This is a genomic window from Nonomuraea antimicrobica, assembly GCF_039536965.1.
Lineage (GTDB): Bacteria > Actinomycetota > Actinomycetes > Streptosporangiales > Streptosporangiaceae > Nonomuraea > Nonomuraea antimicrobica.
Window position 1 is genome coordinate 55,426 of sequence record NZ_BAAAZP010000101.1, and the last position, 104,064, is coordinate 159,489.

The following is a 104,064-nucleotide window of genomic DNA, read 5'->3' on the forward strand; positions in this document are numbered from 1 at the left end:
ACGAACAGGTGACCGACCTGTTCCGCGCGGAGAGCAACGCGGCAGACGTCGCCGAATACGGCGAGCCCGCGTAGTCACGAGGGAGCTACTCAGCGGCCGGGGACATGTTCGGGAGCGGGGAGGGCCCTGACTCTCAGAGCGTCGAGGATCTCACCGCGCTGCTGACCTCTGCGGGGAAGCGCTGAGGTCGAGACAGTTACCGCTCCCGGACCGCGTAGGTCAGGTGGGTCACCCGCTGCGTCGGCTCCGCGCGGACCGGCTCCAGGGCCACGCGGCCCGCGTCCACGCCCTCGAACAGGCGGATTCCGGAGCCGAACAGCACGGGCGAGAGCGCGATCGAGAACTCGTCGACCAGGCCGGCGTTCACGTACTCCAGGATCGTCGCGCCGCCGCCCGCGATGCGGACGTCGCGGTCGCCGGCGGCCTCGCGGGCCTGGTCGAGCGCGGTCTCGATGCCGTCGTTGACGAAGTGGAAGGTGGTCCCACCCGGCCGCTCCCAGGGGTCACGCTTCTCGTGCGTCACGACGAACACTGGCGTGTGGAACGGCGCCTCCTCCGGCCACATCTGCTCGCCGGCGTCGAACATACGCTTGCCCATCACGCTCGCGCCGGTGCGCTCGAACGTCTCCCGCGCGATGTCGTTGTCGCGGCCCTCCTCGCCGCCCCCGCCGAGCTTCAGGTTCTCCCGGAAGAACCGCAGCGGGAATATCCACCGCTGCAGTTCCATCCACTGCCGCCCCATCAAATCCTCGGAGGACTCGGGTGCGATGAAACCGTCCAGCGACATCGACACGCTGAAGAACACCTTCCCGGCCATCAGCCCTCAACTCCCTTCCGAACGATCTCGGTGACGTAGGTAGCCAGGTTGCCCAGGGTCTGCCGGCCGCCCTCGATCGCGTGGTATTTCTCGACCGCTTCGTCGCGCAGCTCCTTGGTGGGGAACACCGTGCGCATCTCGATCCGGGTCGCCACCCCGTCGGGCGCGAACGCGAGGACCGACTCGAAGGCGTTCGGGTCGCCGCGGTATTCGCCGTGCAGCAGTGCGATCCCCTCCGGCGGGACGATCTCGGTCCACCTGATCCACTCCTGGTAGTCCGTCCCGTCCGGCCCGTGCATCACGAAGTCCCACTCCCCGCCGACGCGGAACTCGAACGCCCGCGTGGTGGTGGTGAACCCCTCCGGCCCCCACCACCGCGACAGGTGCCGTACCTCGGTGAACGCCTCGAACACCAGCTCTCGTGGGGCGTCGATGACCCTGGAGATCACAATCTCGCGGTCGGCCGTCGCGGACTGCGCCGGCGCTCCTTGTCCCGTCTCGCTCATCAGTTACTTCTTTCCTGTCTTGCCTGCTTGAGGTCCTGCACGTACGCGTCCAGCCGGTCGAAGCTCTCGTTCCAGAACTGCTCGAACCCGCCGGTCCACTCGTGGACCGGTCGCAGCCCGCGGGCGTCCAGGCCGTACAGGCGCTGCTTGCCTGCCTTGCGGTCCCGCACCAGCCCCACCTCCCGGAGCACCCGCAGGTGCTTGGACGCCCCCGGCTGGGTCATCCCCAGCTCCTGGGCCACCTCGGTCACCGGCCGCTCACCCGCCCGCAGCAGCGCCAGGATCTCCCGGCGCTGCGGCTCGGCGATCGCGTTGAAGACGTCCGACGTCGTCGCTGCTCGTGCCATGGCAGCCATCATATTCCGATATAGGCATGCGTCAAGCCGGAGGAATCGACCGTGACCCGCCTGATCGTCGGCTCCACGGACGGGCCGGCGCCGTACAAGTCGATGGAGGAGCGGAACGAGGCCGATCCCGCCGTGCCGCGCGAGGCGTTCGATGACGTCGTGGACGACCTGCTTGACCCATAGCACCCGCGGGCCGTCGCGGGGGCCGAGTTTGTGGCCTGGCCCGAGCCGTGGGCTGCCCTCTGGCGGCGGTGCCTCACCGACGGCCCTGCTGTCCAGGTCTGGAGTGCGATGGTGGTGAGCGCGTCAGGTCACTTCGAGGACGTGCACCTGAGGGAGATTGCGGTGGCGGTGGTGGGCTTGGGCGATCGCAGCGAGGTTGTCGCGTCCCAAGGCGCGGTAGGCCATGGTGAGTAGCTCGTTTGCATGGCATTCGAGTTCGGGGTCTCCTGCGCTGATCCAGTGCAGGTCACGGCCGAGAGTGAGAGCGTCGGCGGGGTATCCGGCGGCGTTGCGGCGCCGTGCCTCGGTGATGTGGGCTTCCCGGACGGCTGGGTCGTAGGTCAACTCCTTGCGCAGGGCTGTGCAGAAGTCGTAGTCGTTCCATGGTCTCTGTCGGCCGCGCTCAATCGCGGTGTCACCGTCGACGAGCGCGCCGCCGCCGTCCAGGGTCTCGAGCCGATCCGGACCTCCGTGCTCGAGCAGGTCCGGGGAGGCTCTGTAGGCGTCGTGATAGTCCTCGCCCTGTTCGCCGCGGTCGCCGGTCTCGAAGGTCATCAGGACCTCGCGCAGCAGCCGTAGCCGGTGCCGTCGTACGACCACCTCAGGGTCCATGGGATCGGCCGGCTCATCATCCCGATCTCCGAGGTGGCGCCATCCCCATTCGAGCGTGTCCCGGACGGCCTCAAGAGGGGTACGCGATGGGAGGCCCACGCCGCCACCGTCGTTGTTGTAGTAGGAGGCAACGCCGGTGCAGGTGAGGCCGTCGTCGTACCAGAGCCCGAAATGCAGCCCGTCGGAGCCGCCGTGCATGAACGTGAGGAACTCGGGCGGGTCGCGGTAGTAGCGACCGTGTACTCGCACATCGATGCCGGCCCGGGAACTGCGTTCGGGATCATCGAACAGGTCCATGATCCCGAACGGGGACAGTTCCAGATCGTCGAGGGCCTGCTTTTCGGTCGGGCCCAGGGACAGCAGGAAGGCCCTAAACCGGAAGATCGGGTCGGGCAGCCGGAATCCCCAGTCGCGGGCAAGGCGTTCCTCGATCGCGGCGCGCTCATGCTCCACCTGGGCCACGGCGGCCGACCTCACCTGCTCGTATTGTTCCTGTGCTCGGTTGGCCGCCTTCCAGACCGCGTAGTCACGCAGGTCGGCGGCGGAACGCGATGCGGCCCGCCGACGGTGGGCCCGTTCCCACAGCGTCGGCGGCGGATCGGGATGCCCGGATATCGTTGCCGGCAACCGTTCCTCGGCAGTGGAGCGGTCGATGCCCGAGTACCGCAACCGGCGCTCTTCCCGGGCAGCCTCAACCGGCAGCCAGCGGCCGGAGTCGGCCGCCACCCGCCTTCTCGCCTCACCGGCCGGCAGGGGAGCGATCTCCTGATCGAACGCGCGCAACGCCACCGCCCTGTGCCGCTGCACATGGGCGTCAACCTCGGCACACAACGCGGTGTAAGCGTCCCACTCCTGGGCCAGATCCTCCTCGGGAAGATCGACGCGCTCGAGAAAGAACTCGAACTTCTCCCCATACCCGAGGTCGTCGTATTGCGCCGCTATCCGCTCCCGCAGCCCCGCATGGACCTCCCCGTCGGCCTCCGCCTCGCTGGACCACAGCGCAGGTATGTCCTCGGGATGCTCCAGTTGGTCCCGATGGAGTTCCACCGCTGTTGGCCGGCCGAATACCGTCACACGCGCTGTCAACCTGTCCCCGTCCACAGAGACGATCTCTGCATCAAAGCCAGCGAACGGGCCATCGACAATCCTCACGAACTGACGCTCCACGGTGGGTCCCCTATCGGCACGGACAATCTCTGAGGCAGCATGCTAGAGATCGCCACGGACATGCGGACCCGACAGGGGGCTTGCGCTCCCACCGCGCCTGCTGGAGAGGACCTCGGGCCAGAGGCCAAAAGCAAGGTTCAGCCCGACCGCAGCCCTACGCCGGACAGATCTTTGGTGACTTCCGGCGATGACTCCCACTGAGCATCCATCGCGTACAGGCCTTCGGCACTCCTTACCCATTGTTCTGACCTCCTGGACCTTCGGCCATCCACCGGTCGGCGGGCCGCTTCCCGCTGACCGCCGCAAGGCGGGTGTGGAGGCGGTCGGCCTGGTTGGCGACGTGGCGGTGCGGGCAGCTACGGCCCAGCTCCAGCACCTCCGCCGGGGTGGCGTGAGGCGGACGCTCCAGCAACGCGCCGATGGCCTTGACCTCAGACAGCCTGGCCGTGGTGGGAGTCTCAGCCATGGTCGCCTCGCTCCGCCTGGCCGCCGGCGAAACTCCAGAAGTTGGCGAGCGCCTTCTCCGCCTCCGCCATGTCGGCGAAGTGCGTCAGCCCGCCTTCGTCCTCGTCGTAGGTGCACTGGCAGCAGGTGCAGGTGACCGCGATCGCACGTGTGGTCGAGCCGGCAGCGGGCTGGACCTCAGCGACGACGACACCATCACGCCCGAGGCCACCATGGAGATGCTCGAGCCGGTGATCGCGCTCCTGCGGGGCCTCCCAGGGCAGCACCGGCAAGCTCTCACCGACCTGATCAACCAGTTCGCGCACCAGGAAACCGACCCTGACCGGCATCTGACGGCCTGGGACGCTCGTGCACGTAAACACTCTGCCGGTGCAGCAGGTATCGGCCGAACCGGCGTGGGCGAAGAAGCTCTCGGATGAAGACCGGCGCGGTCTGACCGCGCTGTTCTGGTCCAACGTCAACCCGTACGGCACCTTCCGCCTGGACATGAACACGCGCCTCAACCTGGAGACGACCGCTGCCGTGCCCCGCCCGCGGACCTTCGCGGATACGGCCCGGCCGAGCGCAGAGCACCGATGAGTGACTTCCCATGCCTCACCGTCCCAGGATGAGCGGGGTGCTGCGGATCACGGACTTCGTGTCCCGCACGAATTGGAGCGAGACGATTCGTCTTGTTATTGTGGGGCCATGGCTTTCCTTTTCTTCGTCTGAGTCCGGGCACGGCCCCTGCCGCCGTTTCTGCTGCCCGTAGACCCTTCGTATGCCTAGGGAAAGTCCTATGCGCGACCGCGCTCATACCGCCCTGCCCACCACCGTCCCCGCTGCGGCGCAGCTGTCTGTCAAGTCCGTCACCAAGTCGTATGGCACCCGGACCATCCTCGACCAGATCTCCTTCACCGTCCGGCCGGGCGAGAAGGCCGCCGTCATTGGTGAGAACGGCTCCGGCAAGTCCACCTTGCTGCGGCTGCTCGCCACGGCCGAGACGCCGGACGCCGGGGAGGTCACCGTCCGCTTTCCCGGCGGAACCGGCCACCTTGCCCAGACCCTCGACCTCGACGCGGACTGCACCGTGCAGGACGCCGTCGACCTTGCTCTGACCGAAATGCGCGATATGGAGCGAAGGCTCCGTGCCGCAGAGGAGTCCCTCGCCGACGCGTCGGACGAGGAGCTTGCCGCGTACGGCGAGCTGTTGATCGCTTACGAGGAACGCGGCGGATACGAGGCGGACGCCCATGTGGATGCCGCCATGCACGGGCTCGGGCTGGCCCGGATCACCCGGGAGCGCCTGCTCAGCTCACTGTCCGGCGGCGAGCAGTCGCGCCTCGCGCTCGCCTGCGTCCTGGCCGCCGCTCCCGAACTGCTGCTCTTGGACGAACCGACGAACCACCTCGACGCGGCGGCCGTGCGCTGGCTGGAGGAACACCTGCGCGCACACCGCGGCACCGTCGTCGCAGTCACCCACGACCGCGGCTTCCTGGAGCGCATCGCCACCACGATCCTCGAGGTCGACCGGGACGAGTGCACCGTGCGCCGGTACGGCGACGGCTGGGCTGGCTACCGCGCCGCGAAGGCCGCCGCCCGGCGCGGAGCGGAGCAGCGGTACGCGGACTGGGTCGAGGAGGTGGCCCGCACAGAGGAACTGCTGGGGGCCGCAGGCATGAGGCTGGCCACCACCGGCCGCGACCCGAAGCAGGGCTTCGGCAAGCACCGCCGCTCCAGCGAGGCGAAGCTCGGCGGGCAGGTGCGCTCGGTGCGGGAGCGACTGGATTGGCTGCGGCGCAACCCGGTGGCGGAGCCGCAGGTACCACTCAGGTTCACGACGGCGCTGCCGTCGGCGGCCGGCGGCCCGGTCCAGGGCACACTCGCCGAGCTCGACAACGTACGGGTCGGGGAACGGCTGCGCCTGGACGGGCTCCTGGCGATCGAGCCCGGAGGGCGCCTCCTTGTCACGGGCGAGAACGGCGCGGGCAAGACGACGCTGCTTCGCGTCCTGGCGGGCGACCTGCAGCCAGACGCGGGCACGGCGCGCCGCCCCGCCCGGATCGGCTACCTCACTCAGGAACTGCCCGTGCACGCCACGCGGCTGACGCTGCTCGCCGCGTTCGCCACCGGGCTTCCCGGGCTGCCGGACGAGTACGCCGGACAGCTCCTGTCCCTGGGCCTGTTCCGTGAACAGGACCTGCACGTCCCGGTCACCGCACTGTCCGTGGGACAGCAGCGGCGGCTGCAGATCGCGACCCTGGTGACCCGGCCTGCGGACCTCCTCGTCCTCGACGAGCCAACCAACCACATCGCACTCGACCTGGTCGAGGATCTTCAGGTGGCGCTCGCGGCGTACCCAGGTGCGGTGGTCGCGGTCTCGCACGATCGCGACTTCCGTGCGCGCTTCGAAGCCGAGCAGCTGGAACTGGACGCCGGCCGCAGGCGCTGACCCGGTCCGGCCCGCCCTGAATCGCTTGACCTCCATCAATCCACTGAAACAAGCGATCCATGACCACCTTCCTGACACCACAACAGCGCGCCGACCGCACCTCCGCCGCCGTCGAGGCAGCCGTCGCGGCCGGGTGTGAGCTCGGCCTGACCGTTACCGAGCCCACGGTGCTCCACGACGTCTTCTCGGTCGTCGTCCACCTGGCCCCCTCGCCGGTCCCCCGGATTCCCACCGTCCTGCCCCGCCCGGACGACCTGGCCGCCATCGCGCGCCGCCAGCAGGACGAGCTGGATGTCACACGGTGGCTGGCCGACCAGATGATCCCCGTGATCGCGCCCAGCCCGCTCGTGCCGCGCGAACCCGTGCAGCGCGACGGGTTCTCGATGACGTTCTGGCCGTTCGTCGAGGAGGCCAGGGACAAGGAACCCGACTACGTCGCGAACGCCGAGAGCGTCGCCGACCTGCACGCGGCACTGCGCGCCTACCCGGGCCGCCGCCTGGAGTTCCTGTCCGCGGCGGCATGAGCCGCTGATACCGAACCCTGACGATCAGACAGCTCTTCGAGAACCCCACGCCGGCCCATCTGAGCGGGCTGCTATGACGCCGGCTGCAGGGAGAGTCGGCCTGCGGAGCGCGGCGGACGGAAGGCAGGCAGGTAGCGGCGATCGAGATCAGCGACATCGCGCCCGCCAGGACCGCCGACGTCGCGACCGGGCCGATCGATCCCACCAGGAGCCCACCCACCAGGCTGCCCAGCGGAATCGTGCCTCAGGCCACGAAACGGGCGGCGCTTTGCGTACGGCCCTGCAGGTGGTCGGGGGTGAGCGCGTAGCGGTCTCAGCCGGCGCAGGATCCACGGCGTCACCAGCGATCCGAGTACGGCCCCCGCCCCCAGGAAGGCGAAGACGCCACCGATGAACGCGGGCGACGCCCCCAACTCCCCCGCGCGCACGATCAGCACCAGCGACAGCGGCGTGAAGACGATGTCGCTGACGCCGATGAGCACCACCAAGGTGCTGAGCATCCGCTGTCTGAGCAGCCAGGCGACGCCCTCGCGGATGTCGGCCACCACGCGCAGTGGGGTGCGCTCGCGGGTCTCCTGCAACTCCGGCCTGACGAGCAGGACGCGCACGAAGGACGCCACGTACGTCACGGTGCTGAACAGGAACGGCAGCATCCGGCTGAGCCCGAACAGGACCCCGCCCAGCGGCTGACCCGCCAGCTCGGCGCCGTACTCCCTGGCCTGGTTCTGCGCGAGCGCGGCCGGTAGCTGGGACCGGTCGACGACGTGCGGCAGCGCGGCCGACTCCGCGAGCTGGAAGAAGACGAACAGGGCACCTTCCACGAAGGCCACCAGCGCGACATGCGCCAGCGTGGCCCGGCCCGTCAGGAGCGCGACCACCAGAGTGCCCACGACCCCGGCGGCCAGCGGCGAGCCGGTGACGGCCAGGACCAGCAGAGGGTAGGCGAGCGTGGTCGCCCTGGCTCCGATCGTCGAGCAGACCTGCCCGATCCGCAGGAGCATGAAGTCCCTGTTGCGCCACAGGGACGGCAGCTTGGCGTCCACCTCCTCGCCGCTCATTTGAGCGCCGCCAGCAGCAGTCTCGGCGTGGTCGGCAACAACGACCGGGTGAGGCGTGCCTCTTCCAGAAGCACGTGTGTGGCCGGCCCGCCCAGCTCCCGCCGGAGCAGGTCGGCCGCCACGAGCGCCGTGGTAACCCTTTTGTGGCTGTCATCCGGTTTCGTTCGGGTAGCGTCGCCGGGTGCCGTCGGCGATGATCGACGCGACGTGACCGGGCTGCGAAAGGATCGGGTATGACGTGGCATCCGTGGAGACAGGAGTTCCTCACGGCGGGGGCGGCCGTGGTCGGCTTCGACCCGTCCACGCGCACGTGGGTCACCGACGCCGCCCAGTCTCAGGGGATGGTCGACCTGCCGCCGCTGAAGGGCAAGGTGGTGACCGATCCCGCCTCGCGTGGCCAGGCGGCCGACGACTTCGGGCACCTGGTCCATCGGACCCCCGGGGCCGTGCTGGAGCCCGGCGCCGTGTCGGACATCATGCTGATGATGAAGTACTGCCGGACGCACAGCCTGCAGGTGGCCGCGCGCGGCCAGGGACACGCCACCTTCGGTCAGGGCCAGGTCGCGGACGGTCTGATCATCGACATGACCCCGCTCAACGCGGTTGAGGTGCGGGAGGACACGGCCGTCGTGGAGGCGGGCGCGCTCTGGAGCAGATTGGCGCAGGCGACCCTGGCCCACGGCCTGACCCCTCCGGTCTTCACCGACTACCTGGAGCTCTCGGTCGGCGGCACGCTCTCGGTGGGCGGTGTCGGCGGCCAGACCCACCACCACGGATCCCAGGCGGACAACGTCCTGGAGCTGGAGGTCGTCACGGGGGATGCCAGCCTGAGGAGGTGTTCCGCGCAGCTGCGCCCCGACCTCTTCCGCGCGGTGCTGGCTGGAAGAGGACAGTGCGGCATCATCACCAAGGCCACCGTGCGCCTGCTGCCCGCCCCCGCGACGGTCCGCCACTACCTGCTCTCCTACCCGAGCGTCGCCGCGCTGACCGCCGACCAGCGGCGCGTGGTCGCCGACGGCCGCTTCGCCTACGTGGAGGGAGAGCTCGGGCTGCCGACCGGCTCCGCCGGCTGGAGTTACCAGCTTGAAGCGGTCGCCTTCTTCAACGGTACGACCCCGCCCGACGACGCCAGGCTTCTCGACGGTCTGGGCGACCAGCCCGGCGACCGGCAGATCCAGGACATGTCCTACTTCGACTTCCTCAACCGGCTCGCCGCGGGCGTCGCCTATCTGAAGTCCACAGGCGAGTGGTACCGACCGCACCCCTGGTGGAACATGTTCCTGCCCGCGAGCCGCACCGACGCCTTCGTGGAGGCCGCCATCAAGGACCTGACCGAGACCGAGGTCGGCGCCAGCGGCGTGGTCCTGCTCTATCCCTTCCCCCGCGCCCGCCTGCACCTGCCCTTACTGCGCACACCCGACGAGGAGACGGTCTTCCTCTTCACACTGCTCAGAACCGCCTCGCACGGAGCCGAAAGCCCGCAGGACATGGTGGAGGCCAACCGTTCCCTCTACCTGCGCGCCCAAGCCGTCGGGGGTTACCAGTACCCGGTCGGCTCCATACCCACCACGCCTGAGGAGTGGCTCACCCACTACGGCCCCGCATGGGCCGCCTTCGAGGCGGCCCATGAACGCTACGACCCCGACGGAATCCTCACTCCGGGCCAGGGCGTCTTCCCTCCGGGACCGTGAAGTCCGCAGCCTCGGTCGCGTCTTCACGACCGTCTCCCATTGGGCTCGGGCCTTCTTTCGGCCCCGGAGCCGTTTGTACTTGTTGCGTGAGCACCAGCATGCAACATCCCGAAGGCCGCCGGCAGATGTGGGAGACCGTCGACGACATCCAAGCCAGGATCGATCGGGGCGGCCGTTCGATGAGGTCATCGCCGAGATCGCCGCCAAGCGCGGGACCGAGTTGCCCTCCCTGGCCGAGATCCGTGATCGGCGACGATCACAGCCTCAGGGTTTGCTCTCGCGGTCAGGTCGTCGCCGGCTGGTTGAGTCGGGCTTCCAGGTTGGCGATCATCTCGGTGAGCAGACCGGTGTCGTGACGCCTGACCACCTGTGGGCCGATCGTGTCGATGCCGACGATCTTCGTGATGCACTCGTCGGCGGCCTTGGCCATGGTGTCGAGCTCGGCGCGGGCGATCGGGCCTGGACTGACGGAGGCGAAGGTGGTGGCGCGGTGCATGTTCTTCATGGCCGTCATCGCGTTCCGGGCGGCGGACATCGCGTCGCGGGCAGGACATCGCGTCGGGGCGCTGAACTCATCACCAAGCCCTGAGCGCATGCAGTGGGTGACCCAGACCCGGCGCCGGTCAGCGTCGCGCCGGGCGGAGTCGGCCGACGGCATGAAGCGCTCCAGGCGGTCGCGCGACGACCCGGCCGATCTCGACAACGCCTTCGAGCGGGCTCAGGCGAGAATCGCCGCCGACCACGGCCTGATCGCCCTGGCCTGATCGTCCCGGCCTGGAGCCTGTATGCCGTCACGGCTGAGGAAGTCGAGTTCTGGAACGCCGATCACGACCGCCGTCATACTCGCCTGCCGTACCGGCGCGCCGGAGCCGCCTGGTCCCGTCGGCGGCTCTGGCCCTGATCGCGTGGCTGACGGCGTGGCGGACGTGTCCGAGGCGGTCCGTCCCCCCGGATGAGCGGCGAGATCCGGGGGTGGCGGAGGAGAACCCCTGGGTGCTGACGCGGCGCAGGCGGGCTCCGGCCTGCGCCGCCATCGACGACCTTGTCTCGGAGGGCTGTCACGCCCTGGCAAGCGCGGCGGGCGGGCCTTCGATCCGCTCGCCACAGCACTTTCGCCGCGATCCGGCGATCACCACCAAGCGGTGCAGCGAACGTGCGGCGGATCGTGGCGACCCCACCTCAGACAGGCCCGGAACTGCCAGTTGGCGTCGGAGCTGGCGCGCTGCGCCGCGCTGGTCTTCGTCTGACCGCCGGAGCTCACCTCGAACGGACCGCACTGGAGCCAGGTCCTGCCCCCGTTCTGGGTCCAGTCCATCCACACGCTGTCGCCCCACAGGGTGTCCCCACCCAGGTGAGCCCAACCGCGGGTGACGCCACGGACCGAGCCGACGTAGAGAGTGGCGGTCCGTCCGAAGATGCTGACCGGCGCCACCGGCGCCTGCGCGCCCCGCAGGGTGTCGGGGATGTCGACGAAGCCGTTGGCGCCCCGCTCACAGTCCTGCGGCGCGGCGGCGGCGGGGGACGCTCCCATCGTCACGACCTGTGCCGTGAGCAGTCCCGTGGCGAACGCGAGGGTCAGCGCTCGCCGGCGAATCCGGGTAAACATGCGACGTCTTTCCTTCCTGGTCAAGGTGGCATTCATCGCGATCTCCCTGGTGAAGTCGCGGCGAGCCCCTGTCGATCGCGGAAGCGACGCCGTTTCGGACGGGGAACGACGCGACACACCGAGTCAACCAAGGACGGCTGTCGTATCGCTGTCCTGGCTATGTCGCGCCCGAGCTGCCTCTTGACCTGCACGGACGTGGGTTTCGGCAGGCGGCCCTCGCACCGGACACCCTAGGTGCGGTCCTGAAGGGGAACGTTCCGGGTCGCCCTGCCGAACCGGCCGGGGCAAGGTGGTCGTCCAGTACCACACTGCCCGCTTCCGGCTCGAGCCCGCACTCGCCAAGGCGCTCAACGTCCCCATCCCGTCCCTCCGCAAGCCGGGCACAGCCTGAGCACGGCTGTCTCGCCCCGCCGCGGCCAGCGCCGACCCGGCCGGGCACGCGCGTATCGGCTACGCCCGCGCCTCGCGCCGCCGGCATCGGACTGGAGTTCCTCATCGGTGACGTGCAGGGCTCCCATGATCCCTCGGGCGTGGCGTTCACCGTGCTCGCGGCCCTGTCGGGGATGGAACGCGAATACATCCGCGACCGCACCCTGGAGGGCCATGAATCCGGCCGTGCCCGCGGCAAAGCCGTCGCCAGCGCCGCCGTCACCGACGAGCACATGCTGTCCATGGCGCTGCATCTGCGCGACCAGGACCTCAGCCTCCGCGAGACCGCCTCCCGCCCGGTCATCACCCAGGGCGCCGAGAAAGGCCGACACCCTCCCCGGCCACCGTCATGCGCATGCTCCGCGACCACGACACCAGCATCGCCGAGCTGGATGCGGGAGCCGACTCAGCCGGTGCTCCCCCGGAAGTGCCCGAACGTTTTCGGCGTAACGGATCGCGTTCTTGGCATCGAGCCCGAGCCGAGCCGCGGCTATCACGGCGTCGCGGAGTGACTCGCCTGCGCGGCAACGTCTCGGTCCGCGATCCACGCGCAGCCGCTGGCCGGGCTTTCGGTGGAGGCGATGACCGCGTCCAGGTTGTCACGAGTACGAGCCAGCGCGGCGATCTGGGCGTCGATGCGATCACGCTCGGCAGCCAGCCGGGAACGCGATTCGGGAGTGCTGACCTTGGCATCGACGCAGGGCAGCAGTTCGGCGATGGTCCGGCTGGACAGGCCGGCGGAGTAGAGCGTCTGGATCAGCTGAACGCGGTCGGCCGCCGACTCGGGATAGTGACGCTGCCCGGACTCGCTCCGGTCCGCCTCCAGCAGCTCCTGCTCCTCGTAGTAACGCAAGGCCCGCACGCTGACGCCCGACCGCGCCGCCAACTCGCCGATACGCACCGTGACCTCCATCACAACACTTGCCTCTGACGTCAACGTCAGGTTTTAGCCTATCCGGCATGCAAATCAACGGAGCACATGTGCTGGTCACCGGCGCCAACCGGGGCCTGGGCCGGCAATTCGTCCTTTCCCTCCTCGACCGCGGCGCCGGCAAGGTGTACGCCACCGCCCGCCGTCCCGACCTCATCGACGTACCGGGAGTCATCCCGCTGCGCCTGGACATCACGGACCCGGCGTCGATCGCCGCCGCGTCCGCCGCGGCACCCGACGTCAAGATCGTCATCAACAACGCAGGCATCTCCACCGGCGCGAACCTCATCACCGGCGACCTGGACACGATCCGCCGCGAGATGGACACCCACTTCTACGGCACCCTCAACGTGATCCGCGCCTTCGCGCCCCAACTGGCCGACGGCGCGATCCTCAACGTCCTGTCCGCGATCTCCTGGCTCGCCTTCAACGGCGCGGGCGCCTACCACGCGGCCAAGGCCGCCGAATGGGCGCTCACCAACAGCGTCCGCCTGGAACTGGCCGACCAGCGCACCCTGGTGACGGGCCTGCACCTGGGCGCCGCGGACACCGACATGATGGCCTGGTACGACGGCGACAAGACCGCCCCCGAGGCGATCGTCGCGGCAGCCCTGGACGGCATCGAAGCGCATCGGTCCGAGGTGCTCGCCGACGCCTGGAGCCGCCAGGTGAAGGCGTGGCTGTCCGAGGACCCGAGCGTCATCTACCGGGAAGCCGAGGCCGCCCTCACGGCCTGACCTTCAGGCCGGGCCCGTACGTGAACCGCACTCGGCAGCCAGGCCACCGGCCAGGACTGGACCGATCGGCTCAGGCCGCCTCGACCTCCTCGTCTTCACCATCCACGCAAGACGAACGACGCGGACGACAGACCTTCAGAATTTCTGAAAGTGCGTTCCGCGAGCTAATGTCCCTTTCGTCGTTGGGATTGGGATAGGTCGGCTGGTCGGAAGCTCACCGTTCGGGCTATCGGCGTGGCTGGGTGAACAATCCCGGCTCGGTCTCGACGAGGATGCCGCGGCTTGCCAGGCGTTTGAGCTTGGCGCGGACGTTCTGGATGGCGTTCTGCGTCAGCGGCAAGTCCATGGCCAGGTCGCGGGCGCGCAGGGAGCCGCCGATCTCGCCGAAGACGGTGAGGATCTGCTGGTAGGCGGGGTGTTCGGGGATCACGGGAGGAGTTGCGGCCGGCTCGGCCGGGGCAGGGTCCTCCTCGGCAAGGGAGATGAGGGTCTTGCGGCTGATCCGCAGGTGCTCGACCTGCTCGCTGAGTTCGCCCAGACGCGCGGTCAGCGTGTCGATCTCTGTCTGGGTCTGCTCGATCTGGCAGGTCAGGAAGTGCTCGCGGGTGTCGATCCGGTCCAGGAGCCAGGTGCCGGGGTCGGGCTGGCGAGCGTTGGACCTGGTCATGTCCACCGCTCAGGCGGGGCGGTGCCACGGGTCAGGCGGCGGGACATCACGTCGGTCATCGCCCAATACACCCGTGATTCGGAACTGGCCGGAAGGTGCTCGTAGTCGCGGACCAGACGGCGGTGGAACATCAAGATGCCGTACGTCTGCTCCACGACCCATCTCTTGGGCTGGGGGACGAAGCCCCTGTCGGCGGGGTTACGCTCGACGATCTCCACGTCGATCCCCAGACTGGCGCCATGCGCGAGGACCGTGTTCTTGAACCCCTGGTCGGCCAGCGCCTTGGTCACCGTGCCCCCGGTGCCGGCGGCGACCCGGTCCAGCAGGGCGATCCCGGTGGTGTTCTCGTGGGCCGAGGCGGCCAGCATGACCACGGCGATGACCAGCCCCAGCACGTCCACTGCCAAGCCCCGTTTTCTCCCTGGTACTCGCTTCGCGGCGTCCTTGCCGGTCGTGGAGGCGGGAACCCCGGCCGCGACGTGGACGCTCTGGGTGTCCAGCACGACCAGGCTCGGGTCGGCTAATCGTTTCTTCTTCTCGCGCAGATGCCAGCGCAGCAGGTCGTGGATCGTCTTGTCGGTGCCGTCATCGCGCCACTTGCCGAAGTAGTAGTACGTCGCGCTCTTGGGTGGCAGGTCGTGCGGGAGATAGTCCCATTGGACGCCGGTTCGTCCCTGGTAGCGGATGGCGTTGACGATCTCGCGTAACTCGTAGTTGCCCTCGTGGCCGCTGACAGACGGGTGCGCGGCCTTCCACGCCGTGAGCACTGGCTCGATCAGTGCCCACTGGGCGTCGGATAAGTCGCTCGGGTACGGCTTGCGCTCGGTCACGCGGCCATCCCAGCACATCCGAGCCCGCCGACCGGCGGTAACGCTACAAATCCATCCGATCACACTGTGACATCACTGGCATAGACTCACGAACCGCACTCTCAAGAGTCCGCACTGCTGGGATTACCTCAGTGGGCTTGCGGCTCCTCGGACACCTCGAGAAAAACGAGCGACCGCTTCTCGACCGAAGCTTCCTCCAGGCTCGCAAGAACATCTGGATTATCTTCGAAGTAGGCCGGATGGAATGGACGCAAGACCAGGCGTGTATTCTTCCACTGCGAAGAGTGCATCAGCACAATCGTCGGTCGATTTTCAGTGACGATCGTCCATTTGCGTTCAGTCAGCAAGGCGGCAGTGGCCGTATTGAGCGCCGCCTGACCATTCGCAACGCCAACGTCCACAACCAGCACATTCGTGATCTGTGTCCCGTCCCCCCATCCGGTTTCAGAGCTGAACTCCGCCTGAACTGCACCGATACTGCGGATATCGTCGAGAGCGGCAGGGGGCACCCGTAACACCACAGGGAAGGGCGTTGAGCAGCCAGAGTTCAGCAACAGCGTGCCGAGGATGATAGCAGCCACCGCAGCACTGCGAACGACCTGAGGAACGAACGTCGTCAATCGCAATTTTGCCAGCCTATCCTGTTGCATGCCCAGTACTCATCGACCGCGCCACCGGGTTTCCACCATTCTTGGAGTTTTTTGCGGCGCTCCACACCGGTAGCCGCGGATGCGCCGGCAAGCGCGTTGTCATTGAAGCCGCTCTCTGCCCAGGCCCGGAAGTTCTTGGTGGTGAGTTTTGTATTGCCAGACGCAGGATTATCCACCGTCACACCAGAACATCCACAATAGGCGATCGCCGCCTCCGCGTCGTTCAGATAGTGTCGAGAGCCGCCCTTCATGTACCAGACGTTCTCTTTGAGGTGGCGCATCCAGGCGGCCGCGAGGTGTATCGCCCTGTTCGGGTCCAGCGCCTCTTTCAGATAATCACCGAGCGGCCTGCTTTCCCACTCCTTCTTCCCATAGTGCTTCATCATTAGTATGCGAACTTTGTAGAGCTCAAGCTGCGCCAGCCCAACAGATGCACCCGACCCCAGATTCTTGGGATTATTACGGTCGCTGAGAATCCCGCCAAACCAGTCAGCGGTAAGACTGATGGCTCCGAACTTGTTGGCGAGGGTATTCAGCTCCCAGAACAGGACGGCCGTCAGATACTTTTTATCAATGCCATGGTTGGCGGCAGCACGGGTGATGGCGCCATGGTACTTAAGGAGCGACTTGAACATGCTGTAGTACTTGAAGCGGGAGGCAACTGATCCGTTGCCGGTGTTCTTCGGCAGTGCCGCGTAGCCTTTGGTCGGACGCGTTGCCGAATAATTCTGCATCTCTCGCCACTGCCTGAGCTTCATGCTCTTAGGATTGGACTTCGCCGCCCGCTCCATCACGGCAAAGCTTTCCAAGCCTCCCGCCTTCGCCCAGTTGAACGCCAGCAACTCGTCAGTCAGCGTCGGTGACCAGCTTGCCATGTAGTCATTCTGCACCTTTTCGTCGGCGAACCAGAAGCTGACCTGGTCGACAGGCCGGCCGTTCGGCATGACTTCGAAACCCAGCCTCTCGACTTCGTCCTCGCCGAGCCAGAATTTCTTCTCGTTCTCCAGCTCAATCATCCGAGCCCAGCTCGGGTCGACGGTGGCGCCGCCGCAAGACTGAATGTCGCAGGCCACCGCGCCGCTCCCGATGTCTTCCCTGCCGCAGGAGCCGATGCATTGTCCCCCTGATGCAGCGGAGCTGCTGTAGCCGCCGCCCGGGATGGTGGTGTAGCCGCCGCTCGACCCTGAGCCGCCGTAGCCGACCCCAGCGAGAGATCCGCTGTCAATGGTGTAGTGGCCGGTGGGGTCAATGCCGGTGAGGGGTGAGGCGTTGGCGTAGGTGTAGCGGTTGGCTTGGACGGAGGGGTTGGGGGTGAGGGTGGCGGTGTCGCGGCTGGTGAAGGTGCCGGTGCCGGGTTGGTACCAGCGGGCGTGCATGTTGACTTGCCGGTAGCCGGGGTCGGTGTATTCGCCCTGGTAGCCGAGTTGGGTTTTGGTGCCGGTCTGGGCGGTGACGGTGCCGATGGGGTCGTAGGCGGTGGAGGTTTGCAGGGTGGCGGTGTGGGTGCCGACCAGGTCGCCGTGCAGGTCGCTGAACGCCGCCGCGGCGCTGGTGCCTTCCTTGAGGCCGAGCAGGCCGCCGGTGAGGTCGCGGGCGTATGTGGCCTGGAGGGTGCCGCTGTCGGTGATGGCGGCCAGGTCGTTGCCGAGCCCGGAGTAGGTGAAGGTGTTCTTGGTGGTGCCGCGGGTGCGGCTGGTCATGCGGTCGAGGGCGTCGTAGCTGTAGAGGCTGTCGCCGTCGGCGATGAGCCTGTCGAAGGCGTCGAAGGTGTAGCTGGTGGTGGAGCCGGTTTTGGTGCTGGTGGCCAGGGTGCCGCGTGGAGTGTAGGTGTAGTCGGTGCCGTCGCCGCTGGTTAGGCGGTTGCGTTCGTCGTAGGTGAACGTCGCGGCCCCGGCTTTGGTGCGGTTGCCGGCGGCGTCCCACTCATAAGGGGTGGTTGTGCCGCCGGGGGCGGTCCAGGAGGTGAGGCGTCCGGCGTGGTCGTAGGCGTAGGTGTTGGTGCCCGCTCCGGCGGTGCCGGTGGTGGTCTTGGTGGTGAGGTTGTCGTTCTTGTCCCAGCCGTAGGCGATGCTGGCGAGCTGGGTGCCGGAGCCGTTCTTCAGCGTCTGGCCGGTGATGCGGTCCATGTCGTCGTAGTCGATGCTCTGGGTGGAGGCTGTGCCGGTGGTGGCGGTGACGGTCTTCAGGCGGCTGGCGGGGTCGTAGCCGTAGGTGAGAGTACGGCTGGTGACCGGGTCGGTCGTGGTCTTGATCCGGTTGGCGCCATCGTAGGTGAAGGTGGCAGTTCCGGCCGCGTCGATGCGCTGGAGGGGGGAGCCAAGCCCGTCGTAGGCGTAGGCGGTCTCCTGGACGGTGCCGCGCGAGACCTTCAGCGGCAGGCCGCGGTCGTTGTAATCGACCGTCAGGTCACCGGCGGTGGTTGAGCGGCCGGCAAGGTCGTAGCCGAAGGTCCGCTCGGCCGTGGCGGCGCCGCCTCCCGCGCCGGTCTCCTTGGTGAGACGGCCCAGATCGTCGAAGGTACGGTCGGTGCGCACTCCGCCGGGCTGGATGGTCGCCGTCTGGTTGCCCGCAGCGTCGTAGAGGTGGGTCCAGGTGCGGTCGGCCGCATCCGGGTGCGCCGTGGTGGAGGGCTCGGTCACCGTCTCGGCCAGGCCGAGGGTGTTGTAGCCGGTCCAGGTGGCGTTGCCGCGGCCGTCGGTGAGGCGGGTACGGGCGCCGGTGGCGTCGTAGCCGAAACTCGTGGTGATCGACTCACTCGATGAGACCGGCTCTACCAGTGAGGTGGCCCGGTTCAGCGCGTCGAAGGTCTGCCGGGTGACGTGGCCCTCGGGGGAGGTGGCGCTGGTCGGGTTGCCTGCTGGGTCGTAGCCGTAGCCGTACGTCCGCAGCACCGCGCCGTTCTTGTCCACGTCCCTGGCCACGGTCTTACGGTCACGCCGCCTCAGACGCCCATCGGACTCGATGCCGGGGCCGACGAAGGAGGCCTGCGGCGGCGACCGCCCCAGCCCGTATCGAAGCCCGGCCGCCGTCCGCGACCTGGCCACGGCTCCGCCCTGGACGATGCCGCGCTGGCGAAGTTCCTGGACGAGAACGGCAAGCTGCTGTCAGCCCGCGGCGCGACGCAATGGGCTGGACACAGGCCGTGAACGAAGGTTTCCGGCATCGACAAGCTCGGCCCGCAGGCGGTGCAGCGCGAGAACACCGGCCTGCTCACTCAGGCGATCGGCGACTTGGAAGCCCGGCTTACCGAGTCGGCAGCAGGCTGACCAGGGACGCCTCCCGTGTCCTGCCAGCCGTCCCCGAACGCGCCACACGCCCAACGACCGGCCAGGAGCCCCATCGTGACCCCGCTCGAACGCATCCTCGCCAAGGCTCTTACCGAGATCGTCATCAGGCTTGATCTCAGCGACGACGACGCCATCACACCCGAGGCCACGATGGAGGTGCTCCGACCGGTGATCGCCCTCCTGCAGGAACCTCCCCGGGCAGGATCCCGGCCGTCGACGGCGCCGAGCCGCTCAATGCCCCGGTACGGTGTGGGCACGGCAATGCCGCCGCCCCCCGTTGGGCGGGTGGGCGGGCGTTGAGCGGTCAGAGGCCGAAGGCCAGCTCGCTGAGCGTGTCGCTGAGCGTGGTGAGCAATCGCCGGTCCCAGGCCTCTCCGTAGTCCTCCACATAGCCGTACGTGTCGAGCCGGTAGGTCTGGTACTGCCTCTCCTCGCTGGCCGCCATGCCGATCCGTTGCCGCTCGGCGTCCGTCAGCGGGGGTTCGCCCGCCCGCCGCCGGTCGGCTTTGGCCCATGCGACGGCGTCGTAGTAAGACTTCTCGTACGCGTACTGGGAGGTGTCCTTCGTCGACTGGGGATGCAGGGACTGCCACTCACGGGTCATCTCGTAACCCACGACCTCGCTGCGCGCCTCCTCCCTGATCCGGGCCTCGATGAACTCGTCGCGGCTCATCCTGTTCGGGTCGATCCCCATGCGGTGCTTCGCGTGGCCGACCTCATGGACGAACGTCTCGGCGAGTTCCTCGGGTGACCGGCCCTCGCCGGTCCGGACCCGGATGAGGTTGAACATGGCGCTGTAGTCGCCGAGACGTTCCTCGCCTCCGGACTTCGAAGGTGTAAATCACGGTGACGCCGTGTTCGCGAGCCCAGGCGAGCGCCGCCCGGCCGGTGGGGGTCTGGTTGAGGATCTTTTCGACTTCCCGCTGCGTACCCTCGTCGTTGCTGCCGACGCCGAGTAGTACCGCTTGCCTGGCGAGGACCCCGGTGACCCATCGCGGCGGGGACCCAGTGCGGCCATGACGCCATCCTGGCCGCAGCCTGGCGCGCGCCCGTGACGGCGACCGTCGCGATGTTGCGTTCCACCTGGACGAGGGCCAACCTGAGCGCGTTGCGGGTACCCGTGACCCGCCTGATGGTCAGGAAGAACCCCATGGCCGGGCCGAACCGGAACGCCTGGACGATCGAGACGAGCAGGACCGTCAGCAGGTAGATGACCAGCAGCTTCCAGAGCACCACGATGACGGTCATGGCGCCGGTGGCCAACGAGGCGTTCCCGGAGTCGTTCCAACTGCTCCAGCACACCGTCCGCGGCCTGCCACTTGCCGTCGAACGTGTCCACGTCATCGCCCTTGTTGCCCGCCGCCCCGGATGTGCCTCGCGGCGGCGTCCGCCTGTCCCGCGGCCTCCTGCGCCGCGGAGCCGACCTCCATCCATGCCTGCGCCTCATGGAGATTCCGCTCCTCGTTCCACTCTTTCGACCACGGAGCCTCGTCGCGCACCATGTCGTACACGCCGGACAGTCCGGCGGGCAGGTCTAGGCCCACGGCCGCTCACCGGCGGGCCACACCGCTCGCGCGGCCTCCACGTTCGCCTGTTCGGTCGTCGTGTAGTTCCGCTCCGTCTCCGCCAGCTTGGCGGCGACGTCACGCAGCCGTGCGGCCGCGGAGCTGAAGGTCTGCGATGCCAGGCCAGGCAGGCCAGCCGGCGTACACCGCGGCGAACTCGGCCCCCGGGCGTTCGGGCTCGGCCGCCGGGGCGGTGCACCGGTCCGAGGCGCCGCTGGATTCTTCTCTCATGCCATGAGCCCCGTGCCGCCTCTCCCCTATGGAGGCATAGCGTAGTGAGCGATCTATCTGCTATAGGCGTTGATCGCTACAGTTCAACGCATCACGTGTTCACCTTGAGAACTCCATGCGGCAGCAGCCGGATGACCGTCTCGACAGGTGAACACGGCGAGCTGAGGACGTCAGAACAGCTCCTCCTGGTCTCCAGCCTTCGCCGCCGGAACCCCGCCGAACGGCCCATACCGATCATCGCGCATGATCGAGCAGCGCAGGGCGGCCAGGATGCTGCCCCGATTGGGGTGGGTCGGGGTGATGGCCACTCCACAGATACCGTCGGTGGCGCAGTCGATGAACCAGGTCACCCACGGCTTACGCAGTTGGCTGGCGTCGGTGGCTAGGAGGAAAAGGACCTCCAGTGCCCCTCGGAGACGACCTCGACGGTGCCGTCGGTCACCTTGATGGCCGTCTGGTCGTCGATGGCGTACGCCGGACCCGCGATGTCGGCGGCCCATCTTTCGGCCTCAGCCATGGTGTTTCCCGGCATGAGCTCGTGCCCCAGGTGCGGGAAGATCGAGAAGTCGACGACCCCTAGGGTGCGGTCGCTTCCGGTGGGCGGCGTCCATTCGACGAAGTAGTCACCGATCCGGGGGGTCATCACCATGCTTCCGGCGCTCACCCCCACCCAGACCGTCTCGGGCAGCGACGGCAGGAGATCCGTCAGCCCGGACTGCCGCATCCAGTGGCACAGGTACGTCGCATCGCCGCCGTCCACCAGCAGGACGTCAGCCTCCCGGACCCAGGGTACCCAGCGGTCCTTGCCGATGCTGTGCAGTGCGGTGAGCTCGAGGAGGCCCACCGACTTCCAGCCCAGGTCGCACATGGGTGCCGGGGTCTGTCCGGCGATGAAGCGCCAGGCTGAGGCTGGTGTGCACATGGGGTGGCCATACTCCGCAGTAGGGATGCAGAGGGCACTGGCGTCGGCGATCGGCTTGCCCAGCAGGTCGACCAGCGCGTCGCGAAGGCTCGTGTTCGTGACGCCTCCGGACGTGAGAAGAAGCTTCAAGATGTCTCCTGATTCGAGTGCGATGGAGCGATGTGACGTGTAGACCTGGGACCACCGCGAGACTCATCGCTGCTGGGGGCAGAACTCACCTGCATGCCCTCGATACAGCCGCCTTTTGAACAACCGTCCGCAACGTCACGGACACCCGCCGGCCGCGAGGCACCCGTCCGTCTGGGCCAAGGTCGCTCTTGCGCGCCGGGATGGCATGCCGCCAGGTGAATCGCGCCGGGCCGGTCATCACGCAGAGACTGCCGGGTTCGAGACGTACTGGTACGCGCGTCTTGTTCTCCGGGTGGGTGAACTCCATAGCGCACGCCGACAGCAGGCTGACCGAGGCTACGACCGGTCCAAAGCTGGGGACGTGGTCGACGTGGGCGCTGATGCCCTGACCAGGCAGGTACTCGTTCACGATCACCTGGTCAGGTGGTCGGTCGAAGTGGCCGTCCTCGTGCAGCCGCAGGGCCAGCGTCGCCGCCCAGCCTGGTAGTGGCGGGGCCGGAGCGTCGCCCACGCCACGACTGCCATAGTCGTAGCGATGCCCGTAGTGCTGGACGCGCCGCCGTAGCTGCGACGACCAAGGCGCGGTGTCGATGTCTGCCGTTAGTCGCCGCTGACCGTCCTCGTCCAGCCAGTGGTGAACGAGTAGAAGACCTGGAACCATGATCGAAGATATATTCGATCATGGTTCATACAGTCCAGGGTTCGTACTTGCCTCTACAGCCCAAGCAGTACGCCGACATCCGGGCCCGCAGACCCCAACCGCCGAAGTGCGGTCACTTCTCTGTCTCGGCTCATCGAGCCTGATGCATGAGCATGGCGCTGACCTGCAGTGCATCAGTTGTGCTGATTCGCGAACAAGCCATGCAGCTCAGCGAAGCTGATGCGCGCAGCAGATGAGGTGTGGGTGGACGGTCACCGGTGGGCGATTCCGGCTGTGATGGCCGGGCCCTCCTGCTGTATCCATGCCTCGGCACGAGGCAGCCGATCCTTCACCCCCTCGTCCCAGAAACGCCGGAACACCGGGTCTCTTTCGGCTGCGGCGCGCATGTTGACGTGGAAACGGCCGATCATCGTGGTGGCCGCGGGGACCAGGACGCGGCGCTGCTCCGACGTCATGCCGTAGGCGTCAGCGAACACCGCAACGCGGTGCGGGATGTCAAGGTCGCGGAAGGCGGGCGCCCGGTCCTCGGGATGCATCAGCGGTGCCCAGTAGTAGAGGGCATTGGCGATGTCGTCGACCGTGGGCTTGGCCAGGTCGAAGTCGATGAGCGCCGCGGGCCGGCCGTCGCGGAAGACGACGTTACCTGGGCAGTAATCGCGGTGGCTCACCAGCAGCGGCTCACCGTCCGGGGCCGAGTTCCGGACCCGCATCCCGGGGATCCCGCCCCAGACGGCGCCCTCAGGCGCGACCCAGCCCTCGGCGACGTCGTGCAGCCGCCGGATGAGCTGCGCCAGTGCGACCAGCACCTCCTCCCTCGCCGTCTCCGGCGGGAGTGGTTCACGGGGAACGTCACCGGGAACGAAGGACAACACCTCGCGGCCCCGCTCGTCGAGCCCGAGAGGGACGGGCGCCTCGGAGAAGCCTGCGGCGTGCAGGTGCGCCAGGTAAGCCTGGATCGTCAGGGAGAAGGGCCGGACCGGGCGGCGCACGGTATCCCCGACCCGCACGATCTCTTGGGTGACGCCGTCACCGACCAGCGGTACCTCATCGCACTGGTCGATGCCACGACTCGGGTCGGTCACGGGCGCTCCACGGGTGTTGGTTCCACGGTTGTCTGCGTCGGTTCGTAGCGGATCCGGACGCGTCTCCCGCGCCGAGCCTCGTAAGACAGGACGATGGCACCCCGGACACACACCCCCGCATCACTTGCATTGAGCCACATCAGTTTGCGTGTGCCAGGACATCAGATCTGCTGAGCCGCTTCAACTTCGCCGAGCCAGGACATTCTCGCGAACATCGATCATGCTGACGGCCACCAAGCGCGGTCAAAACTCACGAGCAAGTGCGGTCAGTTCCCACGAACAAAACCAAACCGCGGAAAGCGAGAAACCGCAGCTCAGACCTAAATCCGTTGGATTTCCGCCGTTGCTACGGGGCTACTTGCCAGCGAGAGCATCGCCGACGAGGACCTGAGCAAACGACATCACCGAGTTGAGGAGGACTTCGACGTGGAGGCCATCCCGGCCCGCACATCCGTGCTGGTGCCAGATCCCATGGGATGCGAGACAGCGATCATTGATCCGGCCACGCTCCTTGCGGTGCCGAGCAAGGTGCCGCCGAGGGTAATCGAGACGTACCAGCGCGAACCCTCCCGCTTCACGCTGATCGTCTTCATCCGGCCCTTGACCGGCCGGTGCTGGTGCCCCCGGACGTGACCGATTCCCTGCAGCCGCACGAGCGTCGCAGTGGGGTGCTCGGGCTGCGCATCCCGCCGTCAGCCATCTCCGTCCTTCGGCCAGACGACGATGTCGAACCAGCCGTGTTCGAGAGAGGCGACCCGGCCCGCCCGGTCCGGGTGCGGGAGCGGTTGGCGGGGGACCTGGGCCGGGCCATCCCCCTGTACGAGGCCGCCCTGGCCGACTGCGAGCGGGCACTGGGCTCAAATCACCTGGTAACGAAGGACTTGCGCGCCTACCTGTCCGTGGAGTCAGGGGGAGGTTGGTCCGCGTGGTCGTAGGCTTCCTGCGACGCCGACACCTCGCCGAGGTGCGCGATCGCCCATTCCTCCAGCGCGCGCAGCGGTTCGCGCAGAGTGCGGCCCGCCTCGGTCAGCGCGTACTCGACGCGGACCGGAACCTCGGGGTAGACGGTACGGCGTACGAGCCCGTCCCGTTCCAGTCCGCGGAGAGTCTGGGTGAGCATCTTCTGCGAGATGCCCTCAATGCGTCGGCGCAGTTCCGAGAACCGAACGCTGCCGTCCCACAGGGCGCCCACGATGAGCACCGTCCAACGGTCGCCGATGCGATCCAGGATGCGGCGGGTCGGACAGTCCGCACGATAAGGGCTGCCGCGGAGCACCGACTCGGCCTGAGTGGTTACCACAAAGTGCCTTCTTCCGATCAGAGAGCTGCTCTCCTATGGTAACCACAGGGCGTCGCCTGACGCCATCCGTCCCGGAGAAAGGCACCTCGTGTCCCGTATCACCGTCATCGGCGGCACCGGCTACGCCGGTTCAGCCATCGTCGCGGAGGCCGCCGCTCGCGGCCACCAGGTCACCGCGCTGAGCCGCTCGCTCCCCGACGCGCCGATCCCGAGCGTGGACTATGTCCAGGGTGACGCCGCCGAGGAAGCAACCCTCTCAGCGGCCATGGAGGGTACGGATGTCGTCGTGGCCGCACTCGCGCCACGCGGCCCGCTGGCCGTCACCTTCCGCGACGTCTACAGCACCATCGCACGTCTGGCCGATGCCGCAGGCCTACCCCTGTACGTCGTCGGCGGCTACTCCTCCCTGCGCCCCGCACCCGGGGCGGCCCGCTTCGTCACCGACCTCAGCCACATCCCCGCAGAGCTCCACGACGAGATCCGCGCCGGAGCCGCGCTCATCATCGAGGACCTCCCGGCCACACCCCCGACCCTCGACTGGGTCTTCGTAAGCCCGGCGCTCAGGTTCGGCGCACATATGCCCGGCGAACGACTCGGCCGCTACCGGCTCGGCGACGACGTCGCAGTCCAGCCGCAGGACGGCGGCGCGATCTCCGCCGAGGACTACGCCCTCGGGTTCGTCGACCTGATCGAGAAAGGCGACCACCACAGGGCACAGGTCAACCTCTGCCACTAGCGCGGGCAGGAGCGGCAGGCGATGCCGAAGACCACCTCTCGTGTCCGGGTGCTGCGCCGTGTCACCCCGGCCGGGCCCATGCCCCAGGTTCAGCGCTGGACTCGGCACTGGCCTGCCCCCGCTGTCGTTCCATTCCGGCGTTCGGCACGTCCGATGGTGCAGGCTCGCCGTCGCGGTCGCCAGCGAGTCGTCGACGACCAGGGCCGGCGGTTCGTCTCCGAGGAATCGTCCGCAGGTCTGGCAGTCGGCGGCCCACAGGCACGCGCACACGTCGCGAACCCTCTCCTCGCCGAGCTTGTCCAGGATGTCCTGGTTCACCTTGATGCTGGTCGGATGATTCATAACGCGAATTTTCAAGATTCTCCTCGCGATTCTGCGAGGCGCGAGAGGGCGCAGGTCAGATGCCTACTGACCAGCCGTTGCGGTCGTTGAAGAGTCCGGCGGCGTGACCTTTTGTGCTGTTGCCCGTCAGGTCGGAATCATCTGGCTCGCGATGGCGAGACCGGGTCGTGGAGAAGGTCGGGCCGCCGGTTGACGAAGATCTCCAGCAGTGGCCTGTCGTGCGACTGGAAGGAGATGATGGTCGTCCCCGTACAGGTCCGAGGGCGTCTTGGTGGCGCTCCCGTCCACCAAGGCATCCGGGGGATCCGTCGTGCAACGCCTGCAGTTTCCCGATCTCGCGATGGGAAGCCGCCCTTCACCCGCGGGCTTAGGCGGGACGGAGAAGGCCACGTGCATCCCCCGCCGGCATCCTGTGGGCCGTGATGGCCACTTCCGACGCGATCCCCGGCACCTTTTGCACGAGCTTCGACACAAGCCCTGAATCGCTGCACAACGGGATCGGAGCGGCTGGGCGCTGTGTTCGGCCCCTGCGGAGCCGATGGCCGGCACAGACGGTGACGGACCGTCAGGAGGAGGGCCGGCGAGAGGCGGGGGCGCGGACGTGAGGGATGTGGGGAAGTTCGATCTTGGGGTCACGGGTAACAACCGCATCCACCTTTGGCCAGAAATCAGCGGAAGTTCCGACTCTTCCAGTGCTACTTATTGACATTTCGCCGAAAATGGCGCGTACTTCGATCGAATGTCGGTTTTACTACCCCCCACAACATCACCCGATCACGACGCGACCGGTCCAGGCCAAGACCCACGTCGCGAACGAACGCAGTGTCCCGAGCACCTGCAAGTCACCCTCACGCAAGCGTCACCGATTGGGGAACCATGACCGAGGTAGGCAGAGGCACGGCGAAAAGCCTGCTCTCCCGGCGTGCCTTCACCACGTCCGCGGCGGCTGCCGCGTTGGCACCATTGGTCACAGCGAATCAGACCGCCGCGTCGTCCCAGGCCGGCACGACCATGGGCGCGGTCCGCCGCATCACCCTGTACGCCGAGCGACTGGAGGACGGCCAGTTAGGCTACGGCCTGGAGCCCGGCAAGGCCACGATTCCCGGGCCGCTCATCGAGATGGTCGAGGGCGACACGCTTGAGATCGAGATGGTCAACAACCTGGACGTGACGGCGAGCCTGCACGTCCACGGGGTGGACTACGACGTGGCCAGCGACGGTACGAGACTGAACGACAGCGTGGTCGAGCCCGGGGGCCGGCGCACCTACATCTGGCGCACCCACGCGCAGGGCAGGCGCGGGGGCGGCGCCGGCATCGAGCCCGGCAGCGCGGGCTACTGGCACTACCACGACCACGTGGTGGGGACCGATCACGGCACGGGCGGCATCCGGCAGGGACTGTACGGCCCGCTGGTGGTCCGGCGGAAGAAGGACGTCAGGCCGGACAAGACGTTCACCGTCGTCTTCAACGACATGATGATCAACAATCGCCCCGCGCACCACGCGCCGGAGTTCGTCGCCAAGGTCGGCGAGCGGGTGGAGTGGATCGTGATCACCCACGGCGAGCTCTACCACACGTTCCACATCCACGGGCACCGCTGGGCCGACAACCGCACCGGCATGCTGGAGAGCCTCGAGGACCCGAGCCGGATCATCGACACCAAGATCACCGGGCCCGCCGAGTCGTTCGGCTTCCAGCTGATCGCGGGCGAGCGCGTCGGCCCGGGGGCGTGGATGTACCACTGCCACGTCCAGAGCCACTCCGACATGGGGATGGCCGGCATCTTCACGGTGACGGACGCGGACGGGAACGTGCCGGGTCAACCGGGCGGTGGTCACTCGGGCGGCGGTCACTCGAGCAGTGACCCCGCGGGCGGTGACCACGCGGGCCACTGACGGCCGCGCACAGCCCGGCCCGGCCCGGGCCGCCCCCGAGACCGGATCCGGTCGCCCCATGCCGTACCACCACGGCCCCACGCAGACGTCGACACCCCGGACCGCGGCCGACCCCGAACTCGTCCGCAAATGGTCCCGAACCACCCTCGATCCCAAGGAGCAATGATGGGTCGAACAGGCCATTTACCGCCCCGACCACCCGCCTGGCGACGCGTACTGATCACGATGTCGAGTGCCGTCCTGGTGCTCGGACTGGCGCCCCCGGCCGCCGTGCCGGCCCAGGCACAGGCACAGCTACAGGCACAGGCCCCCGCCCCGGCCGCCAAGAAGCCCGCCGTCAACGTGCTGGTCTTCAGCGGTCAGGCCGCGCAGCAGGACGACCCGGTGCGGGCGGCCGCGACGGCGATCAGGGAACTGAGCAAGAAGAACGGGTTCTCCGTCGAGGAGGCCCAGGATCCGGCGGTCTTCACCGCCGACAATCTGGCGCGGTTCCGTGGCGTGGTGTTCCTGTCCGCCAACGGCGTGAGCCTGGACGAATCGCAGCTCGCCGCCTTCCAGGCGTACATCAGGGGCGGCGGCGGGTTCGTCGGCATCCGCGACGCCGCCCGCGCGCAGGTGGACTCGGCCTGGTTCACCGAACTGATCGGCACCCGTCCCGTCGGCGCCCTCCCCATCGCGGAGAAGGTGACGGAGACCGCGGCGAGCGCGGAGAACCCGCCGAACGAGACCAAGGACAAGGTCTTCGACGGGGACAACGACACCAAGTGGCTGGCCCGGACGCCGACCGCGTGGGTGCAGGGCAAGCTGGACAAGCCCGTCGCGGTGGCGCACTACGCGCTGACGTCGGCCAACGACTCCCCCGGCCGGGACCCGAAGGACTGGACCCTCCAGGGCTCGCAGAACGGGACGACCTGGACAGATCTCGACAAGCGCAGCGGGGAGACCTTCCCCCAGCGGTTCCAGAGCAAGGAATACAAGTTCGAGAACACCACGGCGTACCAGTACTACCGGCTCAACGTCACCGCGAACAGCGGTGAGCCCCTGACCCAGCTCGCCGAGCTGCGGCTGTTCGGGCCCGACTCCGCGCCTCCCCCCGCGCCGAAGGAGCAGAAGGCCGTCGTGGACATCCTCGACCGCCGGCATCCGGCGAACGAGGGACTTCCGCTCACCCTGTCGCGGACCGACAAGTGGCTGAGCTGGAACCCCAATCCGGTGGGCAAGGTCCACACGATCGCGCAGGTCGAGGAGTGGACCTACAACCCGAGCATGAACGGCAACGGCCCGTTCCACCCGGTCTCCTGGTGCCGTGACTACGACGGCGGCCGGTCCTTCTACACCGGCATGGGCGGCACCGCGGCGAGCTACACCAGCGACAAGCAGTTTCGCACGCACCTCGCCGGCGCCATCCGGTGGGCGACCGGCATCGTCCGGGGCGACTGCCAGGCGACCATCGCGGCCAACTACACCACGGAACGGCTGACCGCGCCGAACACGCAGGGCCGGCTCGACCAGATCGGCGAGCCGCACGGCCTGACCATCGCGCCGAACGGCAAGGTGTTCTACATCGGCAAGGCGGCCTGTGCCACCGGCCCGGTCCCCGACTGGAACGACCCGAAGGTGGGCCTCGGCTGCGGCACCATCCACCAGTGGGACCCGAGGACCAAGCAGGTCAAGCTGCTGACCACGCTGCCCGTCATGGGCAACCGCGGCAGCGGCGACGAGCTGGTCAAGAACGAGGAGGGCCTGGTCGGCATCACCCTCGACCCGGACTTCGCGGAGAACGGCTGGATCTACGCGTACTGGATGCCGCACGCGTCGATCGACCGGGACAGGCGCATCGGCAAGCGGACGGTCTCCCGGTTCGACTACGACTCGCGGACCCAGACGATCGACCAGAGCAGCCGCAAGGACCTCCTGCAGTGGGACACCCAGATCCACAGCTGCTGCCACGCGGGCGGAGGCATGACCTTCGACGAGGACGGCAACCTCTACATCGGCACCGGTGACAGCAACTCCTCCGGCGGATCCGGCGGTTACTCCGGGAACAACTGGACCCAGGACTACAAGGGCACCTCGTTCCAGGACGCCCGCCGTACCTCCGGAAACACCAACGACCTCAACGGCAAGATCCTCCGCATCCACCCGGAGCCCGACGGCACCTACACGATCCCCGAGGGCAACCTGTTCACCGGCGAGGAAGAGGGCGGCGGCAAGACCCGCGCGGAGATCTGGGTGATGGGCGTCCGCAACATCGCGCGGCTGGAGTGGGACAAGGAGAACGACTGGATCACGGCCGGCTGGGTCGGCCCGGACGCCGGCGGCCCGAGCGAGACGTGGGGACCGGCCAAGTACGAGACCGTGACGGTTCTCACTTCCGCCGGCAACCAGGGCTGGCCGTACTGCATGGGCAACAAGCAGCCCTACCGCGACCGCAGCAACAGCGACGCCACCCAGCCCGCCGAGTGGTACGACTGCGACAACCTGAAGAACACCTCGCCGCGCAACACCGGCCTCGTCGACATCCCGCCAGCGCGCGACAACATGATCTGGTACTCGCCGCAGGGCGGCGGCCCGGTCTACCCGGAGCGGCAGGACGGCAGCGGTCTCCCGACGTACAAGCAGGGCGAGGAGACCTTCACCATGCCCTACCTCAAGGGCGGCGGCCAGGCGGTCATGTCGGGCCCGACCTACCACCGCTCCCAGACCGACACCGACAGCGGGGTCGCGTGGCCGGAGTACTGGGACAACAAGTGGTTCATCGGTGACGAGTCCAACGGCAACAACCGCATCGCCGTGACCGTGAACCCGGAGACCGCCCGGGACGCGGGCCGGCCGGCGTTCGCCGAGGACCTGCGGAACATCATCCCGGGCGGCGGCGGCGCCAACCAGCTCCAGTCGTGGATGGACGCGAAGTTCGGTCCCGACGGCGCGCTCTACCTGCTCGACTACGGCAGCGGCTTCTTCAGCCTGCACGCGAACCAGAAGCTGGTCCGCGTCACCTACAAGGGCGGCCCGGCGACGCCGAACCCGGACGCCGCCGTGGCGCGTCCCGCCCGGCAGAACGCCGAGCCCAGGACGATGACGTTCTCCAGCGCCAAGGCCGGCGGCGTGGCGTGGGAGTGGGACTTCGGCGACGGCAGCGCGCCGTCGAAGGAGGCCGCCCCGACGCACACCTACGCCGGCTTCGGCACCTACGAGGCGACGCTGAAGGTCACCTACGCCGACGGCGAGCAGGCCACCGGGAAGATCGCTGTCACGGTCGGCTGCGCCGCGCCCGACGCCCGGCCGACGGTGCAGTTGCTCGACGCCTTCACCGGCGTGCGCAACAAGGCGGCCGGCGGCGGCTGCACGATCAACGACCTGATCGACGACGAGCGCGACTGGAAGAACCGCAACCAGTTCGTCCAGCACCTCGACACCGTCGTGAGGCAGCTCCTCAAGGACGGCGTCATCACCGCCCAGGAGGCGGAGGCGCTGCGCACCGCCGGCGCCAAGTCGGAGGTCGGGAGGGTGACCGGGTACCAGCCCATCTTCGACGGCACGGCGTCGTCGCTGCTGGGCTGGAGCCAGGCCCCGTCCGGGCGGTTCGCCCTCCAGCCGGACGGCACGATCCGCAGCTCCGGCGGTCTGGGCATGCTGTGGTACTCCGACAAGGCGTACGCGGACTTCTCGGTCCGGCTGCAGTTCCGTGACAGCTCGCCCGACCCGCATCGCGCCAACAGCGGCGTCTTCGTCCGGTTCCCGGACCCGAGGACCCCGCTGGAGCAGCGTCCCGCCGGAAGCTGCGGCACGGTCGGCGCGGCGCGCACGTCACCCGCGTGGGTCGCGATCTTCTGTGGCCACGAGATCCAGATCTACGACGGCGACACGGGCGAGCCGCAGAAGACGGGCTCCGTCTACAACTTCTCGCCCAACGGCCTGAACCGGGCCGGGGCGACCCCGAAGGGCCAGTGGAACGACTACGAGGTCCGGGTGGTCGGCCAGCACTACACGATCATCCGCAACGGCACGGTGATCAGCGAGTTCGACAACACGCCGGGCAAGGCGTCGTCCCGCACCGGTGACCCGCCCACGGACCTGCGCCAGTTCATCAGCGGGTTCGTCGGGCTGCAGAACCACGGCAACAACGACGTGATCGACTTCCGCAACATCCGCGTGCGCGAACTCTAGGACGGTACGCCGGCCGGGTGCCGGGCCGGGGAGCCTTCTCCGTGCCCGGCGCTCCACCCCAGCTCGGAAAGGTGCATCGACACATGCATGTCGGATCTCTCCCCTCCCTCGTGATCAGAGCCTTACGGCGGGCGTCCGGAGCGGTGACGGCGCCGCGCCTCGCCGTGGCGCTGCTCGCCGTGGCGCTTCCCGCGCTCTTCCTGACGTCGTTCCAGGCCGCCGCGCAGCCCCGTACGCAGCTCACCGCCGCGCAGGCGGCGGACCAGGTGCTCACCTGGACCGCCGACGACAGCATGACCGCGTACAAGTCGGCGCCGGAATCGGCGACGGCGGGTCCCGCCACCATCGTCTTCGAGAACAGCGCGGCCACCGGCAACACCACCGGCATGACGCACACGCTGACGTTCGACACCTCCACCCCCGGCTACAACCACGACGTCAGCCTCAACATCATCGCCAGCCCCTTCGACGCCAACGGCGGCCGGCACATCGCCCAGGTGAACCTCACCCCCGGCAAGTACCGCTACTACTGCGTGATCCCCGGTCACGGCCAGATGACCGGCGAACTCGTCGTCACCGAAGGCGGGGGCGAGGACACGACCGCACCGCAGGTCTCCGCGCAGGTGGCGGGCGACCAGGACGCGGACGGCAACTACGTGGGCGCGGCGACGGTGACGGTCTCGGCGAGCGACACCGAGTCCGGGGTGGACACCGTGGAGTACGCGCTCGACGGCGGGGAGTTCGCGGCCTACTCGGCCCCGGTGTCGGTCAACCAGGTCGGGGCGCACACGGTGACCTTCCGGGCCACCGACAAGGCGGGCAACACCTCACCCGTGGACTCGGTGGCGTTCACGGTGGTGGCTCCGCAGGAGGAGGACACCACTCCGCCCGAGGTCACCGGGGAGGTGACCGGTGACCAGGACGCGGACGGCAACTACGTGGGCGCGGCGACGGTCACGGTCACGGCGAGCGACGCCGGCTCCGGGGTGGACACCGTGGAGTACTCGCTCGACGGCCAGCCGTTCGCGGCGTACACGCAGCCGCTGACGGTCAACCAGCCCGGCGCGCACACGGTGACCTTCCGGGCCACCGACAAGGCGGGCAACACCTCACCCGTGGACTCGGTGGCGTTCACGGTGGCGGCCTCGCAGGAGGAGGACACCACTCCCCCGCAGGTCTCGGCGCAGTTGTCGGGCCAGCAGGACTCGGCGGGCAACTACGTCGGCTCGGCGACCGTGATGATCTCGGTGAGCGACACCGAGTCGGGGGTCGCCACGGTGGAGTACTCGCTCGACGGCGGGCCCTACACCGAGTACCCGTCCCCCGTGTCGGTCAACCAGGCGGGCGCGCACACCCTGTCGTACCGGGCCACCGACAAGGCCGGGAACACCTCGCCGGTGGCGACGCTGAGGTTCACCGTGGTGGCTCCGGAGGACGACACCACGCTGCCGCAGGTGTCGGCCGCGATCACCGGCACCCAGGACTGGGCCTGGAACTACGTCGGCTCGGCGACGGTGAAGCTGACGGCGAGCGACGTCGGCTCCGGGCTGGACACTGTGGAGTACTCGCTCGACGGCCAGCCGTTCGCGGCGTACACGCAGCCGCTGACGGTCAACCAGCCCGGCGCGCACACCCTGTCGTACCGGGCCACCGACAAGGCCGGGAACATGTCGGTGGGCACGGCCAAGTTCATGATCGTGGAAGCCGGCGGCGAGTAGCGCCCGCCGCCGGGCAGGGCTGACGCCCGCCCCGAGAGTCGAGTCCGTCAGCCGGCCCGGGCCCGGCTGACGCCCCGCGCGAGGTCGGCGTTGCTGGGCGTGGAGCAGGAGCCCGTCAAGGGCAGCCTGATCCGCGTCCAGGTCGAGCGCCTGCCCGACGGCCGCGCTCCGCACCAGGCGCTGTGACTGTGGCACGCCGGCCGCACCGTGCTGGCACTGAGCGAGATCTGGCGGGCCTACCTGGCCCGCTTCGACGAAGAGCACACCTTCAAAACCGCCTACCCCGGATCGACCGCTCACCCCCGGACGGGTGTGCCGCGGATTTCGCACCACCCACCGCCTGCTCGGCACTCCCGCAGCCGCCGTCGAGCTTGGCGAGTTCAGCCTTCGATGCCGACTCAACAGATCGCCGTCCGCGCTGTACAGGACGTGTGGCGGCCCTGGGTGCGCAGTTCCTTGATCCTCCCGCCGCCGAACCCGGCAGGCCACCCGCCAACGAGCCAGACCCGACCGGATGAGCACCACCGTGGCCACCCTTACCACCGGTAGGGCTGCGACTGGTCGGCAGATCGACTGTGGCGTACCTGGCGGTGCGCCTCGCTCAGGCAGCCGGCCAGCGGCAGGACGGAAGCTGCCGGTATCCATAAATGCTGGTGCGTGGGTAGAGCCAGGAACATGAGCAAAAAGCGCCAAGTACACCATCCAGGCACGAGAGTGGAACATAGCGGGATCTATGAGTGCGACCTGGGATGCGACCACAGCACGGACGTGAAGGGCCACGTCTTCCCGCCGATGCCACATGGCTGCGAAGGCAAAGGCTGGGTCATGCGTACGCCGACCCCGGCACGTACGAGGTAACGGCCCGCGGCTGAGAGCACCTGGCCGGACCTCCCTCAGGCCGTGAGGCCGGAGGCGCATGAGACTGCCCGCGATCATTGCCCCCATGCAGGCCAAGGCTGTCAAGCGCCTGCCAGAGGGGCGTCGGGAGAGTACCTGCACGAGCCGAAGCTGGACGGCTCCCGCAGCCTGGCAGGGCCGACCGCAACCGGGTAGTGAACCTGCAGTCGCGCAACGGGGCCAGGTTCAACGAGGTCTTCCCCGAGGTGGTGTGGGCGTCATTTGAGCACCTCCCGGCCGGGACCCTCATGGACGTGGAGATCGTGCGCTGGTCGGAGGCCGGGCGGCTGGACTTTGCCGCACTCCAGCGTCGCAACGTTGCCGGGCCGCGGGCGGCCGAGCAGTTGGCCCGTGTCCAGCCGTGCCACTTCGTCGCCTTCGATGTCCTGAAGTTGCGCGGCCGTGACGTGACCGGCAGACCGCTGGTTGAGCGCCGTAGCCTGCTGGAGGAGTTGTTCGCGCCACGTCCCGGCGGCCGGAGTGCTGGCGTTGGGCGTGCAGACGGCCGACAAGGGGCAGGGCTCGCGCCTGGTACTCCGGCCTGCACGCCGTCGGCGTGGAAGGGCTGATGATCAAGGCGGCCCGCTCGCGCTACGAGCCTGGGGTGCGAGGCTGGCTCAAGCTGAATTCTGCCGGGGTGACGATCTTGAATCTTCTGTTTTCCGCAGGTGGCAATGCACTCGACCGACCATCTTCGTGCGCGACGGGTGTTGCAGAACGATGCTGCTGGGTCTTCGGGTGTCAGTGATCCCAGTGGCAGTGATCGTGGCGGTGACAGGCTGGTAGTCGTGCAAGAGCCCGATCGCCGTGGTACGGCCGACGCTGTCCAAACCCAAAGCGAGGGTGCAGTGCGGCACCCAGTTGCCGGGAAGGTAGTGCGACCAGTGCTCCACCGCCTCGTCGGCAAGCGCTGTGTGAACCCGGGCGTGGCAGGCCAATAGGTCCGCCGTCACAGTCGCTGTGAGAAAGAGGGTCCCCTCGTTCCTGGGGAACGTCCCCAGAACGTAAAGATCCACGACTGGAGGGCGATCGGCCGGCACCGACTCGTCCAGCCACTGGTGCAGGCCGGGGAGCCTGCGACGCTCCCCGCGTTGATCCAGGCGCGGCCGTACTGCTCATCGGCGGCAACCCACCAGCGGTCGGCGCGGTGGCAGTCGAGGTTGGCATTACCGAGGTGCACGCTGGCCTGCTGCCGCAGGACAAGGCGGCCGCCGTGCAGGCGCCGCAGTGCGACGGCGGACGGTTTCTTGACGCCACATAACGAGGCGACAGAAAGAAGACAGGTTCGTGAAAGGTCGATAGTGCAACATCAATGCAGAAGCTACCCATTGGCTGGACGAATGAGAAAGGATCCGCATGTCCGGACGGGTTTTGAAGACTTTGGCCGCTGTGGCAATCGCCGCCGGAACGCTGACCATAGCGGGTGCTCCCGCACAGGCCGCTACCTCATCGACCGCAGCTTCTCCATCCCTTCAGGCGTGCGGCTACGACCCTGTCGGAACGTGGGCTTACTACAACCACTGCGATAGTAGGACTTGGGTCGTTATCCGGGTGGAGATGGCATTCGCGGACGATTACGACCGGTGCGTCGGCCCCGGACGCACCAGCCTCGGCGGTCGTAGTCTCGGCGGCCTTACCCCCGGCGTCACCTACGCCTACTACGTCGACAGGACATGCTGAGCAAGACGCCTCAACAGTTATGGCTGCGGAATTGAGTGAGGGTGTGAGGCTGCCTCACCCCCTCACACCACCGGACCCTAAGCGGCCTGACCGAGGTTCGCTTTCCTAAGGTCTCGCCCGATAAGCGCGCCGGGATCAGCGGCGCACTTCGCCGCGACCGCTCGGCGCCGTAACCCGAAAAAGCAGTGGCCGCGCGGGCTCGGGGCCACATACGTTCGCCTCCATGGTTGACGCAGCTTTCGGGCATCCGCGCCTCGCCGCCATCTACGACCCACTCGATCCGGACCGCAGCGATCTCGACGCGTATCTCGCGATGGCGGAGGAGTTCGGCGCGCGGTCCGTACTGGACATCGGGTGCGGTACGGGCGTGTTCGCGCTGCTGCTCGCCGAGCGCGGGACTACGGTCACCGGGATCGATCCCGCGCGGGCGTCCGTCGACGTCGCGCGTGGCAAGCCGGGCGCGGAGCGGGTGCGCTGGCTCGACGGCGACGCGGGGGACCTGCCGCCCATGCAGATCGACCTGGTGACGATGACCGGGAACGTCGCCCAGGCGATCGCCGATCCGCAGGCATGGCGTACGACGCTGCGCGGCGCGTACGAGGCGCTGAGGCCCGGCGGGCGGCTTGTCTTCGAGACGCGCGATCCGGCGCAGCGCGTGTGGGAGGAGTGGGCGGAGTGGACGCGCGAGACCACGTACCGCATGACGGACATCCCGGGCGTCGGCCACGTCGAGACCTGGGCCGAGCTTACGGACGTGAGCCTGCCGCTGGTGAGCTTCCGGGGGACGCATGTGTTCGCCGCGGACGGGGACATACTGACCTCGGAATCGACACTTCGCTTCCGCGAACGTTCGGAGATCGAGCGGGACTTGCACGAGCACGGCTTCGTCGTCGAGGACGTACGCGACGCACCCGACCGGCCGGGCAGGGAGTTCGTGTTCGTAGCGCGGCGCGATACCGCAGAGCCCGTCCCTCCCGGAATGCCCTAGAGAGCGTGCGCACCAGCCTGCGGCGGCGTCGCCTGGGGCCACGGCGGAGACATCTACGGCTACGAGACCCGCAACGCGGCGACCGAGGACGGCCGCGCCGCCACGGTCGCCGTCACGGCCCTGCCCACCTCCGAGGAGGCCATACTGCACGTGGTCGACGCCATGGACACCGCCCTCTACGCCGCCAAGCGCTAGCCACCGGCTCCAGGGCACCGGCCTCAGCTAGGAGTACCTGCGCCTGCCCGCGCTGGAGCGCCACCTGACCATGGTCCACGTGGAGCCCATCGGCCCCGGCCGCTCGGCCCCGCTCGCCCGCCCCGACGAATACCACGTCGACCGCTACTCCGAGTTCCTGGCCGCGCGAGAAGGCGAGCAAACACATGCCCTACAACAGCTCCACCGACAGCTCCGCCGGTGGTTCGACGTAGGCTGGCGGCGGCATCCCGCGCTGATCTGAGCGGCCTACGAGGCCGGGGTGAGCGTGCCGCCGGGGCACCTCACCGGCGAGATCCGGTAGCTGGCCGGTGCGGGCGGGGCAGCCTGGTCTAACCACCGGCTGGTCTGGGCTCGACGTCAGACCATGATCAGCAGGTATGACTTGACGTCAGGCCGTGATCAGCGCTTGGGCGCCGGAGGGAGCTGTAGTGCGGCCTTCTCCGGGTCGAGCTTGGTGGTCACCGTGCTCGCAGCCGGAGCCTCGATCGAGACCTTGGCGCCCCACTTGGTGTAGCGCATCTCCATCGCGGTCTTGCTCACGCCGGTCTTCTTGTTCTCCAGCCGCGTGGTCAGCTTGACCGGCAGGCCCGAGGAGCCGACGGCGAGCGTCCAGTTCAACCTTCACACCGGAGTCGAGCTTCCACCACATGGTGGCGCGGGACCAGTCCGAGGCTTTCAACAGGTCCGTAACGCTCATCGACCCCTTGTACGTCGACCCGCTCAGCTTGGAGCGTGCCAGCAGCACCTTCAACGTGCTCGAGCCGGCCGCGTTCACGAAGCCGCCGAAGAGGGCGGTCATGCCGCTCGTCCAACCCGCCGACTGCTTGTACCACGTCTTGCCCTCGGGCAGGCCCGCGCTCATCGGGCCGCCGCTGACGTAGGACGTCCGGCCAATGCGGATCGTGCGCTCCGGCTTGCCCATGGCGGTGGCCAGGGCGCTAGGGTCCTCGCCACCGCCGAAGTCGTCGGCCGGCCTTCGATGAGGCAGCCCGTCGGCGGGCTTCGCCGGCGGGTTCGTGGCCGGGGCGCCGGAACCGGCCTGCCCGCTGCTGGCTATCCTGTGGCACGTCGAGCCAGGTACGGCTCCCCACCACGAGCCCACCGGAAGGCGACGACCATGACAGCCTCCCAGCGCCGGAGCACATGGCCGGCGACGACGGTGGTGGCGCACGTGGTCCTGGCTCTCCTGACGGTGATCATCCTGGCGGGCGTCTGGCACCTCGGCGCGGACCTGTGGCAGATCGTCGCCGCGGCGGGTGCTGGTGTCCTGCTCCATGTGGGAGCGGTGGTGGCCCATCGACGGCCGTGGGTGGGGTACGCGATCGGCGCGCTGGCCATGCTCGTCATGGTGATGATGCCCTTCCTGGGTTGGTCACCGAGCATGCTGCCCTCGGCTGTGTGCTTCCCCCTCACGTTGTGGCGGCTGACCAGCCTGGTCTCGGTCAGGTCCTCGGTGGTTGCGTTGGCCGTCGCCGCGCTCGGGATCGTCCTCACCGAGGTGGTGGCGTGGGCCCGGCTGCCCCCTGACATCCCTGGGTGGGCCCGCCTGGTCGAGGGCGGGCTGCTGATGCTCGTGGTCGGCGGTGTGTGGCTCGCGGCCCTGCTGGTACGTCGCAGGCACGAGGCCGGCCGACGAGCCGAGAGCGAACGACTGGCCGCGGCGGTCGCGGACGAACGGGCCAATATCCGCCGCGACCTGCACGACGTGATCGCCCACACGGTCACCGTCATGGTCGCGCGGATCGAGGCCGCGGCGGTGACGACGGCGGATCCGGCGACCCGCCGCGAACTCGGCGACATCGCCGAGGTCGGCCGGGACGCCCACCAAGGTCTGCGAGCGATGCTGGCCACCTTGGGCCCGGCCACCGTGGCGCCGCGCGCCGCTTCCCGGCCCAGAGAGGTCCCGATCTCGCTCGATGCCCTCCCTGACCTCGTGGCCTCGGCGGGGAGCCCGCTCCATGCGGTGACGTTCGCGGAGGTGGGTGAGCGACGGCCACTGAGCCTGAGTGCCGAGGTCGCGGCGGTCCGGACCGTGCAGGAGGGCATCACCAACGCGCTGCGCCACCTCGAACCACCGGTCGAGGTGACCGTTCGCCTGCGCTGGACCCCGGCCGAGGTGGTGGTGGAGGTGCGCGACGACGGCGGCAAGGAGCTTCGCGACGTCGGCGGCCAGGGGACCGGCTTGATGGGGATCGAGGAACGTGTGCGTACCGCAGGTGGCACCCTGTCGATCGACGACGGGGACGACGGGTGGGTGCTGCGGGCGAGGCTCCCCACGAAGGAGGGGGTATGACCGGGATCCAGGTCATGCTCGTCGACGATCAGGAGCTGCTGCGGGCCTCGCTCCGAACGGTGCTGTCGGCCGACGAACGCATCGAGGTCACCCACGACGTCGCGAACGGCAGCGACGCGATCGAGGTCGTCCGGCGGCACCGCCTCGACGTGGTCCTGATGGACATCCGCATGCCGCGCATGGACGGGGTCGCCGCCACGGCGGAGATCGTCAGGATCGCACCGGCGACCCGGGTGCTCATGCTGACGACGTTCGATGATGACGAACTGGTCGTGGCCGCCATCCGGGCCGGCGCGAGCGGCTACCTGACCAAGGACGTCCGGCCCGCCGCCCTGGCCCAGGCCGTGTGTGACGTCGCCTCCGGGACGTCGGCGCTGGCCCCGGGGGTGGCCGCGACGATCCTCGATCTCGTACGGCAGGTGCCGATGCGGAGGACGGCGGCCCTGGACGGCCTCACCCCACGCGAGGTCGAGATCTTCGGCCTGCTCGCCCGCGGCAGGTCCAACAGCGAGATCTGCGCGGAACTGGTGCTGAGCGAGAACACGGTGAAGTCGCACGTCCGGGCCATCCTGCAGAAACTGGACCTGCGCGACCGCGTGCACGCGGTGATCCACGCGTACGAGAACGGGCTCGTGGGTCGCAACGATCTGCCCGGCTGAGATTCCATCCTGCCGGGTGGTGCCGTCTCACCCCTCGGGGTGATGCCCGGCCGGTGACGCCCGGCCTAGGTTCGACGTCGTGCATTTCCCACTTCTGCGCTTTCCCCGTGTGACCTCCCTCCTCGTCCTCGGCGGTGTGCTCGTCGCCGTGCTGCTCGGCTGGACGGCACCGGCCCATGCCACCGGCGAACGACTGGTCGACGACTACCGCTCCGTCTTCGGTACGCCGGGTGTCGCGGCGGCCGTGATCGACGGGTCGTCGGTCGAGACGATCGTCCGCGGCCGGGACGGGGACGGCAACGCGGTGACGGCGCGGACTCGGTTCCGGATCGCGTCGATGAGCAAGTCGATGACGGCCTCGGCGATCATGCTGCTGGTCGACCGTGACCGCGTCTCCCTGGACGACCCGGTCATCAAGGTCCTGCCCGACTTCAGGATGGCCGATCCGCGCTTCACCGGGATCACCGTGCGCCAGCTCCTCAGCCACACCTCGGGGCTGTCGAACAGCACGAACGACGAGTACGTGTTCCCGCCTCCGCGCAGTCCGCGGGAAATCGTGGCCGGGCTGGCCGACAAGACTTTGGCCGCCGATCCGGGTACCCGCTCGGAGTACCACAACACCAACTACTCGATCGCGGCGAGGATCGTCGAAGTGGTGTCGGGCAAGTCCTTCGACGCCTTCCTCCACACCGAGCTGTTCACGCCGCTGGGCATGACCGGCACCAGCTCGACGCTGGGGTGTTCGGATCGTGCCGAGGGCGTGCCGTCCGGGTACGAGGTCGTTCTCGGGGTCGCCCTCGCGGCACCGGAGATGCCGGGGATCTGCGCCGGCAGCGGCGGGGTGATCTCGACCCTGGACGACATGGTGCGGTGGCTGCGCTTCAACCAGGCAACCTTCGGGCCGGACCTGCTGAGTGCCGACTCCCTGACCGAGTTGCACACCGTCCAGCCGAAGGCCGGCGATTACGCCCTCGGCTGGCAGTCCCGCCCCGTCGCGGCGGACGCCCCGCCGTCGGTGATCGGCCATGGCGGAACGCTGGCGACGTGGACCGGGGACATGGTCTTCTCGCCCAAGACCGGTGTGGCCGCCCTCGTCCTCACCAACAGCGGCGGCGACCCCAGCCTGCTCTCGACCAACCTTCTCGCCGAACGGATCGGGGCACCGGCAACGCCGATGAGCAACCCGCTCACCGTCGTGAACACGGTCCTGCTCGGGCTCACGGTGGGGATGGCCGCGCTGCTGGTCACCGCGGCCGTCCGAGCGCGCCGCTGGGCCTCGCGACGCCGCGCGGCGCGCCGGCCGAGGCTGGTTCTGCGGCTCGTGCCGCTTGCCCTGGTGACGGTGCTGGGCACGGTGCCGCCGACGCTGATCTGGGGGGCGTTCAGCGTCCAGTACTGGATCGTCACCCTTTGGCTGCTGCCGCTGCTGGCGCTCTTCTGCCTCACCTGCAGCGTGCTCGGGGCGGTCGCGCTAGGCCGTCGCCTCTGGTGCTTCCGCCGCGCCGGTCAGACGGCCTTCGCACCTGTACGGCCAGCCACGGCGAACGGCTGACCTGGGGCGGCAATCTGGCCGGAACACGAGAACGCCTCATGAGGCGGTGCCAGCTCCCCCAATTGAGCGCCGCCCAGCGAGGCCACCGACGCGCAGGTGATAGAAGCGTCGCGGCATGACCCTGATCGCTTCGGTGCCGTCTTCGATCGCTACTTCGCCTCCGATCTGGTTGCCGAGCATCATCGTGGAGAGGCGCGCAGGTATCGGGCGCCGGTCAGAAGCGCCGATGTCGGGGAGATCGGCAGTCATGACGAGCGCGTGGCGCAACGGGTCTCCGCGGCGGGCCAGACCGACATGCATCATGCCGGCCAAGTGTCGGAAAACGGCTACAGCATCGATCGCGATCGGACCACAAGGCCCGAGCCGGGCGGCGGGAAACTCAGCCGACAACGGGCGACCAGAAGGGCTCCTGCGCCGGCGCCCCGCCTCGACACCCATGGCAGCGATTCTCCGCCGGAGGTGCCGGCAGCGGTCTGGCGCGGCGGTTGTCAGGGGACGCGTCCGACGGCGCCGAGGAAGCCGGCGCCCCCCGGGCCGCTGATCGCCAGTTGCCCCGGGCCGTCGGCGCGCCAGACGGCCGGCGCCACCAGGCCCGGCTCCAGCAGTTCCAGGCCCTCGAAGAAGGAGGCGATCTGCTCGCGCGAGCGTGGGGCCAGGCCGCCCGATGTGGTCCCCCGGTAGATCGCGCGGCCTTTGCCGACGTCCTCGCCGTTGAGTCCGCCCGCCGTCACGTGGGAGAGGATCAGATGGCTGCCGGAGGGAAGGGCTTGGCGGATGTCACGCGCGATGCCGAACGCCTCGTCGTCGTCGGGGATGAAGTGCAGCACGGAGACCAGGAGCACGGCCAGAGGACTGCTCAGGTCGAGATGCTGAGTGATCTTCGGGTGGCCGAGAATGGCCTTGGGGTCGCGCATGTCGCCGTTCACCACGATGGTGCCCGGCGTGGTCGCCAGCAGGGCGCGGGCGTGCACGAGCACGATCGGATCGTTGTCGACGTAGACCACCCGGGAGCTGGGATTGGCGCGCTGCGCCACTTGGTGGACGTTCTCCTGGGTCGGCAGGCCGGTGCCGATATCGAGGAACTGGCGGATGCCGAGCTCGGCGACCGCGCGTACGGCGCGGCCCAGAAACGCCCGGTTGTCTCGTGAGATCTCCTTCGCATTGGGCGAGATCTTGATGATTCGCGCGGCAGCTTCGCGGTCGGCGGCGAAGTTGTCCTTGCCGCCGAGCAAGTAGTCGTACATCCGGGCGACGCTCGGCACGGTGGGATCGATACCTGCTGGAGCCCGTTCCTGCTCGGTCATGCGACTCCTAGTCTGACAAAGACGATGATCTACACCACATTACCCACGATCTATCCAAAGATCATTCGGGCACCCGAGGGTCGCGCCGGGGCCACTACATTTTCGCCGCCGCGCTCTTGATCGCCTCCCGGATCCGGAAGTAGGTGCCGCAGCGGCAGACGTTCTGGATCGCGTCGATCTGGGCGTCCGTGGGGTTCTTGGTCTCCCGCAGCAGTGCCACCGCGGCCATGATCTGGCCCGGCTGGCAGTAGCCGCACTGCGCGACGTCCTGCTCCAGCCACGCCTCTTGCACCGGGTGCAGCCGGTCGCCCTCGGCGAGCCCCTCGATCGTGGTGACCTCCATTCCCTGGGCCTCGGCCACCGGGACGACGCACGGGTTGATCGCTTTTCCGTCGAGGTGGCTGGTGCACGCCTTGCAGACGTCGATGCCGCAACCGTACTTCGGGCCGGTCACGCCGAGCCGGTCGCGTAGCACCCACAGCAGGGGCAGGTCGGCCGGCGCCTCGACGGCGACGGTCTTCCCGTTCACCGAGAAGGTGTATCGGGGCATCTCGTGGCTCCTCAGCGGGGGAAGGGGGTGAAGTCGACCTCGAAGTCGATCGGGAAGCTGCGCGGCTTGGTGCCGGTGGCCCGCGCGTAGGCGTTGGCGATGGCGCCGACCGCGGCGGGCACGCCGAGCTCGCCCGCGCCGCCGGGCTCGCCGTTGGCCGGCATGATGAAGATCCGCACGTCGGTCGGCGAGTCCTGCTGCCGCGCGTAGCGGAACTGCGAGTAGCTGCCTTCCAATGGCAGCCCCTTGTCGATGTGCAGGCCCGCGCGCAAGGTGGTGGAGATCGCGTCGGTCAGGCCGCCGAGCAGTTGCGCCTCCAGCCCGCTCGGGTTGATCGGGCGGCCGACGTCGGCGGCGATGACGGCCTTGACCACCCTCGGCCGGTTCGGATTCCGCACGTCGATCTCGACCAGGCAGGCGGTGCAGGACTTGTACTCGTCGTGGAACCCCACGCCCTGGGCGCAGCCCGCCGGCATGTCGCGGCCCCAGTTCCCCTCCTTCGCCACCTTGTCGAGCACGGCGCGCTGCCGGGCGGTCTTGAGGAACTCGCGGCGGAAGGCCACGGGGTCCTTGCCCATCTTCCGCGCCAGTTCGTCGACGATGATCTCCTCGGCGCCGCGGGTGTTCGCCGACCACACCGACCGCCAGCTCGCGGTGTGCATTTTCAGCGGCACCTCGTTGAGCGACTCCGTGACGACGCCGAAGCGGTAGGGAACTTTCACCGTCAAGTGGAAGACCGTCGCGGCGAAGGTCATGTTCCCGGCCACCGGGAGCCTGGTCGCGGTGGCGGTGAGAAACTCGCCGACGCCGTGCCGGAAATCCGTCTCCACGGCGGCCACCCGGTGCTCGTACGTCAGTACCTTGCCGCGCGTGTGGGTGACGCGGATCTTGTGGTGGCTAGCCGGGCGGGCGCGACCGTGCCGCATGTCGTCCTTGCGCGACCACATCAGCTTGACCGGCCTGCCCATCGCCTTGGAGATCCGCGCCGCCTCGACCGCGGCATCGGGGAACAGCTTGCGGCCGAACGAGCCGCCGCTCTGCGTCACGTGCACGGTGACCTGCCGCTCCGGCAGGCCGAGCGCCGCGGCGACGTCCTGCTGTGCGAGGACCGGCGACTTCAGGCCGGCCCAGATCTCGGCCCGGTCCTTGCGCACGTCGGCAATCGCGCAGTTGGTCTCAAGCGGCGCGTGGCTGACGAACGCGAAGTCGAACTCCGCCTCGATGTGGTCGGTCAACGGCGGCACCGCGGGAGGCGGCGCCGCGGCGCGCAGGCGCTTGCGGATGTCGGCGTCGGACAGGGCGTCGATCGTCCCGGCGTTCCAGGTGACATCGAGCGCCTCGACGGCGTCGACCACCTGCCCGAACGTCTCACCCATGATCGCGACACCGGTCGGAATGACGGCGAGGTCGATCACGCCGGGCATGCGACGAACGGCCGCCTCGTTCCGTACCGACCGCACGGTGCCGTTGATCGTCGGCGGGCGCCGCACCATCGCCGGCTTGGCGCCCGGCACGTCGAGGTCGAGCGCGTACCGCAGTTGGCCGGTGACCATCGCGCGGGCGTCCACGCGCGAGGTCGCGGTGCCCACCAGCTTGTGCTCGGACTCCGGCTTGGGCCTGGCGGTGATCCGGGACAGGGGAAGTTTGGCCGCGCGGGTCGTGAGCGAGCCGTACGCGGCTCTGCGCCCGTCCGGTGAGACCACCACGCCGTTCCGGGTGACCAGCCGGCCGGCCGGCACGTCCCACAGCTCGCCCGCCGCCGCGACCAGGCGCGCTCGCACGGCGGCGGCGGCCTTGCGCACCGGATCGTAGAGCGAGCGGATCGAGTTGGACCCTCCGGTGAGCTGGTTCAGCAGCAGTTCGGGCCGTGCGTCAGCGAGCCGGATGCGCACCTTGCGCAGCGGGAGGTCCAGTTCCTCCGCGACCAGCATCGCCACCGCCGTGGTGATGCCCTGGCCGACTTCGGCTCGGGGCAACTCGACCTGAACCTCGCCGCTCTCGGTCACCTCCAGGACCAGCATCAGGTGCGCGGTCGGGGTTCCGGCGAGGATGAGCGCGTCGCCGGCGTCCAGAATGTCGGCGGGTTGCGGGACGCTCGAATCGGCATCCGCGGGGGCGGTCGTCGCGCCGAGCGCGAGGGTCAGGGTAGGCGCGGCGACCAGCACTGTCAGAAAGCGGCGCCGGTCGACCGCGCCTTCCTCGTGCTGGGTGGAACTCGGGGCAGGACCGCCCATCGGATCCTTTCTGAACATGATTACTACCCTTCCTGACAGGAAGAGAAAAGTCGGAGAGATCGGATAGGTTACATCGGCAGGCCCCGCACCCGCCATGCGTTGACGGCAGAACGCTTGCCAAGATCGAGAGTCGGACGCCCGCCGGCGGGTTCCTCCAGCTCCAGGACAAGGCGGCGTTGTCGAACCTCGGCAAGGCGCTGGCCGAGGAGTTCGGCGCCCGGGGGCTGCGGATGAACACGATCTCACCCGGCCCGGTGTGGACAGACGTCTGAACATCCCCGGCGGCATGCTCAGAACGCCCTGAACCGCCCTCCCCACCAACGACCGATTCCGCGTGCATGGACGACCGGCAGCACCAAGTAAGCCTTCGATGCCCCGCTCGCTGCGGGCTTCACAACCGAACTCGACCAGACCCACAACGAGATCGGAACGCTTACCGCCGAGCGAGACGGAACCGCGCACCGAACTGCAGCACCTCCACAGCGGAACCGACATCAGTCGAGCGTCCACTCGCCCTTCTGATCAGCGAAACCCGAGTCGAGCCCGTACTGGAACTTCACCGACTTCACCGACTCGGGGTCCTCGGCCGGAGTGGCCGGGTTGATGAACTGGTCCACCGTCACCGCCACCTTCGGACCCGGGTCCATCCCCTCCAAGGTGATCGACCCCCCGACCGTCGCCGTGGACGGCTGCTGCTTGGGCTGCTCCTGCGCCTGTTCCGCCGGCGGCTGGCTGGATGGTAAGACCGCTCCCCGGCCGGGGTCCGCCTCGGTCACCACCGCGTCCCTGCCACTGGGAGCGAAGACCAGCACCACGGCGGCGCAACCGCCGGGCAGCAGAAGCGGAATCCCGATCGCCAACGTGAGGATCAGCGCCGTGTTACTGCGCCACGGAGGGGACGGCGGCTCTGCTCATTGTGCGAACCATGGTCGGGGCAAGAGCGCTAGCGTTCCAGCGACTCCAGAACCGCTGCTACGTTCCTCTCGCGGGCCTGTGTAGCCTGCCGCAAAAGCTCCAGCTCTGTGCGGTTCTCGGCGATGTTCTTCTGTTGAATCATCACCTCCGCGCGCCGTGCCACATCCACCATGTCGACCTGGTACTTGCATATGACGTCCGCGGTGGCCACCTCTCGCTCCTTCGCCGATACCGTCGGGGTGTTCAGCTTCCACGCCTTGTCGGCGATGGCGTCGTCGGGAGAGGCGTAGGAAAGTCCACGAGAGCGCATGCATGTCTGCCATGACTTGTTCACGGCTTGTACGCTGGGTTGATTTTTTGCGGCGTCAAGGGACGCTCTGTCGAGACGAATAAGCAATTGCTCGTCGGTCTTGCCGACCGAGCGTTCGAGCCGATGGTAAGCCCACATGGCACAGCCATCATCTGCGGGCCGGCCGGAACCTCCCGAGTTCCCAGCCTTATTGGTGCCGAAGAATTTATCAGCCGCACGTGGATTCTTGAGGATCTCATTTCGCTTGCGCAGAGTCAGCTGTGATTGGGCGCTGACCGGGAGATGGTAACCGATGCGTTCTGCGACATCTGGATCGATCACTCCGTAGCGGCGCCGCTTGACGTCGAATCCAGGATTTGGCTGCGGCGGCACGTACCAATCGAATCCGGCGTTATTCATGCACGCGCGGGCGAGTAGATCCAACGCCCGGTCGTAGCGAGAACGCGCCTCGCCGGTGAGTTCGTAGGCGTCGAAAGGCAGGCTCAAATCAACGGCAGCGGCACGCTCGGCAGCACTCGACTCGCGGCCGTCCAGAATGGTGTGGCATCCGATGCCGCTCAGCGCGATGATCGATGCAATAACCAGCATCACAGCTTTGATTCGGTTTCTCATCACCGTTCACCAGAAGAATATGGATGAAGGGGGGCCGGGATGCCCTGCGATGCCGGACTGAACGAGACGGTGCCCGGGATCTGGCGAGGTCCCGGGCCAGAGGTATGGTTCAGCAGCTCATCGTGTGCGCGCTCGCCATATTGTCACCCAGATCGGTGTCGTCCCTCACGTTGTCAATGATGCGGCCGGCCGAGATGCGGGCGACAGCTCCGGAGCCACCGACGTGCTGCCAAAGCTGAACCTGGCAGGCCTTTCTGTTCCAGGCCGAGCTTGTCTCGTTGTCGATCCCATCGGTGGTGCCGAACCAGGAGTTGTCCTTGTAGTTGGTGTCGGGGCCCGTCCAGTCGACAATTCCTCCGCTACGGTTGTAGTTCTCGTACACGCAGAATTCGCCCGTCTCGCAGGAGCCATTCTTAGGCGCTGCTTGAGCGGTGGTGGAGAGGGCTGCAGTGGCGGCGACCACGGTGAGGACGACGAACCCGGCTCTGCGCATGGTGCGAACCATGATGGAGATCCCTTTCTTGAGCGTTCAGGACGTGAGTATCTCTCAACGACCTCTGACGTGCTGCTCTGTCAAAAATGCGCCCTTGGCCGTTGTGGATTCAGATTGCCAGAACTGCTGGACAAGGTCATTAACGCCCAGTCCACAATATTTTGACCGTACATCCACTTCCGACTTAATGAATCGTTTGTTAACCACGTGGAAGTATTTGTTCAGTGGTGCGATCTGGAGGGAGTGCCCATGTCCCCACCGCGGTGACCGGCCCACGCGGAACCCGTGGCTCTCACGATCCCTTCGCGGCGGGACCGACCAAGTGGCCTGGCGCCCCGGTCCGACAAGACAGCGTCCTGACGATTACGGACGACGCCGGAGCCGCCCGCCACACCCTGCCCGGCCAGCGAGCAGATGAGCAGCCCTGGGTCTACGATCTCCTCAGCTAGAACTACGACAACTGCGCGGTAGAGTGGCCCTGCGACCAGCGCCGCTGTATCGCTGCCGACTGGATGGGCGCCTCCCAGCGATACCTGGAACGCCCGGCCGAGGCCCGGCTACCGGACCTGCTGGGAGACACGCCGGTGTCCGCCCTTTCCGGCAGCTTGTCGGGCGCGTCGCGGCCGCCACCTTGAGGGTCTTCCCGCATCGTAGGACGGCGTACGCGGCCAGGGTCGTTGGACAGGTCGCGGCACTCCCACGGGTCTATGCTCGCTGCGGGAAGTCGTCCCCAGCGTTCCATGAAGCTTGCTGGCGATGCACCTGGCGTCTGAAGGTGCTCGCCGAGCTCCCGAACGCGCGGCGGAACGCCCGGCTGAAGTCCGAGGCGTGGGAAAAGCCCCATGCTTCGGCGATGGCCTGGATGGGGACGTCGCGCAGGGCGGGGTCGGCCAGATCGCTTCGGGCGCGCTCCAGCCGTTGCTGCCTGATCCAGGCGGTGACCGTGTGGCCGTGTCGCTGGAAGAGCCTGTGCAGGTAGCTGACGGAGATGTGGTGAGCGGTGGCCACCGCGCCGGGTGTCAGACCGGGCTCGCGAAGGTTCTGCTGGATGTAGGCCTTGATACGTCGGGTGAAGGCGCTCAGGCGGGGATTGTCGTGCGCGGCGGTCGAGGTGGTCTCCAAGGAGTTGAGGAGCAGCGCACAGACCAGGTCCAGGAGCGCCATACCCACCCGCGGGCCGTCGGCGGGCCGGAAGCCGGGGCCGTGGTCGCACAGATCGGTGACGAAGGCGATCAGCAGCCGGTCGATCCCGCCCGTGGACGTGATGGGACGGCACAGCAGTTCGTCCAGGTCCTTGGCGGGCACGTTGACCAGGGCCTTCGGTACGGCGACGCAGGCGCTCTGAAGGGCCGTCGCGTCATCTGCGGGACGCAACTCGCACGAGATCACGCATGCCGCGTCGTGAAGGAGCAGTACACCAGAGCGGGAGCCGCGCAAGGGAACGAAAAGTCGGAACGAGTCATCGGAGAACGGTTGCGATGCACAGCCTGAAGCGCCCGTCGTGACCTGTTGCCTCTTCGTCACGCGGAGGCCGCCGAGCTCTATGTGCTCCGCTGTCATGGGCGCGGCAGCTCAGCGAGCATGTCCTGAGGACTCCGGTGACGCGCCGGTCTCGCGGCCGGTCCCCCGTTCCCTCCACGGCCGGAGTATGTCTTGCGTATCCCCCGGTGGGTTGCCGGGTGATGACGCTCAGGCGGTTGGGCAGTGTTCATGACGGCAATGTGGGAGGGCAGGACGACGAGCCAGTCGGGCGTCCGCCCAGGTCTCGTCGGTGACGCCGGCGGCGGCGTCGGTGCTGCGGGTGCCGTGTTCGGCCAGTTCCAGGGCGGTTGCCGAGGGAGTTGAGACGAGTGTCCGCACGCTCTCCTTGTCGTGTTTACGTCACACTCCACCGACGAGGCAGTCCGCTGGGACGTCACAGCCGACCGAGGTGACCTACGTCGCCCACCCGCCGCTCGACCGCGACCATCAGGGGAGCGAAGGTCAGGGAGATCGTACCCGTGACCCGCCGGCGAAGCGGGATACCGCTGGATAACGACACTTCACTCCTTTACAGCTTGTCGAAGCCGTACGTCTCGCCTGGGGCGGCGTCCGCGCGTTGCGCCTCCGCCCACCCCGGCCGAACTCCGTACCGTTTGTGGTAGGCAGCTTGGGACGAGGCCCTTGAGTGGCGCTGAAAGCACTCTGAACGCTCGGGCGTGAGGTGTTCGCCGTCTACCGCCGCCGCCCGGCCGCGTCGCCGGCGACCCGACACACCTGGCGATGCTGGACGAAGCAGGCGGGGTCCTCACTGGACGACGGTCTGTCACGGATGACAGCGAGCCAGGAAGCGATCGACACCGGCCTGGTCACACCCGCTTTCACGTGGGGCGCCATGGCAGTCCCCAACCTGAAGGGCGGCCTCGCCTACCTCACCCTGCGCCGCACCGACACCACCACCACCGCGGCCGGCGAGGTGACGTACGAGGTCGGCGTCATCGGGCACGGTCCGGGCGGCGACAAACTGGCCCACCATGTCGCCGACCTGATCCGCCTGTGGGATCGCGACTACCGGCAGAGCACGGTCCGCATCGACCTCCAGCACCCCCATGCGGCCACCCGTCTGCCTGGCGCGTACCGGTTCGAGCTATCACTCCTTCCAGGGGCTCTGGCCCGCTTTCGGTGGTGACGGAACGTGGTGACTCTGCCGAGGATGTCGTACGCCGCCGCGAGCAGCAGGCTGCGGTTCGCGGCGAAGACGGCTGCCCGCTCGTCCACGATGTCGTCCGTCAGTTTCGTCCCACGACTTCCCCGGTTGCTTGCCTTTCCTGCATGGGACGAACCCGTCGCCGGCCGTGTGACATCCCGGGCGAAACACCGTGTCACAGCGCGCTTCGCTCCAGCGTCTGATCGTAGAGCGGCCAGGCACAGTCGGCCGTGGCCTCAGGAAAGGAACGTGCTCGATGACACACCACCAGCCAGAAGGAGACCGCACATGAAGGTCGTGCTCGCGGGAGCGACGGGCACCCTCGGCGGCGAACTCGTGCCGAGACTGCTCGCCGCCGGCCATTCGGTGCTTGGTCTGACCCGCTCCCCCGGCAAGGCGCGCCTGCTGGAGGACGCCGGCGTCGAGACGCGGGTGGTCGACGTGATGGACGAGCGGCGGCTGCTGGACGCGTTGCGCGGACACCGCGCCGACGCGGTGATCCATCAGGCGACCGCGATCACCGGCACGCCGCTGCGGCACCGGGACCTGCACGCCACCAACAACCTGCGCGAGCAGGGGACGGCGAACCTGCTGCGGGCGGCCGAGCTGGTCGGCGCGCACCGGTTCGTCACGCAGTCGTTCTTCCTCGGCTACGGCTACCGCGACCACGGCGAGGCGGAGCTGACCGAGGACCACCCGTTCGCGCCGACCGGCCGCGGCGCCTTCGAGCGGCACCTGCGCTCGATGCGGGCCAACGAGCGGCTGGCGTTCGGCACGCCGGGGGTCGACGGGATCGCGCTGCGCTACGGGCTCTTCTACGGCCCCGAGCCGGGCACCCGCAAGCTGATGGCGATGGCCTCGAAGCGCATGCTGCCGGCGCCGAGGCCGTCCGGGGTCACCTCGCCCATCCACATCGCCGACGCGGCGGCGGCCACGGTCGCGGCCCTCGATCGTGGGCGGGCCGGGCAGGCGTACAACGTCGTGGACGACACCCCGGTGACGTTCGCGGACTTCGTCGCCGCCGTGGCGGAGGCGGCTGGGGCGCCGGCGCCGATCACCGTGCCGAGCTGGCTGCTGCGGCCGGCACCCTACATGTACGCGCTCATGGCGGGCACCCGGATCCGGCTGTCCAACGAGAAGGCCAAGCGGGAGCTGGGGTGGCGGCCGGAGTATCCGAGCTGCCGGGACGGCCTGCGGCACGTTCGCCCGGCGGGCGCGTGACGCGCCGCCGTCGTCGCCGACACGCTGCACGTGCACGGCTACGACCGGGAGGCGGAGCTCGCCGCCGGGCGACCGTCGACGCTGAGCATCGGCACGGACATCCCCGGCGTCTTCGAGGTCGAGCTCCGCCCGGAGCGGGCTGGTCCTGACCCGGCTACACGTGAGCCCGTGACCGGCGGCTGAGCTGCCTGCGGTGCACCACGAGGCCGGCCAGCGCCAGCAGCGAGACGAGACCGAGCTGCCACCAGTTGTCCGGGCTGCCGCCGAGGTCCAGGTCGGCCGCGTGGTTCACCGCGTGCAGCGTGTTGGTGACGAAGAACCCGACCAGCACGATCGACAGCACGTCATGCCACACCAGCGCGCTCAGCATCATCAGCCCGATGCCGATCTGGAAGACCCCGGCGTCGTGCAGGAAGTGCACGTGATTGGGGAACCGGGCGAAGACCGCGAAGCCCGCCGGGTCGATGCGCATCCACACGCCGAAGACCAGCATCGTCAGCGCGCCGACCACCACGGCCACCTGGACGAAGATCCTGGCCGGCCTGCTGTAGCCGTTCGTCATGTTGTGTCCCTTCCTGTGCCTGCTCGCTCTGGTGCTAGGACGAGCGCCCACGTCGGCGTGTGACACGGCTCAGCCCGCGGACATCAGCGTGATGCCGAGGCCCGTGTAGACGACATGAGCGCGACCTGGGCATCCTGCGCTCCGCGACGCTGGTGCGTCGACCTCGCGATGTGCCCCACCGTGATCATCATCAGCCTGGCGTTCGCGCTCGCCTACGGGCCGCCGACCATCGTCGCCACCCAGGGCGTCGCCGAGCACGAACAGGGGTGGCCGGAGGGCTGCTGTACACCTCCTTCCCATTCGGGCTCGCCGCCGGCATCGCAGTGATCGTCGCCATGACCGCGAGCGGCGTCTCCCAGGCGCCGCTCAAACGGCCAGCCCGGAGGACGCCGCCGGGTAGCCGCCGGTGGACGTGACCGGCGCAGGCGTGGCAGACTTGGCGGGACAATATCAACACAGCTTGTCAGCGCCAGGTAGGTCGGTGGAGTGCGCTGGCGTGCTCGCTCGGTCGCGAGCACGGCCAGTCGCGCCTCCGGGTGTGGTCGCGGTCGTGTACGTGCCGGGCCGTACCCGAAAGGACCCACATGTCCACCGACCAGTTCGGACTCGCTGAGGGCGGCTACGTCCCCGATCCCGATCGCGACACCGCCCTGCTCATCGACGGCTTCTACCAGCACGTCGCCGCGACCCTGCGCGAGCACGCGCTTCCCGGCGATCTTCTGCCCGCCATCCGGGCCCGTCAGGACGAGCTCGAAGCGGCCAACCAGCCGATGGTCGTCGATGAGCCTGCCCGCTACAACCTGCGCATGACCCTGGCCTTGGTGGCCGCCTACGAATTCCTCCTGCCCAGGCTGGGACGGGAGGCGGCCACCGCCGCCGTACGCACGGCGTTCATCGAACCGCTCGGCGACACCATGAAGGAGGGCACCCGGGCGATGCTGGACGCCGCGCCGGACCCCTTCCAGGCCATGGTGGCGATGTCCAGATCGCGCGAGGAGCACGCGTTCGGGAGCGGGTTCGTCTTCGACAGGTCCGCCGACGACGACCAGCGCTACCACCTCGACGTACGGCGGTGCTTCTACCACGACGTCCTGGTCGCCAACGGGGCGCCGGAGCTGACCCCGGCCATGTGCGCGTTCGACGCCAACTGGATCGAGGCCATCGAACCCGACCTGCACGGCTTCCACTTCGACCGCCCCACCACCATCGGCCTGGGCGGCACCCACTGCCCCTTCCACTTCACCCGGAACGACCGCTGACACTCCCGTAGCCGCCCCCCGGCCCCGGCCGCCATACCGGGGCCGGGTCGGGCGGCACCCGGGCCACGCCGTGCGGCGGCGAACAGCCGGCGATCACCGGCTCCAGCACCTCCATCGTGGCCTCGGGCGTGAGCGGCGCTGAACCGGCTGCGCGAGGTGGCATGTCCGACAGCAATGCCTTCGAGGTGCTGATGGACCCGGCCCGCGTCTGCTCGCCAAGCCAGATCACCGAGGCGGGCGGCCAGTACCGCCGCAGGGTCTAGTGATCGAGGTCGCGGAAGGCGTACCAGGGTCCCCACATCGGCAAGGTGTCGGAGGGTCGCCCGTGCGGGCTCCAGACATACCCGGACGGCTCGTCGGCGCGTCTGAAGTAGACCGCGCCGGCCTCCTCGAAGACGGTCACGAACGTGAGGCCCCCGATCGTCGTATCGTGGAGCACCTCGCCCTCGTCCAGGGAGCGGGCGACCTGCTCCATGCCGTCCACCGACCGGTTGAAGGCCATGTCCCCGTAGGACGCCATGAACATCACCCCCGCCAGGAGGAGGATGCCGGTCACGAAAACCCCTACGGCGACGGCGGTCCTTCGCGCCATGGCCCGTCAGCTCCTACGGGCGACGCCGCACAGCCCCAGGGAGGCGTAGGGGTCGTCGATGAAGCCGGTGGTATCGGTCCCTTCGGGCCGACACTCCGGCAGCCACACCAGCTGTTCCCTGGTTCCTCGACCTCGCACCACAACGGGCACCGTGTCCTCCTTGCCGCAGTTAACAGGGCGCTTCCCCGTGCCGCCCGCCGAATGTGACCGCAGGTCATGCTCAGCGATCCCACAGATGATAGGGCGATCTCTGCGGCGGGGCCATCGGCCGCGGCGGGCCCGCTTCGACCCGGACTGGGGGCAGAGCCGGGCCGGCCGAACCGGCGGGCGCACACGACAGGCCGGCCGACATCCCGCCCCGGAAGACACCCTGACAGACACACGCCGCGTCGTCGACCGCGGCACCGTCCGTCCGGGCGGGCCGACAGCCGCTGCTTCCGACCAGGCGAACCACCCATCAGGCAGTACCACCGGGTGATCTGCTCGTCACGACGAATCAGACGGTCAGCACGATCTTGCCGAAGGTGGCGCGGGACTCCAGCAGAGTGTGCGCGGCCGCGGCTTCGTCCAGCGGGAAGGTGCCGTGCACCACCGGCTTCAGGCGGCCTTCCCGCAAGTCGGCGAAGACGAGTGCGAAGGTCTCGGCGGCGGTCTTCGACGGTGCGCTGCTGAGACTGAGGGTCGAGATGGTCCAGGACTGCTGGAAGTTCGCGAACAGTGCCATGCCGAAGTCGGGGGTGGGGGCACCTGCGGCGATGCCGCTGATCACGTACCTGCCGTTCGGGCGGAGCAGGGGGATGAAGTCGGCCACGTCGGAACCGGCGACGATGTCGATGACGGCGTGATAGCGGCCGTCCGGGCCCGGGTCGACCGCGTCCAGGCCCTCGACTTCCGTGGCCCCCAGGTCGTACAGCCGCTGCGCGACGGACCGGTCGGGAACGGAGGCGATCACCGTCGCACCCCGAGCGGCCGCGAGCTGGGTGGTGAGCACGCCGATCCCGCCACCGGCGCCTCGAACGAGCACCCGCTCGCCCGCCTTGAGGTCGGCCCTTTCCAGGCTTGCCGCGGCGACCAGGGAATTCACCCCGAGCGCTACCGCGTCATGGGACGAGACGTCCTCCGGTAGTTCTACGAGAGATTCGACGGGCACCACGGCACGGTCGCTGTAGCCGCCGCCCTGTCCGGTCGGCGCGAAGACCCGGCGTCCCACCCACCCGGCGTCGTCCTCCGAACCGACCTCGACCACCGTGCCCGCCACCTCCAGACCGGGTACGAAACCGGTGCCGACGTCAGGCTTGGCACCCTGCCGTATCAGAACGTCGAAGAGGCCGACCCCGGCCGCTGCCACCGCCAATACGGCATGGCCCGGCTCGGCGGTCGGGTCCGGCCGGTCGACCAGTTTGAGGTTCTCCGGACCACCGAAGTCGGTGATCTCTACTGCACGCATGATGTCTCCTTGTAGCGTTCTGCCGCGCATGAAAGGGGGAGGCGTCCTCGGTGACCTCGATGCCGCGGCACCAGAGCAGGCTAACCTCACTAATCGGATGACCTCTTCCATTTATGGTTAAGTGAGAGACATGCCTGTTCAGCCGTCTCGAAACCCGGCCTCGTCCGCCTCCGAGACCCCCGTCCGGGGGCAGCGAGCCGACGCCCGGCACAACCGCGCCCGGCTCCTCCAGGCCGCCCGCGAGGCGTACGCCCTCAACGGCACCGACGTACCCTCCAGCACCATCGCCCGCAGGGCCGGCGTTGGCGCCGCCACCCTCTACCGGCACTTCCCGACCCGGGGCTCGCTGATCGCCGCGGCGTTCTCCGAGCAGCTCGCCGAGTGCGTCGCAGCCTTGGACGAGGCCCTACGGGACGACGATCCCTGGCGCGGTCTCTGCTCCGTCCTCACCAAGGTGTGCAGGATGCAGGCCGAAGACCGCGGGTTCAGCGCCGCGTTCCTCGAGGAGTCTCCCGACGATCCCGACCTCCGTCGCGAGCGCGCCCGCGCCGAGGCAGGACTCGCCCAGTTGGTACAACGTGCGAAGAAGACAGGGCAGTTGCGCAAGGACTTCCATCCCAGCGACGTCACCCTCCTGCTCCTGGCGAACAGCGGCGTCGTGCGGCAGTCCCCGGAGGTGTCCCTGGCCGCCTCTCGCCGCCTGCTCGCCTACTTCCTCCAGTCCTGCCGGACCACGGACGGCACGCCGCCCCTCCCCCAGCCCGCGCCGCTCCGCCTCGACGACCTTTACGGGCCGCCACACCGAACCGACTGACCGGCGACTTCCGCCTGAGGCGCGCCCCCACGCCAGACGCCTGCCCGTCTGTGCGCCAGCCAACCAAGATCAATCTCCGTCAGAGGTCATCAGCTACTTTGGGGCCGGGGACATCTTCGGGAGCGGAGGGCCTGAGATTTCCCACAGACCTTGCTGACCGCGCCGGTCTCCATCGGCGCTCTGCTGGTTGATGATCAGATGCGGGTTGGCGGTGTTGGGCCAGCGGGTGCGCCGGTGCTCCAGCCAGTCGCAGAGCATTTGGTGGGTGAGGTCGTCCAGGGGCCGCGTCCGTCCGGGTCCTTGCCGTGGAAGCAGTTCCGCGACGAGGCTGTCGATGGAACGGAAGCCGCTCCGGCGAACGCGCCTGCCGATACCGCGCCACGGTCGCCGCTGCCGGAAAACGCCGACCACCTCCTGGTGCTCACCGCGCTTGAGGGGCAGGGCCGCGAACCTCGCGCTCATGGCTGCCCGGTTCAGCACCGTGCCTTACCTGCCTGACAAGATCAGATCGCTCTGACCTGCGAGAAGAGGCAGAAACCCAAGATAACGATTGGCGCGATAGGTCTAGTTCAATGCATCACCCTACGCGGCGACGCCCCGTCACGGCAGGGAGACTCCGGACAGAGCCCGTTCCGGGGCAGGGCGCGCGGTCGGATCAGGCCGAGAGGTTGCGCCTGGTTTCGGCGGCCAGGAAGGCCGCGCCGAGCATGAGCAGGGCCGCCGCGTAGAAGAGGGGCGTGGGCCCGGTCGGCGCGCCCGCGTCGCGTACGGCGCCCATGAAGTCGACGGCCGCCACCTTGTTGACCACGAGGTACCAGATCGGCAGGTAGACCGCCTGGAACACCCGGTGGGTGCGGCACACGACGCCGAGCAGCATGGCCAGCGAGGGGATGAACAGCACACCGGCCAGCCAGGCGGCGAGGCCCGGGACGTCCGCCGCGAGCGCCATGCGGATCAGCGGTGCCACGCCCAGGACAGCCGTCAGCACGACGCCGGACCCCCATTCGGCCAGCAGCCTCCGGCGGACCGCCGGGTACGCGCCCAGCAGGCCCTCCATGCCGTGCTCCACCTGCTGGCTGCCAAGGCGGGACCAGATCAGCACGGGCCAGATCCAGACCGCGGGGAGGACGAGCCCGGTCACGAGGTCGCCGGGCACGGCGAATCCGGTCACGGTCAGCGCGGCGGCCACCACCCACCACCACGGGGAGACGCCGCCCACCAGGATGCGCACCTCCCCGGCGAGGAGCCGGCCGAAGGTGCCGCCGCTCTCGGTGGCCGTCTTCGGCAGCGTGAGGGCGGCGGTGGGCGCCGGGCGGTACACGGGGACGGCGGGCCCGGGGGCGTCCGCCCCGGCCAGGGAACCGGCGTCGGCCTCGTCCTCGGCGGGGACCCGCGCGGCGTCGCCGCGCCGGGCGCGCGAGGGGTCGAAGCGGCCGAACCAGAGGGCGGGCAGCAGGGCCAGCGCCACCGCGATCACCACGATCAGCAGGCGGCTCGCGAGGAACCCGCCGCCGAGTTCGAACCCGTCCCAGCGGAATGGCGTGAGCGGTTCGGCGACCTGCGTGAGCCCAAGGCTGAAGGCGCGGTCGCCTCCCTTCCCGAGCTCTTCGGTCAGGGCCGCCCTCATCGAGTCGGTGGCCCGGCCGACGCCGAGCCCGCCGAGCGGGGCGCTGGAGGACTGCCCGCCGATCCCCACCACCAGGGCGACGAAGAACCAGATCACGTTGCCGACCCCGCCGCGCAGCACCGGGACGGTCTCGAAGAGCACGGCCGCGGCGGCCGTCAGCGCCAGCAGGGGCAGCGCCATCACCAGGAAGGGCTTGAGCAGGGCGACCAGGTCGATCCCCCGGTCCTCACCGCGCACCAGTTGCATGGCGAGCGCGGTCGCCGCCAGCACGCCGAGCATCGAGGCCAGCGCCAGGAAGCTGCTGAGGAACTTGGAGGCCAGGAACAGGGCGGTACGGACGGGGGTGGCGGCCAGGATCTGGCCGACGCGGGTCTCCTCGTCCCGGGCGATGCCCTTGCGGACGACGTAGAAGCCGCCCAGGGTGAGCCAGAGCGCCCCAGCCAGGGCGGTCGCCACACCGACGTACGCGCTGTTGTACGTGCCCCGGTACTCGCCGAGCGCGAGGATCACCCACCGGCCGTCGGCCGGGGGCACGGCCAGGTAGCCGAGGCCGACGGCGGCCAGCAGGACCACCAGGTAGACGGGGCGGCGCACCCGGTCCTTGAAGTCCCCGGCGGTCAGGCCGGGCAGGGCGCTCAGGTTCATCGCCGCACCGCCGGGCGGTCGTCGGAACGCCGGTCCGCGGCCCCCCGGATGACGCCGAGGTAGGCGTCCTCCAGGTCCGGGGCGACCTGGGTGGCGTCGCCGACCGGGGGCTGGGCCGACAGGACCCGCAGCCGTACCCCTGCCGAGGTGCGGATCATGCGGCTGACCACGTAGTGGCTCTGCACGGCGGAGACGGTGGAGGGGTCGACGAGGATCTCCCAGACCCGTCCCTTCAGGTCCCCCATCAGCTCCTCCGGGGCACCCCGGCGCAGCAGCCTCCCGCCGGCCATGACCGCGATGTCGGAGGCGACGGACTCCACGTCGGAGACGATGTGGGTCGACAGCATCACCACGCGGTCGGCGGACAGGTCGCTCAGCAGGTTGCGGAACCGGACCCGCTCCTCGGGGTCGAGGCCGGCGGTGGGTTCGTCGACCACGATCACCCGGGGGTCGCCCAGCAGCGCCTGGGCGATGCCGACCCGGCGCAGCATGCCGCCGGAGTAGGCGCGCAGCGGCCGCTTCACGGCCTCGGTGAGGTTGACCAGTTCGAGCAGTTCCTCGATCCGCGCCTTGGCCGAGCGGGCGGAGAGGCCCTTGGCGGCGGCGAGGTAGGCGAGGAACTCGCGCGAGGTCAGGTGCGGGTAGACGCCGAAGTCCTGCGGCAGGTAGCCGAGGTGGCGGCGGATCGCGTTCGGGTCGGCGGTGAGGTCGGTGCCCTCGTAGCGGAGGGTTCCGCTGGTGGGCCTGGTCACCGTGGAGATGATCCGCATCAGGGAGGACTTCCCCGCGCCGTTGGGGCCGAGCAGGCCCACCATGCCGTGGCCGAGGGTCATGGACAAGCCGTCGACCGCGCGTTTGCCTCCCTTGTAGACCTTGGTGATGTCGATCAGCTCAAGCATGGTCTCCGCCTTCTCCGACTGCTCTGTCCGGCAGTTCTGTGTACGTGAGGGGGTGGTTCGGGGCCCGGCTCGCGGCCCGGTCAGCCCTTGAGGTCGGTGGGGTTGCCGTTGCGCAGCACGGTGGTGTCGCGCGGCACCTCTACGCGGAACTTGGTGTCGCAGCCGGCCAAGCCGCTGCAGGAGGCGTCCAGGTCGAGCGTGTCGCCCTTCAGCTCCCAGGTGATGTCGCTGCCGCCGAGCGAGACGCCCTGGTGGAACCACAGGGTGACGCGGACGTCCTCGATGTCGGCGGCGACCAGATCGGTCGGGTTGTCGTTGGTGCGGACGTTCAGCTTCTTGCCGCTGAAGGGGAACACCTTCTCCTGCGGGTCGGCCTTCTTCGCGTCGGCGCAGGCGGTGGCGCTGAGCAGCAGGCCGGCGGTGAGGGCGATCAGGGCGGTGACGGTCCTGCCGCCGGTGTTCTTGCCTCGGGTGAACATCGGGTTCTCCGTCTCCGGTCGGATAGTGATGGCTCAAGATTCCCGGAGTGCGGGTCCCCTGCCATCTGCCGTTCGGCAGATATCCGGGGACGGTCTGTCACACCGGCCCGGTCAGGCCGCCGGCCCGTCCAGGGGCAGCACGCCGACGACGGTCCAGCCCGCCGGACCTGGCCCCGCTTCGAGGCTGCCCCGCAGGCCGGTGAAGCGCTCGGTGAGCGCCACCAGGCCCGTACCGCCGTCGGCGCGGGGGGCGGGGGCGGGCCCGGTGGGCCGCCCGGCGTCGTCGGAGACGGCGACCCTGAGCCCGCCCGCGCCGCGAGCCACCGCGACCGTCACCAGGCGGGCCTCGGAGGCGTGCCTGCGGATGTTGGTCAGCGCCTCGATGACCAGGCGGTACGCGGCGTCCTCGACCTCCAGGGGCAGCGCCCCTGCAAGCCCGGGCGCCAGGTCGAGGGCGGTTCGGACGCTGCCGGACCCCTCGAAACGCTGCAGCAGGCCGGCCAGGTCGCCGAGGCCGTGCACGCGGGTGGGCGGGGGTTCCGTCTGGGTGCCCGGCTCGCGCAGCACCCGCAACGTGTCGTCCATGGAGGCCAGGGCCCGCTGCCCGGCGGCCTCCAGCCGCTCCAGCAGGTCCTTGGTGCGCGCCTCGTCGTAGTCGACGAGGCGCGCCGCCTGTGTCTCCAGCAGGATGCCGGTCACCTCGTGCGCCACGAAGTCGTGCAGGTCCCGGGCGACTTGGAGGCGCTGGTCGCGCCGGGCCCTGCTGATCGCCTCGGCCCTGCGTTCGTCCTGGGCACGCTGGTGCAGCCCGATCCCCACCGCGGTCAGGGCCAGCACGGCGGCGGCCAGGACGCCGAGGACCGACTGCTCCAGCCCGCTGTGGGAGTTCTTCAGCGAGAAGCGGAGCGGCAGAACGACGGCGGCGGCCGCGGTGAGCGTCCCGAGGACGGCGGCCGGGAGTACGGGCGCCCGGCGCACCACCCTCACCAGCAGCACCAGCAGCGCCGTCAGCTCGAACGGCAGCCAGGGCAGCGCCCACTTGACCTCCGCCCAGCCGTCGCGCAACAGCAGGAAGCCGAGGTCTCCCAGCACGGAGACCGCCGTGGCGGCCACCACCGCCCTCGGCAGCGTGAGGCTGCCTAGGGGATAGGCCGCCATGGCGGCCACCACGGCGAGGGCGGTGGGGACCACCACGAACAGGGCTTCGATGGGTGCCACGAAGGCGGGGAGGACAACCAGGCAGGTCACCAAGGCGCAGACCGTGGCCCGGCGGTTGGTGTCACGCATCATGTCAGTCCGCATGTGGGCGAGCGTACGCACGAACGGCGCGTCTGATATCTGCCGTTCGGCAGAGGCGGAGCACGGCGGAATCCTCTTCCCGTACGGGGCTCGGGCCCACTTCCGCCCCGCCCGCCGGCGTCACTTCGGGCGGCGGCTGAAGGTGTATCCGGCTTCGAAGGCCCGGACGGCGATGCCGACCCGGTTCCGTACCCCGAACTTCCGCTGGATGCTCGCCACGTGAGTCTTGACGGTGCCCGGCGAGATGAAGAGCTCGGCGGCGATGTCGGCGTTGGTGCCGCCTTCGGCGACCAGGGCGGCGATCTCGCCCTCCCGCTCGGTCAGCGCCTCCGAGGGGAGTGCCGAGTCGCCCGGCGCCCTGTTGCCGGTCACGTGCCGCAGCAGCCGTACCGTGATGGACGGGCTGATCAGGCTGTCCCCGGCCATGGCGGCGCGTACCGCCTCCACCAGCAGGGCGGGGCCCGAGCGCTTCAGCAGGAACCCGGAGGCGCCGTTGCGCAGCGCCGGATACACGTACTCGTCGAGGTCGAAGGTGGTGACCACGATGACCTTGGGCCTCGGCTCCGGCGCCTGGGGCCCGGCCAGCCGCCGGACCACCTCCAGGCCGTCCATCCGCGGCATCCTGATGTCGGCCAGGACCACGTCCGGCTGGAGGCGGCGGGCGACCTCCACCGCCTCCACCCCGTCGGCCGCCTCACCGACCACCTCCATGCCCTGCTGGCTCTCGAAGATGACTCGCATCCCCCGCCGGACCATCTCCTGATCGTCCACGAGCACCAGTTTCACCGTCATGGAGGCAGCTTGTCAGGAATTCAGCTCTGCCGTGCCACGCTCTTGGGACGCATGTCGGTCCAGTTCTCATCCACGTACGCCACGGCGGCCGCGCGGTCGGCGTCGGACACCACCACCGCCCACCCGGCGGGCACTTCGGCGAAGGCGGGCCACAGCGAGATCTGGCCCTCCTCGTTGACCAGGACGTGGAAGACGCCGTCCGCGTCGTCGAACGGGCTTCCGCCGCTCATGAGACTTCTCCTCGTACGGGAATTCTGACGCGCCCGGCCGGAGGGCCGGGACGCAGTGTCTGGGGTACGGCGAAGGAAGCTTCCTGCCGGTGCCTCTGGAGCAGCGCCATACCGAGGGACGTGCGGTCACTCGAGCTTCGCTGACACTGCTCATACTTCGTTGCGACAGGACAAGGGCAATGGCCGGCCGCCGCTCAGTGGCGTGGTGCCTGCCGTCCAAGAGCAGTCTGCCGCCGGCCACTGGTGATCGGCTTGCGCTCCGGTGCCCGAGGCACGCTACGCCGACCCCGCGCTCCGCCTCCGCGCCGACGCCCGGATCGTCGACTGGACGGCCTGAGCCGGCCGGCGCGGTCAGGGGTTCAGGTCAGGTGGCCGGCGAAGACCACGATCTCGTCGATGTCACCGACGGCGGTGACGTGGACCATGTCGGTGCCCGACAGTACGACGCCGCCGTCGGCAGCCTCGAAGCTCCAGCCGAAGCGGGCCCACTCGTGCGGCGCGTCCACCGGGGTCGTCCGCACCATGCGGCACCCGCCCGCCCGGTAGTTCTGCACCACCTCGGTGATGAAGTCCTCGACGACCCTGCGTCCGACGTCGCGGCCGAGAGGGCCGTGGAACACCACGTCCGCGGCGAGTGCCCGGCACAGCAGCGTGGTCCGCTCGGCGGGGTTGTCTGAGTTGGCCGCGGCGATGAACGCGTCGACGGCGTCGACGGCGTCGCCGTACTCAAGCGTGGGCGGAGCCTGCCCGCGGCTCTGTTGCCGCGTGCCTTCAGCGGTCATGGTCGGCGCTCCCCTCGTTCGTGCCAGCGCGCCGCAGGCGGCCGGAACAGCACGTGGCGGCGGAGCCGACGGTCACTGTCAGGGATACTAGGCGTTCTGCACCGGTGAGGCCACGAGCGCGGCGCCCTGCCCCGGGCGGTCGCGCTCGGGCTCCCTACTCGTCACGTACGATGCTGTGGGCGCCGTCGGCGCCGATCACGTACCGTGCGCGCAGATGGGGGCCGTCCTGCGGGCTCACGGTGATGGAGTCGGCGTCCTCCCGGGGTCAGGAAGTGGGTGCGGTGGTGTTCGACCCACTGCGCGTAGGTGTGCGGTCGTTCGCCGGTGAGCGTCTGTACGGTGTCCAGCACCCGGTGCGGTCGTTCCCGCGCGGACCTCAGGAACCCAGCAGTTGCTCGACCGCCGGTTCGGGGACCCATTGCCGCAGCTCGCGGGCGGCCTCGCTCGCGGGCATCTCGTGGAAGCGGGCCGGCCGGCCGGTCACCTCGCCGATGATGCCGACCCGCTCGATCTGGGTCAGCGCCTGCGGGCCGGTCACTTCGAAGGTGCAGCCGGTCAGGCCGTGCGTCAGGAGATGGGCGGCGATGGCGGCCACGTCCCGCTCGTCCACGGGGGCGAGCGCGGCGTCGCCGTACGCCCCGGCGGCCACTCCCGATGCGGCCAGCGGCGGCGCCCAGTTGAGATCGTTGGCCATGAGATAGGTCGGCCGCACGAAGGCCCAGCCGAGGCCGGATTCGCGCACCGCCGTCTCCAGTCGCGCCTGCTCGCGGCCGAGCCACCCCGGCTCGGGGAACGTCACGACGGCGGAGGAGAGCAGGACCACCTGCTCTACCCGCGTGGAGACGCACGCCGACAGCACCTGGTCGAAGACCTCGAAGACGGGGAAGAGGAACACCCTGCGCACGTCGCGCAGCGCCGTGGCCAGCGTCTGAGGGTCGCCCATGTCGCCGGAGACCACCTCCGCGCCGTCGGGCAGGGCGGCCTCCTGCGGGGTGTCGAGGGTCAGGGCGCGGACGCGTCGGCCCTGGTCGAGCAGGCGGGTGACGACGTTCCTGCCGATGTTGCCGGTTGCACCGGTGACGAGGATCATGCGGGGTTCCTTCCGGTCGGGGATGCTGCGGGATCGCGGCGGGCTGCCGCACTGTCGCCTCCGGAACGATGGCGTACGGCATATGGCCGACGGGCAGGTCGGTCACGGTCGTTCCGGCCTGATCGGCGATCCGGCGGGCGGCGCGGCGCAGCGTCGGCTCCGGATCGCCGGGGCGTGGCCGGCACGTACAGGGGCACGGCCGCGCCCGCCGGCGCCGACGCGAGCGGGCGGCGAGGCGGTCACTCCCGGCAGGTCCGCACCGAAGAACGCCTCTCCGCTCGCGATCAGACGTTCACGCTGATGGGCGTCGAGCCGCTCGAAGTCGTCCCCGAGCGACTGCCGGGCGTGTGCCAGGGCCTGGGCGTACGGCGCGGTGCCCGGCATCGCGGACATCCGCGGTCTCACTTGTCGAACCAGTGGGTGAAGCTGTCCTCGGCCCGCCAGGTGCCGTCCGGCCCCAGCGCCACGGTGAACGCGCCGCGCCCGCGCAGCCCCGCCAGCTCGCCGGTGCCGGAGCCCGGGACCACCGTCCAGAACCCCCGCCCCGCCCCTGGCCGGTCCCCATAGCCGTAGCAGGTCAGTACGAAACTGCCCGATCTGCCGTCGATCGTGCCGACGATCCGCTCGACCCCGGCGACGATTTGCGACCCGTCCGGCTGGACCACCCGGACGTGGTCGGCGTGCCCGGTGCCCTCGATGCCGCCGGTGAACCGCTCCGTCTGAGCGTCGCGAACACCGCAGGACCGCCCTCGACGGCCGGACCGATGTCCTGCTTGTCCATGGTGAGCACCTCGACGGAGCTGGTGTGCGTCACCGCGTCCGGCGGCGGCTGCTCCTCCGCGTAGGTGGTGGGTCCCTCTGTGAGCCCGCCCCAGGTGAATGACATGTGCTCTTCCCTTCCGCCGGGCCTTCCCGGCAGATATCAAACCAAACTGTTCAGTTTGATTGCGAAGCGGCAAAAGGCGCGCCCACGCCTTCTGCTGTCAGGTGGTCGCGCGCAGGAACAGGTCCACGATCCGCTCGACGCGCTCGCGATCCGGGGCGGTCACCGGCCCGTCCGTGGCCACGATCCCGTCCGGCAGGATGTAGGTGAGCAGGCCGCCGGTGAGCAACCGGGTCGCCGCCTCCATGTCGTCGACCACGATCACCCCGGCGTCGCGCGCCCGTTCCAGCAACTCGGTCACCCGAAGGCGGATGCCCCCGGTGATCGTCTGAGCCCACAGCCGGCCGATCTCCGGCACCCGCGGCGAGTCGGCGATGATGACGCGCGACAGCGCGAGATAGTCGCTGCCGGAGATGGCCTCCAGCACCTCCGAGGCCAACTCGACCAGCGTGGCCCGCAGTTGCGGCAGAGAATCCACCGGCCGGTCGCCGTCCAGTGCCGCATGATCGCGATTCAGCCTCGACAGCAGCGAGCCGAGCACGTCGATCATGAGCTTCTCTTTGCTGCGGTAGTAGACGTACAGCGTCTGCTTGGACACGCCCGCGGCCTTGGCAATGGCGTCCGTGGTTGCGCCGGCGAACCCCTCCGCCAGGAAGACGCGCGTCGCGCCATGACGAATCTGAGCCCGCTTGGCCTCACTGCGCGCCGATTCCTGGGTCATCTTGCCGCTTTCATATTTCAAACTGTACTGTTCAGTTTGATTCTGCGTCAAGACGTCACAACGACGTGCGCCTCGATGCCGGTACGGCGGCCCCCCTCACCCTCCTCCTGCCGGTCAGGGGGATGCCGCACTGTCACTCCGGCGCAGCCGGAGGGCGGCGACCACGAGCAGAACGACCGCGCCAGCCGTGAAGACGACGTTGCCCGCCAGGTCGACCGCCAGGCTTGCGGGGTCGATCGTGCGCCACGGGAAGGAGTGCCAGGCGTAGGTGAGCAGGGCACCGCCGGCGAGCGCCAGTCGGTGGGCCTGCGACCAGCCCTCGCGACGCGACCAGCGGGCGATCACCGTGAGGACCACGGTGAACAGGACGACGTAGAGCACCACGCTGAGCCAGACGGGGAGGGAGATCACCGAGGACAGCCAGGTGAGGAACCGGATGCCCGCGATCGAGTCGGCGCCGAAGACGGTCGCGACGGCGAGGACGACGCCGAAGCCGACGACGGCCACGAACAACGCGGCCGTCACGCCGAGACCGACCTTCCCCAGCCACGGCGTGGTGCGGCGCGGGCCGGCGAGGGACTCCACGATCGCGATCGGGACGCTGATGCTCCAGATCGTGTGCACGCCGACCATGAACATGATCCACGGCAGGGCGCTCCGGCTGTTCGTGGAGCAGGGGTACAACCAGACGACCGTCGCGCAGATCGCGGAAGAGGCGGACGTGGCCAAGAAGACGTTCTTCAACCACTTCCCCACGAAGGAGGACGTGCTGTTCGCCGACGTCGAGGAGTATTACGTTCGGGCGACGGCGGAGGTGATCGCCGAGCGGGCGCCGGACGAGCACGTCGCCGACCTGCTGCTACGGATCTACGAGCGGGTCGTCTCCCGCGTTCTGGACGAAGGGCTGCTGCCCGGCGACACCGAGGCGTTGAAGAGCCTCAGCGCCACGATCATGACCAGGCCGGCGATCCAGGCCAAGGTCCTGCACCTGATGTTCGACCTGCAGCAGAAGATCGCCGAGGCCGTCCTGAAGGCTTATCCTGACGTGCTCGACCCGATCACGGCGGTCGCCGCCGTCGGCTCGCTGATGGGCGCGGGCCAGGCTGCCGGGTTCGCCGGTCTCCGCCAGGGGCTGTCGCCGGACGAGCAACTGGCGTCGATCCGGCGCGCCCTCGACGTCGCCGTACGGGGCCTGCGGTCACTCTGATCCGCCGCGAGCCGACCCGCCCTCCCGCGCGCGCCCAACGCCGCCCCGGTCGGTCGGTTCAGCCTGGCACGTTCATGCGCTGGGTGCCGATCACCGAGACCAGCCGCAGTGCTTCTGCGGCCGGGGAGTCCGGGTCGGCCGTGTAGATCACCACTTGCTGGTCGCGGTCGGAGATGTCCAGCATGTGGCAGTTCAGGGTGATGGGGCCTACCAGCGGATGGTGCAGGCTCTTGCGCAGGCTCGGTCCGGGGGACACGTCGTGCGACGCCCACAGCCGGGCGAACTCCGCGCTACCGGCCAGGAGCTCGGATACCAGCTCGTCCACTTCGGAGGCGCCGGGGTAGCGGGCGGCGGCGGCACGTAGCCGCCGGGCCGCCTCATGGGCGAACACGACCCGGTCCGCCTCCCCCAGGACGGGCGGCCGGGCCCCCTCCAGGTGCGGCCCGAGGAAGGCGTACCGGATCAGGTTGCGGTCGCGCCGGGGCAGCGCGGAGAAGTCCACCATCAGAGCGGCCGCCAGGTCGTTCCAGGCGATCACCTCGTAGGTCGCGGACAGCACGAACGCGGCGGCCTGCGGCAGCCGGTCCAGCAGGTCGAGGATGTTGCGGTGCACCTCGCGGCACGGACCGGGCGGTGGGCCCGGCGGTGCGCCGGCCAGGTGGTGCAGGTGGTCGCGTTCGGCGTCCGACAGACGCAGCGCCCTGGTCAGCCCGGCCAGCACCTCGCGGGACGGGTGCGGGGCACGGGCCTGTTCGAGGCGCGTGTAGTACTCGGTCGAGATGTACGCGAGCTGGGCCACCTCCTCGCGGCGCAGCCCGGGGGTACGGCGCCGCCGCCCGGCCGGGAGACCCACGTCGGCGGCGGAGATCCGCTCCCGTCTGCTGCGCAGGAAGGCGGCCAGTTCCTGTCTGTCCACGCCTCCACTATGCGTGGCCGGTGCCGTGCTCAGCCAGGTACCACCGATGCCTGGCTGAGCGCCGTACCCGGGACCAGGCTCGGTGCCATGACTGATGACAAGAGCGCGGGCCTGCTGGCCGGCAAGATCGCCTTCGTTACCGGCGCCGGGCGCGGCATCGGCGCCGCCGCGGCGCGGCTGTTCGCCCGGGAGGGCGCCACAGTGCTGCTCGCCGCGCGCACCGAGGGCCAGCTCAAGGCGGTGACCGAGGAGATCCGCGCGGCGGGTGGCACCGCCGACCACGTCGTGTGCGACCTGGCCGACCCGGCCGGCGTCCGCGCCGCGGTGGACCGGGTCGTGGAGCTGTACGGCAGGCTTGACGTCGCCTTCAACAACGGTGCGACGGCGGTGCCCCCGGCGCCGATGGACCGGATACCGGAGGCCGACTTCGACCTGATGTACACCGTGAACCTCAAAGGGCAGTGGATCGCCATGTCCGCCGAAGTGGCCGCCATCCGGGCCACCGCCAGAACCGGGGCGATCGTCAACACCTCCACCGTCGGCAGTTGGGGGCCGAACCCCATGCTGCCCGCGTACGGCGCGATGAAGCGGGCGCTCAACAGCCTCACTGAGTCGGCCGCCGCCACCTACGGCCCGGAGGGCATCCGGGTCAACGGGATCGCCCCCGGCACCACACTGACCGAGATGGTCCACGCCTGGGAGGCCGCCTCGCCCGGCATCGTCGAGCAGCTCAACGCGCGCACCTCGCTGCGGCGCGCGGCCGAGCCCGAGGAGGTCGCCGAGGCCGCCGCCTGGCTGCTCAGCGATCGCTCCTCCTACGTGACCGGAGCGGTGCTGCGGGTGGACGGCGGCCTGGGTTGAGCTGGGAGAACGGCAAGTCTGACATTCGGGAGGCACCGCCGTGTACTCATGGCTAGGGCATTTCACCTTTGTGCGCAGACGCGCGTTACTGATCGCGGCTGCCTTGTTCGTGGTGCTCGCCGGTGTCTGGGGCAGCGGGGTCTTCGGCGCCTTGAGCACCGGCGGGCTGGAGTCTCCCGGCGCGGAGTCGTACCGGGCCAACGAGCTCCTGGAAAGCCACTTCGGACACCGGCCGGCGCAGGCGGACGCGGTGGCGATCTACAGCGACCCCACCGGCAAGCTGTCGGTGGACGACCCGGCCTTCGAGAAGGCGGTGACGGCGGCAATCAGCAGCTTGCCGCAGACCGAGGTCGCCTCGTGGACCAGCTACTGGAGCCCGGGACTCACCGAGGGGCAGCGCGCGGGCTACGTCTCGAAGGACGGGCACGCCACGCTGGCGACGATCATTCTGCGCGGCGCGGACAGCGAGGAGCGCCTGGCATCGTACGGCGAGATCGAGCAGCGCGTGCGCGCCGAGGGTCTGCAGACCCACATCGCAGGCGGCTCCACCAGCGTGTTCCACCTCCAGCGGCTCGCCACCGAGAACCTGGCCACCGCCAACATGATCTCGCTGCCGATCCTGCTGATCCTGCTGCTGGTCATCTTCCGCGGCGTGGTGGCCGCCGCCATCCCGCTCGCGCTGGGAATCGTGGCCATTCTCGGCTCGCTGGTGATGTTGCGCGGCCTGACCTACCTCACGGACATCTCGATCTTCGCCATGGAGATCGCCATGCTGCTCGGTCTCGGCCTTGCGATCGACTACGGGCTCTTCATGGTCAGCCGGTTCCGCGAGGAACTCGTGCGTACGGACGGCGACGTGCGACAGTCGCTGGTGACGACGATGAACACGGCCGGGCACACGGTCGCCTTCTCCGGTCTGACCGTCGTCATCGGACTCTGCGGCCTGATGTTCTTCCCACAGCCGATCTCCCAGGCGTTCGGCTACGGCGGCATCGCGGTCGTCCTGTTCGACCTGCTCGCCGCGCTCGTCGTGCTGCCCGCCCTGCTGGCGGCGCTCGGCCCCCGGATCAACGCGCTGAGCCTCCCCTGGCCACGCCGCCGGCCCGGCGCCGTCACCAGGGAGGACCGGGCGTGGAAGTGGCTGGCCACGTCCGTCACCCGTCGGCCGCTGCCCTGGCTGGCCGGTGGCCTGCTGGCGCTGCTGGTCGCCGCAGCCCCGCTGCTCTCGCTGCAGCAGGGCCTCACCAACCACCGCTACCTGCCCGCCGACAACGAGGGCCAGGTGGTCCCCAGGATGTTGGCGGAGGACTTCCGGCAGGACGGCCCGGCCGCCACGCGGATGGACATCGCCATCGTCGGCCCCGTGCAGCGAGCCGCCCTCGACGACTACCTGAAATCCGTCGAAGGCATCGAGGGCGCGCGGGCGGCCGGCGCCCATCTCGCCGACGCCGAGCTGACCTGGGCGACCGTCACCTACCAGGGCGAGGCCGACGACGTGGAGAACCTGCAACTGGTACGGGACATCAGAGCACTCCAACCCCCGGCCGGCGCCACCCAGGTCCTGGTCGGCGGCCCCGGCGGACCGGCGGTCAGCCTCGACAACAGCGACGCGACGACGGGGGCCCTGCCGTGGGCACTGTCCTTCATCGGCCTGTCGACCCTGATCCTGCTCTTCCTCGCATTCCGGTCCGTCCTCGTACCCATCAAGGCCGTCGCCGTCGCCTTCCTCTCACTGGCGGCCTCCTGCGGCATCATCGTCTGGGGCTTCCAGGAGGGCGGCCTGGCCGGACTGATGGGCTTCTCCGTGGTGGGCACCACCGACGTCTGGGCGCTGGGGCTCATCATCACGATCGCCTTCGGCCTGGTGACCGACTACGAGATGTTCCTGGTGAGCCGCATCAACGAGGAGTATCTGGCCACCGGCGACAACCGGCGCGCGATCATCACGGGCCTGCGCAGCACCGGTTCCCTCATCACCCGGGCCGGGCTGCTCATGGTCGTCGTCCTGGCCACGATGGGGTTCACCGCGACCTCGCTGTTCCTGATCACCATCGGGGTCGGCCTCACACTATCCGTGGTGATCGACGCCACCCTGGTCCGCTCGATCGTCGTACCCGCCGCGATGCAACTGCTCGGCGGGGCGAACTGGTGGCCGTCCCGGCCACGGCGGTCGAGCAGCCGCCCGAACGTCCCCGACCAGCCACGGCTCACCCCACCGCACGACGCCACGAGCGGACCGGTCGCCCACGTCTGACCACGGGGCCGTGGCAGCGCGCGCCACGGCCCCCCCAACTTGAGGTGACCCGCTTTTGCGGGCCCAAGGACGGGGAGACGACGACGTTCCTGGCCACGATGCGCCGCAACGCGCGCAATGCCACCCTCATGCTCCCGGGCTACACCCTGCGGCACACCACTCACGTCGTGCACATCCGGCCGGACCGCCCTCACCTGCGGGGCCGGCAGGCAGACCAGTCCGGCACCTCAGCACGAGCACCGGTCTCACCCCCGCTGCGGAAGACTTCCACGCCGCCGAACCCACGGTCCTGACCGGCGCACTGGTCGGCTACGCACGCGTCTCCACCGCCGACCAACTCCTGTCCCTGCAGGACCTCAACTCGATCGTGGCGGAGCTGCGCAAGAGCGGCCGGCGTCGGCTTCCGCCCCCTGCACGAGGCGCTGGACACCATCCACCGTCATCTCGATCCCGAAAAGCCGGTCTCGGCACAGGAGGAGCACAGGGCCGCCCCCGATCACCTGCTACGGCGGCGGGCCAAGCTCGCCGACCAGATCTCCGGCATGCTGTTCGAGCGCACCCCCACTCGATTTTCGGCATGACGCAACCTCCAGGGGGACTTGTGCATGTAGATGACATGAAATCCGAGATCATCCATCCACCGCCCGGTTCTCCGGGCGCCGAGTCCTCGGCCGACACGGTCGTCACCGAGTTATTCCTCGTCCACCGCCTCGCGCTTGTGCGCCTGGCGTTCCTGTTGGTAGGCGACCAGGAGACCGCCGAGGACGTGGTCCAGGACGCGTTCGCGGCGGTGTATCGCAGGTGGAGTCGGTTGGCCGACCGTGGGCAGGTGCTGCCGTACCTGCGCACGGCCGTGGTCAATGGGTGCCGGATGGTCCTGCGCCGCAGGACGATCATCGGGCGGTTCCGCGGTCACCGCGAGGTTCCCTTCTGGTCGGCGGAGGCGGCGGCGCTGCTGGGGGAAACCCGGCGGCAGGTGTTTCTGTCCGTGCGGACGCTGCCGCGACGCCAACGCGAGGTGTTGGTGCTGCGGTTCTACCTCGACCTGTCGGAAGCGGAGATCGCCCAGGTGATGGGGGTCAGCCGCGGAACGGTCAAATCGACGGCATCCCGGGCGCTGAAGGCGCTCGCCGCGAAACTGCAGGAGGAGCGATGACCCGGAACGTTGAAGACCGACTCCGCGACGCTTTCACCGCCGGTGCGGAACTGGTGTCCCCAGAGAGCCTGACAGCTGTCGCGGATCCTGTCGCGGTCCGGCCGCGCAGGCGTTTTCGAGGGCTGCCGGTGTTGACTGCCGCCTCCGTCGCGGTGGTGCTCGGCGCGGTCGCGATCGTCCCCTCACTGTTGCGACATTCCGCAGCTCCGGCGGGGTTCACCGCTGTCGTGGACGCGCTGGCGCGGCGAGCCGAGCAGCCGCGTGAATACTGGCGTAGCGAATTGGAGACGCTGACGTGGGGGCGACCGGCCAAGCAGACGTACAACATCGAGGAGAGCGTCCGGCGGGTCTACTGGGCGACTCCCCGCGGCCCCGCCGTGGAGACCACGCCGCTCCACACCCGGCCCTTCACGACCGCCGACGAACGGAATTGGCGTGCGGCGGGCGCGCCCGCCCTGTGCGGTTTTCAGGTGGGCTGCAAAGGCGTGCAGGACCAGCATGGCCGGACGGACTACTACTTCCCGGCGGGTTTCGAGGTCGGCGGGATGTCACTGACCCGTTCCCAGCTTCTCGCGCTACCGCAGGACCCGCAGCGGCTGGGAGCAGAGTTGCTGCGACTGCGGGGCAAAGAGCACCAGGAACCCGCCGGTCCCGGCCGTTCCTATGTCAAGCAGTACTCGGAGCGGGACATGCTGTGGCTGATGGGCGAGGGATTACTCACGAACGCGCCTACCCCGCCTGCGGTGCGGGCGGCTGTCCTGCGAATGATGGCCGCGTTGCCGGGCGCGCGGATCGTGGACGAGGCCAGGGACGCCGAAGGGCGAAGCGGCGTGGCCGTCGTGCGCAGAGTCGATCGAGACCCGGTGGAACGGCGGCTGGTGATCGATCGGTCCAGCGGCGACGTACTCGGGACAACGACCCTGGTGGCCGGGCCACTGCCCGAAACCGCCGGCCTGGATGTCGGTGACATGGCCGCTGCGCAGGTGGTCAAGAAACTCGGCTGGACCGGCGACGGACCTCGGCTGCCCGAAGGGTGCGCCCAACAGGTCGGGAAGACCTGTGACGGCTCTTAGCGTGTCATTTAGGTGCGTCACGAGCGCCGAGCCCGGGCCCTGAACAAGGTGCTGATCCCGTGGCAGGGCCCTGGCGCGATGGGTGACCGGAAACGGGAGGAGATCCTTTTCCGATCAGGCGGCCGCGTTGCTGCTCGAACTGCCTGTTCCCATGCTCGGCGCCCGCCGCGTCCTGCCGGACATGCTCGACAACGGCAGCGGCTCGATCATCATGATGACCTCCACCTCGGCACTGCACAGCGTCTCCGGGTTCGCGACCGCGTACTCCACGGCCAAGGCGGGGATGATCGGGCTGGCCCGGACAGGTCCTCGTCGTCGACGGCGGGCTCACGACCCACAGGCCCGGCTTGTCGAAAAGCGGCCGTCACTGACGACCGCACCACGTCTCGCCGCGGCGGCAGCCGCATCCATCCCCGCGCTCGAGACCGGCGCTTACCGATCGTGGAGCCCACTCACCGGAAAGAAGCACCACGACATGGAAATCGTCGACGGACAACTCCACGCAAACCAGATCGGCCCGAACTGGCAGGAAGCCGACCTGGACACCACCCTCAACGCAACGATCGTCGCCATGGACGCCGTCGGCGTACACGCCGCGGTGCGCGACGAGTTCACCGGCCTGGACGACGAGTTCCACATGCTGCCCGGCGCCTACCACGCCAACGGCGGCCGGCGACCGGAGCGGCCCTTCTCGCGACTGGCCGTGAGTAAGTACCCGGACCGGTTCGTATGGCTCCGCCGCGTCGACCACACCGCGCCCGACCTCGCCGGACTGATCACAGGACTGCACACCCAACCCGGCTGCGCCGGCATCCGCGTCCACGCCGGCTTCGACGGCAACACCTGGCGTGACCTCGCATTCGAGCGAGGCGGCTACAACGACCTGTTCGCCGCCTGCGAGGCCACGCAGGTGCCGGTGTTCATCATGGTCACGCCGCGGGTCGAGACGCTGAAGCCGTACCTCCGGCGATTCCCCGACCTGACCTTCGTCATCGACCACCTCGGTATCGCCTGGCCCCAGGCCGACACGCCGCCCACCGAGCGCTACCGCAGGCTCGACCTGGCCCGCGCGCTGTCGAAGTACGCCAACCTCAAGTGGTCCCACGTCGAACGACTGGCCGGCGAGCCGTACCCGTACCGGGACCTGATCCCGCACTTCCGCAAGGTCGTCGACGCGTACGGCGCCGAACGCGTCCTCTGGGCAAGCGACCACACCCGCACCCTGCTGCGCTGAACGCCTGACCCAGGAGCGCTCGGTCCGCCCGGATGCCCTTTCCTCCTCGGCGGGTTTTCAGACGTTGACGTATGCCTGCTCGTCGACGAACGCGTCCCGCATGGTGAACCGCACGCCGGTCAGACGCCCCTTGGCCGTCCCGTCGGCGCTGAAGAGCGGCGTGTCCGCGCCGTCCATGGCCAGTTCGCTGCCGGCGGGCTGAAGGTCCTTGAGCTTGCCGCCGAGGTGTACGGGGTTGGCCGCATACAGGGTGCCGGCCGGGGTGACGATTTCGAACTCGGCGTCGATGTCCAGATCGCTGGGGAACCGCACCCGGCTCAGGCTGTCCTCGTCCCTCTCGCCGAGGCTGCCGCCGGACGGCCGCGGCCAACTGGCGCGCAGCATCACGCGGCCGCCGAGGGCGTCGCTGTGACCGGCCATGGCCAGGCGCGCCATCTGGGCCAGCACGCCGGCTCCCTCATCGTGCCTGTCGGGCCCGAACAGCAAGATCTCGGCGCCCGCCGCCTTGAGGTAGTCGCCGGCCAGGTCGATGCGCTCGGTCTTGCCGTTGATCTCGACCTCGATGGTGCCTTCCATCGACACCTGCATGATCATGGAGGGGTTGACGAGCATCGACATGAACGGGGCCGCGCTCGGGGCGAAGAACAGCGTGGGCGTTATGCCGTTCGGCTCGTTGTCGTCGTCGGCCGGATACCACGCCTCGGGCAGGGTGGTGCCGCGCAGCACGTTCGGCGCGTGGGCGATGTCGAACGGACCGTCGCCGCGTGGGGCGCCGTGGTAGGGCCTGGTGAGCGGCTTCGCGTGTGGGGGGACGTTGTCGATGACGGCGTACATGTCGATGATGTTGCGGTGCGCCAGGCGCAGAGTGCCGGTCTCCAGGATGCCGAAGCGGCCGATGTGCATCTGCGCCGGGAAGTTCTTGCCCGGCGCGATCTGCCGCACGTGCACGATGCTGGGCAGAAGCGGGTTGGACAGTAGCTGGATACGGTCGTCGAGTTCGTAGCTGAAGCCCTTGATGCCGGCCTCGGGAGTGCTGCTCAGCTCCTGCTCAAGCTCGGCGCGGCCACTGTCATCCACTCGGGTCTCGAAGCCGGGCATCGGCCACGTGTTGATCTGGACGAACCCGGAGAGGTTGATCGTCTCGCGGCGGCCCGCGTAGTAGTCGTCGCCGAACACGACGGTGGCGCAGGCGAGGAGGTGGGCCCGGATGGGTCGGGGCTCGAGGTTGAGAGACTCATAAGTCTCTCGAAAAGCAGTCATATCGTCACGGTATCGCCGAGTTGTGCATGAAGATCGACGACAGGCCGCGGCATCGGTCGTGGCAATCGCTGCGGCGTTCGCCCTCCTGCGTCTGGCGGCGATGCGAGCACGGCAGGAGCGGCGCGGATTCACCGCGCCGGCCGTGCGAGAACTTCGTCTTCACCCGGACGCGCTATTCGAAGGCCGCAACGTTGCGCTCCGCCCACTCGGCGAAGGTGCGGGGCGGGCGGCCGAGGAGCCGCTCGACATCGGGGCTGACGCGCTGCTCGGCGGCGGAGGGTGCGCCCAGGGCGCCGAGGGTGGCCTCCACGACCGGCTCGGGCATGTATCGCAGCATCTGGTTGCGCGCCTCCGCGCGGCTCTGCTCAACGAACTGCACCGGCTCGCCTACTACGTCCCCGATCGCCGCGGCCTGCTGCCGGGGTGAGATCGGTACGGGCCCGGTCAGCGTGTAGATGGCGCCCTCGTGGCCCGGCTCGCGAAGAGCGACGGCGGCGACCTCGGCGATGTCGGCCGGATCGATGCCCGGCACCGCGACGTCTCCGAACGGCGCCACGACCATCCGTTGCGCGCGGACCGAATCGGCCCATTGGAACGTGTTGGAGTTGAAGTTGCCTGGCCGCAGCATCGTCCATTCCAGACCCGACTGCTCGACGGCGTCTTCCAGATGAGAGGAGTGGCGTCGCGTGCCCACGCCGTGGGAGGACAGCAACACGACCCGCCGGACGCCGACCGCCCGCACGACGTTCATGACGTCACCGAGATCGCCGTTCGCCATGAAGTCGGGGGAGGTCAACAAGAACAGCGCTTCGGCTCCATGGAGGGCGGGCTTGAGGCTCGCCGGCTCGGTCAGGTCGGCCTGCCGGCGCCGCACCCCCACCGGCACGTCCAGCTCTGAGATCCTTCGTGACACCGCCGTCACCTGCTCGCCGGCCGCGGCAAGCGCTTGCACGAGCGGCTGCCCGACGTTGCCCGTGGCTCCAGTCACCACAATCATGTTCGCTCCCGGTTGTCGATGCCCTTATGGACTCGATGGAAGCTACTAGCGCTGTGGTAGTAGGTACCTAGACGAAAGTATTGGCAAGGAAGGACCATTGTGACCAACGACACAGCTTGGGCTCCCCCTGAAGACGTCGCCCCGGAACAGGCGTGCCCGATCGCCCCGGTGGTCGACATCGTCTTCAGCCGCTGGACCACCCCCATCCTCTGGGTGCTCCATGAATACGGGCGGCATCGATTCGTGGAGTTGGAACGCCGTATCACCACCATCACGCCCAAGGTGCTGACCGAACGGCTGCGGCAACTGGAACGCGACGGGCTTGTCGTACGCACCTACCACCCGGAGGTTCCGCCGCGGGTGGAGTACGAGATCAGCGAACTGGGACGCAGCCTCGCGCCGCTGTTCGCAACACTCGCCGAATGGTCGGTCAACCTGGACAAGGTCGAAGAGGCCCGGCAGGACTACGACGCCAGAAAGCCGATCGGCAGCCGTCGCACCTGACCCGAAGACTCGCCGCCCGCGCCCGCGGCCGGCGCCCGGGGGGCGCCCGCCGGCCATGGCCGCCGAGCAGATCCGGCACGCCCGAGACCTGCTCACCTGGCCGGAGAACGTACCCGGGCACCTGCCTGATCGCGTGGCGCGGTAGGCCAAGCGGGTCACGTCGCGGGTCAGCAGTTCCTGACTGATCGGTCGGTTCAGAACCTCGGTGGTTTCGTTCGGTTGCGTGGTCATCTCTTTCTTTGTCGTTTTCTCGGTCCGTCCAGCGGATCGTTCTGGCTGGTCGCAGGTCGGCCGCGACGGGCTGTCAGCCGAGCTGCTCGGCCAGCGCGATGATGATCCCCTCGGGGCCGCGGACGTAGCAGAGCCGGTAGCTGTCCTCGTACTGGGCCAGCTCACCGACGAGTTCGGCGCCGTGAGTGCGCAGGCGGGCAACGACGTCCTCGATGTCGTCGACGGCGAACATGACGCGATGCATGCCCAGCGTGTTGTGCGGCGGGTTATGCGGTCCAGCGTCGATCGCCGCGGGGGTGTGGTATTTCGCCAGTTCCAGCCGGCCGTGGCCGTCCGGGGTCCGCATCATCGCGATGTCGCAGCGGACGCCGTCGAGTCCGACGGTGCGGTCCGCCCAGCGGCCCTCGATCTGCGCTTTGCCTTCCAGCTCCATGCCGAGTTCTACGAAGAACGCAATGGCAGCCTCAAGGTCGTCGACGACAATGCCGACGTTGTCCATCCGCTGGAGCGTCATGATGGTTCTCCTTTGTCGCACGGCCCGTCGTGGGCCACTGGTGTACCTAGGACGGAGCCATCGCCACGTTCTCGACACTGGGAAGCGTGCTGAGTTCTGGCTCCTGCTCCCGGCCGTCACCGCCATGGGGTGCCGCGTCCGAAAACCCACACGCACGCACGCATGCGGGCCGTCGCCGTCGCACAGCGGGCCGGGTTCCGCCACATCACGCGGATCCAGGACCCGGACGTCACCGATTTCGTGGATGACGCATCGCGTTGAGGTAGACATTGGGGTCCAGGTCGGTGACGTGCAGGGTCTCACGGGCAAGTGGCCCAGGGGCCGAGTCCTCGTGACCGGAGTCGCGCTGCTCGCGGCAGGGAACTCCCGACGCGGTACGTCTTCAGCGTGTGCACGGAGCGCGCTGGCCCGGTCGCGACGCGCGCCGGGTACGACATGCTCGTGCCCGAAACCGACCCTGGCCGGCAGCCGGCAGCCTGGGAAGCGCCCGAAACCCTCGATCTTCTGGCCTGAGGCCAAGACCCTGTCGACGGCGCCACTGCCGCGACGGTTAGGGGCAACCTACTTGCCCGCACTCAGACGGTCTCACCCAACTGTTCGGCGACCCGCCTCAGACCATCCTTGATGAGCTGCCCATACTCGTCGTCGCCAAGTGCGCCGATCCCGTCCCGCGCGTGCTGGAGGTGCTCACGGGCGCGGTCGAGTTCGCCCAGCTTGCGATAGCGCTCACTCAAGTTCAGGTGCAACGACGGATACAGGCCGGCCACCGAAAGCGGCACCCCGGCTTGGGCCACCCGCTCATCGGTGATCAGGCCGACGGCGGCAAGCGCTCGCAGATCCCACATCAGCTCCTGGTGCACATCGTCCCCTTGCACATCGGCCATCGAGTGGGCAAGGACACAAACATGCAGCGGGTCGCCTTGCTCACCGCCGATGTCGTCCCAGATCTGCGCGAACAACTCGCGAGCCGCTTCAGGTTGGCCTTGGTGGTGATGCAGCTCCACCCCCTGGCCGATCCGGGCCATCGTGGGGTCGTCGGTCATGAGCGGCTCCTTCACCGTCGCAGGCAATCGCGGTCAGCCTACTGCCCTACGCGGCTTAACGATCTTCAACCGCCTGACCAGCAGCTTCGCTGGACAGTCCAAGATGACAATTATCGGCCTGCTCCTGTGGACCTGGCGTACGGCCGGCCGTGCCCAGCCCCGCACAGCAGCGGAGGAAAGCCGCTTCGAGTCCGTCGGCAAGGAAACCTCCGCCCTCGCATCACCGATGAACACGACCCTGCGGCCCGGCCACGCAAGTGCCGGTGCCAAGCTCCTACACCCACGAGGTGCGTCACAGGCCGTACTGTTCTTCGACTTTCCGTTGAACCGCCAAGCTCTTCGGGAGGTAGGCCGGGTAGAAGGCTTTGCCGCATTCCAGGTCGTCGAGTGCGGCCTTGATCTCTTTGTTCAGGTACGGCTTGGCCTGCTCGGGAGTGAGCGTCGGCCAGTACTGCATCATGACCTCGCCCTCCTTCTTCGGAGGCGCGACGTCGGGCACGTCGGGGTTCTGCTCGCGGCCGATCTTGTCTTGCTGGGCCAGGAACTCGTCAAAGCCGCGTCCGGACATGGCGATCGGCGTAGTGTCGCTGATCACGTTGCCCTTGCCCTTGAGGCACGTGGCCATGGCCGTGGCCAGCTCGACCAGTTCGGGGTCGGAGTTGAGCTCGGCCTTCTCCGCCCGTCGGCTGGCCTTGTTGAACTGAGTGTAGTAGTCATTCTCCGACTTCACATCCAGGCCGAGCAGTTGTTTGTAGCCCTTGACCTGGCAGGCGTTCAGCGCCTTCGAGTAGGCCTGCATCTGCGCCTTGGAGAGGGTGGACTGGATCTTCCCGTTCGGGTTGCCGTCCGGCCCGCCGCCTTTGGCGTTGAAGTGTTCCGGGTAGACGTGCTCGGCGAATACTCCGAACCCGTATTGTTGGCGATATTTCAGCATCGCCTGGTAGTCGCCTTGAACACGTTTTTTGTCCGCTTCGATGTGCACCTGTTCCGGCACGAACGGGACGTACTTGAAGCCATTCTGCTTCATGCAGTCGGCCTTGACCGCTTCGAACTGATGCCTTTTGTCCTTGGCCGCGGTGGGCGAGGGCGCCGCAGTGCTCTCGACGGTGTTCCCGCAGCCTGAAAGCGCTGCTGAGGCCAGTAATGCGGCAGCAGCCACACGAAATCGAGTGAGCATGGCCAGTGACCATACACCGTTCAACGTAGCATGGTCAATTCAGGCAATGCCCCTGCTTGCGGAAGGAGAGGTCTACTCATGCTCCGACCTTGGTTTGGCACACGGGCCTGTGTGGAGGCGGGTCGGCTGGACTGCCCGTGGTTACGTCCCCGGACCAGGCGCACCCTGACATACCGCCACCAGTCCCGCCCGGCGATCTCCGGCAGCCACCGCAAGGTGCTTTGAGCGCCAGTCCTGCCGCTGGAGACCAGCGTGGCGATGACGGCCGCCGCCAGTGACCAGGCCGAGACGGCGCCCGGCTGGGTCGTACGGTGGCACCGGGCTGCTGGTGAGCAGGGTTCGTGCAAGCACCCCAAAGCGGACTATGTCGCCATCGGTGCTTGGTGGCGCGCCAGGAGAGCCCGTACGGCGGTGCGGATCGGCTCGCTTGGGGAATCGGGGACGCCGGTGGTGAGAGCGGTGAACAGGATGCCCAGCACGCTCATCTCCAGGAGCATGGCGTCGTCCTGGCTGATGTCGATTCCGGCGGCGCGGCACTGGCGGACGATGAGATCGCTTCGGCCGTGCAGGGCGTCGGTCAGCGTGTGTCGCAGACGGGCGTTTCTGGTGCTCTCCAGGTGCAGTTCGAACAGGGCCAGCGGATGGTGCCGGTCGTCGGTCAGCATCGCGGTCAGAACGGCGACCAGCGCCTCCTCCAGATCGGCGGGCGAGATCGGCCGGACGGTGTAGGCGTCCACACGTTCGCCGAGCCGGCGGGTGATCCGCTCGATGACCCCGTCGAACAGCGCGTCACGGGTGCGGAAGTAGCGCGAGGTGGTGCCGGCCGGTACGGCGGCGGCGGTGTCGACGGCCCGGTGGGTCAGCCCGCGTGACCCCTGCTCGGCCAGCACCGTGATGGCCGCGTCTGCTAGGTGGTCGCGGCGCTGTGGGTTAGGCGGCGGCACGATTTCCTTCCCTGTTGGTGTGGTCGGCCGGGCCACACCATTTCACCAGAGCCGCTTCGATACCGGTGTGATCCCCGGCCCAGGCCACGTAGCCGTCCGGGCGGATCAGCGTCGCCTCGGGCCTGGTGCTCTCAAGAGGCCTGGCGTGCCGTACGCGATTGCGCCAAGGAGTGGGCACGCCCTCATCGGAGAGCAGAACGAAGGTGCCTGCGCGCAGCACCTCATACAGACGACCGGCGTCTGTCGGGCCGTCGGAGGCGCGACGCCCGGCCAGCGGGTGGGCGTCCGGCTCGCCGGGCGGGTAGGCGAACTCCAGGCCGGAAAGCCTTCCGAGGATGCGGCGGCGGCCTGGACCGGTGTGGAGCAGGGGCGCCATGATGCGCCGGCTGATTTCCAGGCGCACTCGTGAGCCGCTGAGTACCAGCCCGGTGAGGTGGTCGGTCATGGCCAGGACGGCGGAGCCGACGGGGTGCCGCTCGGCGTGGTAGGTGTCGAGCAGCCAGGGCGGGGCCCAGCCGTGCAGCGCGGCGGCGAGCTTCCAGCCCAGGTTGATGGCGTCCTGGATGCCGGTGTTCATGCCCTGGCCGCCGATGGGCGAGTTCACATGGGCGGCATCCCCGGTCAGGAAGACCCGCCCTGATCGGTAACTGTGGGCCTGCCTGCGCTCGGCGACGAAGCGGGAGAACCAGCGCGGCTCACTCATCCCGTAGTCGGTGCCGGCGATGCGCCGAAACGCCTCGCGGATCAGGGCGAAGCCCGGGTCGTTCTGCTCTTCACGCAGCCACGCGCCGACCCGGAACCAGCCGTCGCCGAACGGGAGCGTCACCACCACCCCCTGGGTGCCGACCTGCGTGATGGGCGGCGGCTCGGAGGTGGGAATGCGGACGTCGGCCAGCAGCATGGGCAGGCTGTAGGTCGCGCCGGCGAAGCCCACGTCGACCAGGTCGCGGACAGCGCTGTGGGCGCCGTCGGCACCGATGACGTACCTGGCCGCCAGTTCGCCTCCGTCCTCAAGCCTCAGCCGTACGGATTCGGCGTCCTGGCTCAGGCCGACCACGTTGGCGTTGCGGCGGATCTGTACGCCGAGTTCGGCGGCGCGCTGCTGAAGGAGCTTCTCGGTGCCGTTCTGGGGCACGAGCAGCAGCATCGGGTACCGCGTGTCGAGCCGCCCGAAGTCAACCCGTGAGGCGTAGGCGGGATACACCGTCCTGAGCGGGTTGCCTCCCGCGACCAGTTCGTCGCCCACGCCTCGGGCGTCGAGCAGTTCCAGGGCCCGAGCGTGCAGACCGAAAGCCCGCGTGACGTTGGACTCGCTGCCGCGCTTGTCCACGATCGTGCATGAAACGCCCGCCAGTGCGAGCTCGTAGGCGGCCATCAGCCCGGTGGGGCCGGCACCCACGACGACGACGTCGTGCACAGCATCCTCCATTCGCTACATCTGTATCGCTACATATATAGCGCATGGACGATTGAGCGCGCCAACGCCCCGCGCTGTTCGCCAAGAGTTCGCCGCCGTCCTGGCGGCGTGGGTCTACATGGTCGTCCCGCCTGAGACGTCGAGCCGGTGTCCGGTGACGTAGCGGCTTTCGTCGGAGGCCAGGAAGGCGACGGTGTCGGCCACGTCCTGTGGCGTGCCCAGCCGTCCGAGGGGCGTCTGCGACGACAGCCAGGCCAGGGCCTCGCCGACCAGGCGTCCTTGGTGCATGTCGGTGTCGATGACGCCGGGGGCCACGGTGTTGACCGTGATGCCACGGGGCCCGAGCTGCTTGGCCAGCGCGGTGGTGAGGACGTCGAGTGCGGCCTTGGACATGGCGTAGTCGATCGCCCTGGGCATGGCCGCTCCCCTGGTCAGCATGGTGCCCACGGTGACGATCCGCCCGCCGTCGCGCAGCCGTGGCAGGGCGAGCTGGGTGATGAAGAACGGTGCGGTGGTATTGACCGCGAACAGGCGCTCGAAGCTGTCCCGGGTGACGCCGTCGATCTCGGACTGGCCACCGAGGATGCCCGCGTTGTTGACCAGGATGTCCAGCCCGTCGGCGTGGGCGTCGAAGCCGGCCCACAAGGTTTCGGCGTCACCTGGGGCGCCCAGCTCGGCCTGGATGGCGAAGGCCTGTCCGCCGGCTGCTTCGATGGCGGCGACGGTGTCCTTGGCGGCGGCGTGGTTGCTGCCGTAGTGCACGGCGACCTGGGCGCCTTCGCGAGCCAGCCGGGCGGCGATCGCGCGGCCGATGCCCCGGCTCCCGCCGGTCACCAGCGCCGTCTTTCCGGTCAATCTCATCATGATCATGCCTTTCTGTTCATGCGGTGCAGGGGGTGGTGGTCTTGGCGTCGCATAGGACCCGCGTCCACCAGCTCACTTGGTCCAGGGGTTGTGCCAGTCGACGGCGTTCTTCGGGGCGGCTGGGTAGCTGTGGATGTACTCGGGGTCACCACCACGAACGCGTCGGCGGCCGTCGCGGACGCTGCCGGCGATGACGGCCAGCCGTAGCGGGTCAGTGGTCACGGTGTTCTCCTTTCGTGGTGGCGGCATGTCGCAGGGCCGCCAGCAGTGTGGTCTCGGTCTGGGATCCGGTGAGCGGGGGCAGGTTCTCGATGAGGAAGACCGGCACGCCGGTGATGCCGAGGCGGCGTACGTGGTCGAGCCGGGCGCGCACTTCGGCGGGAGGCACGTGGCCGGTGGTGACACCGACCTCGGCGGCCAACTGGGCGAGCGTGGTGGGGTCGCCGATGTGCAGCCCGTCGGTGAAGTGGGCGCGGAAGAGGCGTTCGGCCATGGGCTCGGCCTTGTCCTGGTGCGCGGCGTCGGCGATGAGGCGGTGGGCGTCGAAGGTGCCGGTGGCGATGGCCTTGCCGTACTCGAACCGGAGGCCTTCACGGGCCGCGCGTTCGGCGAAGGTGAGCGCGCTGGCGGCCGCTTGCGGGCCGAAGGTCTGTTCCAGTACCGCGAGGAGCGGCCGCCCGTCGGCCGGGGCGCCCGGGGCGAGCTCGAAGGGGACGAACTCCACGGTCACCCGCACGCCCTCGGTCCTGAGCCGGTCGGCGGCGCGGGCGAAGCGGGCGTAGCCGAGGTAGGAATGCGCGCAGATGACGTCCATCACGAGCTGGGTTTTCACACTCTGTGGCATGGGTGCCCGCCTCACGCGGCCGCGGTGGCGGGCTCGGCCGACGGGGTCCGGTCACGCAAGGGGACCTCGCGGATGAACCAGGCCAGCGTGAAGGCGAGGGCGCCCAGCGCGGCGGCGCCTAGGGCCATGGCATGGATGCCGCTGGAGACGGCGAGCTGAACCGCCTCCCGCGCGGCGGGCGGGAGCTGAATGAGCGCGCCGGGCGTCAGCCGGCCGGAGGCGATCCGGGTGCCGGTTGCCGCGCCGAGGTGGTCGATGAGGGTGTCTTGCAGCCGGGCGGTGTACAGGGCGCCCAGGGCGGCCACGCCCAGTGAGGCGCCCATGGTGTGCCAGAGGGTGACCGAGCCGCTGGCCGCCCCCATGTCGCGCGGCTCGGCGCTGTTGATGGTGATGATCGTGGTGGACTGCATCAGCAGGCCCACACCAAGGCCACCGATCAGCGTGAGACCGGAGGCGAGCGCCAGGTTGATGCCAGGCCGCAGCATGAGGAGCGCGAGCATGCCGACCGCCACGGTGGCGCCGCCGAGGATCGGGTAGATCCGGTAGCGGCCGTTGCGGCTGATGAGCCGGCCGGTCCCGATCAGTACGGCGACCATGCCCAGCATCGCGGGCAGGATCAGCAGGCCGCTGACGATCGGCGAGGCGCCATGGACCAGTTGCAGGTACTGGGGCAGGAAGGTGGCCGCCACCACCATGCCGACGCCGCCCAGGAAGCGGATGACCTGAGCGAGGGTGAAGTTGCGGTCGGCGAACAGGCGCAGCGGGACGATCGGCTCGGCCGCGCGCCGTTCCACGAACAGCAGGGCGGCCAGCGCCGCCGGCCCGACCAGGATCAAGGCGAGGATCGGAATCGAACCCCAGGCGTACTGGGTGCCGCCCCAACTGGCGACCAGACTGAGCGCCACCAGCGCCACCGTCAGCAGCAGCGCCCCGAGGTAGTCGATCCGCGCCCTGACCCGGCGCCGCTCCAGCCGCACGGCGGCACCGATGAGCAGCAGGGCGACCGTGCCGATGGGGAGATTGACGAAGAACGCCCACCGCCAGCCCAACTGCTCGGCGAACAGGCCACCGAGCAACGGCCCGGCGATGAAGGCGATCGGCATCATGACCCCGAACAGCCCCATGAGCCTGCCGCTGTGCCGGGGCGGCACCAGCTCGCCGATCAGCGCCAGAGCCCCGGTCATCAGGCCACCCGCGCCCAGCCCTTGCACCATCCGGAAGCCGACGAGCTGGATCATGTCCTGCGCCATCCCCGACAGCCCGGACCCCAGCAGGAAGACCACGATCGCGGCCATGTAGACCGCCTTGCGGCCGTACAGGTCGCCGAGTTTTCCCCAGATCGGCGTCGAGGCGGCCATGCAGATCAGATAGGCCGTCGCCACCCAGGAGAAGTACTCCAGCCCACCGAGATCTTTCACGATCGCCGGCAACGCGGGCCCGAGCATCATGCCGTCCAACGAGGCTGTGATCATGCCCAGCATCACTCCGATCACGCCCACACGAAGAGATCGATCCACACGTCCCCCATTTCGCGTACCTTGTACGTGAAATGGACCATAACCATTCAGGTACCATGTACGCAAATGGAGGGAAGGGGTTCGCGTGGCCGACGAGGGAGCGACCAGCATCTGGATGCAGCCGGAGGAGCACGAGCGCTCCGGCCCGGGACGGCGCCCCGGCTACACCCGCGAGCAGATCACCCGAACGGCCGTCCAGATCGCCGACGCCGAAGGAGTGGAGGCCGCGACCATGCGCCGGATCGCGGGCGAACTGGGCACCGGCGCCATGTCGCTCTACCGCTACGTACCCCGGCGCGACGACCTTTTCGACCTCATGATCGACCTGGCGATGAGCGAGATCGAGCTCCCCGACGGCCCGTCCGGTGACTGGCGCTCCGACCTGACGCTGCTGGCCCGGCAGATCCGCGCCGCGGGCCTACGCCATCCCTGGCTGATCGCGCTGCTCACCAGCCGGCCCACCCTGGGCCCCAACCTGCTGCGCGTGCACGAGTTCGCGCTCGGCACCTTCACCGGGACCGGGCTCGACATCGACGACACCACCGGCTTCGTCGGCATGCTGAACGACTACGTGAACAGCGCGATCCGCCGCGAGATCGGCTGGCTGGAGGAGGCCCGCCGCACCGGCCTGGACCCCGAGCGCTGGAAGCGGGACTACATGGGACCGTACGTCCGCCAGGTCGTCGAAACCGGCGCCTTCCCCCTGTTCAACCGATCGGTTCTCGACTCCCGCACCGGCCACCTCACCCCCGAGGAACGCTTCCGGCACGGACTCGATCGCATCCTCGACGCCATCGCCGCACTCATCCCATCGCTCTGTCCTCGTTGAGCAGGAATCCCGCGAAGGAGCAGCGCACACTCACCAGCGGCTGCCAGGCACCGAGTCTGCCCGAACAGCAGACCCGGTAGCTCCCTCCCATCAGGCGGCGGTCCTGTCGGCGGTGTCGAGGTAAGCTCGCGAGGTCGTCGCGACCGTGGCCGATCTGCGATCCGCCCGTACCCGGCGCTACGTCCGGGAGTTCATGAGCCAGCTCACGCGCTACCAGAATGACCCGCTCGCGCAGAACTTCAAGACCTACGCCGAGGCTCGACTTGTGCGGGCGCGTTCGGAGATCGTCCCGGCGAGATAGTCGTTCAGACGCTCCAGGATTAGATGCGGACCATCCACCAGCGCCGCCGAGACCTTGACCGCCCTGACCCTCGCTTTCCCTGAAAGTGAACGGATTGGAGTGCAACGCCTTCAAACTTGACTTCGTCGCAAACCTTTAATGACAACTGCGGAAAACTGTAGTCCGTATCCCTATCTCTGCATAGCGTTGCAGTTTGCAACTACAGTGCCCGTACACAAAAGTCAAGAGTTGACGTCGTCGATCATGACTGAAACTTTTGACAATGCCGATAGACGAGAATTTAGCTCATCCAGCTCGCGACACCCGATCGGCTTCATCCACTCCCGTCAACGGCCCCCTAACGGGGGAAGCGTTGGCTGCGTCGAAGATCATGGCTGAACAAGCGCCGCTGCTGAAGGCGGCCGACGTTATCCAGTTCGCCGCATACAAACAGGACCCGGATGGCTTCGCTGGACTGCAGATAGCCGACGAAAAGGTCCTTCTCTGGTGGAGCGGCGACGTCCCGGCGCCCTTTAAGTCGACAGTTGAGCAGGCTCGTACAATCGCACCAGTCGAGATCCAGAACTCCGCACACTCCGAAAAGCAGCTTACCGCCGCAGCGGATCAACTTGAGGCTGCCGTAGGGCTGCGAGCAGGTGGACCGGCGCACACGATACTGATCTCCGCCATTGGGTCGGGGGTACGAGTACTCACGACTCCAGGCTCACGGATCAACGGACTCCGTACTCCCGATGTGGGAGTCCCAGTGGAGTTCAAAGAGGCACCACCGGCCCAGACGATGAGTCGGTGCAACGACGCGAGTCCTTGGCCGGGAGGAATCGGCTACCGAAACAGCTCGCGCTCTCTAACGGGAGGCCCATGTGTGGACAACGCTTCAGAGACACACACATGCTCAGCGGGCTACGGCGTAAAGAACTCCGCCGGAACGACATATCTCTTGACCGCCAGGCACTGCGGCATGGTCGGTGATGTCATGAAGGACTCCACCGGCGAAACAATCGGCACGGCATCCGTGGGCAACAGATCCCAGGACGTGATGCTGATCCGGGCAACGATTCGCCCATATGTATGGGACGGCGGTTCAACGTCCGCAAGCCTTCGCGCGGTAGCGAGCTACGGAAACGCGCCGGTCGGCACCTCTCTGTGCGCGTCGGGCGCCCGGACGGGGACGACCTGTAGCTACACCGTGACCGAGTGGCGAGCCCACTTCTTGACTGGCGGGATCACGATGGTACGTCCGTGCAGAGCACGGGCCTTACGCTGGCGGAAAAGGGCTGCTCTCCAGGAAACACTGTAGCTTCCGGAGACAGCGGCGGTGCAGTCTTCCACTACAACAGCGATCGCACTACTTCGGCACGTGGAATAGGGAACGCCACGCAAGACTTGGATGGCGACGGCTGCACTGACTCCATGTATCTTATGGACTGGGGACGAATGAATCAGGCGTCCGGGTTCGAAACAATCACTCCTGTGTATCCGTGACCAACTAGGCACGCCAGGAGCATGAAGTCGGATGTCCGAGCCTTGCCTCGAACATCCGACTTTATCCGTGCTCGACGAAGAAACGGAGGGATCAGTTGAGATTCTGCAACCAACCAAGGACACCATGCGTGCAAGTGGCATGAGAAGGACCATTTCTGCGATGGTGAGCGCACTCGGGTTACTCTCAGCATGCGCTCCGTCTGTATCGTCGTCAGTATCGCCCTCACCCGAGTGCCCAAGTAGCTGGGGAGGGAAGGATCCAGGAGACTGGGTGCCTTCCATTGGATCGGGAACCCCCGAACTACTGGTGCCGGGCACCCCTCAACAGGCGGATATTTGTATCTACGATACGAAAGGGCTTCGAGGTGCCGCACCGCGCCGGCTGATCGACGGTCTCGAACAAATGGCCACAGATCTCAATCATCTTCCCGTCGTCGCCGCTTCACCATCCTGGCGAGCCTGCACCATGATCGGTTCCACACCGCACAGCTACCTCATCCGCTTGCGTTACAGCAACGGCAGTGTGTCATGGGTCGGAACCGCATATGACGTCAATCAATGTGTGGTAACCACGAATGGCGCATTCCGCACGAAGTCTTACGTCGGAGACGCGGTGAGTGCGGCCTACAATGCAGGGCGCTGGTCATCTCTCAACCCAGTAAACCAGTGCGATCCAGGGCGAGGAAGAGTTGGCCAAGACAAGCAGATGGTGCCCAAGGATGCGATAGGGCTAACCGTTTGCAACTTCAGTGCCACAGCTCCACAAAAGAGGGCGTACGGCAAGGACGTTGCGCGAGAGATATCAGCCAAGATTACGGCACAGCCAACGAGAATAGATGAGGGGTCTTGCCCAATAAAAGCGACGCAGTCCCTACTTCTTGTCTTCAGGTACGCTCAAGGGCCTCCTGCTGCAGTAACGCTCTGGAAGAAGGGGTGCGGCATGGACAACAGATTTCTGAGAAGCAACGTGCCACCAACTCTTTCGGCTGAATTGTCCGGCCTGTTGAACTAATCGTCGGAAGTCGGCCAACATCCGCAATGGCTAATGTGGTGCGTACTCGGAACTCATCGACTCTTCCATGTCCCCCGGTACGCTGAAGACTTAGAAGGGACGCCAGTCCCTAGGCAGGATGTCTTGTCGCAGCGATGCCATGCGACGGTCGAACTCTGCACGGATGTCGGGACCGTGGTCGACGCTGCGTCATCATGGCCTGTCCGGACGTCCAGCCGCCATCCACCGTGAGGTCCGCACCGGTCATACGAGGCCGCGTCCGAGATGAGAAAGGACACTGCCTCGCCGATCTCCTCCGGAACGCCGATCCGGCCCAGCGGGGCCGGCGGGAAGTTGCCTTCCCCCAACGGCGCGTTACGCTCCATGGTCATCGGGGGGTAGATCACGCCCGGGTCCACGGTTGACTTTTAGCACCCGTTCGAACTGCTCCAGCGTCTCGCTCTCGAGAGGTGCCCTCGCGGCGATCCCGACGTTGTTGACCAGGCCGTCCACCCGGCCGTAGCACTCGACGGTGGCCTCCACCACGCTCTTCCAGTCATCCTCGCTGGTCACGTCGTGTCAGAGGCGGTCTTCGTACCCTGTTCGTCGAGCAGGTCGGTGACCACCACCTTGGCTCCGTCCCGAGCCATGCGGGCGGCCACGGCCGCACCGATCCCGCGGGCGCCACCCGTCACGATCACTACCTTGTCCTGCAGACCAGACATGCTCGTCCCTTCCTGTTGTTCGTCGATTCGTTGAGCCGAGAACTTCCAGATCATCGAGGCGGGTGCCTGCTCTTCGCTTACCCGATGTCGAGCGCCCCGCTGGGGCACAGCCGGACGGCCTCCGCCGCGGCCTCGCGCAGTTCCTCGGAGGGCTCCGATAGGAGTACAGCGACCAGTCCGTCGTCGTCCCCCTGGTCGAAGACCCCCGGCGCGGTGAGCGCGCACATGCCGGCGCTGATACAGACGGTGGTGTCGGCGGTGATCCGCATGCTCCACCTACCAGGTGACGGGCAGCGCGTGGATGCCGTACGCGAGGTTGCCGTGCTTGTAGGGCAGCTCGTCCACCGGCACGGCGACCCGCAGGGTGGGGATGCGCCTGAACAGGGTGGAGAACACGATCTCCAGCTCGACCCTGGCGAGGTTCTGCCCCAGGCACTGGTGCACGCCGTAGCCGAAGGCGACGTGGTGCCGGTTGCCGCGGTGAACGTCGAGCCGCTCGGGCTCCGGGAACACTCCGGGGTCCCAGTCGGCCGCGGCCAGCAGGGCGATGACTCCCTCGCCCGCGCGGATCCGGGTGCCGCTGAGCTCGGTGTCCTCGGCCGCGATCCGGGCGGTGACGAGGTCGGCGATGCTGAGGTAGCGCAGCAGCTCTTCGATGGTGTCGGGGAGCAGCTCGGGGTTCTCCTGAAGGGCGGCGAGTTGGTCGGGGTGCTCCAGCAGCGCCACGGTGCCCAGCGAGATCATGTTCGCCGTGGTCTCGTGGCCCGCGTTGAGCAGCATCAGGCACATCATGAGCAGTTCATCCCGGCGCAGCTCGCCGGCGGGCTCCAACTGCTCGGTGACCAGCTTGCTCAGCAGGTCGTCGCCGGGCTCCTGCTGCTTGCGGGTGATCAGGCCGTCCATATAGGCGCGCAGCTCACCCAACGCGGTCGCGAACTGCTCCGCGGTGCTCTCCCCTGACACGCCGACCTTGCTCCTGCTCTGGAAGAACTCGTGGTCATCGTAGGGCACACCGAGCAGCTGGCAGATCACCAGTGAGGACACGGGGAGCGCGAACGCCTCGACCAGGTCCACCGGCGGGGTCGTGGCGAGCATGTCGTCGAGCAGCCCGTTCACCGTGGCCTGGATGCCGGGCCGCATCGTCTTGATGCGTTTGAGGGTGAACTCCTGGATGAGCATGCGCCGGTAGAAGCTGTGCTGTGGCGGGTCCATCCGGATGAACGGCGGGCGCTGCAGGACCTGCGCCTGCCCCTGCAGGAGCGCGGGGAAGCCGGGGCGGGTGCCGTCGGCGCTGAACACCGGGCTGCTCAGCACGGTCCGGACATCCTCATACCGGGTCACCAGCCAGGCGGTGCCGCCGGTGGGCAGCCGCGCCTTGGAGACGGGTTCCTCGGCGCGCAGCCGCTCGTACTCCGGCGGTGGGGCGAACGGGCACTGCCGCTGGAGCGGGAAGCTCCGGCTGTCAGGAGCCGTGGTCCGGGACATCAGCATCTCCCTAAATGGAGGATAATCCTTCGTTTGCTGTGGACGGTAAGCTAGCACAATCGAAGGGATTCCCTCCACATCAACGAGATAGGTGCCGGTTGTCCGAGAACACGGCCCGACTGCGGGCGGACGCCCGTCGCAATCGCGAGCAGATCATCGCCACGGCCCGCGAGGTCTTCCTCGAGCAGGGCATCCACGCGCCGTTGGAGGAGGTCGCCCGCCGCGCCGGCGTCGGCATCGCCACGCTCTACCGCCGGTTCCCCGACCGCCACACGCTCGTCCAGCAGGTCGCCCTGGACAGCCTGACCCTGGTCGGCGAGGAACTGGCCCACGCCACCGCCACGCACCCCGACGCCTGGGGCGCTCTCGTTCAGCTCATACGCCGCCTGGTGGAGTTGCGGCTCAGCGTCATCATGCCGGTGCTGCTCCCCGGCCTGGAGGAGGACGCGCGCGGCGAGGGAGGAGCGCTGAAGGCGCGACGCAACCAGCTTTTCGAGCAGATGCAGCAGCTCACCCGCACCGCCCAGCAGGAGGGGCAGCTCCGCCGAGGCATCAACCCCATCGACATCTGGCTCGGCGTCATCAAGCTGTCCCGCCCGCTGCCCGTCATCGGTGCCGAGCTGAACGGGCTGATCATCGACCAGCAGTTGGAGCTGTTCCTCGGCAGCCTCCACGCCACGGCGCTGGACGCCTCCGAGCCGCTGCGCCGGCAGCCGCTGACCCTCGACGAACTGGACCGCCACCTCAAGATGGCGGAGTAGCCCTGTATGTGAAGGACACATCTCGCCCCGATCCGTGGGACCTCGACGTCGACGCCAGGGAGCTCAAGGTCACCCTGTGGTACCCGACCAAGCAGAGGGACGGGCAGCGGGCGCCGTACATGACGCCGCACCCACGGGGCGAACAGCGACAGCAGGCAGCGGGGCCGGCGACCAGGCCGCCGCAGAGTCGTCTGGCGACGTCAGAGGGTCGCCAGACCCAGCTTGCGTTCCCGCTGGCGCGGGCGTGGACCGCTGCCTGCCCGCCCACCTGTCGGTCTCCGCGGATGAATTCGGGTTGCGGTGAGGCTGGTGGGCTTGGTGGGGTATCTGCATGGACGGCGCCACCGAGCAGGTGCGATGGGCGAGAACCGGAAGAGACCGTAAGATCACGCGACCACCGGCTCAATGGCAGAGGCTGGCGGTGCTCGGGGCTCTGATGCTGGCCGCCCTCACGTTCAACACTGCGGAAAACCTGCCGGTCGGCCTCCTGGAGCTCATCTCCGAAGACCTCAGGGTGTCCCTGTCGGCGGTCGGTCTCCTGGTCACCGGTTACGGCGTGACGGTGGCCATCGCATCCGTGCCGATTGCCCAGGTCGTCCGGGCCGTACCCCGTCGCCATGTGCTCACGGGACTGCTGGCCGTGCTCGTGGTGTCCAGCCTCGTCGCGGCGCTGGCCACCTCCTACTGGCTGCTCCTCGTGGCGCGGCTGCTGACCGCGCTCGCCCAGGCTCTGTTCTGGGCCGTGATGGGACCGGTCGCGGTGGGCCTGTTCGCGCCCGAGGTCCGGGGGCGGGTGGTCGGGGCGCTGTCCGTCGCCGGTTCGCTCGCTCTCGTACTCGGCGTTCCCGCTGGGACCTGGCTGGGCCAGCAGAGCAACTGGCAGGTGCCCATCGCCCTGCTGGCGGTTCTGGGGCTTGTCTCTCTGACGACGATCGCCGTCCTGCTGCCGACTTCGCGCCCGGAAGAGGAGCCCGCCGCCTACGCGACCAGTCCCGACGTACGACGATTCGGGACGGTGCTGGCGGCCGGAGCGTTGTCCGCAGCCGGGGCGTTCACGGGATACACCTACATCATGACGTTCCTGGGAGACGTGAGCGGGTTCTCCCCGGGCACGGTCAGCGTCCTGTTCGTGGGTTTCGGTGTCGCGTTTCTGGCCGGGGTGAGCATCACTGGGGCGTTTCTGGACCGTTTTCCGCTGTCCGCGCTGGCTACCGCCGTGGCGACGCAGGCGGTGGGTATGCTCGGCCTGTACGCACTCGGCGCTCATCCGGTGGCGGCGGTGGTGTTTCTGATGCTGATGGGCGGTGCACTCGGGCCGGTGTTCATGACCACGCAGAACGCCATGCTGCACTGCGCGCCGGGCCGCACGGACATCGCCCTGGCGGCGAACTCCGGCGCCTACAACGCCGGCATCGCGGCGGGTGCCGCGCTTGGGGCACTGGTCCTGCCGCTCGCCGGGGCACGGGGCACCTTCCTCGCCGGCGGGCTGCTGACCGTCGGGGCCTGCGCAGCCCTCCTCGGCGGCCGGCTACTACGTGGGCACCGTCACGCAGAACGCTCAACACGCCGATGAGGAACGCCGACTCGTAGCCGCCGGTAGCTCAGACCACTCAGCGCGACGGCCGGCCGGCAGGTGCCGCATTCCACGCTGTCCACGAAGGTGGAATCGACGTGGACGTTCCGCTCGGCGAGCACCGCCAAGCGGGAAGCGCTCCCCCTCACGGCGGTCCGCTTCGCCCCACAAGGGCTGGACGAGTACAACCGCGCCAAGCCTGGATCGTCCACCCGGCTGCCGTTCTGGATCGAACGCAATCCCGGTGCTCCGGCGGCAGCCGTGAAGCCCATCCACCTGCAGATGTCCGTCGATGACGGAGCGACCTGGCGCGACGTCCGGGTCAGAGCCAAGAGCTCGGGCTGGACGGCGCAGATGACCAACCCGCACACAGCAGGCTTCGTGTCCCTGCGCGCCACATCGACCGACACCGCGGGCAACAGCGTCAGCCAGACCATCCACCGCGCCTGCGCGGTCGGATAGCCCTCCCCAAGGGGCGGTTTCTCCAAAGGCGTGAGCCTGATTCGCCGCAGTGAAGCCGCCCCTGCTTCGCCGGCATCCAACTCCAGGACCGCGGTGCCGGGTGGGCTGCTCAGAGCCCCGGCCATGAGCAACATTCTGCGCATCGGGGGTACATTGGCGGGATGAACGCGGCCGAACCCGACCTGGCCGCGCTCTCCCACGTCAGCGCCAAGAGGTCACCCGGCGTGGCCCCAGCGCCGACAGCCTCGCGATCCCGCTGGGATCGGCCCCGGCCACCCGCCAGGCGCAGCCACGGTCGTGGAGCCTGGCGGCAGGCGAACGCCACGACGCCCGGCCCGACACCACCCGGTGCCACGCGATCGTGTTCGTCACCGCGGGCCGACTGCGCATCGACCAGCACGACGGCCACTCCGACCTTGACCGAGGGTTCGTCCGCGTCGCCGTCGACTGATCAACCGCCGTCCACAGTCCTGGGAAAACCACTGATGAAGGTCACCACCACTACTCTCGAAATGCTGAGCGCCCCCGTAGGGGCCCCGCGCGCGTTGCCCGACGAAGTGCGCCTGGACCGTGCCCCCGCTGTCACACCCGAGTACGCCCGATTCCTCTACGGCCTGGTCGGAGGGCCGTGGCACTGGACCGACCGGTTGGGCTGGTCGCGCCGGCAGTGGGCCGAGGAACTGGCGGTCCAGGGCACGGAGTTCTGGATCCTGTACGGCGGCGGCCTGCCCTTGGGGTACGTGCACCTCCACCCCACCCAGGAGGAAGACGGGACCCACGTGGAGATCCGCTACTTCGGTCTGACCGAGCAGGCCATCGGCCGCGGCCTGGGCGGGCGGTTGCTCGAACACGGCATCCGCGCGGCGTGGTCGCTCCCTGAGCGGTTCGACCTCGCCGACGTCACCCGCGTGTGGGTGCACACCTGCACTCTCGACGGTCCGGCTGCTCTGGCCAACTACCAGGGCCGCGGACTGAGGGTCTGCGGTGTCGAGGAGACCGACGAATCGGTTGCCGATCGGCCGCTGGGTTCTTGGGCCTCCACTGGAGGGCCGGCCGAAGCAGCGTAGCTGGGGGTTTACCAGCAGCGGCCCTCGACCACCATCCTCAGACCGAGGGCGACCAAGGTCGTCCCGCTGACGGCGGCCAACGCGAGATACAAAACGATCTCTACGGCCACCTGGAACAACGCCAAGAGTGCGGTCGTGACCAGCAGTGGCTGGTCGGTGGGCAGGAACTGCGGATAGAGCGCGATCATGAAGGCAGCGGCCTTGGGTTGGCCAGCATCACCACCGCCCCTTCTCCAAAGGCCTTCCACCAGGTCCGCGGTGAGGCGGGGTGCAGGTCATGTTCAGTTCGCCGCACTGGAGGTGGGCCTGCTCGCGCGGACCGGCCAGGCACGACTGGACATCCTGGTCAACAACGCCGCCATCACCGCCGACTCGATCGAGACGATCACCCCGGAGGCGTTCGACCACCTGGTCGCGGTCAACACCAAGGCGCCGTTGTTCATCATCCAGCGGGTCCTGCCGCTGCTGAACGACGGCGGCCGCATCATCAACCTGTCGACCGCGGCGACCAGGATCGCGATGCCCGAGCAGCCGTACGCGATGGGCAAGGCCGCCATCGAGGTGCTCAGCCGCTCCCTCGCCCAGGTGGTCGGCGGGCGGGGCATCACGGTCAACGCCCTGGCGCCCGGCCCGACGGTCACCGACATGAACCCGTGGATGCTCGACAACCCCGAGGTCCAGCAGATGAGGGGCAGCGGTAACGCGATCCCCCGGGGCCGGGCTGGTTCCCTTGCCGAGTAGTCACAGAAGTAGCAATGTGTAACATTTCAAGTACGACAGGTAACGGGCGGTTGCGGGGGACATCGGTGAGCAAGGTGCAGGCGACGCGAGAGACTGGCACTTCGAGATTGGCTCCTCGTGGCGCTCTCCTTCTCCACAGGCATCTACGAGGCGATCTGCTTTCTCAGCTTTGGAAAGGTGTTCACGGCGGTCCAGACAGGAAACCTCGTGTTCCTCGGGATCGCCGTCGCGGGCACCGGCCCACCGGCGGGCCCGAATCCCCCGGGCGTGGTCATCTCCCTGGTCGCGTTCGCCGCAGGCGCCGCGCTGGCGATACCCATCCTGAGGGCGTCCGGGCCTGGAGTGTGCACCGATGAGGATCGCCGCCTGTGGCCACCCCGCGTGTCGGTCGCCCTCGCCGTCGGGCTGGTCCCGCAGATCATCTTCCTCGCCGTGTGGATGACGACCTCGTGGTCCGCCGTCGCGATCTACATCATGATCGCCGCGGGCGCGATGTCCATGGGCATGAGAATGAACGCCATCCGCTCGCTGCACGTGCTGGCTTGTCAACGACAGCCTTCACTGCCACCTACATCGCCATGGTGAGCGGTTCCGTCACCCTGACGCTCGGGCCGTCACCGGCGCGGGGCCTGATCGGGGGCTGCGCGGGCATGACTCTCGGCGCCTTGCTCGGAGACTGGTTGCTCAGCCACGCGCATCCTTATGCGCCGCTCGTGCCCTTGCTGGTGGTGGCGCTCGTCATCGTGATCGCCTGGGTATGGCTCGGGAGGCCACGCGGCATCGTCGAGCGCGAGGAAGGGTGAGACCGCGACCGGGCGCGGAACCGAGGCCAAAGGCGCTGGAGGCTCCATCCGATGTTTGCCGGGCGCGCTATCTGATCCGTGATCGGGATGGGAAGTACCCCGCCCCCTGGACGAGGTCCTCGCCGAAGCCGGCATCAAGACCGTACTCACGAGTGACACCGAACGCCTCAGCGCACCCATCCGGTGCGAGGCCACGGGTGCGGTAATGGCACCGACACGGTCACCTGCCCCGCCGGGCACACCGTCCCGCTCGCCGCCCCCGCAGGCCGTCACCGGCAACGCCGCGCCACCTTCACCGGCCTGTGCGCCGCCTGCCCCCGCACAATCGCTGCCCCACCGCCAAGACCGGCCGCGTGGTGACCATCCGCCCACACCACGATCTGCAAGCCCCCGCTCGCCGCCAAGCCACCACCGACCCCAACGGCCGGTACGTGTGCTCTGGCGCGTCGGGGAGGCGCACGCCCCCACGTCCTCGTCGCGTTAGATGGGCCTCAGCGCGCGGACCTCGTCCGCACGCCGGAGAATTCGAAGTCAAAGACCCTGTTGTTGACCTGAAGCCCGTCGACGGCGCCGACGAACGGGTTGTCCCTGCCCTTCGAGAACCCCAGGCTGAGGCTGACGACCGCGTTCGGCAGCCGGGTCTTGAGGTCGGCGAACGAGCACGGCGTGGCCTGGGTACAGCCGATGGCGGGCCCCGTGGCGCCTGTCGCGTACCACCTGCTTCCGGTCGCGGACGCATCGTACTGCTGCCAGACGTTGGGAGTGCGAGTCGCGGGAGCGGACGGGCTGGTAGAGGAGTCGGGCACGTAGACGAGGCTCGTGTACTCGGCGGTGCCCACGTTGGGATCGGCCTCGATGGTAATGGTCGGCAGGCTGACCCCGGCCAGGGAGTCGACACCCGCGAACACCCAGTACCTCAACGTGCCGATGGAGGAGAGCCGATCATCCGCGAAGATCGTCTCGTTACCGAACGCGATCTTGTCGTTGCCGCTGCCGACGATGACGCCGAGGCTGCCCTGGCCGTAGGGCGGCGCCTCGGTGGCCGCGAACGCGGTGCCCGTGCGCCCGTAGGGACCCTCCCGCAGAACCGCGTTCGGCCCGCCCAGGGTGTTACGGCCGATGATGCCCCACCGGCTGCCGGAGGCGAGGCCCGGCAAGGCCGCGTGGCCCGCCGCGGTGCCGGAATCGGCCCTTACCGACTCCGCGTCGCCGTACGCCGACAGGGGGGCGGCTATCAGCGTGGCCGCGCCCGTGATGATGAGGCCCGACAGCCGACCTGCCAGCAGTTTGAATGTGCTCATGAATCCCCCATAAAGGAAAGTGCTAATAAGGTCGCGCATATCGGACATATGATTGTTGGGTCCGATGGAGATCGCGGCCCATGTCATATCCTGCGAGAAAGTCGACTAAGCGCGATGAACGCCGATTTGGTGAGGACCTTAATCGCGCGGGCCGCCGGTGAGCATGGCAGGCCAAGTCGTCAGCGGAGGGTGCCACCATCGTGTCCCGCTCGGAAACCCGGTTTCGTGCTGTACTGGGATTTTGCTGCGCGCTCGGAACGGCTGCTGCGACCATCCCAAGGTGTTGTCATCGCTTGTCTACCGGTTGATGAGGGGCTTGTTCGACCTGCTGACGGTACTGGTCCGCGCTGATCTGTCGAAGGACGTTGAGCTGCTGGTGCTCCGTCATGAGAACGAGATGCTCCGCCGTCAGCTCGGCGGCCGGCCTCGGTGAGGTCACGCCGACCGGCTCTGGCTGGCGGCGTTGTCGCGGCTGGTCCACCGCCGCCGGTGGGCGGAGGTGTTCCCGGTCACCCCGGCGACGATCCTGCGTTGGCATCGTAGCCTCGTGGCGCGTAAGTGGACCTCCACGAACAGGAGGCGCCCGGGACGGCCAGGCACCCGCCCGCCGGTCAAGGCACTGATTACTCGGATGGCGCGGGAGAACCCCGACCTGGGGACATCGGAGAATTCAAGGGGAATTGGCTCGCCTTGGATACTCGATCGCGGCCTCCACGGTGTGGGAGATCCTGCACACAGTCGGCATCGATCCGGCGCCCCGCCGGGCGGGGCCGACCTGGCGGCAGTTCCTGACCGCTCAAGCCCACGCGATCATCGCGTGTGACTTCCTGGTGGTCGAGACGATGCTGCTCAAACGGCTGTATGTGCTGGTCTTCATCGAGCGCAGCACCCGGAGACTGCACCTGGCCGGAGTGAGCGCGCACCCGCCCGGGGGCATGGACGATGCAGCAGGCCCGCAACCTGGCCATGGATCTGGGCGATCGCATCGCCGGGCTGCGGTTCCTGATCCACGATCGAGACCCGCTCTTCACCTCCGCCTTCCGGGAGGTCTTCACAGCTGAAGGGCTGCAGGTCATCACCACACTGCTGCGGACTCCGAGAATGAACGCCATCTGCGAGCGCGTCATCGGCACCCTACACCGCGAACTCCTGGACCGGATCCTGATCCTTGATGAACGCCATCTGGCACTCGTGCTCAAGGAGTATCTGATCCATTACAACGGGCACAGGCCGCACCAATCGCGGTACCAGCGTCCCCCGAACGTCGCAACGCAACCCGCCCGGCACCTGACCGAACTCAACAACCTGCGATCCATCCGCCGAAAACCCGTCGTCACCGGCATGATCAGCGAATACCTACACGCCGCTTAACCGCAGCTCAGGCCACGTAACTCAATATTCGAGCGGCACAGGCCTTGAGGTGTCAGGGCGGTCAGTGACGTGCACATATCGGCCTTTCCTCGGACAAAATGGTAGAGCTCCTATCGCGGTTTGCCCGTGGCCTTCTCCTCGGCCTCGAGTTCGCGCGCCTTGTTGTCGAGCTTCCTGGCGTACGCCTCAATGTCGTCGCCGAGCGCGGTCAGGTCTTTGGTTGCGCCCATCAGTACTTTGTGGAACTCGGTCGCCGCGGGACCCTTCCAGTACTGCTGGAAGGGGAAGGTCATCCGCACTCCGTTGACCGGGCGGACCAAGTGGCCCGGGATGGCGCGCAGTGCGGCGGCGGCTTGCCGTAGCTTCTCGCTGTCTTTCATCGCATTTCCCCTCTGGTCGCCATGAATGATGGCAAACTGTGGGGATCTTTGTCAGCCGAGGAGTGAGCCGGTTGGGCGACGGGCGGATCATCGATCCGGAAAAGGTGCTGGCCATGGGTAAGGCCGCGGCCAAGGCCGCGATGGAGGTCGACCAGTGGGCCAGGCAGGCCGACGGCACCATCGCGAGCGTCCGGCACCTGGTCAAGGACGCGCCGGAAGTGCGCAGCAGGTCCAGGAAGGCCACAGGGCCGCTGACCCAGCAGGGCGGCGTGGCGGCGGGCAAAGCGATCAAGTACGTCGACGACCAGCGGGCCATCGACGAGCTGCGTACGTGGAAGTTCTGGATGCCGCAGCTGTCGAACGTCACCGACCCCAACCTGATCAAGGTCATCACATCTGACGAGTTCGGCTCCGTCCCCATCGGCGTCTCGGGCTACCTCCTTGAGAAGTTCAATCTTGGCGCCAGCGTGGCCGGGCCGAAGGGCCCGAACGCACAGATGCCCTTCGTCCCCCGCATGGACCACATCCCCACGCCCGGCCGGCCCGGGCTGAGCCTGATCTACCGCTCGGACTGGGCACCCATGATCGACAGGTCCGGCTGGTCGACGCAGGGCAACGCCAACTGGTCGCCGATCAGGTACCAGCGGCTCCCCAGCGGGTTGATGGTGCCCGCGGGCTCTGCTCCCGACCCGCGGCTCGCCTCCCGGCCACCGGGCTCGATGCCCCTGCCAAGGGGGTGGTCGAACCATCCCGGCCGCGGCATCGTGCCCAACCCCAACGTTCCCGTGTTCCGTACCAACGGCTGGCTGAAGACCGGCGGGAACGTGATGAAGTGGGGAGGGGCCGGGCTCACCGTCTACGGGGCCGGCTACAACCAGTGGCAGCAGGACAAGGCGTACCACCCCGAGATGAGCCGCAATGAACGCCTCGGCCGCGCCGCCGGGAACGCCGCCGTCGAGGGCGGGCCAGCCGCCGCGGGTGCGTTGGCGGCCGGTTGGGCCGGCGCAAAGGCCGGGGCCATGGGCGGTGCGTACGTGGGCGCGTTCTTCGGTCCCTGGGGCGCGACGATCGGTGGGGTCGTCGGCGGCTTGGGCGGAGGCATTGGCGCCGGGTTCGTCGGTAGCAAGGCGGGCGCCGCGACCGGCCGCTGGCTGAAGAAGCTGTTTTGATGGGAGCCATCGACGTGAAGACCGTGGAGGACTGGCAGGCCGCCAGTCCATGGCAGATCTACCACGACCAGGAAACCGGCGCGTCCCTGCCGGTGCCGCCCGGCTGGGAGGGCCTGCTCTACCCGGAGGTCAGGATCGCGCTCCGGCAGCCCGGCTCGGGCCCGGGTTTCCGTCCCAACGTGACGCTCACCGTGGAGCGCCCGCCCAAGGAGCTGTCGGAACTGCCCGACTACAGCCAGGCGCTGCTGCAGGCCATGGCGCTCACGCTGACCGACCTAACGGTGATCTCGATCGATCAGTACGAACGCTGGGGCGTCGAAGGGCGGCGGGTGCTCAGCGCCTACCGGAGCGGCATCTACGCGCTGGCCTTGGAGCAGTACTGGTTTCTCAAGGACGACCTGGTCACCTCCATGTCCGGCACCTGCGCCGTCGAGCAGCACGACGAGCTGGCGGAGACATTCGAGTACATTGTGGCGGGCACCGGGCTGGCGTCGAGGCTCCCCGATGAGTGACAACGCCCAGGTGAGACTCACCGACGCGGGGCTGCGGATGCTGATGGCCGCTGACCAGGACCCGTACCAGCGGAATGAGGTCGACCCTGAGCAGTTCGACCGGCTGGTGGGCGCCGGGCTGCTGGACGAGCGCGGCAGGGCGCTGCCGAAGGCGCAACCGGCGCTGGAGGCCATGCGCGAGCCTGTGGCCAGGCTGGCGATCGAGGCCGCCGTCGGGCGTACGGGGCGGCGCTGGTCCGCGGCCATCGGCGAAGCCCAGGCGGTCGTACTTGCACCGCCCGCTGTCGCGTTGGGCCCCGACGTCTCGGCGGCCGAGGTAGCGGCGTTCGACGAACCGCCACCGGAGGAGTTCGAGCTGCGGATCATGCCACCGGGTTGGGCGGTCGTGGACGCCTGCGCCTGGGCGGGCATCGGGCCGCGCCTGCAGCGGGCCGACCCGTTCACGCTGCCCACCGACGTGCTGCGGTGCCGCCTCGAAGACGCGGGCGTGCCGGTGCCGGACGGGATCGATCCGGAGCTGTGGGCCGAGCCCATGCTGATGTGGGACCTGACGATCGATCCCGGCGAGAGCACGGAACAGCCGGGCAGGCACGGGCTGCTCGTACTCGACACGGGCGCGACCGGGCTGTGGGCGTTCACCGCCACCCAGCCGGAGTCGCGTCTGGTGCCGTTGCCATCGTACGAGGTATGGCGGCTCATCCTCCGGGCCCTGCGGCAGGCGCCGCCAGGTGGCCCGGAGGAGTCTCACCTCCGGGTCGGGTAGGACCGCCGTTGCTGCGGCGGTCCCCCTAAGAACCGTGCGTGCGACTCATCGCCGCACACGGCTCAGGCAAGCCGCGAGGGCAAGCTGGCATATTGAAGCGAACTGGGGCTCTGGCCGTCGGGTCGAGTTCGGTCCGGCTGGCAGTGAGCGTGTATGAGACGGACTTGATGATCCAGCGTGTCGCCTTCGGTGGTTGCGATCGCGTGTTTCGTGATCGCTTTGCGGGTGGCGGTCAGCCATCGTTCCCATTCGATGGGGGATCTCGGCTGGTGATCGGCGTGGAGAAGGTAGTCCCCGCAGAGCGGTGCGGGTGCCGATTAATCATCCGGCCAGGTCAGGCGGCATGCCGATACTCCTTCAGCACACGACCAAGTCGGTCATGTCGGCGGATGTCGAGCTGTGCGACTCCAGCGGAGGTGGAGGCGGTGTCGGGAAGTGACCGAAGCGGAGCTGCCTGCCGGAGAGCGCGGTGCGGCCGATGTGAGTTGTAGAAGGTCTCGAACTCACGCAGCGTGTGGAGGAGATGGCTTTGGTTCCAGATCAAGGTCCGGTCCAGCAGTTCGCGCCGGCAGGTCTGGATCCAGCGCTCCATGATGGAGTTCATCCGTGGCATCCGGACACCGCTCTTGACGATACGTACTGCGGCATCGGCCAGCACCGCGTCGAAGGCCGCAGTGAATTTGGCGTCCCGGTCGCGGATGAGGAACCTGGCCGTGCTACCCACATCCTGCAGATCCATGGCAAGGTTGCGGCCGAGTTGGGTGACCCACTGCCCGGTGGGGTGCGCGGTGACGCCGAGGACTCGGATACGGCGGGTGGCGTGCTCGATGACCGCCAGAACATACAGGCGGGCGCCGGTGAGGGTACGGACCTCG

Annotated in this window: 121 protein-coding genes and 2 pseudogenes (1 of these 123 only partly in view); 52 read left to right on the forward strand and 71 right to left on the reverse strand. The window is 68.5% G+C overall.

Features of this window, described 5'->3' with window-relative positions; translation table 11 throughout:
- Positions 1–74, forward strand: partial view of a hypothetical protein gene (locus ABD844_RS28105; protein ID WP_344884375.1) — the 3' end only. It extends 154 nt beyond the left edge of the window; only the last 74 of its 228 coding nucleotides appear in the window; its start codon lies off the left edge, out of view; the stop codon is at positions 72–74.
- 122 nt (positions 75–196) lie between these two features.
- Here ABD844_RS28105 and ABD844_RS28110 read toward each other — a convergent pair whose 3' ends face one another.
- The 3 genes from ABD844_RS28110 to ABD844_RS28120 are packed head-to-tail and all read right to left on the reverse strand — an operon-like array spanning position 197 to position 1,670.
- Complete coding sequence (locus tag ABD844_RS28110) at positions 197–817, reverse strand: dihydrofolate reductase family protein (RefSeq protein ID WP_344884378.1); 621 nt, start codon at positions 815–817, stop codon at positions 197–199.
- Positions 817–1,323, reverse strand: a complete 507-nt coding sequence (locus tag ABD844_RS28115; protein WP_344884381.1) for an SRPBCC family protein — start codon at positions 1,321–1,323, stop codon at positions 817–819. The genes ABD844_RS28110 and ABD844_RS28115 overlap by 1 nt, the downstream gene beginning before the upstream one ends.
- A complete protein-coding gene (locus tag ABD844_RS28120) occupies positions 1,323–1,670 on the reverse strand; it encodes an ArsR/SmtB family transcription factor (RefSeq protein ID WP_344884384.1) in 348 nt (115 codons plus the stop codon). The genes ABD844_RS28115 and ABD844_RS28120 overlap by 1 nt, the downstream gene beginning before the upstream one ends.
- A gap of 51 nt (positions 1,671–1,721) precedes the next feature.
- On the opposite strand from ABD844_RS28120, the gene ABD844_RS28125 reads away from it, so the two are divergent.
- Positions 1,722–1,853: a hypothetical protein gene (locus ABD844_RS28125; RefSeq protein ID WP_344884386.1), complete on the forward strand. Its 132-nt coding sequence runs from the start codon at positions 1,722–1,724 to the stop codon at positions 1,851–1,853.
- 123 nt (positions 1,854–1,976) lie between these two features.
- Here ABD844_RS28125 and ABD844_RS28130 read toward each other — a convergent pair whose 3' ends face one another.
- The 3 genes from ABD844_RS28130 to ABD844_RS28140 all read right to left on the reverse strand — a co-directional run bounded on the left by ABD844_RS28130 (position 1,977) and on the right by ABD844_RS28140 (position 4,465).
- Complete coding sequence (locus tag ABD844_RS28130; protein WP_344884388.1) at positions 1,977–3,671, reverse strand: KOW motif-containing protein; 1,695 nt, start codon at positions 3,669–3,671, stop codon at positions 1,977–1,979.
- A gap of 232 nt (positions 3,672–3,903) precedes the next feature.
- Positions 3,904–4,137 (reverse strand): hypothetical protein, encoded by a 234-nt coding sequence (locus ABD844_RS28135; protein ID WP_344884391.1) that lies wholly within the window; start codon positions 4,135–4,137, stop codon positions 3,904–3,906.
- Entirely contained in the window at positions 4,130–4,465 is a 336-nt protein-coding gene (locus tag ABD844_RS28140; protein ID WP_344884394.1) for a hypothetical protein, read from the reverse strand. Before ABD844_RS28140 ends, ABD844_RS28135 begins: the two co-directional genes overlap by 8 nt.
- A gap of 40 nt (positions 4,466–4,505) precedes the next feature.
- Between ABD844_RS28140 and ABD844_RS28145 the strand changes: the two genes are divergently transcribed.
- The 3 genes and pseudogenes from ABD844_RS28145 to ABD844_RS28155 form a co-directional block, all read left to right on the forward strand.
- On the forward strand, positions 4,506–4,715 hold the full coding sequence (locus tag ABD844_RS28145) for a hypothetical protein (protein WP_344884397.1): 210 nt from the start codon (positions 4,506–4,508) through the stop codon (positions 4,713–4,715).
- Between the two features lie 199 nt (positions 4,716–4,914).
- Positions 4,915–6,567, forward strand: a complete 1,653-nt coding sequence (gene abc-f, locus ABD844_RS28150) for a ribosomal protection-like ABC-F family protein (protein ID WP_344884400.1) — start codon at positions 4,915–4,917, stop codon at positions 6,565–6,567.
- Between the two features lie 59 nt (positions 6,568–6,626).
- A pseudogene (locus ABD844_RS28155) lies at positions 6,627–7,085 on the forward strand (aminoglycoside phosphotransferase family protein); the annotation flags it as partial.
- A 77-nt stretch (positions 7,086–7,162) separates the two neighbouring features.
- On the opposite strand, the gene ABD844_RS28160 reads toward ABD844_RS28155, so the two are convergent.
- Positions 7,163–8,149: an MFS transporter gene (locus tag ABD844_RS28160; protein WP_344884403.1), complete on the reverse strand. Its 987-nt coding sequence runs from the start codon at positions 8,147–8,149 to the stop codon at positions 7,163–7,165.
- Positions 8,146–8,271 (reverse strand): hypothetical protein, encoded by a 126-nt coding sequence (locus tag ABD844_RS28165; RefSeq protein WP_344884406.1) that lies wholly within the window; start codon positions 8,269–8,271, stop codon positions 8,146–8,148. The genes ABD844_RS28160 and ABD844_RS28165 overlap by 4 nt, the downstream gene beginning before the upstream one ends.
- A gap of 111 nt (positions 8,272–8,382) precedes the next feature.
- On the opposite strand from ABD844_RS28165, the gene ABD844_RS28170 reads away from it, so the two are divergent.
- Positions 8,383–9,840, forward strand: a complete 1,458-nt coding sequence (locus tag ABD844_RS28170; RefSeq protein ID WP_344884409.1) for an FAD-binding protein — start codon at positions 8,383–8,385, stop codon at positions 9,838–9,840.
- 283 nt (positions 9,841–10,123) lie between these two features.
- Here the strand turns inward: ABD844_RS28170 and ABD844_RS28175 are convergent, their stop codons facing one another.
- On the reverse strand, positions 10,124–10,345 hold the full coding sequence (locus ABD844_RS28175) for a hypothetical protein (protein ID WP_344884412.1): 222 nt from the start codon (positions 10,343–10,345) through the stop codon (positions 10,124–10,126).
- On the opposite strand from ABD844_RS28175, the gene ABD844_RS28180 reads away from it, so the two are divergent.
- Positions 10,335–10,604 (forward strand): hypothetical protein, encoded by a 270-nt coding sequence (locus tag ABD844_RS28180; RefSeq protein ID WP_344884722.1) that lies wholly within the window; start codon positions 10,335–10,337, stop codon positions 10,602–10,604. The two genes, ABD844_RS28175 and ABD844_RS28180, sit on opposite strands and share 11 nt — an antisense overlap.
- Positions 10,605–10,621: 17 nt before the next feature.
- Positions 10,622–10,741, forward strand: a complete 120-nt coding sequence (locus ABD844_RS28185) for a pyridoxine 5'-phosphate oxidase C-terminal domain-containing protein (protein WP_344884712.1) — start codon at positions 10,622–10,624, stop codon at positions 10,739–10,741.
- A gap of 228 nt (positions 10,742–10,969) precedes the next feature.
- Here ABD844_RS28185 and ABD844_RS28190 read toward each other — a convergent pair whose 3' ends face one another.
- Positions 10,970–11,446 (reverse strand): hypothetical protein, encoded by a 477-nt coding sequence (locus ABD844_RS28190; RefSeq protein WP_344884415.1) that lies wholly within the window; start codon positions 11,444–11,446, stop codon positions 10,970–10,972.
- 271 nt (positions 11,447–11,717) lie between these two features.
- On the opposite strand from ABD844_RS28190, the pseudogene ABD844_RS53290 reads away from it, so the two are divergent.
- Positions 11,718–11,837: pseudogene (locus tag ABD844_RS53290) on the forward strand (hypothetical protein); the annotation flags it as partial.
- 139 nt (positions 11,838–11,976) lie between these two features.
- Positions 11,977–12,387 (forward strand): recombinase family protein, encoded by a 411-nt coding sequence (locus ABD844_RS28195; RefSeq protein WP_344884418.1) that lies wholly within the window; start codon positions 11,977–11,979, stop codon positions 12,385–12,387.
- Here the strand turns inward: ABD844_RS28195 and ABD844_RS28200 are convergent.
- On the reverse strand, positions 12,369–12,776 hold the full coding sequence (locus ABD844_RS28200; protein WP_344884421.1) for a MerR family transcriptional regulator: 408 nt from the start codon (positions 12,774–12,776) through the stop codon (positions 12,369–12,371). The two genes, ABD844_RS28195 and ABD844_RS28200, sit on opposite strands and share 19 nt — an antisense overlap.
- A gap of 59 nt (positions 12,777–12,835) precedes the next feature.
- Here ABD844_RS28200 and ABD844_RS28205 point away from each other — a divergent pair, with 59 nt between their 5' ends.
- Positions 12,836–13,543, forward strand: coding sequence for an SDR family oxidoreductase (locus ABD844_RS28205; protein ID WP_344884424.1), 708 nt, complete (start codon positions 12,836–12,838; stop codon positions 13,541–13,543).
- Positions 13,544–13,769: 226 nt separating this feature from the next.
- Here ABD844_RS28205 and ABD844_RS28210 read toward each other — a convergent pair whose 3' ends face one another.
- The 4 genes from ABD844_RS28210 to ABD844_RS28225 all read right to left on the reverse strand — a co-directional run bounded on the left by ABD844_RS28210 (position 13,770) and on the right by ABD844_RS28225 (position 18,611).
- Positions 13,770–14,210 (reverse strand): hypothetical protein, encoded by a 441-nt coding sequence (locus ABD844_RS28210; protein WP_344884427.1) that lies wholly within the window; start codon positions 14,208–14,210, stop codon positions 13,770–13,772.
- Positions 14,207–15,040, reverse strand: coding sequence for an IS5 family transposase (locus ABD844_RS28215; protein WP_344884430.1), 834 nt, complete (start codon positions 15,038–15,040; stop codon positions 14,207–14,209). The genes ABD844_RS28210 and ABD844_RS28215 overlap by 4 nt, the downstream gene beginning before the upstream one ends.
- 128 nt (positions 15,041–15,168) lie before the next feature.
- The gene (locus ABD844_RS28220; RefSeq protein ID WP_344884433.1) at positions 15,169–15,660 is read right to left on the reverse strand and encodes a hypothetical protein; all 492 of its coding nucleotides are present in this window, start codon (positions 15,658–15,660) and stop codon (positions 15,169–15,171) included.
- Positions 15,657–18,611, reverse strand: coding sequence for an RHS repeat domain-containing protein (locus ABD844_RS28225; protein ID WP_344884435.1), 2,955 nt, complete (start codon positions 18,609–18,611; stop codon positions 15,657–15,659). The genes ABD844_RS28220 and ABD844_RS28225 overlap by 4 nt, the downstream gene beginning before the upstream one ends.
- Positions 18,612–19,031: 420 nt before the next feature.
- On the opposite strand from ABD844_RS28225, the gene ABD844_RS28230 reads away from it, so the two are divergent.
- Positions 19,032–19,277, forward strand: a complete 246-nt coding sequence (locus ABD844_RS28230; RefSeq protein ID WP_344884438.1) for a hypothetical protein — start codon at positions 19,032–19,034, stop codon at positions 19,275–19,277.
- A gap of 4 nt (positions 19,278–19,281) precedes the next feature.
- On the opposite strand, the gene ABD844_RS28235 is transcribed toward ABD844_RS28230, so the two are convergent.
- The gene (locus ABD844_RS28235) at positions 19,282–19,767 is read right to left on the reverse strand and encodes a hypothetical protein (protein ID WP_344884441.1); all 486 of its coding nucleotides are present in this window, start codon (positions 19,765–19,767) and stop codon (positions 19,282–19,284) included.
- Between the two features lie 261 nt (positions 19,768–20,028).
- On the opposite strand from ABD844_RS28235, the gene ABD844_RS28240 reads away from it, so the two are divergent.
- Positions 20,029–20,187 (forward strand): hypothetical protein, encoded by a 159-nt coding sequence (locus ABD844_RS28240; RefSeq protein ID WP_344884444.1) that lies wholly within the window; start codon positions 20,029–20,031, stop codon positions 20,185–20,187.
- Between the two features lie 130 nt (positions 20,188–20,317).
- Here ABD844_RS28240 and ABD844_RS28245 read toward each other — a convergent pair whose 3' ends face one another.
- The 5 genes from ABD844_RS28245 to ABD844_RS28265 all read right to left on the reverse strand — a co-directional run bounded on the left by ABD844_RS28245 (position 20,318) and on the right by ABD844_RS28265 (position 23,567).
- Positions 20,318–20,521, reverse strand: a complete 204-nt coding sequence (locus tag ABD844_RS28245; protein ID WP_344884447.1) for a hypothetical protein — start codon at positions 20,519–20,521, stop codon at positions 20,318–20,320.
- A gap of 422 nt (positions 20,522–20,943) precedes the next feature.
- Positions 20,944–21,123 carry a hypothetical protein gene (locus tag ABD844_RS28250; RefSeq protein WP_344884450.1) on the reverse strand — a complete coding sequence of 60 codons (180 nt, stop codon included), beginning with the start codon at positions 21,121–21,123 and terminating at the stop codon, positions 20,944–20,946.
- Between the two features lie 32 nt (positions 21,124–21,155).
- A complete protein-coding gene (locus tag ABD844_RS28255; protein WP_344884453.1) occupies positions 21,156–21,824 on the reverse strand; it encodes a Type 1 glutamine amidotransferase-like domain-containing protein in 669 nt (222 codons plus the stop codon).
- A gap of 85 nt (positions 21,825–21,909) precedes the next feature.
- Positions 21,910–22,485, reverse strand: a complete 576-nt coding sequence (locus tag ABD844_RS28260) for an alpha-ketoglutarate-dependent dioxygenase AlkB (RefSeq protein ID WP_344884456.1) — start codon at positions 22,483–22,485, stop codon at positions 21,910–21,912.
- Positions 22,486–22,736: 251 nt separating this feature from the next.
- Entirely contained in the window at positions 22,737–23,567 is an 831-nt protein-coding gene (locus ABD844_RS28265; protein ID WP_344884459.1) for a phosphotransferase enzyme family protein, read from the reverse strand.
- Positions 23,568–23,993: 426 nt separating this feature from the next.
- Here ABD844_RS28265 and ABD844_RS28270 point away from each other — a divergent pair, with 426 nt between their 5' ends.
- Positions 23,994–24,200, forward strand: a complete 207-nt coding sequence (locus tag ABD844_RS28270; RefSeq protein WP_344884462.1) for a hypothetical protein — start codon at positions 23,994–23,996, stop codon at positions 24,198–24,200.
- Positions 24,201–24,456: 256 nt separating this feature from the next.
- Here the strand turns inward: ABD844_RS28270 and ABD844_RS28275 are convergent, their stop codons facing one another.
- On the reverse strand, positions 24,457–24,867 hold the full coding sequence (locus ABD844_RS28275) for a winged helix-turn-helix transcriptional regulator (protein WP_344884465.1): 411 nt from the start codon (positions 24,865–24,867) through the stop codon (positions 24,457–24,459).
- Between the two features lie 88 nt (positions 24,868–24,955).
- On the opposite strand from ABD844_RS28275, the gene ABD844_RS28280 reads away from it, so the two are divergent.
- From ABD844_RS28280 to ABD844_RS28300, 5 genes are all read left to right on the forward strand, one after another.
- Positions 24,956–25,603 carry an NAD(P)-dependent oxidoreductase gene (locus tag ABD844_RS28280; protein ID WP_344884468.1) on the forward strand — a complete coding sequence of 216 codons (648 nt, stop codon included), beginning with the start codon at positions 24,956–24,958 and terminating at the stop codon, positions 25,601–25,603.
- A gap of 1,305 nt (positions 25,604–26,908) precedes the next feature.
- A complete protein-coding gene (locus ABD844_RS28285; protein WP_344884471.1) occupies positions 26,909–27,841 on the forward strand; it encodes a multicopper oxidase domain-containing protein in 933 nt (310 codons plus the stop codon).
- Positions 27,842–28,066: 225 nt separating this feature from the next.
- Entirely contained in the window at positions 28,067–32,011 is a 3,945-nt protein-coding gene (locus ABD844_RS28290; RefSeq protein WP_344884474.1) for a ThuA domain-containing protein, read from the forward strand.
- 83 nt (positions 32,012–32,094) lie between these two features.
- Positions 32,095–33,729, forward strand: coding sequence for an OmpL47-type beta-barrel domain-containing protein (locus ABD844_RS28295; RefSeq protein WP_344884477.1), 1,635 nt, complete (start codon positions 32,095–32,097; stop codon positions 33,727–33,729).
- Positions 33,730–34,781: 1,052 nt separating this feature from the next.
- Positions 34,782–35,195: an ATP-dependent DNA ligase gene (locus tag ABD844_RS28300; protein ID WP_344884480.1), complete on the forward strand. Its 414-nt coding sequence runs from the start codon at positions 34,782–34,784 to the stop codon at positions 35,193–35,195.
- A 48-nt stretch (positions 35,196–35,243) separates the two neighbouring features.
- Here the strand turns inward: ABD844_RS28300 and ABD844_RS53295 are convergent, their stop codons facing one another.
- Positions 35,244–35,666: a 2'-5' RNA ligase family protein gene (locus tag ABD844_RS53295; protein ID WP_425568669.1), complete on the reverse strand. Its 423-nt coding sequence runs from the start codon at positions 35,664–35,666 to the stop codon at positions 35,244–35,246.
- Positions 35,667–35,982: 316 nt separating this feature from the next.
- On the opposite strand from ABD844_RS53295, the gene ABD844_RS28305 reads away from it, so the two are divergent.
- From ABD844_RS28305 to ABD844_RS28315, 3 genes are all read left to right on the forward strand, one after another.
- Positions 35,983–36,306, forward strand: coding sequence for a DUF6355 family natural product biosynthesis protein (locus ABD844_RS28305; RefSeq protein WP_344884483.1), 324 nt, complete (start codon positions 35,983–35,985; stop codon positions 36,304–36,306).
- A gap of 223 nt (positions 36,307–36,529) precedes the next feature.
- A complete protein-coding gene (locus tag ABD844_RS28310) occupies positions 36,530–37,294 on the forward strand; it encodes a class I SAM-dependent methyltransferase (protein ID WP_344884486.1) in 765 nt (254 codons plus the stop codon).
- Between the two features lie 274 nt (positions 37,295–37,568).
- Positions 37,569–37,751: a hypothetical protein gene (locus tag ABD844_RS28315; protein ID WP_344884489.1), complete on the forward strand. Its 183-nt coding sequence runs from the start codon at positions 37,569–37,571 to the stop codon at positions 37,749–37,751.
- A gap of 158 nt (positions 37,752–37,909) precedes the next feature.
- Here the strand turns inward: ABD844_RS28315 and ABD844_RS28320 are convergent, their stop codons facing one another.
- Positions 37,910–38,128 (reverse strand): hypothetical protein, encoded by a 219-nt coding sequence (locus ABD844_RS28320; protein ID WP_344884492.1) that lies wholly within the window; start codon positions 38,126–38,128, stop codon positions 37,910–37,912.
- 29 nt (positions 38,129–38,157) lie between these two features.
- Here ABD844_RS28320 and ABD844_RS28325 point away from each other — a divergent pair, with 29 nt between their 5' ends.
- The 4 genes from ABD844_RS28325 to ABD844_RS28340 all read left to right on the forward strand — a co-directional run bounded on the left by ABD844_RS28325 (position 38,158) and on the right by ABD844_RS28340 (position 42,014).
- Positions 38,158–38,391, forward strand: coding sequence for a hypothetical protein (locus ABD844_RS28325; RefSeq protein ID WP_344884495.1), 234 nt, complete (start codon positions 38,158–38,160; stop codon positions 38,389–38,391).
- Between the two features lie 236 nt (positions 38,392–38,627).
- On the forward strand, positions 38,628–39,803 hold the full coding sequence (locus ABD844_RS28330; protein WP_344884499.1) for a sensor histidine kinase: 1,176 nt from the start codon (positions 38,628–38,630) through the stop codon (positions 39,801–39,803).
- Positions 39,800–40,462, forward strand: coding sequence for a response regulator (locus tag ABD844_RS28335; protein WP_344884502.1), 663 nt, complete (start codon positions 39,800–39,802; stop codon positions 40,460–40,462). Before ABD844_RS28330 ends, ABD844_RS28335 begins: the two co-directional genes overlap by 4 nt.
- Positions 40,463–40,541: 79 nt before the next feature.
- The gene (locus ABD844_RS28340) at positions 40,542–42,014 is read left to right on the forward strand and encodes a serine hydrolase domain-containing protein (RefSeq protein WP_344884505.1); all 1,473 of its coding nucleotides are present in this window, start codon (positions 40,542–40,544) and stop codon (positions 42,012–42,014) included.
- Between the two features lie 36 nt (positions 42,015–42,050).
- On the opposite strand, the gene ABD844_RS28345 is transcribed toward ABD844_RS28340, so the two are convergent.
- The 4 genes from ABD844_RS28345 to ABD844_RS28360 all read right to left on the reverse strand — a co-directional run bounded on the left by ABD844_RS28345 (position 42,051) and on the right by ABD844_RS28360 (position 46,198).
- Entirely contained in the window at positions 42,051–42,452 is a 402-nt protein-coding gene (locus ABD844_RS28345) for a hypothetical protein (RefSeq protein ID WP_344884508.1), read from the reverse strand.
- A gap of 50 nt (positions 42,453–42,502) precedes the next feature.
- Positions 42,503–43,318, reverse strand: a complete 816-nt coding sequence (locus ABD844_RS28350; RefSeq protein ID WP_344884511.1) for an SAM-dependent methyltransferase — start codon at positions 43,316–43,318, stop codon at positions 42,503–42,505.
- A gap of 94 nt (positions 43,319–43,412) precedes the next feature.
- A complete protein-coding gene (locus ABD844_RS28355) occupies positions 43,413–43,868 on the reverse strand; it encodes a (2Fe-2S)-binding protein (RefSeq protein ID WP_344884514.1) in 456 nt (151 codons plus the stop codon).
- A gap of 11 nt (positions 43,869–43,879) precedes the next feature.
- On the reverse strand, positions 43,880–46,198 hold the full coding sequence (locus ABD844_RS28360) for a xanthine dehydrogenase family protein molybdopterin-binding subunit (RefSeq protein WP_344884517.1): 2,319 nt from the start codon (positions 46,196–46,198) through the stop codon (positions 43,880–43,882).
- Positions 46,199–46,278: 80 nt separating this feature from the next.
- Between ABD844_RS28360 and ABD844_RS28365 the strand changes: the two genes are divergently transcribed.
- Positions 46,279–46,374, forward strand: a complete 96-nt coding sequence (locus ABD844_RS28365) for a hypothetical protein (RefSeq protein WP_425568672.1) — start codon at positions 46,279–46,281, stop codon at positions 46,372–46,374.
- A 222-nt stretch (positions 46,375–46,596) separates the two neighbouring features.
- On the opposite strand, the gene ABD844_RS28370 is transcribed toward ABD844_RS28365, so the two are convergent.
- The 4 genes from ABD844_RS28370 to ABD844_RS28385 form a co-directional block, all read right to left on the reverse strand.
- Complete coding sequence (locus tag ABD844_RS28370) at positions 46,597–46,962, reverse strand: hypothetical protein (RefSeq protein ID WP_344884520.1); 366 nt, start codon at positions 46,960–46,962, stop codon at positions 46,597–46,599.
- Positions 46,963–47,045: 83 nt separating this feature from the next.
- A complete protein-coding gene (locus ABD844_RS28375; RefSeq protein ID WP_344884523.1) occupies positions 47,046–47,939 on the reverse strand; it encodes a hypothetical protein in 894 nt (297 codons plus the stop codon).
- 109 nt (positions 47,940–48,048) lie between these two features.
- Positions 48,049–48,444, reverse strand: a complete 396-nt coding sequence (locus ABD844_RS28380) for a peptidase inhibitor family I36 protein (protein ID WP_344884526.1) — start codon at positions 48,442–48,444, stop codon at positions 48,049–48,051.
- A 693-nt stretch (positions 48,445–49,137) separates the two neighbouring features.
- Positions 49,138–49,806 (reverse strand): helix-turn-helix transcriptional regulator, encoded by a 669-nt coding sequence (locus tag ABD844_RS28385; protein WP_344884529.1) that lies wholly within the window; start codon positions 49,804–49,806, stop codon positions 49,138–49,140.
- 937 nt (positions 49,807–50,743) lie between these two features.
- Between ABD844_RS28385 and ABD844_RS28390 the strand changes: the two genes are divergently transcribed.
- Positions 50,744–51,100, forward strand: coding sequence for a class I SAM-dependent methyltransferase (locus ABD844_RS28390; RefSeq protein ID WP_344884532.1), 357 nt, complete (start codon positions 50,744–50,746; stop codon positions 51,098–51,100).
- Positions 51,101–51,406: 306 nt separating this feature from the next.
- Positions 51,407–52,339 (forward strand): NAD-dependent epimerase/dehydratase family protein, encoded by a 933-nt coding sequence (locus ABD844_RS28395; protein WP_344884535.1) that lies wholly within the window; start codon positions 51,407–51,409, stop codon positions 52,337–52,339.
- 154 nt (positions 52,340–52,493) lie between these two features.
- Here the strand turns inward: ABD844_RS28395 and ABD844_RS28400 are convergent, their stop codons facing one another.
- Complete coding sequence (locus ABD844_RS28400; RefSeq protein ID WP_344884538.1) at positions 52,494–52,901, reverse strand: hypothetical protein; 408 nt, start codon at positions 52,899–52,901, stop codon at positions 52,494–52,496.
- 180 nt (positions 52,902–53,081) lie between these two features.
- Here ABD844_RS28400 and ABD844_RS28405 point away from each other — a divergent pair, with 180 nt between their 5' ends.
- Both ABD844_RS28405 and ABD844_RS28410 read left to right on the forward strand, forming a co-directional pair.
- Positions 53,082–53,228, forward strand: coding sequence for a hypothetical protein (locus ABD844_RS28405; RefSeq protein ID WP_344884541.1), 147 nt, complete (start codon positions 53,082–53,084; stop codon positions 53,226–53,228).
- A gap of 257 nt (positions 53,229–53,485) precedes the next feature.
- On the forward strand, positions 53,486–54,160 hold the full coding sequence (locus ABD844_RS28410; RefSeq protein WP_344884544.1) for an L-2-amino-thiazoline-4-carboxylic acid hydrolase: 675 nt from the start codon (positions 53,486–53,488) through the stop codon (positions 54,158–54,160).
- Here ABD844_RS28410 and ABD844_RS28415 read toward each other — a convergent pair.
- From ABD844_RS28415 to ABD844_RS28425, 3 genes are all read right to left on the reverse strand, one after another.
- Positions 54,141–54,323, reverse strand: a complete 183-nt coding sequence (locus tag ABD844_RS28415) for a hypothetical protein (RefSeq protein WP_344884547.1) — start codon at positions 54,321–54,323, stop codon at positions 54,141–54,143. The genes ABD844_RS28410 and ABD844_RS28415 overlap by 20 nt on opposite strands.
- A gap of 96 nt (positions 54,324–54,419) precedes the next feature.
- Positions 54,420–54,752, reverse strand: coding sequence for a hypothetical protein (locus ABD844_RS28420; RefSeq protein ID WP_344884550.1), 333 nt, complete (start codon positions 54,750–54,752; stop codon positions 54,420–54,422).
- A gap of 496 nt (positions 54,753–55,248) precedes the next feature.
- Positions 55,249–56,199, reverse strand: coding sequence for a quinone oxidoreductase family protein (locus ABD844_RS28425; RefSeq protein ID WP_344884553.1), 951 nt, complete (start codon positions 56,197–56,199; stop codon positions 55,249–55,251).
- A 130-nt stretch (positions 56,200–56,329) separates the two neighbouring features.
- On the opposite strand from ABD844_RS28425, the gene ABD844_RS28430 reads away from it, so the two are divergent.
- Positions 56,330–57,013 carry a TetR/AcrR family transcriptional regulator gene (locus ABD844_RS28430; RefSeq protein WP_344884556.1) on the forward strand — a complete coding sequence of 228 codons (684 nt, stop codon included), beginning with the start codon at positions 56,330–56,332 and terminating at the stop codon, positions 57,011–57,013.
- Between the two features lie 655 nt (positions 57,014–57,668).
- On the opposite strand, the gene ABD844_RS28435 is transcribed toward ABD844_RS28430, so the two are convergent.
- The 13 genes from ABD844_RS28435 to ABD844_RS28490 form a co-directional block, all read right to left on the reverse strand.
- Positions 57,669–59,285: an ABC transporter permease gene (locus ABD844_RS28435; RefSeq protein ID WP_344884559.1), complete on the reverse strand. Its 1,617-nt coding sequence runs from the start codon at positions 59,283–59,285 to the stop codon at positions 57,669–57,671.
- The gene (locus ABD844_RS28440; protein ID WP_344884562.1) at positions 59,282–60,184 is read right to left on the reverse strand and encodes an ABC transporter ATP-binding protein; all 903 of its coding nucleotides are present in this window, start codon (positions 60,182–60,184) and stop codon (positions 59,282–59,284) included. The genes ABD844_RS28435 and ABD844_RS28440 overlap by 4 nt, the downstream gene beginning before the upstream one ends.
- Positions 60,185–60,264: 80 nt before the next feature.
- Positions 60,265–60,663: a hypothetical protein gene (locus tag ABD844_RS28445; protein WP_344884565.1), complete on the reverse strand. Its 399-nt coding sequence runs from the start codon at positions 60,661–60,663 to the stop codon at positions 60,265–60,267.
- A gap of 111 nt (positions 60,664–60,774) precedes the next feature.
- Positions 60,775–61,965 carry a sensor histidine kinase gene (locus ABD844_RS28450; RefSeq protein WP_344884568.1) on the reverse strand — a complete coding sequence of 397 codons (1,191 nt, stop codon included), beginning with the start codon at positions 61,963–61,965 and terminating at the stop codon, positions 60,775–60,777.
- Between the two features lie 117 nt (positions 61,966–62,082).
- Entirely contained in the window at positions 62,083–62,754 is a 672-nt protein-coding gene (locus ABD844_RS28455) for a response regulator (RefSeq protein WP_344884571.1), read from the reverse strand.
- A 20-nt stretch (positions 62,755–62,774) separates the two neighbouring features.
- Complete coding sequence (locus ABD844_RS28460) at positions 62,775–62,984, reverse strand: MbtH family protein (RefSeq protein WP_344884574.1); 210 nt, start codon at positions 62,982–62,984, stop codon at positions 62,775–62,777.
- A gap of 359 nt (positions 62,985–63,343) precedes the next feature.
- Positions 63,344–63,766 carry a nuclear transport factor 2 family protein gene (locus ABD844_RS28465; protein WP_344884577.1) on the reverse strand — a complete coding sequence of 141 codons (423 nt, stop codon included), beginning with the start codon at positions 63,764–63,766 and terminating at the stop codon, positions 63,344–63,346.
- A 154-nt stretch (positions 63,767–63,920) separates the two neighbouring features.
- Entirely contained in the window at positions 63,921–64,004 is an 84-nt protein-coding gene (locus ABD844_RS53300; protein WP_425568678.1) for an FAD-dependent monooxygenase, read from the reverse strand.
- Between the two features lie 138 nt (positions 64,005–64,142).
- On the reverse strand, positions 64,143–64,856 hold the full coding sequence (locus tag ABD844_RS28470) for an SDR family oxidoreductase (RefSeq protein ID WP_344884580.1): 714 nt from the start codon (positions 64,854–64,856) through the stop codon (positions 64,143–64,145).
- 102 nt (positions 64,857–64,958) lie between these two features.
- Entirely contained in the window at positions 64,959–65,249 is a 291-nt protein-coding gene (locus tag ABD844_RS28475) for a hypothetical protein (RefSeq protein WP_344884583.1), read from the reverse strand.
- Positions 65,250–65,257: 8 nt separating this feature from the next.
- Complete coding sequence (locus ABD844_RS28480) at positions 65,258–65,815, reverse strand: DUF3224 domain-containing protein (protein ID WP_344884586.1); 558 nt, start codon at positions 65,813–65,815, stop codon at positions 65,258–65,260.
- A 24-nt stretch (positions 65,816–65,839) separates the two neighbouring features.
- The gene (locus ABD844_RS28485) at positions 65,840–66,511 is read right to left on the reverse strand and encodes a TetR/AcrR family transcriptional regulator (protein WP_344884588.1); all 672 of its coding nucleotides are present in this window, start codon (positions 66,509–66,511) and stop codon (positions 65,840–65,842) included.
- Positions 66,512–66,574: 63 nt separating this feature from the next.
- Positions 66,575–67,093 carry a hypothetical protein gene (locus tag ABD844_RS28490; protein WP_344884591.1) on the reverse strand — a complete coding sequence of 173 codons (519 nt, stop codon included), beginning with the start codon at positions 67,091–67,093 and terminating at the stop codon, positions 66,575–66,577.
- Between ABD844_RS28490 and ABD844_RS28495 the strand changes: the two genes are divergently transcribed.
- Positions 67,092–67,667, forward strand: a complete 576-nt coding sequence (locus ABD844_RS28495; RefSeq protein WP_344884594.1) for a TetR/AcrR family transcriptional regulator — start codon at positions 67,092–67,094, stop codon at positions 67,665–67,667. The two genes, ABD844_RS28490 and ABD844_RS28495, sit on opposite strands and share 2 nt — an antisense overlap.
- Positions 67,668–67,725: 58 nt before the next feature.
- Here the strand turns inward: ABD844_RS28495 and ABD844_RS28500 are convergent, their stop codons facing one another.
- Positions 67,726–68,583 carry a helix-turn-helix transcriptional regulator gene (locus ABD844_RS28500; protein WP_344884597.1) on the reverse strand — a complete coding sequence of 286 codons (858 nt, stop codon included), beginning with the start codon at positions 68,581–68,583 and terminating at the stop codon, positions 67,726–67,728.
- Positions 68,584–68,670: 87 nt separating this feature from the next.
- On the opposite strand from ABD844_RS28500, the gene ABD844_RS28505 reads away from it, so the two are divergent.
- From ABD844_RS28505 to ABD844_RS28520, 4 genes are all read left to right on the forward strand, one after another.
- Positions 68,671–69,444, forward strand: coding sequence for an SDR family NAD(P)-dependent oxidoreductase (locus ABD844_RS28505; protein WP_344884600.1), 774 nt, complete (start codon positions 68,671–68,673; stop codon positions 69,442–69,444).
- 70 nt (positions 69,445–69,514) lie between these two features.
- Positions 69,515–71,698, forward strand: coding sequence for an MMPL family transporter (locus ABD844_RS28510; RefSeq protein ID WP_344884604.1), 2,184 nt, complete (start codon positions 69,515–69,517; stop codon positions 71,696–71,698).
- Positions 71,699–72,314: 616 nt separating this feature from the next.
- The gene (locus tag ABD844_RS28515; RefSeq protein WP_344884607.1) at positions 72,315–72,854 is read left to right on the forward strand and encodes a SigE family RNA polymerase sigma factor; all 540 of its coding nucleotides are present in this window, start codon (positions 72,315–72,317) and stop codon (positions 72,852–72,854) included.
- The gene (locus ABD844_RS28520; protein ID WP_344884610.1) at positions 72,851–73,927 is read left to right on the forward strand and encodes a CU044_5270 family protein; all 1,077 of its coding nucleotides are present in this window, start codon (positions 72,851–72,853) and stop codon (positions 73,925–73,927) included. Before ABD844_RS28515 ends, ABD844_RS28520 begins: the two co-directional genes overlap by 4 nt.
- A 114-nt stretch (positions 73,928–74,041) precedes the next feature.
- Here the strand turns inward: ABD844_RS28520 and ABD844_RS28525 are convergent, their stop codons facing one another.
- Complete coding sequence (locus ABD844_RS28525; RefSeq protein WP_344884613.1) at positions 74,042–74,203, reverse strand: hypothetical protein; 162 nt, start codon at positions 74,201–74,203, stop codon at positions 74,042–74,044.
- Here ABD844_RS28525 and ABD844_RS28530 point away from each other — a divergent pair.
- Positions 74,139–75,161, forward strand: coding sequence for an amidohydrolase family protein (locus tag ABD844_RS28530; RefSeq protein ID WP_425568679.1), 1,023 nt, complete (start codon positions 74,139–74,141; stop codon positions 75,159–75,161). The two genes, ABD844_RS28525 and ABD844_RS28530, sit on opposite strands and share 65 nt — an antisense overlap.
- 57 nt (positions 75,162–75,218) lie before the next feature.
- Here the strand turns inward: ABD844_RS28530 and ABD844_RS28535 are convergent, their stop codons facing one another.
- From ABD844_RS28535 to ABD844_RS28545, 3 genes are read right to left on the reverse strand one after another with little or no spacing between them, the layout of a single operon-like run.
- The gene (locus ABD844_RS28535; RefSeq protein WP_344884618.1) at positions 75,219–76,421 is read right to left on the reverse strand and encodes a DUF6004 family protein; all 1,203 of its coding nucleotides are present in this window, start codon (positions 76,419–76,421) and stop codon (positions 75,219–75,221) included.
- Between the two features lie 4 nt (positions 76,422–76,425).
- Complete coding sequence (locus ABD844_RS28540) at positions 76,426–76,584, reverse strand: hypothetical protein (RefSeq protein ID WP_344884621.1); 159 nt, start codon at positions 76,582–76,584, stop codon at positions 76,426–76,428.
- A 9-nt stretch (positions 76,585–76,593) separates the two neighbouring features.
- Positions 76,594–77,418, reverse strand: a complete 825-nt coding sequence (locus tag ABD844_RS28545) for an NAD(P)H-binding protein (protein WP_344884624.1) — start codon at positions 77,416–77,418, stop codon at positions 76,594–76,596.
- A 168-nt stretch (positions 77,419–77,586) separates the two neighbouring features.
- On the opposite strand from ABD844_RS28545, the gene ABD844_RS28550 reads away from it, so the two are divergent.
- Entirely contained in the window at positions 77,587–77,922 is a 336-nt protein-coding gene (locus ABD844_RS28550) for a winged helix-turn-helix transcriptional regulator (protein ID WP_344884627.1), read from the forward strand.
- 304 nt (positions 77,923–78,226) lie between these two features.
- Here the strand turns inward: ABD844_RS28550 and ABD844_RS28555 are convergent, their stop codons facing one another.
- From ABD844_RS28555 to ABD844_RS28595, 9 genes are all read right to left on the reverse strand, one after another.
- Positions 78,227–78,652 carry a VOC family protein gene (locus tag ABD844_RS28555; protein WP_344884716.1) on the reverse strand — a complete coding sequence of 142 codons (426 nt, stop codon included), beginning with the start codon at positions 78,650–78,652 and terminating at the stop codon, positions 78,227–78,229.
- 590 nt (positions 78,653–79,242) lie between these two features.
- On the reverse strand, positions 79,243–79,710 hold the full coding sequence (locus ABD844_RS28560; RefSeq protein WP_344884630.1) for a hypothetical protein: 468 nt from the start codon (positions 79,708–79,710) through the stop codon (positions 79,243–79,245).
- Between the two features lie 292 nt (positions 79,711–80,002).
- Positions 80,003–80,887 carry a hypothetical protein gene (locus ABD844_RS28565; protein ID WP_344884633.1) on the reverse strand — a complete coding sequence of 295 codons (885 nt, stop codon included), beginning with the start codon at positions 80,885–80,887 and terminating at the stop codon, positions 80,003–80,005.
- Positions 80,888–81,249: 362 nt separating this feature from the next.
- Entirely contained in the window at positions 81,250–81,831 is a 582-nt protein-coding gene (locus ABD844_RS28570) for a TetR/AcrR family transcriptional regulator (protein WP_344884636.1), read from the reverse strand.
- Complete coding sequence (locus ABD844_RS28575) at positions 81,818–83,248, reverse strand: FAD-dependent oxidoreductase (protein WP_344884639.1); 1,431 nt, start codon at positions 83,246–83,248, stop codon at positions 81,818–81,820. The genes ABD844_RS28570 and ABD844_RS28575 overlap by 14 nt, the downstream gene beginning before the upstream one ends.
- A 114-nt stretch (positions 83,249–83,362) precedes the next feature.
- Positions 83,363–84,109, reverse strand: coding sequence for an SDR family oxidoreductase (locus ABD844_RS28580; protein ID WP_344884719.1), 747 nt, complete (start codon positions 84,107–84,109; stop codon positions 83,363–83,365).
- Positions 84,110–84,184: 75 nt separating this feature from the next.
- Positions 84,185–84,334, reverse strand: coding sequence for a hypothetical protein (locus ABD844_RS28585; protein WP_344884642.1), 150 nt, complete (start codon positions 84,332–84,334; stop codon positions 84,185–84,187).
- Positions 84,324–84,956, reverse strand: a complete 633-nt coding sequence (locus tag ABD844_RS28590; RefSeq protein WP_344884646.1) for a DsbA family oxidoreductase — start codon at positions 84,954–84,956, stop codon at positions 84,324–84,326. The genes ABD844_RS28585 and ABD844_RS28590 overlap by 11 nt, the downstream gene beginning before the upstream one ends.
- 11 nt (positions 84,957–84,967) lie before the next feature.
- Positions 84,968–86,428, reverse strand: a complete 1,461-nt coding sequence (locus tag ABD844_RS28595; protein WP_344884649.1) for an MDR family MFS transporter — start codon at positions 86,426–86,428, stop codon at positions 84,968–84,970.
- Positions 86,429–86,558: 130 nt separating this feature from the next.
- On the opposite strand from ABD844_RS28595, the gene ABD844_RS28600 reads away from it, so the two are divergent.
- Positions 86,559–87,302, forward strand: coding sequence for a TetR/AcrR family transcriptional regulator (locus tag ABD844_RS28600; RefSeq protein ID WP_344884652.1), 744 nt, complete (start codon positions 86,559–86,561; stop codon positions 87,300–87,302).
- Between the two features lie 145 nt (positions 87,303–87,447).
- Positions 87,448–87,603 carry a hypothetical protein gene (locus tag ABD844_RS28605; protein ID WP_344884655.1) on the forward strand — a complete coding sequence of 52 codons (156 nt, stop codon included), beginning with the start codon at positions 87,448–87,450 and terminating at the stop codon, positions 87,601–87,603.
- A gap of 2,848 nt (positions 87,604–90,451) precedes the next feature.
- Here the strand turns inward: ABD844_RS28605 and ABD844_RS28615 are convergent.
- From ABD844_RS28615 to ABD844_RS28630, 4 genes are read right to left on the reverse strand one after another with little or no spacing between them, the layout of a single operon-like run.
- Positions 90,452–90,649, reverse strand: coding sequence for an SDR family NAD(P)-dependent oxidoreductase (locus ABD844_RS28615; protein WP_344884658.1), 198 nt, complete (start codon positions 90,647–90,649; stop codon positions 90,452–90,454).
- The gene (locus ABD844_RS28620; protein WP_344884661.1) at positions 90,646–90,855 is read right to left on the reverse strand and encodes an SDR family NAD(P)-dependent oxidoreductase; all 210 of its coding nucleotides are present in this window, start codon (positions 90,853–90,855) and stop codon (positions 90,646–90,648) included. Before ABD844_RS28620 ends, ABD844_RS28615 begins: the two co-directional genes overlap by 4 nt.
- A 23-nt stretch (positions 90,856–90,878) precedes the next feature.
- The gene (locus ABD844_RS28625; protein ID WP_344884664.1) at positions 90,879–91,070 is read right to left on the reverse strand and encodes a ferredoxin; all 192 of its coding nucleotides are present in this window, start codon (positions 91,068–91,070) and stop codon (positions 90,879–90,881) included.
- Positions 91,071–91,077: 7 nt separating this feature from the next.
- Positions 91,078–92,286: a cytochrome P450 gene (locus tag ABD844_RS28630; RefSeq protein WP_344884667.1), complete on the reverse strand. Its 1,209-nt coding sequence runs from the start codon at positions 92,284–92,286 to the stop codon at positions 91,078–91,080.
- Positions 92,287–92,384: 98 nt separating this feature from the next.
- On the opposite strand from ABD844_RS28630, the gene ABD844_RS28635 reads away from it, so the two are divergent.
- From ABD844_RS28635 to ABD844_RS28650, 4 genes are all read left to right on the forward strand, one after another.
- Positions 92,385–93,047: a TetR/AcrR family transcriptional regulator gene (locus ABD844_RS28635; protein WP_344884669.1), complete on the forward strand. Its 663-nt coding sequence runs from the start codon at positions 92,385–92,387 to the stop codon at positions 93,045–93,047.
- Positions 93,048–93,483: 436 nt separating this feature from the next.
- Positions 93,484–94,620 carry an MFS transporter gene (locus tag ABD844_RS28640; RefSeq protein ID WP_344884671.1) on the forward strand — a complete coding sequence of 379 codons (1,137 nt, stop codon included), beginning with the start codon at positions 93,484–93,486 and terminating at the stop codon, positions 94,618–94,620.
- A gap of 87 nt (positions 94,621–94,707) precedes the next feature.
- Positions 94,708–95,082 (forward strand): hypothetical protein, encoded by a 375-nt coding sequence (locus ABD844_RS28645; RefSeq protein ID WP_344884673.1) that lies wholly within the window; start codon positions 94,708–94,710, stop codon positions 95,080–95,082.
- 485 nt (positions 95,083–95,567) lie between these two features.
- Positions 95,568–96,149, forward strand: a complete 582-nt coding sequence (locus ABD844_RS28650) for a GNAT family N-acetyltransferase (protein ID WP_344884675.1) — start codon at positions 95,568–95,570, stop codon at positions 96,147–96,149.
- An 8-nt stretch (positions 96,150–96,157) separates the two neighbouring features.
- On the opposite strand, the gene ABD844_RS28655 is transcribed toward ABD844_RS28650, so the two are convergent.
- The gene (locus ABD844_RS28655) at positions 96,158–96,337 is read right to left on the reverse strand and encodes a hypothetical protein (protein ID WP_344884677.1); all 180 of its coding nucleotides are present in this window, start codon (positions 96,335–96,337) and stop codon (positions 96,158–96,160) included.
- 70 nt (positions 96,338–96,407) lie between these two features.
- Between ABD844_RS28655 and ABD844_RS28660 the strand changes: the two genes are divergently transcribed.
- From ABD844_RS28660 to ABD844_RS28670, 3 genes are all read left to right on the forward strand, one after another.
- Positions 96,408–96,890: an SDR family NAD(P)-dependent oxidoreductase gene (locus ABD844_RS28660; RefSeq protein WP_344884679.1), complete on the forward strand. Its 483-nt coding sequence runs from the start codon at positions 96,408–96,410 to the stop codon at positions 96,888–96,890.
- 117 nt (positions 96,891–97,007) lie between these two features.
- Positions 97,008–97,475, forward strand: coding sequence for a DUF1275 family protein (locus tag ABD844_RS28665; protein WP_344884682.1), 468 nt, complete (start codon positions 97,008–97,010; stop codon positions 97,473–97,475).
- Complete coding sequence (locus ABD844_RS28670) at positions 97,469–97,693, forward strand: hypothetical protein (RefSeq protein ID WP_344884685.1); 225 nt, start codon at positions 97,469–97,471, stop codon at positions 97,691–97,693. The genes ABD844_RS28665 and ABD844_RS28670 overlap by 7 nt, the downstream gene beginning before the upstream one ends.
- A gap of 491 nt (positions 97,694–98,184) precedes the next feature.
- Here the strand turns inward: ABD844_RS28670 and ABD844_RS28675 are convergent, their stop codons facing one another.
- A complete protein-coding gene (locus ABD844_RS28675; RefSeq protein ID WP_344884688.1) occupies positions 98,185–98,994 on the reverse strand; it encodes a hypothetical protein in 810 nt (269 codons plus the stop codon).
- Positions 98,995–99,936: 942 nt separating this feature from the next.
- On the opposite strand from ABD844_RS28675, the gene ABD844_RS28680 reads away from it, so the two are divergent.
- Positions 99,937–100,365, forward strand: coding sequence for an integrase core domain-containing protein (locus tag ABD844_RS28680; RefSeq protein WP_344884691.1), 429 nt, complete (start codon positions 99,937–99,939; stop codon positions 100,363–100,365).
- A 110-nt stretch (positions 100,366–100,475) separates the two neighbouring features.
- Here ABD844_RS28680 and ABD844_RS28685 read toward each other — a convergent pair whose 3' ends face one another.
- Positions 100,476–100,745, reverse strand: a complete 270-nt coding sequence (locus tag ABD844_RS28685; RefSeq protein ID WP_344884694.1) for a hypothetical protein — start codon at positions 100,743–100,745, stop codon at positions 100,476–100,478.
- Between the two features lie 71 nt (positions 100,746–100,816).
- Between ABD844_RS28685 and ABD844_RS28690 the strand changes: the two genes are divergently transcribed.
- The 3 genes from ABD844_RS28690 to ABD844_RS28700 are packed head-to-tail and all read left to right on the forward strand — an operon-like array spanning position 100,817 to position 103,189.
- Positions 100,817–101,914, forward strand: a complete 1,098-nt coding sequence (locus ABD844_RS28690) for a hypothetical protein (RefSeq protein ID WP_344884697.1) — start codon at positions 100,817–100,819, stop codon at positions 101,912–101,914.
- Positions 101,914–102,426 (forward strand): hypothetical protein, encoded by a 513-nt coding sequence (locus ABD844_RS28695; RefSeq protein ID WP_344884700.1) that lies wholly within the window; start codon positions 101,914–101,916, stop codon positions 102,424–102,426. The genes ABD844_RS28690 and ABD844_RS28695 overlap by 1 nt, the downstream gene beginning before the upstream one ends.
- The gene (locus ABD844_RS28700) at positions 102,419–103,189 is read left to right on the forward strand and encodes a hypothetical protein (RefSeq protein WP_344884703.1); all 771 of its coding nucleotides are present in this window, start codon (positions 102,419–102,421) and stop codon (positions 103,187–103,189) included. The genes ABD844_RS28695 and ABD844_RS28700 overlap by 8 nt, the downstream gene beginning before the upstream one ends.
- A 334-nt stretch (positions 103,190–103,523) precedes the next feature.
- On the opposite strand, the gene ABD844_RS28705 is transcribed toward ABD844_RS28700, so the two are convergent.
- The coding region (locus ABD844_RS28705; protein WP_344884706.1) for an integrase core domain-containing protein at positions 103,524–104,064 on the reverse strand (541 nt) is incomplete at its 5' end.

Excerpts from the sequence above, each read along its gene's own strand:
- ABD844_RS28110 (WP_344884378.1), bottom strand. The coding sequence starts at position 817 with ATGGCCGGGAAGGTGTTCTTCAGCGTGTCGATGTCGCTGGACGGTTTC.
- ABD844_RS28115 (WP_344884381.1), bottom strand. The coding sequence starts at position 1,323 with ATGAGCGAGACGGGACAAGGAGCGCCGGCGCAGTCCGCGACGGCCGAC.
- ABD844_RS28120 (WP_344884384.1), bottom strand. The coding sequence starts at position 1,670 with ATGGCACGAGCAGCGACGACGTCGGACGTCTTCAACGCGATCGCCGAG.
- ABD844_RS28135 (WP_344884391.1), bottom strand. The coding sequence starts at position 4,137 with ATGGCTGAGACTCCCACCACGGCCAGGCTGTCTGAGGTCAAGGCCATC.
- ABD844_RS28140 (WP_344884394.1), bottom strand. The coding sequence starts at position 4,465 with ATGCCGGTCAGGGTCGGTTTCCTGGTGCGCGAACTGGTTGATCAGGTC.
- abc-f (WP_344884400.1), top strand. The coding sequence starts at position 4,915 with ATGCGCGACCGCGCTCATACCGCCCTGCCCACCACCGTCCCCGCTGCG.
- ABD844_RS28160 (WP_344884403.1), bottom strand. The coding sequence starts at position 8,149 with ATGAGCGGCGAGGAGGTGGACGCCAAGCTGCCGTCCCTGTGGCGCAAC.
- ABD844_RS28170 (WP_344884409.1), top strand. The coding sequence starts at position 8,383 with ATGACGTGGCATCCGTGGAGACAGGAGTTCCTCACGGCGGGGGCGGCC.
- ABD844_RS28180 (WP_344884722.1), top strand. The coding sequence starts at position 10,335 with ATGTTCTTCATGGCCGTCATCGCGTTCCGGGCGGCGGACATCGCGTCG.
- ABD844_RS28175 (WP_344884412.1), bottom strand. The coding sequence starts at position 10,345 with ATGAAGAACATGCACCGCGCCACCACCTTCGCCTCCGTCAGTCCAGGC.
- ABD844_RS28190 (WP_344884415.1), bottom strand. The coding sequence starts at position 11,446 with ATGTTTACCCGGATTCGCCGGCGAGCGCTGACCCTCGCGTTCGCCACG.
- ABD844_RS28205 (WP_344884424.1), top strand. The coding sequence starts at position 12,836 with ATGCAAATCAACGGAGCACATGTGCTGGTCACCGGCGCCAACCGGGGC.
- ABD844_RS28210 (WP_344884427.1), bottom strand. The coding sequence starts at position 14,210 with ATGACCAGGTCCAACGCTCGCCAGCCCGACCCCGGCACCTGGCTCCTG.
- ABD844_RS28235 (WP_344884441.1), bottom strand. The coding sequence starts at position 19,767 with ATGTTCAACCTCATCCGGGTCCGGACCGGCGAGGGCCGGTCACCCGAG.
- ABD844_RS28260 (WP_344884456.1), bottom strand. The coding sequence starts at position 22,485 with ATGGTTCCAGGTCTTCTACTCGTTCACCACTGGCTGGACGAGGACGGT.
- ABD844_RS28290 (WP_344884474.1), top strand. The coding sequence starts at position 28,067 with ATGTCGAGTGCCGTCCTGGTGCTCGGACTGGCGCCCCCGGCCGCCGTG.
- ABD844_RS28295 (WP_344884477.1), top strand. The coding sequence starts at position 32,095 with ATGCATGTCGGATCTCTCCCCTCCCTCGTGATCAGAGCCTTACGGCGG.
- ABD844_RS28305 (WP_344884483.1), top strand. The coding sequence starts at position 35,983 with ATGTCCGGACGGGTTTTGAAGACTTTGGCCGCTGTGGCAATCGCCGCC.
- ABD844_RS28310 (WP_344884486.1), top strand. The coding sequence starts at position 36,530 with ATGGTTGACGCAGCTTTCGGGCATCCGCGCCTCGCCGCCATCTACGAC.
- ABD844_RS28325 (WP_344884495.1), top strand. The coding sequence starts at position 38,158 with ATGGTGGCGCGGGACCAGTCCGAGGCTTTCAACAGGTCCGTAACGCTC.
- ABD844_RS28330 (WP_344884499.1), top strand. The coding sequence starts at position 38,628 with ATGACAGCCTCCCAGCGCCGGAGCACATGGCCGGCGACGACGGTGGTG.
- ABD844_RS28335 (WP_344884502.1), top strand. The coding sequence starts at position 39,800 with ATGACCGGGATCCAGGTCATGCTCGTCGACGATCAGGAGCTGCTGCGG.
- ABD844_RS28345 (WP_344884508.1), bottom strand. The coding sequence starts at position 42,452 with ATGGGTGTCGAGGCGGGGCGCCGGCGCAGGAGCCCTTCTGGTCGCCCG.
- ABD844_RS28350 (WP_344884511.1), bottom strand. The coding sequence starts at position 43,318 with ATGACCGAGCAGGAACGGGCTCCAGCAGGTATCGATCCCACCGTGCCG.
- ABD844_RS28355 (WP_344884514.1), bottom strand. The coding sequence starts at position 43,868 with ATGCCCCGATACACCTTCTCGGTGAACGGGAAGACCGTCGCCGTCGAG.
- ABD844_RS28360 (WP_344884517.1), bottom strand. The coding sequence starts at position 46,198 with ATGGCGGGTGCGGGGCCTGCCGATGTAACCTATCCGATCTCTCCGACT.
- ABD844_RS28375 (WP_344884523.1), bottom strand. The coding sequence starts at position 47,939 with ATGAGAAACCGAATCAAAGCTGTGATGCTGGTTATTGCATCGATCATC.
- ABD844_RS28380 (WP_344884526.1), bottom strand. The coding sequence starts at position 48,444 with ATGGTTCGCACCATGCGCAGAGCCGGGTTCGTCGTCCTCACCGTGGTC.
- ABD844_RS28390 (WP_344884532.1), top strand. The coding sequence starts at position 50,744 with ATGACAGCGAGCCAGGAAGCGATCGACACCGGCCTGGTCACACCCGCT.
- ABD844_RS28395 (WP_344884535.1), top strand. The coding sequence starts at position 51,407 with ATGAAGGTCGTGCTCGCGGGAGCGACGGGCACCCTCGGCGGCGAACTC.
- ABD844_RS28400 (WP_344884538.1), bottom strand. The coding sequence starts at position 52,901 with ATGACGAACGGCTACAGCAGGCCGGCCAGGATCTTCGTCCAGGTGGCC.
- ABD844_RS28410 (WP_344884544.1), top strand. The coding sequence starts at position 53,486 with ATGTCCACCGACCAGTTCGGACTCGCTGAGGGCGGCTACGTCCCCGAT.
- ABD844_RS28415 (WP_344884547.1), bottom strand. The coding sequence starts at position 54,323 with ATGCCACCTCGCGCAGCCGGTTCAGCGCCGCTCACGCCCGAGGCCACG.
- ABD844_RS28420 (WP_344884550.1), bottom strand. The coding sequence starts at position 54,752 with ATGGCGCGAAGGACCGCCGTCGCCGTAGGGGTTTTCGTGACCGGCATC.
- ABD844_RS28425 (WP_344884553.1), bottom strand. The coding sequence starts at position 56,199 with ATGCGTGCAGTAGAGATCACCGACTTCGGTGGTCCGGAGAACCTCAAA.
- ABD844_RS28430 (WP_344884556.1), top strand. The coding sequence starts at position 56,330 with ATGCCTGTTCAGCCGTCTCGAAACCCGGCCTCGTCCGCCTCCGAGACC.
- ABD844_RS28435 (WP_344884559.1), bottom strand. The coding sequence starts at position 59,285 with ATGAACCTGAGCGCCCTGCCCGGCCTGACCGCCGGGGACTTCAAGGAC.
- ABD844_RS28440 (WP_344884562.1), bottom strand. The coding sequence starts at position 60,184 with ATGCTTGAGCTGATCGACATCACCAAGGTCTACAAGGGAGGCAAACGC.
- ABD844_RS28445 (WP_344884565.1), bottom strand. The coding sequence starts at position 60,663 with ATGTTCACCCGAGGCAAGAACACCGGCGGCAGGACCGTCACCGCCCTG.
- ABD844_RS28450 (WP_344884568.1), bottom strand. The coding sequence starts at position 61,965 with ATGCGGACTGACATGATGCGTGACACCAACCGCCGGGCCACGGTCTGC.
- ABD844_RS28455 (WP_344884571.1), bottom strand. The coding sequence starts at position 62,754 with ATGACGGTGAAACTGGTGCTCGTGGACGATCAGGAGATGGTCCGGCGG.
- ABD844_RS28460 (WP_344884574.1), bottom strand. The coding sequence starts at position 62,984 with ATGAGCGGCGGAAGCCCGTTCGACGACGCGGACGGCGTCTTCCACGTC.
- ABD844_RS28465 (WP_344884577.1), bottom strand. The coding sequence starts at position 63,766 with ATGACCGCTGAAGGCACGCGGCAACAGAGCCGCGGGCAGGCTCCGCCC.
- ABD844_RS28470 (WP_344884580.1), bottom strand. The coding sequence starts at position 64,856 with ATGATCCTCGTCACCGGTGCAACCGGCAACATCGGCAGGAACGTCGTC.
- ABD844_RS28475 (WP_344884583.1), bottom strand. The coding sequence starts at position 65,249 with ATGTCCGCGATGCCGGGCACCGCGCCGTACGCCCAGGCCCTGGCACAC.
- ABD844_RS28495 (WP_344884594.1), top strand. The coding sequence starts at position 67,092 with ATGAACATGATCCACGGCAGGGCGCTCCGGCTGTTCGTGGAGCAGGGG.
- ABD844_RS28490 (WP_344884591.1), bottom strand. The coding sequence starts at position 67,093 with ATGGTCGGCGTGCACACGATCTGGAGCATCAGCGTCCCGATCGCGATC.
- ABD844_RS28505 (WP_344884600.1), top strand. The coding sequence starts at position 68,671 with ATGACTGATGACAAGAGCGCGGGCCTGCTGGCCGGCAAGATCGCCTTC.
- ABD844_RS28515 (WP_344884607.1), top strand. The coding sequence starts at position 72,315 with ATGAAATCCGAGATCATCCATCCACCGCCCGGTTCTCCGGGCGCCGAG.
- ABD844_RS28520 (WP_344884610.1), top strand. The coding sequence starts at position 72,851 with ATGACCCGGAACGTTGAAGACCGACTCCGCGACGCTTTCACCGCCGGT.
- ABD844_RS28530 (WP_425568679.1), top strand. The coding sequence starts at position 74,139 with ATGATGACCTCCACCTCGGCACTGCACAGCGTCTCCGGGTTCGCGACC.
- ABD844_RS28535 (WP_344884618.1), bottom strand. The coding sequence starts at position 76,421 with ATGACTGCTTTTCGAGAGACTTATGAGTCTCTCAACCTCGAGCCCCGA.
- ABD844_RS28545 (WP_344884624.1), bottom strand. The coding sequence starts at position 77,418 with ATGATTGTGGTGACTGGAGCCACGGGCAACGTCGGGCAGCCGCTCGTG.
- ABD844_RS28555 (WP_344884716.1), bottom strand. The coding sequence starts at position 78,652 with ATGGACAACGTCGGCATTGTCGTCGACGACCTTGAGGCTGCCATTGCG.
- ABD844_RS28560 (WP_344884630.1), bottom strand. The coding sequence starts at position 79,710 with ATGACCGACGACCCCACGATGGCCCGGATCGGCCAGGGGGTGGAGCTG.
- ABD844_RS28565 (WP_344884633.1), bottom strand. The coding sequence starts at position 80,887 with ATGCTCACTCGATTTCGTGTGGCTGCTGCCGCATTACTGGCCTCAGCA.
- ABD844_RS28580 (WP_344884719.1), bottom strand. The coding sequence starts at position 84,109 with ATGAGATTGACCGGAAAGACGGCGCTGGTGACCGGCGGGAGCCGGGGC.
- ABD844_RS28590 (WP_344884646.1), bottom strand. The coding sequence starts at position 84,956 with ATGCCACAGAGTGTGAAAACCCAGCTCGTGATGGACGTCATCTGCGCG.
- ABD844_RS28595 (WP_344884649.1), bottom strand. The coding sequence starts at position 86,428 with ATGATCACAGCCTCGTTGGACGGCATGATGCTCGGGCCCGCGTTGCCG.
- ABD844_RS28620 (WP_344884661.1), bottom strand. The coding sequence starts at position 90,855 with ATGATCTGGAAGTTCTCGGCTCAACGAATCGACGAACAACAGGAAGGG.
- ABD844_RS28625 (WP_344884664.1), bottom strand. The coding sequence starts at position 91,070 with ATGCGGATCACCGCCGACACCACCGTCTGTATCAGCGCCGGCATGTGC.
- ABD844_RS28630 (WP_344884667.1), bottom strand. The coding sequence starts at position 92,286 with ATGTCCCGGACCACGGCTCCTGACAGCCGGAGCTTCCCGCTCCAGCGG.
- ABD844_RS28640 (WP_344884671.1), top strand. The coding sequence starts at position 93,484 with ATGCTGGCCGCCCTCACGTTCAACACTGCGGAAAACCTGCCGGTCGGC.
- ABD844_RS28650 (WP_344884675.1), top strand. The coding sequence starts at position 95,568 with ATGAAGGTCACCACCACTACTCTCGAAATGCTGAGCGCCCCCGTAGGG.
- ABD844_RS28655 (WP_344884677.1), bottom strand. The coding sequence starts at position 96,337 with ATGATCGCGCTCTATCCGCAGTTCCTGCCCACCGACCAGCCACTGCTG.
- ABD844_RS28670 (WP_344884685.1), top strand. The coding sequence starts at position 97,469 with ATGGTGAGCGGTTCCGTCACCCTGACGCTCGGGCCGTCACCGGCGCGG.
- ABD844_RS28675 (WP_344884688.1), bottom strand. The coding sequence starts at position 98,994 with ATGAGCACATTCAAACTGCTGGCAGGTCGGCTGTCGGGCCTCATCATC.
- ABD844_RS28680 (WP_344884691.1), top strand. The coding sequence starts at position 99,937 with ATGCAGCAGGCCCGCAACCTGGCCATGGATCTGGGCGATCGCATCGCC.
- ABD844_RS28685 (WP_344884694.1), bottom strand. The coding sequence starts at position 100,745 with ATGAAAGACAGCGAGAAGCTACGGCAAGCCGCCGCCGCACTGCGCGCC.
- ABD844_RS28695 (WP_344884700.1), top strand. The coding sequence starts at position 101,914 with ATGGGAGCCATCGACGTGAAGACCGTGGAGGACTGGCAGGCCGCCAGT.
- ABD844_RS28700 (WP_344884703.1), top strand. The coding sequence starts at position 102,419 with ATGAGTGACAACGCCCAGGTGAGACTCACCGACGCGGGGCTGCGGATG.